Below are 114,961 nucleotides of genomic sequence, written 5' to 3'. Positions count from 1 at the left end.
TAGACAGTTGCGTCACCCTGCACCCCCCGAAGAGGCGCGTCAAAAGCCACGACACGATGGCCGGCAAGCATTTCGCGAACCCCGGGCGCGGAATAGAGCGCCTCGGAAATGCAGATCTGTCCGGCTTCGGCCAAGGACTGCACCCGTGCAGCGACATTCACGGTCTGGCCGAAATAATCGAGGTTGTCGTTGAGTGTCACGGCGATCGACGGTCCACAGTGGGCCCCGATCTTGAGGATGATCCCCGGCCCGTCGTGGTCGCCATTAAAGCGATCGATTTCTTCAAAGACGTGGAGTGCGGCCGAAATCGCATCCGACGGCCGCGAGAATACAGCCATCACCGCATCCCCAATCGTCTTGACCACCGCTCCGGAATGTTGCTGAACCGCAGCGTTGACCAGAGCGAAATGCTCGCGGACCAAAGCATAGGCGTTGAGGTCACCTAAGCGCTCATACATGGCGGTCGAACCCTTGAGGTCCGTGAACAGGAAGGTGATCTGCCGGATGCCGAGCCCCTCCTTCTCGTCGACACGCTCGGACCGGAAGAGCTGGCGGAAGGTTTGCCGCGCAAGCAGCGCTCCACCGGAAACATAAGGGTCGAAATCGAGCGCCGGCTTGGTGGTCAGCGCGACAAGCTCGGGCGGCCAGTTGATGACAAGCAACGAACCTCGCACTGGCCCTCTATTCGCTACCTCGATGACAATCGGGCCAGGTGGCACAGTGGGCAACGCCGGCACGAAACGCTTGCCGTCATAATCGATCTTCAGAAGCGTCGGCTCCAACGCCGGATCGCCTGATATTGGCACAGCGAATGCGGCCTGGGTCTGCACGTTGACGCCAGAAAGGGCGCCCGGTCCCAGGTCGGCGCGGAGCACTGTGGTGGTGCCGGGCGGCAGAAACGTCATGCCCCGAACGAAGCCGCGCAGAACGTCAAGAAAGCGAACGTCTTGCCCCGGTAGCCGCCCATCATGTCCGAAGTGGAGCTTCCAGTGAAAATCCTCAACAGGGAGTGTCTCGGGATCGTGGTAAGGCAGGCGCCGTAATTTCGGCGATACCGAGAAGGTGACCTCGATGAAGTCGTCGAGGTCGGTCTCGCCCGATACGTCGCACAGGCCACAGACGTAGTGGGTCTTCAGCGTGCGCAGGGCGCCAAAACTATCGAGCACCATCCCGGACTGGGGACACAGCACATCCCAGCTCATGTCGAACAAGCCACAGCGGGCGGCATGAAGGAAGAGGTCGATTGCTTCAGGCTCGGCGATTGCGCGGTCGCGAGCAAAGCTCAGCGGATTAACGCGATAGAGTGAGTGGTCGTCAGCGCTCTTGATCAGCGTCTCGAATTTCGAGATGACGCGTGGGCTCCAGGCTCGCGCCTGCTCCACCTTGGTCATCTTGCTTTCGAGCAGACGATTGTCGACTACCGTCACGTCGGATCCTCAACCTTTCCTCGCGACAGCCTACTAAAAAACCAGCGCGATGCGAATGGATTGCCGTCGAAAGCATCTGCCGTCACAGCAGAGATGCTTATGCTCCTGCTCGTCTAGCCGCCCATCCAAGGCATATCGATCGCCCCCAGCGATACGATGATCCCGAGGGCCACTAAAGCAACGCCCAAACCACCTTCGAAGCGGCGGCCACGGGGCAGCAGCTTCTCGACGAAGACGAGCAGCGTCAAAAGCAGCATCCAAGCGACGCTCATGACGCCGGTCGCGACCAGCACGGCAAACAGCGCCCAGCAGCAGCCAAAGCAATAGAGACCGTGGCGCAGCCCCATCTTGAGCGCGCCAAGACGCCCGTCGCGCCAGTGCTGCGCAACGAAAGCGAGCGGCGAACGGCAATGGCTGAGGCAAATGTGCTTGAGGGTCGTGAATTGGTAGAGCCCGGCGACGCCAAGTGTGGCACCGAGTGCGAGCGGTGCCCATTTCAAACGCTGGGGCGGATCGAGGCTCGTTGCAACGTCGCTACCGAGCTGGACCAGGACATATACTACAAGGCCCGCCGCTGCCCAAACCAGCAGATAGCCCGCGACGAAGGTCCACGTCGGGATCGCCACATGTTGTTCGCGCCTAGCCTGCGCCGCCGCGAACATAAATATCATGGGCGCTGCAGCTGGCAGCATCATGGCCGCCATCATCACGGTCCACACAGCGAGAAAAGCGGCGGCGCCGGCAAATGACCAGTCGTCGGCGGCAATTCCGGCCATCGCCATGCCGGCCATGCCTTCCATACCCTCCATACCGCCGCGCACGGCAATGCCCATGGGCATACCCATGCTGAAGGTCTGGTAGAGGGTGAGTGCCCACGCCGCAGCTGTCAGTCCGGCGAGCGATGCGAGAAGGCCGAGTGGCATGCCACGCAAATTCCGGAGCCGCCACGTTTTCCTGGGGAACGCGTCAGGCATCGACACGCCCTAATTCGGGCCGGTCCAGTCGAACGGAATGTGCTTGCTCGAGCGGGCCGTTCCAGTCCAGTCGAGCCCGAAGCCTTTGGTGCTCACCTCGACAGAACGCCCCCAGGTGGCAACTTGGCCCGGGCCGACCTCCGAGCCCGGCGGGTTGATTGTCTGCACCCGCTTGCCGGGCGGTGTTGTAGGACCCGAAAGCGCTTCCGCGCGGCCGACGACAAGGCCAGGAATTTCGACCCGCCAGGTGGCGAGGTCGCCCGCCACCTCGAAAATGATTGGCACGAACTCCATGCCACGCATCTCGCCGACATTGGCGGCAAAGCCCGCCGGCCAGCCGCCGGCGTGGCCGCCGAAGATCGCCTGCAGGGCTTCGCGCTGCGACTCATTCGCCTTCTCGTCGAGATACATGCCCATCACGGCCTTTGCCTCGCCGGCCCATAGATTGCCTTCGAACTCGCCGAGCGCCACCAGCGTCAGGCCGTCGAGCTTCACCTCGCCATACTGGCCCTCGCGCACATGCCAGGCGAGCACGCCCTGGCAGTGATTGCCGGTCGGCCGCTGGGCGAACTCACAAGGGCAAGGGATGTCGCAGCTGCAGATGTCGAACCAGTCGCCTGCGAGCCGCCATTGAGGCACTGCATTCATGGCTCGTCCTCCCGAAATTGGGCCTAATTATACGTCGAAGACTGGTCGCGCTCCAGCAGTTCGTGCGTCGCCCGCCGACTTGATGGATTGGCCCCCACACTGATGCTCGATCGGTGCACACCAAGCCCGCAGCTGAGCCCCTTCAGGTCCTGATATCGGCGACGACCGTTCCGGAGACAGGATCGGTCACGCCGAGGTCGCCGCCGAGATCCTCCAGCATGTCTCGCATGGTGTCCAAAAGGCCGATCATCTGCGGCCGTGCCGCCGCGAGGCTGTCCATGTCGTTCCATTCACCGACGACGCAGAAGGTCCGGTCGCCGGTCTTGATCAGAGCGGCCTTTCGGAAGCCCGTGACGTCGAGGCTCGCTTTCTTGTGTGCATCGATGAATGCCTGTTCCTTGCCCGGCTTGGTGCGGAACCGAACGACGTTGTAAGCAGTCATGCCTTCCTCCAATGCGATTGCGAAGACTCTCTTTGCCTGGCCAGCCTTATGGGCGTGCCTCGAGAACCATGTTGAACGGGGTTTCGGTGGCGCGGCGGAACCGCTTGAACCCGCCACCCGACACGACCTTGCGCAGCCTCGCCTCGCCGGCCTGGGCGCCGAGGGCCAGCCCGACCTCCTGGGAGAGCGACGCAGGCGTGCAGATGAAGGTCGAGGCGGCGTAGTAGATGCGGCCAACCGGGTTGAGGTTGGCCGAGAGCTTGTCGTGGGCGAAGGGCTCGACAATCATCCAGGTGCCGTCCGCCTTGAGCGCGTTGTGCACGTGCCTGGCAGCACCCTCCGGATCGCCCATGTCGTGCAGGCAGTCGAAGAATGCGACGAGATCGTAGGTGCCTGGGAAATCCTTGGCCGCCGCAACCTCGAAGTTGGTGTTGCCGGCGACGCCGGCCTCCTTCGCGGCGGCGCGGGCGCGCTCGATCGACGGGGCGTGATAGTCGAAGCCGGTAAAGCGCGAGTTCGGGAAGGCCTTGGCCATCAGCACGGTAGAGGCGCCATGGCCGCAGCCGACATCGGCGACGTCTATGCCGCGCTCCAGCCTTTCGACGACACCATCAAGCGCCGGCAGCCAGGAGCCGATAAGATTGGCGTTGTAGCCTGGCCGGAAGAAGCGCTCGGTGCCACGAAACAGGCAGGCGCTGTGGTCGTGCCAGCCGAGGCCCTTGCCGGAGCGAAACGCCTGTCTGACCTTCTCCTCGTCGAGCCACAGCACCGAGACGACCTCGAAGGCGCCGGCCATGAAGGCGGGGCTGTCCTCGTTGACGAAGACCTGCTCCTGCTCGGGGCTGAGGTAGAAGCTGTCGCCCAACTCGTCATATTCGACATAGCCTGCCGCCGCCTGCGCGGAGAGCCATTCGCGGACCAGCCGCTCCTGCGTGTCGGTCCTTTTGGCGAGCTGTGCGGCGGTCATCTTGCCGCCCGCGCTCATTGCCGCGAAAAGGCCGAGCCTGTCTCCCAGCAGGACCGCCGCCCCGGTGGTGATGGCGCCGAGATCGCCGACCATCCTTCCTAGCAGGGCCTCCAGCTTTTCCTGGTCGGGCAGTTTTTCCTGATTGCGCTCTAGCATCGGCTTTCTCCTCCAGCTCGATCCCAAACACTCGCCATGGGCGACAAGCCATATGCCGTCTCCGGGGAAGGCCTGGCCATAACAGTCCACTATTCGCCCCTTAGCGATTGACTGTTACAGCTTCACAGGAACGTGACCGATGCCTTGGAGTTCTCAGAGAGAGCGGGCCTATACGCCGGCAGAACATCGGAGCGAATGTGCTACCTCAGGGTCGCCTGGCTCATCGCGTCAAAGGGATGCGAATCCTCATGCTAAGGCGCTCAAGCTTCGGAAAGAACAAGGCGCATCGCACAACGTCGGCTTGCTGGCATCCCGTGTTCGACTTCTCGACGCAGCACCTGACGAAGCCACTCTCCCGCTTGCGCATCGTCCAGCATCTGGAAGCCCAGCTTTTGGTAAAATGGAGCGTTCCAGATCACGTCGCGGAACGTGGTTAAGCTGAGGGCGACAAGGCCGCGGCCCCCCGCATCCGTGATTGCATTCTCAAGCAAGACGCGTCCGATCCCAGAGCGCTGGCGATCAAGGCGCACGGCAAGTTCCCAGATGTGTAATGTATCGTCCTGGATCTCCGCGCTCAGGAACGCGACCGGCTGGTCGTCGTGCTCCACCGCGACCCAGCACGTGCCCTTGGCGATGAGTTCACGGTGGCGTTCGACGGTCTGGTTGTCGTCATCGGCGATCCAGGCAAGCGCTGCAATTTCACGGTAAGCCTCACCAGCCGACTGTTCGATATCGGGAAGTGCTTCCGCGTCAGTATCTTGCGCGATTCGAATGGTGGTCATGAAGTTGCCGTCGTGGCTTCTAGGGTTCTGCAGAGAATGACGTTGGAGTGTCCCTCGGGCCAATCTGCAAACTCTGCTACACGCACGAAACCGGCTTTTTCATACAGTCCTGGCGCCTGGAAATCATGGCTCTGCACCCAGATCCGCCTGACGCCTCGAGCGACGGCTTCGGCGGCGAAGGCGTTCAACAGCTCTCGCGCATAGCCGCGTCCCCTAAACGCCTCTTCGATCCACATCTGTTTGAGTTCGGAAGTGCCTGCCCAGGAATATCCTGTTGCGACACCGATGATGCGTCCCACCTCGTCGCGGATCACAAAGCCAAGGCCCTGGGCGTCATCGCGCCCAACAGCATGTTGGTTGTAGGCGTAGATACTGTCTTCAATGGCGTCGATTTCAATTGCAGAAAGATCGTGCTGGGGTTGGGCAAGGATGGTCATCTCGAGCGCTCGATTCCCTTGGGCCGAGACAAGACTGTCTCAAGCGACAAACGGCCGGGACCACCTACTGCAAGCGTTGCAAGGCCGCCCAGGTAAAGCAGGATTATTTCGTAGCCGACAGGCCCGAACCGGATCCCTGTGGCTGTCACTTCGGCAAACTTCACGGAGAAGAATCCGTATTGGGAATGGACTGTGAACAATGCAGTCAAAAGCACGATCGCCATCGGCACACTGACGATCGGAATAAATGCGCCCGCCAGCACAGCACCGCCGCCGACAAGTTCAACCAGCGTGGTCAGCCATGCTAGCGCTTGAGGCTCCGGCACTCCCAGTGTCTGAAGCACGGCGCCAAAGCTTTCCGGTCCTCTGCTGAGTTTGGCGTAGCCATGGGCCAAAAAGCCAAAGCCCACGATCAACCTTATCGGCAACGGCGCCCATCCGGCAGGTTTGGTGGGTGGGGCGAGCGTAATCTTTGAGACAAGTCCACCGAGACGCATTGCCGACATACCTCATCTTTGTGCGATGTGCCTGAAGTTCGGCAACATCTGGGAAAGCCCGCCATTACGGACTTGAGTGACAGTTTGCTATTCGCCAGATGGTGACTAACCGTTACGGTCTCACAGCATCGTTACCGCCACTCTGGGATAGCCCGACGAGCTGAATCAAAATCGCCCGGCCACCTCATGCGGTAGGCCGGGCTTAGTTTGAGAGTGCGGTCGGTCAGGCGGCTTCGGCGCGAACGACAGGGAAGTCGATATCGGTCTCTGCGACATTGTTGATGAGATTGGTCAGGAAGTTCTCGGCTACGACGGCGACAATCTCGACGACTTGAGCCTCGATAAAGCCTGCCAGTTTCACGGCCGCAATGTCGGAGTCCTTTACCTTGCCGCGGGTCTCCGCCACCCTGGCCGCGAAACGCACCGCCGCGTCAGCCTTCGGATCGCCCGACGCGCCCTTGCGGTTGAGCGCAATCTCCTCGGGGCTGATCTTTGCCAGGTTGAGGCCGAGATAGGTGTGAGCTGACAGGCAGTAGTCGCAGCCGTTTACCTGGGCAACGGCCAATGCGATGCGTTCGCGGGTTTTCACGTCCAATGCTTTAGTGAGCGCGCCGGACAGGCCGGTCATGCCCGCCAGAGCTGCAGGGCTAATGGAAACGAGGCGGAAAAGGCCGGGAACGACGCCAAGCTGCTTGTTCACGGCGTCGAGAATGGGTTGCGAGGCGACCGGGGCTGCTTCGCGGGTTGGGATGGCAATACGGGACATGTCTCTCTCCTGTTCGATGATGTCGGTGCGACAGGGACCTACCTATTATCTTTCAGCAAACGAGAGTATTGGGTGTCACAAAGATATAGCCTCTCAGCTGATGGAAGGGCTGGCTTCATGGACCGTCTCGAAGCAATGTCAATTTTGATTGCCGCCGTCGAAACCGGCAGTCTCTCCGCGGCAGGGCGCAAACTTGGAACGCCCCTTCCAACGATCAGTCGCAAGGTTGCAGAGTTGGAGGCCTATCTACACACCCGGTTGCTCGTCCGATCGACACGACGGCTTATCTTGACCGACAGCGGGGCCGCCTATGTCGCGGCCTGCAAGCAAATCCTGGAGCAAGTGGGCGAGGCGGAGCGAACCGCCTCCGGCGAATACAACACGCCAAAGGGCGATCTGATCATTACGGCACCCGTCGTATTCGGACGACTGCATGTTCTGCCGGCGATAAATGATTTCCTCTCGCACTTTCCAGACATCAACGTGCGGTTGGTGCTCTCAGACCGCAATGTGAATCTCATCGACGACCATGTCGATATGGCCGTTCGAATTGGTCCTTTGCCAGACAGCAGCATGGTGGCGACGCGGATAGGATCGGTGCGTCGCGTTGTCTGCGGCAGTCCGGCCTACTTTGCTGACCATGGCGTGCCAAAGGCGCCGGCCGATCTTTCTGGAGTCTCTTGCGTCACCTTCGACGTCTTGGCATCCGCCACATCCTGGAGTTTCTCAATGCCAGGTTCGAATGCAGACCAAACCGTTGCCATCCGCTCACGCCTTTCTGTAAATACCGCTGAGGCCGCGATCGACGCGGCCGTGGCAGGTGTAGGCCTCACCAGGGTGCTGTCCTATCAAGCGGCAAAGGCGATCGAGCAAGGAAAGCTGGTCGCCGTTCTTGAAGAGTTCGAACCAGAACCGATGCCGGTCAGCCTCGCCCATGCGGGCCAAGGGCTTTTGCCCCTCAAGATGCGATCCTTTCTTGATTTTGTAGCTCCGCGTTTGCGCAAAGCCCTCCTGCCAAAGCCTGACTGATGGCCAAACCGTTGATTCACGAGTTGATGTCCCGCACGAGCCCCAATTCATATCGATCTCAGGACGTAGCTGTCGTCGAAGTCGGCAAGCCTAGGATACGCAATCGTCGGAGCACTAACGAGGCCTAGAACGCGTTGGCAATAGCGGGCCAGGTGCTCCCGTCGCTCGCTGTCGCCAATGCGCGCCGGTGCATGCACGAGGAACGGCTCGATCACCGTGAAGCCGACAAAGTAGAGCATCCCGTGGTTGATCGGGAACAGGATTTCCGCGATTGGACCGTTTAGTCCGCGGTCGGAATAGATCGGCTTCGGGCCGCCAATTGTGACGGAACACATCGCGCGCTTTCCTGCGAAGACGCCGCGATCATACCATTTGCCGCCGCCGTAGATACGGCCACCCGACGCGAACACGCGGTCAACCCAGCCCTTAAGGATTGCCGGCAGCCCAAACCACCAGAGCGGAAACTGCAGGATCAAGGCGTCGCACCAGAAGAGTTTGTCCATCTCGGCCTGAATGTCCGGTGCGAAACCGTTATGGATAGCCGCGTTCGCCTCCTCGGCCTGCTGGCGGTAATAGTCAGCATCTCGGATGGTCGTGAAGTTGCCTCGATCCGATACCGGATTGAAGCCCATAGCGTAGAGATCGGAAATAGCGACCTCGTGTCCCGCGCCGGACAGTGCCACTTGCGCTGCGCGGGTTAGTGCGCCGTTAAAGCTGTTGGGTTCCGGGTGGGCATGAACGATGAAGATGCGCACCGCGCTTCCCTAGCCGGTCGAGATGTTCATTTTCTGGATGCTGAAAAGGACCGCTCCGCAACGTAGTCGAGCGAAAAGACGCCGGCACCACGGGTCAGCACGAGCAGGAGCAGCGAGGCCCACAACAGATGCTCGGCCCAGTTCTCCGGGAAAACGAAAATCTGGATTACCAATACGACACCGAGCAGCATCAGCGCGCCAAGGCGGGAGAACAGCCCCAGGAAGAGCAGCACCGATCCCGTGATTTCGGCAGTCGTTGCCAGAGGCGCTGCGATCGACGGATCGATGAACGGCAGATTGTATTCGTTGGCAAACAGCTGCAGCGTCACCGGCCAGGAGGCCAGCTTCGTTTGCGCGGACTGCCAGAAGACATGCGATATCGCGAGGCGGGCCGCGAGTTGGACCAGGGAAAATGGAATGCGTTCCGGCAGCTTGATGACGCGCCTGTAGAGGCCGACAAGACCGCCAGCATTGGACGAGGAATATTCTGGTATCGCGGTCATAACTTTCTCCATCAGTTTGAGAGGGGATGTATCGGGATACGCACGTCCGTAACGAGCTCGTCGCCAAACAGACGCACGAGCGCGGACACGAGATCGAAAGACGGATCGAGGGCGAGGGCGCGGCCCATGGCGTGTTCGAGGCCGAGGCCGTGCTTCAACGAATGCCGGAACGCAAAATTCGCACGATCGAGAGGAACCAGACGAACATTATCCCCGGCCCGCCACAACGCCACGCGTTGAGGGCGCCTTATCCAGGCACTCTGCTGGTCGATCGTCGCCTCTTGCTGGTGCGCCGTCCAAACGGACAGGATCGACCAGTGCGAAACGATCAGCCGCAGGGAGGGCTGCAACAGGATATCGGGTGAGGGTCCCAGATTGGTGCCGTCATATTCAGACAGGGTTCGCGACGGCAGGCAAACGGCGTCGAGCGCTTCTGCGATGGTCCATTCGAGCCGAGCCGTTTCGGCCACGATCGGCATGTCGGAAAGTGTGTCGATCGTCTTCAGGAAGCGCGGGAAGCCGGCGCCATAACGCGCCAGCCGCGACTCCACCGGCGGATGCCGTCGAATGAACTCGCTGGCTACGAAACGGAAGAACCGTTCATCGACAAGGCGAACCGTGACGGGAAACATCGCCATCAGCACCGAAGTGAGCGAACTGCGGGTGTTGTTTTGGTAGATACGCAGGCGCGCCAAAGGATCGGCCTTGCCGGCGGTCAAAATTTTTGCGGCGACCAACGGCTCCATGGAGAGCACCGAGCGCGCCATGGTGGTCTGCAAGTCTTCAAGCGGCAGCATGATATCCTCCCTGTATAATTGGCGGCAACGCTAACGGCATGACCTGTCCGGCCTTGGCGACGGCAAATGCCGCAAGCACGGGCATGCCTGTCCTTGCCTCGGTTTCGAAGGAAACGAGGGTGGACTGTGGTCGGGGTTTTGCGGCCGCCGTTTGTCTCGCGGCCTGCTTGCGGTTGAACATGATCGAAGCGGAAAGCATGTCGGCCCACATCGCTTCGCCGAGCAGCACATCGAGAACAGGAACATCGGTGTCCCATTCGATCAGGGTAGGGCGCGGTCCAAGCCGACTTATGGCATGCTGGTAGAGCGCCCAGACAACCGGTGGCACGCGCGAGCCATGATCGTCGATGAGCACGGTGTCGGTCCCGACGTGATTGGTCGCATGTCCGGCAAGATGGATCTCACCGATAGCCTCTACTGGCAGCGCATCGATGAAGGCTTTTGCATCATATTGGAGGTTGTGCGCCGAAACCTGGACATTGTTGACATCCAGCAGCAGGCCACAGCCGGTCCGCGCGACGAGCTCGGCCAGGAATTCGGCCTCGTTCATGGAGGAATCCACAAAGGCGACATAGGCAGACAGATTTTCGATCAGCACCTGCCGCCCCAGCGCGCCCTGGACAGTCTCGACATTGCGCGCCACGATCGCCAGCGCCTCTTCGTCATAGCGCAGCGGCAACAGGTCGTTCAGGTAGGCGCCGTCGGCCACGCTCCAGGCGAGATGTTCCGAGACGAGATCGGGCTGGAAGCGCTCGCAGACCTTGCGCAGCCTTTCCAGATGATCGCGGTCCACTCCTCGCGCGCTGCCCAGCGAGAGGCCAACGCCATGAACCGATAGCGGATAGATTTGGCGCAGCCGGTCCAGCGCTTCGACGCCGGCGCCGTGTCCCATGTAGTTCTCGGCATGCACTTCGAGCCAGCCAGCGGAGGGTCTGCGGGTCAGCATCTCGCTGATGTGAGGTGAACGAAGACCGATGCCCGCTGATGCGGGGATCGAGAGGCGCTGAAATGCACGGGACATCGGTCTGCTCCTTCCAAGGGGGTTGGCTCGAAGTCTGATCGGTTAGGCCTTAGGCTTGTCGCTGCCGCCAGCGATCTTCGCGCAGCTGCCGGCGGGCACGTAGAGCCACGAATCCGGCTGGTTGTCGGCGGTGGAGGTGCCGGCGCAGGAATGCGTCGCGGTCTGGCAGTCGTTCTGGCCAGCCTTGACGACGCCGTAGCACTTTTCGAAGGCGAAGGCGGGCTTGGCGGCCGGGCCGCTATAGGCGGCCGTTGCGGCCAGCGAAGTGGCGGCCGCTAGGGCCGATCCGATGAGGGTTTTGGCGTTGATCACAGACGTGTCTCCTGGTTGCGTTTCGAGGGAAAGACCGACCTTGCGGCCTGTCTGCAAGCAGTGTCCCTGATCCGGCGGCCGAGCTGAAATGCTGTCTCGGCATGGATTTGATACGCGGTCACTATGTTGAAGCCCCTGCCAAGCAAAAGCCCTCCGGTGGGGAACCGGAGGGCTTGCCGCCTGCGTTCGTGAGCGGGCGAAGCAGGCGCGACTAGGCGGGGAGGAAGCGCCTAGACATATCGTCCTCTTCTCTCGACGGCGGCGCGGTCGTCCGCGAAATGGTCGGCCATAAGCCAGTCCTCAACTTTCTTCCGCCCTCTGTCGCGCATGGCGGTCAGTTCACCCCAGTCGGTCCAGGGCCTTAAAAACATCGTTGCGCCAGCCCGGTGCGCAGCGTCGAAGATGGTCTGTGTCCGGGCCAAATTCGGGGTGCCGGGCATGGCGGCGACGCGATGATCCGAACAGGGCGTCATGGACCTTGAGGGCTTGCCGGCGATGATCAACTGGGCACCTGGTTCAATGGCCCGGAACGATGGCAAAACCGAAACGTCCCCGTCACCCCAGTAGGTGTCACCGTCGATCTCCACGGCCGGGAACAGGAATGGGACCGTCGCCGCTGCTAGGATGATATCGATCGACAATTGATCGCTTGGGAAGACCTTCACAGCATCGGTGCGGGCATTCGAAGCCACGATGTTGAGTTTCACAGGACAGGTCTTCTTACGGATCTCCGCAATTTCGATTGTCTGCTCCAGGATGGATCTCAGAGGGCTGGCCTTCTCCGCCATCAACATCGATGCGTGACTGACGCGTCGCCAGAAATTGGTGAGTGCCGTGCGTGCACCACGCTGGCCGCCCAGGGCCAGACCATAGGCGAGAACTGCGGCTTCCATCGCGCCGAACCCGGACGCTGTAATGTTGCCGAAGCAGAGGTCAGGCTGATCCAGCAAGCGGTCAAGAACGCCCCAGACAAACGCGCCGTGTGCATCGTTTGCCACGACAATGTCGACAGGTTGCCGGTCGTCCATCGCACGGCCTGCGCCGCCTAGGGAGGTTCGGCTGGTTTCGATTCCGGTCTGGATATGCGTCGTGTTGGTCTCCATCCCATAACGCTGCCAGGGGGCGTTCGATGAAGAGATTGCCGCATCATCTGCTGCTGGCGAAATGCCAAGCTGGCATGAACTCCATAGGTAGATTGCATTGGTCGCCATCGCGTGCCCGTCGCAAATTTGGTTGCCAGGCAAACCAGAGGGGTTGGTTGTTTTGACCAGCACGACGACTGTCGCCTAGGCAATCGATCGACAGCCAAAGGAATGCGTCATGAAAATACGAACCTTGTATGTAGGGGTGATTGCTCTCGGTCTTCTTGCGGGAGGCGCCTCCGCCGACCCCCTCAGCGATCTGGCATCTTTCCCCTCGTTCTACAAAGATGCCGGGATGAAAACGATGAAGCCGATGGCTGAGTTCAAGAAGGCGTGGCGAGCCACGCCAAAGCGAGATCGGGCCGCAATGAAGAGGGCGTGCAACGACCCGGCGATGAGCAAGGCACATGCGCCGTTCTGCGCAAACGTCCTGGCGCTTGGTAGCGCCAAATAGCTGCAAGTCAGGCCATCAGTGGCTGGCTACAGAACCGGCATAAACTCCATACGCAGATGGCATTGGCAACTCCCACACCGATTGCAGCAAAGTGCATCCCGGCAAGGAGAGACCACAGAGTTTTAAATTGCTGTCGATAATTACTGCAGTCCTCGATGGGACGATTGCTCAACTCCAGAGAAGGATCATACCATGAATATCAAAGCTATCTGCCTCGGCGCCTTTGCACTTTCCGTTCTCGGCGGCGTTGCGTTCGCCGGCGCGCTCGACGAGCCGTCCAACATGCAGCCCTTCTTCACCGACGCCGGCATGAAGACGATGAAATCGGATGCCGACTTCAAAGCAGCCTGGGGCGCTATGTCGAAGGACAAACGGGATGCCATGAAGAAAGAATGCAACGACGCAGCGATGAGCAAGCCCCATGCCGAATTCTGCGTGAAAGTTCATCAGCTCGGCGGCAACAGCTGAACGTCACCCTGGCTTTCCAGAGCGCGACGGCGAGCAAGTTGCTCGCCGCCGTCCCCCATGTCGCCAAAGCCTTTCAGTGGCGCCAAACCGCGCCAGCCCATGACGATATGCTATGAACTTTATAGCAGCGGTGCATTGGAACGTTGATGTCGTTTGCGGCAAGGTTCAATTGAGCAAAAAAGGACGACGCAACGGGGACAAATCGGCATGGACATTCATCACATCCGCTACTTCCTTGCCGTGTGCGAGACGCGCAATTTCACGCGCGCCGGCGAAAAGTGCAATGTCACCCAGCCAGCGCTGTCTCGCGCCATCCAGCAGCTCGAAGACGAGGTCGGCGGCCTGCTGTTTCGCCGCGAGCGAAACCTGACCCACCTCACCGATCTTGGCGTGCTGCTGCGCCCTCGTTTCCAGCAGATCCTGGACGAGCTGACCGGAGTGCGGCAGGAAGCGTCGAGATTCTTGTGCCTGGAAAATGCCAACCTCAAAGTTGGCGTCATGTGCACCATCGGGCCGCGCCGCTTCACTGGCCTGCTGGCCGACTTCAACAGACGCCAACAGGGCATCCAGCTGCAGCTGGTCGAAGGCGTGCCGGCATCGCTTTCCCAACTGCTCGAATCAGGGGAAATCGACGTTGCCATCATGGCGTCGAGCAACAGCTTTCCAGACCGGTTCGATGTGACCCCGCTTTATCGCGAACGCTTTGTTCTGGCCTTTCCAAACGGCCATCGGCTGGCTCGCAACGACAATGTCGCCATCTCCGAACTCGACGGTGAAAACTATCTCAGGCGGCTCAACTGCGAGTATCGTGATCACCTCGCCGGACTGTGCACCGACCGCGGCGTGAAGCTCAGGATCTCCTACGCCAGCGAGCGCGAGGACTGGATCCAGAATATGGTTTCAGGCGGACTTGGGATATGCTTCATCCCGGAGTTCAGCGCAGTGATCCCGGGCTTGCAGGTCCGGCCCGTCATTGATCCCGAAGTCTGGCGGGAAGTGTCCCTGGTCGTCGTCGCGGGACGCAGGTTCTCGCCGGCGGCATCGGCCTTCGTCAACAGCGTCAAGGCGCATGGCTGGCCGGAAAGTGCCATAGCCCAGGCAATCCACAAGACCGCAGCCTGAAGCAAACTCCAAGAAATTCTGGCACGGCGTGGCATGTGACGCCATGCGTCTGCGTGCAGCCATGATGGCTCACGATAGTTTTCAGGTATCGAATTGAAAGCCAGTCAGCATTTCTCTTCCTTCGCGGCTCCGATCATTCTCCCTGTCATGCCCCGCCTCCCGCGTTTGGGCACCGACAAAGGAGAAATACAAGATGGCTACCAAGAAACTCAACCTCGCGTTTGCGGTAGGGCTGCTTTCCGCAACTGCTGCCTTTTCCGCTGCTCCGGCCTTCGCCGGCGACTGCCCTGCCGGCCAGGCCGCTACGACCGACATCCAGGAACATCCAAGCACGCCGGTCGGCGTCGTCGACACGGTTCTCTCCGCGATCGATCTGAGCAGCAAGGGCGAGGCCTGGAAAGGCAACATGCTGCGCCTGCGTAAGCTCGTCGTGCAGCCGGGCGGCGTCGTGCCGTGGCATGAGCACAATGTCCGCCCAGCCAACATTATCGTCGTCGAAGGCTCGATCACCGAATATCGCAGCACCTGCAAGGTCGGCATCGAGCATCCGGCCGGCGACGTGACCGCCGAGTTCGGCCAACTCGCTCACTGGTGGAAGAACAACGGCAAGGTGCCCGCGGTGCTCTATTCGGCCGACGTCCTGCCGCCGGCAATGCACGAAGACCACATGATGTGAGCCGCTCGGCGCGGCGAACAGATTCCAGCATCAGCAACTGAACGCGCGTCCTCGGGTGATCTCCTGGGGACGTGTGGCCACGGAGCCTTGTCATGACGACCAGTGAACAGACTGAACCGACGCGGCTGCGCATGGTTGCCGCTGACAGCTGGCGCTTCGGGCTGATTGCCCTGATCGCGTTTCTCACGCTCGTCGATCTGTTCGCCACCCAGGCCATCCTGCCTTCGCTGGTGATAAAATTCGGCGTTAGCCGCGCGACCATGGGTTTTGCCGTTAACGCCAGCACGTTCGGCATGGCTGTGGCCGGGATCGCGGTGGCGCTTTTCGGCAGGAACCTCGATCGCCGCAACGGCATCTGGATCAGCCTTGCGGTGCTGGCGATCCCGACGACGCTCTTGTCGCAGACCGACAGTATCTTGGTCTTCGCCCTGCTGCGTGTTGGCCAAGGCTTGTGTATGTCGACCGCGTTCACGCTGACAATGGCCTACCTGGCCGAGCATTTTTCCGCGCGGCAGACGACGAGTGCGCTTGCGGCCTATGTGACCGGCAACGTCGCCAGCAACTTCTTCGGACGGCTGATGTCGGCCGCCGTCGCCGACACATTCGGCATTTCCACCAACTTCCTGACATTCGCCGCCCTCAATCTGATTGGCGCGGCTCTCGTCTGGTTCACGCTGCAGAAGACATCCGCGATGATGCGTGCCGACACGATGGGCGGGCCCGCCCGCGCGGCTTGGAAGGGTCCGGTGAAAAACACCGAGCTGCGCGGATGCTTTGCCATCGGCTTCCTGATCCTCTTCGTATTTATCGGCACTTTCACCTATGTGAATTTCCAGCTCGTCGCCGCGCCACTATCGCTGTCGCCGATGGCGCTCGGACTGGTCTATTTCGTCTTCCTGCCTTCCATGCTGACCACTCCCCTGGCCGGGCGTGTCGCCGCGGGCCTCGGTCCAAGGGTCGGCATCGGTTCGACGCTCGTGCTGGCGATCCTGGGTTTGCTTTTGCTGCTCACGACCAGCCTTCCGATCGTTCTTGCCGGGATGGCTCTGGTCGCAATTGGCACCTTCCTGGCGCAGGCAATAGCGACAGGACACGTTAGCCGCACCGCCTCGCACGACCGCGCCGCCGCAAGTGGCATTTACCTCGCCTCCTACTATGCCGGCGGGCTCGCCGGCAGCTTCGTCATCGGACAAATCTACGACCGGATCGGCTGGACCGTATGCGTGGCCGTGCTTGCTGCGGTCCTCGCCGGCGCGATCGCAGTGGCGCGCGTGCTTCAAACTCCAAAGGCATGAGAGACCTAACGACCGAGAATCTTGACTATCCAACAAAGGAGACTGAGATGACCAACTACCTGAAAACCATGATTGCCGGCGGCGCCATGATGATGGCGATCGTTCTCCCAGCCGCAGCTTCGGACGGTGTCGTGACGGTGAAGAGCGACTATTCCGTCGGCGAGACGGTCGCGCGCATCAAGAGGGATGTTCTCAAGAAGGGCATCAAGTTCTTTGGCGTCATCGACCAGGCAAGACTTGGCAAGAATGCCGGCAACGATGTCAGGCCGTCTCGGCTGGTGATGTTTGGCAACCCGGCGCTTGGGACGACCTTCATCACATCAAATCCGGAAGCCGGGCTCGATTGGCCGGTGCGTGTTCTGGTCTATCAGACTGCGGATGGTGCGGTTTATGCGGCCTACAGCGATTTCGACTGGATCGCCAAGCGGCATGGAATTACCGACCGCGAGGCGCAGTTCAAGATGGCGACCGAAGTCATCCGGTCCGTCACCTCGACGATCAGAAAAAACTGAGCGCGAAACGATGCGCCTGGGATCCGTGGCCCGGATATGCTAGGCTGGATGCTCGCCGCGACAGGGCTACTCGGCGGCGGACAATGCCTTCGCCCGCTCACCGAACCACCTTTTCTGCGTAGCCTCGCGCACCAGCGCGCCAACCGCTGGCGAATGCCTGCGGCCGCGCACGGTGACGAGATTGACCTCGCGCCAGAATTCCGGCTCGGTGATCGGCAAGGCCACCACTCCCGGGTGCTTGGCGGTATGCTCGGGCATGAAACCGAAACCAAGCCCGGCGGCGATCATCGCGAGTGTCCAATCGTCGCGATCGCTCCAGTAAACGGGGCTGACGGTGACGCCCTGCTCGGAGAGAACGGCGTCCGCATACCCGGCAAATTCACAGTTGTTGCGGTGGATGTAACTTTCATTGCTCATGTCTTTCACTTGCACTCTGCGCTGGTTGGCGAGGCGATGGGTCAGATGGACCGCCATCACCATCTGCTCGCGAAAAAGCGGCAAGGAGTGCACTTCCTCGTCGGGAACGTTCGACGGCAATGCGTAAATGGCTGCCTCGAGATCGCCCTCGAGCAGCCGCCGCCGTAAACTCGGCGCGTCGGCGTCGCAAAGATGAAGCTCCACACCCGGGTGATGGCCGCGGATGGACGAGATGAGCTCGATGATCTCGTCGGGAGCAATCGTGCTCATGATACCGACCCTGAGCGGCGTCTTCTTCAGATGCACATACTGCTCGGCTATCTGCTTGGCCTGCCGGGAGTTCTCAAAAACACCCTCAAGATAGGTTTCGACCATGCGGCCGAGTTCCGTTAGATGGGTGAAGCGTCGCTCACGATGAAAAAGGGCGCCGCCAAATTCGTCCTCCAGCAGCTTGATGGCACGTGAAAGCGCGGGCTGCGTGACGTTGCACTCCTCCGCCGCCCGGGTGAAGTTCAATTCCTTCGCGACGGCCAAGAAATATCTGACCTGACTGATCTCCACTGCACGCTCCCCCAGCGGGCATGCATACGGCACGACCCGTGTTGCGGCGCGATCTTACTAGTTGACCCTACGTCAAACAAGCCAACGCGGCGAAGTCGACGGCTTCGCCGGCACCGAGCTTACGATCTGACCGTCAGCTATCGAATCCATGTCTCAACGGCATTTCCGCTGCTTCGCGCGTCTCGCCATACTCCGTGCAGAACTCCAGGACCTGGGCGCGCAAGCCCGTTGCTCGCAGCCGTTTGCCGGCCATCCCGGCCGCGGCTCCAACCGAAGGAAACGACGATGCTCAGCGGAAAGACAGCACTCATCACCGGCTCGACCAGCGGCATCGGCAAAGGCATCGCCGAGGCCTTCGCGGCCAAGGGCTGCAACATTGTGCTCAATGGTTTCGGCGATACCGGTGAGATTGAACTGCTGCGGGCAAAGCTTGCCGCTGACCACGGGGTGACCGTTCGTTACGACAATGCGGACATGAGCAAGGGTGGCGCGATCACTGCGATGATGGATAAGGCGATCGCCGAGTTCGGCGCGGTCGACATCCTCGTCAACAATGCCGGCATTCAGCATGTCGCACCGATCGACGAATTCCCGATCGAGAAATTCGAGGCGGTCGTGGCGATCGATCTCATGTCGTCGTTCTATACCATCCGGCGCGCGCTGCGGGCGATGAAGGAGCGAAAATGGGGTCGCATCATCAACGTTGCCTCCGCCCACGCCCTTGTCGCCTCGCCATACAAATCCGCCTATGTCGCCGCCAAGCATGGGGTCGCCGGCCTGACCAAGACGGTCGCGCTGGAAGTCGCCGAACAGGGCATCACCGTCAACGCGGTATGTCCCGGTTATGTGCTGACCCCGCTGGTTGAAAAGCAGATACCAGACACCGCCAAGGCACGCGGGATCACCGAGGAGCAGGTGATCAAGGATGTGCTCCTGGCCGCCCAGCCTACCAAGCAGTTTGTGACCGTCGCCCAGGTTGCGGCGCTTTGCCTGTTCCTGGCCTCAGACGATGCGGCATCGATCACCGGCGCCATCATGCCGATCGAAGGCGGCTGGACAGCCCATTGAATCCGGCAACGAGGAGCAAAAAGACTATGAACAAGATCGCCCGAAATACGTCAGCTTCGGACACTTTTCCAGAGACCGGCCATCAGGCCGATGGTTCGGTCCAGCGCCAGACCGTATTGGTGCTTCAAGGAGGAGGAGCCCTCGGAGCCTACCAAGCAGGTGTCTACCAGGCGCTCGCCGAAGGTGGGATTGAACCGGATTGGGTCATCGGCACCTCGATCGGCGCCATCAACGCCGCGCTGATCGCAGGGAACGAGCCGAAGGATCGGTTGCCCAAGCTTCAGGAATTCTGGGACGGCGTCAGCCGGAGCAGCCCGCTCGACGAGTTTTTCCGGATGATGGTTCCAAGCAACATCTTTGCCAATATGGGCACGGTCATGCGCGGCATACCGGGCTTCTTTGAACCGAACCCAAGCGCCATGTTCGGAGTAAACCGCGAAGTGGGTGTCGAGAACGCCTCCTACTACACGACCGATCCGCTCAAGAGGACGCTGAATGACCTGATCGACTTCGACTATCTCAACCGGCGCCATACGCGGCTGACGGTCGGCGCGGTCAACGTCAACACCAGCGAACTCAAATACTTTGACACCCGTGAGATGACGCTGTCGGTGGCGCACATCATGGCGTCGGGCGCCTTGCCGCCGGCGTTTCCGGCGGTCTGTATCGACGGCGAACCCTATTGGGATGGCGGGATCTATTCGAACACGCCCATCGAGGTCGTGCTCGACGCGCGTCCACGGCGCGACTCGCTGATTTTTGCCGTGAACATGTGGCAGCCCCGAGCCACCGAGCCGAAATCGATCTGGCAGGTCATGGGTCGGCAAAAGGACCTTCAATACGCCAGCCGGGGCAAGAGCCATGTGGCTCGGCAGGAGCAACTGCACCGTCTGCGGCACGTCGTGCGTGAAATGGGCAGGCTGGTTCCCGAGGAGCGGCGTGAGGATCCGATGTTCAAGGAACTTGCTTCCTATGGCTGCCCGTCGGTCATGCACCTCGTGCGGCTGCTTTCGCCCCGCCTGGACGGCGAGGACCACACCAAGGACATCGACTTCACCCGCTCAGGCATCCGCACGCGCTGGCAGGCCGGATACGAACACGGGCAGCGAGTCCTCTCGGAGAAGCCCTGGGAATGCGACGTCGACATGCTGCAGGGCATCGTCATCCACGAATCGCAAGAGTGACTTGTTCGAGCGCCTCGGGACCGAGGAAAGAGACGGAGAATACCGATGCAGATCATCACTCCGGGAATGCGGCTGGTTCCGGAAGCCGTGCTCGCCAACAACGCCGCGCTTTTCCGCACGATACCGGAAACCCCATCGCATGCGGACACGTCACTGCATCGAGTGGTCATCGTTGGCGGCGGCGCGGGCGGACTGGAACTCGCGACGCGTCTCGGCCGCAAGTTCGGCAAGCGACGGCTTTCCGTCACGCTTGTCGACCGCAACCGCACGCACATCTGGAAACCACTTCTGCACGAGGTGGCGTCCGGTGCCTTGAGTGCGTCGAACGATGCGGTGGAATACATTGCCCATGCCAGCCGCCACCATTATCGATATCGCATCGGTGAAGTCGTCGGCATTGATCGCTCCAGGCGCCAGGTCTTTGTCGCGCCAAGCTTCGACGACGATGGCAGGCAGATCATCCCGCCGCGTGTATTGGGCTATGATACGCTGGTGCTGGCCGTAGGCAGTGTCAGCAACGACTTCGGCACGCCAGGGGCGGCACGCCACGCAATCGCGCTCGATACTGCTGAGCAGGCCGCCCGTTTCAACAAACGCATGATAGACGCGTGCCTGCGCGCCAATGCGCAATACGAGCAACTGTCGCCGAGCCAACTCCATTGCGTCATCGTTGGCGCAGGCGCCACCGGCGTCGAACTGGCAGCAGAGCTGCACAAGTCGATGCGTGAGATCGCATCGCACAATCTCGACAACATCGATTTTGAAAGGCTGATCCGCATCACCCTCATTGAGGCAGGGCCGCGCATCTTGCCGGCGTTGCCGGAACACCTGGCACGCGCTTCGGCACGTCTGCTTGTTGATCTGGGCGTCCAGATACGGTGCGGGATCAGGGTCACCGAGGTGACGGGGGAAGGCATCAAGCTTGGTGAGAAATTGTTTGTGCCTGCCGAACTCGTTGTCTGGTCCGCTGGGATCAAGGCCCCGGATTTCCTGAAAACGCTTGATGGCCTCGAAACGGACCGCATCAACCGCCTGGTCGTGGATGAGACACTGCAAGCCAGAGGGGACGAAAACGTGTTTGCGATCGGTGACTGCGCGAGTTGTGTTTTGCCCGGTGGGGGCGACCCATTGCCGCCGCGCGCCCAGACCGCTCATCAGCAGGCCGATCACCTGGTCAAGGTGATTGCCGCGCGCCTCGAGGGACGGGCCGCGCCGGCTTTCCGCTATCGAGACTTCGGATCCCTTGTTTCGCTCGCTGACTATGGCTCATTTGGCAGCCTGATCGGTGGACTGAAGATCGAAGGTCTGCTCGCCCGGCTGATGTATCGCTCGCTCTACAAGCTGCATCTCAAGGCAGTGCACGGACTTGCGAAGACCACCCTGGACTCGATTGGCGAGATAGTGGCGCGGCGCAGCAGGCCTCGGATCAAGCTCCACTGAACCTGTGCAGGCGGCGCGATGAAAAAGTATGATGTCGTGATCCTCGGCGGCGGCAACGCCGGAATGGGCGTGACGGTGGCTACTCGCGCTGCGGGGCTGTCGGTGGCCATGATCGAGGCACGCGACCTCGGGGGCACTTGCCCCAATCGTGGATGCACACCGAAGAAGGTGCTCGTAGCGGCGGCTCATGCGCTCCACGAGATCGAACGGGCTGATCGGCACGGGATCACGATCGGCAAGCCGAGGCTCGACTGGCGTGCCCTGATCGAGCGCGAAAAAGACATTATCGATGACATTCCGTCCCGCCTGTCTGGATTGATGGCCAAGCGCGGTGTCGATGTCATCGTCGGGGAGGCCGCTTTCATCGGGAGCAATGCCATCAGTGTCGACGGTCGCGAGCTTGAGGCCGGGAACATTGTCATCGCAACCGGTTCGAAGCCGCGATCCCTACCAATTCCTGGTGCCGAGCACCTGACGGTTTCCGACGATGTCCTGAATGATCCGGTGCTCCCTCGCGCGGTCGTCTTCGTCGGCGGCGGCGTCATTGCCTTCGAACTGGGCCACGTTTATGCGCGTGCCGGCGTTGACGTGACGATTCTTGAAGCATTGCCACATCTGCTGGGAGCATTCGACGCCGATGCCGTGGCCCAGATCCGTAGCGAGAGCGAACGCATAGGCATTCGAGTCCGCACGCTTGCCTGGGTCAAGAAGATCGAGAAGGCCGAAGGACGATTGCGCGTCACCTTTGTGGCGGATGGCGTCCAGCACGCAGTGGACGCGGACAGAGTTGTGAATTGCGCTGGACGAGTGGCCAATGTCGAGGGGCTCGATCTTGGCGCTGGCGTCATCGTGCATCGTGAAGGCCGCATCGAAATCGACGATCATCTGCGTTCGCGGTCGAACCCTGACGTCTATGTCTGCGGCGACGCGGTATGGAATTCTCCGCAGCTTTCACCTGTCGCGACTTACGAGGGCGGCATAGTTGGCCGCAATATCGTCGATGGACCGAGACACCGGCCGGACTATGGCCAGATACCGTCGGCTCTCTACACGGTCCCCGCTTTGGCCAGCGTCGGGCTGACCGAGGCCAGGGCGAAAGAGCAAGGCCTTGGCGTAAAGGTCCATGTGAACGATATGCTGGGCTGGCTTTCCGCCAGGACTTATGCCGAGACAGTGGCGTGGTCGAAGATCATCGTAGAGAAGACCACCGACAGGATCGTTGGCGCTCACATTGTGGGCCATGCCGGGGAAGAGCTGATCCATATTTTCGCGCTTGCCATGAAACATGACATCACGGCGTCGCAGCTGTCCGAAACGGTTTACGGCTTCCCGACCTTCGCCTCGGATATCAGGAACATGATGTAACGAATCGAGGAGAGGCTGCGAACAGAATACGAACGTCTCCTGCGGTGATGCACGCGCGGCATCAAAACCATGCGAGAAAAACATGGCCGTGGCGGCGGGGCTTCGATGATAGGCTACATCCGACCTATGAAAGCGCGGAAATGGGCGTCGACGATCAATCAATGACATTTGAACAGTCCGTCCAGGCTGCCATAGAACTCGATGCCCCTCTGAACGAGCGGCTGGCGGTGATTGCAACCGCGGTGCGCCGGCTCAACCCAGGTTTCGCCGATGCGGTGGACCGCCTGGTGGCGCGCCTCGAACAGCAAGAGGCCGGAGCGATGGCGCCGGCTCCCGGCGAAGTCATGCCGGCATTCCTGCTACCTAACGACGAGGGCAGACTGGTTGGTCTGGGAGAGATCCTTCTCCAGGGGCCGGCCGTGATCACTTTTCAACGCGGACATTGGTGTCCCTATTGCCGGTTGAATGCGATCGGAATCGTCGAAGCTCAGCAGGAGATTGCGACGCTGGGCGGGCAGGTCGTGGCAATTATGCCTGAACGGCGCAGGTTCGCGAAAGCGATGAAGGCGGCCGTGGGTGCCAACTTTCCGTTCCTGACCGACATGGACAACGGCTATGCCCTCTCGCTTAATCTTGCGATCTGGATCGGGACCGAAATGGAACGGTTGATGGGGGTTGCGTATGATCTGCCAAACTACCAAGGCAACGCCAGCTGGTTCCTGCCGATCCCCGCGACTTTCGTGGTTGGCACGAACGGAGTGATCACGGATCGCTTCGTCGATCCTGACTACCGTCGGCGCATGGACATCGATGACTTGATCGCGGCGCTCAGGCGGGCTCGCTGACGCCGAAGGTCGACCAGTCGGTCGACCGCAACAGGTTGAGCAACGTCGTAGCCACTGGTGACCGGTGTCGGCCGGCGACCGCGTATGCGGCGACGATCCGCGAAATGTCCAAGTCACGCAGCTTGAGCCTGCGGACATTGGGCGAATGCGGTGCTGTCGCCGAGACAAAGCCTACCCCGGCGTTGGCCTCCAGCAGTGCGAGCAAATCCTGATCGGTCTCCACCTCATGCGCGGTTCGGGGCGCCACCCCCTTTGCCGCAAGGTTGCGCGACAACTCCTCGCTCGTTTCCCAGTCGATTCGGCTGAGCACGGGCTCCGCTGCCAGCTGGCTCAGCGCGACCTCTGCCTCGTTGCGGCGGGCCAACGGGTGATCGGAATTCACGACAAGCTCTATTCCCTCCTGGAAGAGCGGCCAGGCGTCGAGCCGGTCCCAGGCTTGCCCCAGAACACCGGCAACCGCCAGTTCGGCCCCGCCGTTCTTGAGGGCTTCGACGACAGCGGTCGGCGAACCGCGACTGATCTTGAGATGCACTCCAGGGTAGGCCCGGAAAAGCTCGGTGAATGGCGAAACCAGCAGCGCTATGTTGACGCTGTTGGAAATGGTGACGTTGAGCGGAGCGACGTCACTGCTTTGCACTGCCTTTGCAAGAGACTTTGCGGAGGTGGCAGCATCGTAACATTGTTGCAGCAGGGGCAGCATGCGCCGGCCAAGCTCGGTCAGATGGGAATGCTGACGTTCACGCCGAAGCAGCTCCCCGCCCAATTCGTCTTCAAGGGTCTTGATTGCGCGCGTCAGGGCCGGCTGCGTGACATTGCACTCTTCCGCTGCTCTGGTGAAATTAAGCGTGTTGGACAGGGCCAAAAAATAGCGGACCTGCTGCATCTCCATGAATTTTCGCCCCCTCAGCGAAATGGCCTATCAGCGATGGTGCATATTCGAAGATTAACGCAATAAACCGTTTTCAGCAAAGTCGCCTGCACCATGGTGCGAATGGCTGCCGACGGCAAGACAATCACGACTCTGACAATCCAGAGTCATGACGAACCGAGCGATCTGCTCAGCCAATCGGAAAATCCCCTTGCCCGCTTGCTTGGCTGGCGCCCGGCCGGGAACAGGACGTGGATGGGGATGGTCGGCAGCGGAAACTCCGGCAGCAGCCGGCAAAGGCGACCATCCGCAAGTTCGGCGTCGAACATCCAGCCGGACCCAAAGGCCACGCCAAGTCCGGCCAGCACGCAGGCGGTGACGCCGGCCGAGCTCGAGACCCGGATGCGCGGGCTTTCCGGCAGGGTAAAGCTGGCTTCCGGGTCAATCAGCTCCTGAAAGGTCGCGCCGGTGCTGTCCGAAGGGCCGAAAATGACCTCGTGCTGAACCAGATCGCCAGGGCTGTGCGGCATGCCATGCCGGGCGATGTAGTCCGATGAGGCCACCAGCAGTCTCGGCGTCTGCCCAACCTTGCGCGCCATCAGGCTGGAACTGTCGAGCAGACCAAGTCTGACCGCGACATCGGCGCCTTCCTCAACAAGGCTGCGACGGCGATCGTCCATCATCAACTCGACGGAAAGGTTGGGATGCTCCGCGAGAAGGCCGGGCAGCCGCGGAATGAGCGCACGCATGGCGAAAGTGACAGACAGTTCGACGCGCAGCAGCCCGCGCAACTCCTCATTGCCGGCAGCGGTGTCGGCCGCCGCCCCAAGCTCGGCGAGCAACGGCCGGATCTGTTCGAGATACCCATGCCCCGCCTCGGTCAGCCCGACCTTCCGGCTGGTGCGGACGAGGAGGCGGGCGCCGATGCGCGCCTCCAGATCGTTCAGGATCCGCGACACCGAGGGTTGCGACAGGCCGATTTCGCGGGCGACCTGGGAGAGGTTGCCGCGCTCCGCCACCCGCACGAACACTTCCAGTTCCTGGAGTCGGTCAGCCATCCACTTTCCGAATGATTGCTATCCTTTCCGGCAGGCTACCCCTGTTTTGGGAAATAGGCGAGGACGTTTCCGCCGCTGCGAGAGCGGTGAGAAATCTTCGGAGTAATCCCATGTCGCTTCAAGACAAGCTTGATGCCTTCAAAGCCGACTTTGAGAGCAAGAAGGCGCCCAGACAGGCGGTCGAGATCATGCATCGCGCCACCGCCGAGCTTATCGCTTCCGGTCAGGCCGATCGGCACCCTGGGGGTCGGTGCTGTCGCCCCTTCCTTCACATTGATGGAGGCTGACGGCGGCCTCGTTTCGTCGGCCGACTTGCTGGCGCGCGGCCCGCTGGTGCTCAGCTTTTACCGCGGCGTCTGGTGCCCCTATTGCAACATCGAACTTGGCGCACTGCAGGAGGCCTGGCCGGCAATCAGTGCCACCGGCGCGCGGCTGGTCTCTATCTCCCCGCAAGCGCCGGCGAACGGTCGCAAGGCCAAGCGCGACAAGCAGGTCACCTTCCCGATGCTGAGCGATCCGAACGGCGAGGTCGCCAGCGCCTTTGGCCTGCGCTTCCGCCTGCCCGACGATCTGATCGCGCTTTACAAGAGCTTCGGCGTCGATCTGCCTGCTATCAACGAAGACCCGTCATGGACATTGCCGATGCCGGCACGGTTCGTGATCAGACGTGACGGCATCATCGTCTATGCGGAAGTTAGCCCGGATTACACAATCCGGCCCGACCCGGCCGGTCTGCTTCCGCTGCTGAAGCGGTTGCAGAACGCTGTCACCGTCTGAGACGGCCAGATGGAACCGATGGCAGCCGCGAACCCGGCCGGCATTGGCGCCGGCCGGCGCTGGTCGATGCTGGCGCTGATTTGCGCCGGCGCCTTCCTGCCGATGACCGCCTGGTTTTCGGCAACCGCAATCGCGTCGCAGCTGACGCAAGTCTGGGGGCTGTCGCCGGCGCAAGGCGCCTGGATCACAGGCGCCGTGCAGGTCGGCTTTGCGGTTGGCGCGCTCGCCTCCAGCATTGCCGGCCTGCTGGACGTCGTCTCGCTTCGCAAGGTGATCGGCATCAGCGCCCTGGTCACGGCCATTGCCAATCTCTGCCTGCTGTTCGCGCCATCCATCGGCTTGCTGCTGCTTGCCCGCTTTGCCACCGGCGTTGCCCTGGCAGGCGTCTATCCACCGGCGCTCAAACTGGTTTCGACCTGGTTCCGCCGCGGGCGTGGCATGGCACTGGGTGCCTTGCTCGCGGCGCTGACGCTCGGATCGGCGTTTCCGCATCTGCTGTCCGCACTTGCAGCCGATGTCGCCTGGCAGGATGTCATCGTGGCGACGTCGCTGGCTGCATTGGCCGGCGCAATCCTGATCCTGTGTCTTGGCAGTGAAGGCCCTTATCCCTTCGCCAAATCGACCTTTGACCCCCGCCACATCCGGGCGGTCCTGCAGAACCGCCCACTGGCGCTCGCCAATCTCGGCTATCTCGGCCACATGTGGGAGCTTTATGCCATGTGGGGCTGGATGCTGGCCTATATCAGGGCGGGAAGCCCCGGCCTTGGCATCGATGGCCCAAGGACGGCGTCCCTGCTTGCTTTCCTTATCGTGGCGTCGGGTGGGATCGGCTCGATCCTGGGCGGGATTGTCGCCGACCGCATCGGCCGCACGGCAACGGCAGCAATGATGATGACGCTTTCGGGATTTTGTGCGCTGACGATCGGCCTGACGTTCGACGGACCGCTTTGGCTGTTCATCGCCATCGCCGTTCTTTGGGGGATGACCGTCATCGGCGATTCCGCCCAGTTTTCCGCCATGACCACCGAATTGAGCGACCCGCGCTATGTCGGAACGGCGCTTTCCCTGCAGCTGAGCGTCGGCATCGCGCTCACCTTCCTCTCGATCCACCTGACCTCACTGGTGGCGGAGACCTTCGGCTGGCGCTGGAGCTTTCTGGTCCTCGCGCCCGGCCCGCTGTTTGGCGTCAGCGCCATGCTGGCGCTGCGCCGGTTGCCGGCTGCGCGACTAATAGCGCATGGACTGATGTAAACGTTCAGCGGGTGCTGGCCTTAATACCGCACGGGACCCGCCTTTCGTGGCCATTTTGGCGGTCGTCACAGTGTTACAAAAAGTCTTGTAAGATATTGATTTTATTAATGCAAGTCAGAGTTCAATCCTCTCTCGCAGCACCAGTCTATCCCTGGTTTCGTGAATTTTCCTGCTTCAGCGCCTTGGCTGTTATCAGCTGTGGAGATGCGCCAGTTCAAAGCCGGCTTCATCCTGCGCGTCGGACAGGTGCTGTTCGGCGGACCGGAATATGTCCGAGAACTCCATCTCGTTTTCCAACATCACGCCGCCGACCTTGATGGTGAGGACATCCTCGGTGCCTTTTGGCGCGAAATAGACTTGCGCGACACGCGTGCGGATACGCTCGCCGATTTCCTTAGCCTCTGCTTCGGTCGCGCCGGAGAGGAAAACCCCGAACATCGAGGCTCCGATGCGCCCGATCAGGTCCTCCTCGCGCACCGACGACTGGATGGTCGAGACGATGAGCCGCAAGGCCTCGTCGCCCCATTCAAGGCCAAAGCGCATGTTGATGGACCGAAGGTGCTCCGGGTGAATGACCAGGAAGGCGCCGGAGCGTGGGCCTGGCCCCGATCGCCTGGCTGCCCGTCGTTCCATCATCGATGTGAAAACCGGCCCGTTCAGGCAGCCCGTCAAGCTGTCATACGTCCCGGACCTGTTGAGTTCCTGCCGGTATCGGCTGATTTCGACCCGATTCCAGCCGATCAGCGCGAAAAGCGGCAGGCCGATGATCACCGGCAGCAGCCCCGCGGTAATCATGCTGCGGGCGAACGGCGTCAGCGCGTCGCTGAACAGGAGCAGGTAGTTGAGGCCAAGGGACAGGCCGAGGCTCCCGGCGGTTCCCAGCAATGTCAGCCACGCGACGTGCTTCCAGGGCCGGGCAGTGGTGGTCGCCATTGGTCTGGTCATGGGCCAATCTCCTGTCAGATCGGCTGGTATAAGGCCTGCCTGCCGTAATTTCGGTTTCGCCGAACCGTACAATTTGATGGAAAAAAGCCGAATGGCGTCTTCACCAGGCGCGACTTCGGCAACCGGGACAGTTCCTTCCAGCCTATCGCGGCGGCCCGAAGACACCCATCCCGGCATTCCTGGCAATTGCTTCCGCCTTGCCATAGATGCCGTTTGGCAGCGCCATTGCCCAGCCATTGGCGACGAGCCAGGCGCCGACATCCTGCTTGCCCAGCCGGCACGGTGCGGCGATGGCGAAGCGCTCGGTTTCTGGCGGCAGAAAACAGTTCAGCGCGCGCCCACGCAGCCAGGCATTGAAGGCCGCGCGAGCCCGCAGGCCGCAGGGCCAGGTCTCGTCGCGAAACGAACAGGTCTGGTCCACGTCGATGTCCTGAGCCCCGCTGATGACCACCGTCCACCCCATCGATTCGAACGTCGCCGACGACGTTGCAACCGGACGGTAGAGCAGGGTTTCGCGCCAGTCTTTCGGCATGGGTGTTTTGGGGCGCACGGCGAGGCCGAGTTCACCGAGCGGCGGCCGGGCCTCGACCCGCTCGATTTCCGACGCGTCGATCGGCGGCGGGGCGATAAGGCTCTCGGCAATCCGCCGTGCCGGTCCCCGCAATTGTTCCTCGGGAATGGCCGAGCCCGCCTGATTTTCTTGCTTGTCGGCAATTTCCGGGGACGGCGCAGGGACGGGCCGGTCGAGAGAAAGCAAGGCTCCGGCCCGCATGATCAGGAGAATTCCGACCACGAGCTCGAGGCCCCCGATCGCGGTCACCAGGCGGGCATGCCAGCCCATCAGGCCAGCGCAGCGTTCGAGCAAGGTCCCGCCGGCAGCCGGTCAGAAACCCGACGTCGATTTGGCAACCAGTTTGAGCGCACCCTTTTGAATCCGATAGAATGGCATCGACCTTTGGCTGGAGCCGTCAGCGCGAAAACGGAACAAACCTGTCGATCCGCGAAACCCACTGGGGTTTTCGAGCACCTGTTTGCTGAAGCCATCGGGTCCGACCGCGCTGGCAATCCCTGCCGTAAGGGCAACCATATCATAGGCATAGGCCACATTGACGTCGGCCGGGTAGTTGTATGCCGTCCCAAAGCGGTCGGCGATCGGTCCGGTTTCGCTTGGATCGAGCGTGGCGATGTATGCTCCCTCGAATAGCGGGTCCATGGGGTGCTCCAGCCATCGGTCCGTTCCGACGACTGAGATTGCTTTTCCCGGAATACCCTTTGATTTGAGGGCGGCAAGGACAGGCGCGGGGCTGTCATCGCCGCTGGCAACGATGACTGCGTCGGGAGTGTCCACGAGTGAACCCATCTGGTCGACCGCCTTGGCGCCACCGTCGCCGGCCGAATACGGCACAGTGACCGCGAGCGTCGCGCCATAGATGCTGAGGCCGTTCGCTACCCGTTTCTCCACGGCGCTGGCGTTCGAGCCTTCCGCGACAAGCAATACGAACTTCTTGCCGCCCTTCGCGGCGAGCCCCGCGGCACCCGCCGCGGCGCTGTCGGCTTCGCTCAGGCGCACGGCGTAAACGCCGGCGCCGCCGGCAAAATTGTCGGCAAGTGCCAGAACCGGCGGCCGCTTCGATCCCGACAGCGTGGCAATATGCTGGGCAGCCGCCAGTTCGGTCGGGCCGATGACGACTTTTGACCCCGTCGTTATGGCCTGCACCGCCAGTTTGCTGGCCTGTGCGTTGTCGCCTTTCGTGTCCTCTACGGCCAGCGTCAGCAATCCATTGCCGATATCGGTCATCGCCAGCTTGGCGCCGTCGAGCATCTTCCTGCCGTTTTCCCCCGACGTCCCGGGAGCGGACAAGGGCAGCAACATCGTGATTTTGGTCGAACCGGTGCCGAGCGACTGGCTCGCCTGGGCCGGACCGGCACCAGCGGCGCCATTCTGTCCGGCAGGCGCGGCGATCGCGGCCGGGTCGAGCACTTCGGAAACGCCGCCTTTCGACTGGCAGCCCGACAATGCCATGGCGAGCGCCAAGGCGATTGCCCAGGTCTGCGGACCGCGGCCCTGCCGGCCAGCTTCCATGATCGCTCCACCCCGTCTGCCGCCGGTATTTCCCGGTCTGGTCTTCAAGTCATGTTACGGCGGACTTGCCGTGTCGTCTTGCTGTTCTTTGATGCGTGTTTAGCCGTCGAAAGGCCGGCTCTCATGGCCATGATCCGTCTGGCTTGCCCGGCGGACGGATCATCGGCGCATTTCATCTATCGTGGCCTGGGCACGAAGATGCGGCCCACGCAAACGGCAAAGGCCTAGCCAGCTGGCGCCGGCCTGCGAGGCAAACAGATCAAGGCTGGCCAAAGCGATCGTTGCGGCGATCGCCCTCAAGATTGATCCGTCTGATATCATGATGGCCAACAGGCGCGGCCCATCCGGTCAGTGCATGTACTCAACCATGCGATCGTGGAAACACTCGCATTTGTTGAGCGTGTCTTCGTCCTTGTAGTTCGTCTTCAGATAGCCATAGGCCATGCCGCAGGCGACCTTGGCTTCCGAGGCCCAGACGAAGGCCGGCCGCGATGAATTGATCCACTCGGAGCTGTTGGCGACGGCGACCGATTCGTCCATCAGCTTCACCACCTGCTCCTTGAGGTCGACGATGTTGTCGTTCAGCACCAGGTTGGACGTGCCGACGGTACGGCAATAGTCGCCCGTTGGGCCTTCGATGATGTCGGCGGCTTCAAGCCCCGTCGCAACAATCGACAGCAGCCCGGCCCCAAAGGCCACTCGCAAAATTCTGTTCATGTTCCTGACCCCGTTCCTTTCGCCCCTTAGGCCACGTCCGTCTTGGTGCCGTGGCTGTCATCGTAAAGTATTTTCACCGCCTCGGCGGCGCTGTGGAATACGTAGTTCTCCAGCACGGCGACCGTATGGAAGTTGTCGCCGCCGCCATTCGTGTCGACCTTGACTTCGGCATTCGCCGCATTGGCCAAGGACTGCGAGATCTCCACAAAGCCGCCGGCTTCGAGGTCGGTGACGCCGGCCAGACCCTTCAGCAGCGAGGAGAGATCGATCTTGTCGCCGTTGGCGCCGTCGTGGAAGTCGGCGATCAGGTCGGCAACTTCGAGCGATCCGATGGCGAATGTCCTGGTGCCATCGGAGGCCACCGACGGCTGCGCGGGGGCAACCAGCGATGTATCGAGTTCCACCTCGATGTAGTTGCCGCTCGTGCCGTCTGCCATCTGGAACGTGCCGTTGCCGGTCACGGTCTGCCCGTCGATTTCGCCGACAGCCGGATGCGCTGCCGTGCTGATGGAGGCAATGCCATTGTCGGCGAGGTGCGACAATTCCCCGGCGTCGCTGCTGCCATTGGCATTGGCGTCCTTCCAGATCAGCAGGCTGCTGAACGCTGAGTCGTTGTGGTCGATGACCCCGTCATGGTTGCTGTCGAGTGACGCCAGTGCCGCCGCACCGCTGGCGAAATGGCCTCCATTGAAGTTCGGCGTGAACAGTTCGGTGCCGTCATCGATCTTGCCGTCATGGTTGAGGTCGATCGCCAGCATGCCGTCGTTCGAGGTGTTCCAGGCCAGTTGTTCCTTGGTGCCGTCGCCGTTCATGTCGAACTGAACGCCATGGCCGACGTCGGAGAAGGTAAAGCCATTGTGGTTCAGATCGAGGATGACGGGATCGACCGATCCCCCGATCAACGTGTTCAGGTTCGCCACCGTGACGTTCTGCAGATCGACCAACGCTCCGACGCCGGCATTCGTGGTTGTCTGGGTATAGACGTAGGTGTGGTTCACCCCTGAGATCGTTGCCGTGAAGGCGAGCGTCGCCCCGGCATTGCCGATGTCAGTGCCCATCAGATACTGGACAGCCGCGGCTACGCCCGACGTTGTGGTGATCGCCAAGGGCGAGGCGCCGGCATCGGTCCCGAAGAAACTGGCGATGCCATTCGTGACCGAATGGGACTCGACCGTGTCTCCGCCGATCGTCAGGACGGAGTCTCCTGCTCCATCGACGAGGCCGGCGGTCGCAGCCACCAGCGTACCGGGCAGGGTCAATTTGTCGGTCCCGGCGACGAAGTCGGTGATGATGTCATAGCCGGAGATCGTCCCAGTGTTGCCCGATCCGCCGATTGTCGGCGTCGAATCGCCGGTTCCGATCAGGAAGGTATCTGCGCCGGCTCCGCCTGTCAGGAAGTCGTTGCCGCCGCGTCCGATAATGGTGTCATTTCCACCGCCGCCGGACAGATGATCTATACCGGATGTTCCGTAAATCTGGTCGGCCGATGTGGTGCCATTCACGGTAATGCCGGGATCGCCTGGGTCGTGCGAGAAGAACGAGAAGCTGACGTTGCGGGCCTGGTAGTTGCCGCCATTGTTGTCGAAATAGGACAGGGTCCATGAATCGCCTGCGACCGGCGGGTGCGCGATCAAATAGTCGGCGAGCGTCGTGGAAGTCGCGTTGCCACTGGCATCAAGCAAGAAAACATGGTCGTAGTTGACAGTCGCCTTCATCAGGCCTGTGGTCGCGTCAAAGAACCAGCTCTGCTCGAATGTTCCGGCAGTCAGGTCATCTTCGACAACCGCAAAGTGGTTGGTGCCTATGATGATCTCAACCTGGACTTCTTGCTCGCGATGCGATCCTGCACTGGCGTCTCCGAACACGCCCGGATTCCGCTCCGATACTGGGATAGGCGTGGCAAAAGGCGTCTGCTGGAAGTCAGTATAGACCACTACTGTCGCGCCATGAGGATCGGCGTTTATGGCGCTCACCGTGGCTGCAGACAGGGTCAGCGTGGCGACCTGATCATTTCCCGATGTAAGCGGACTGCTGCCATTGCCAATCTGTGACGTGTCGCTGGGCAGGCTGGTAGGCGGCACTTCGTGGATGCCGACGGTCTGGGAGACATGGACAGTGCCGTCATAGACATCCAGCGACAGGTTGTTGTTGACCGTATCGGTCGCCGTCGCGGTCGGCTTGTAGACCAGATCATCCAGCAGGTTGATGCCGGCGGACGGATTGTAGAGCACGGTGCCAGTGGTCAGGGCGACATAGCTCACGCCGTTGAAATAGAACGTGCCGGTAGGGATCGTCCCCGTCGCGGTGACGATAAGGTTGTCGCCATCGGCATCCGTCGGGATGGTGACCAGCAGGGGATATCCGTTGGGATAGGTGGGCGTGCCCAAGGTTTGCTGCGCCGGGTCGCTGGACATCCAGTTATCGGTGTTGGCGACAACCGGTGCATCGTTGATGTCGGTCAGGTTGATGGTCAGCGTCGTGGTCGACAAGTCGCCGTCGCCGTCCTTGATGGTGTAGACGAACACGTCGGTCGTGTTCGAAGTGATGCTGTGGGCCGTCGACTGATAGGTGTAGGAGCCGTCTGCATTGAGATGCAGTGTGCCGTGCAGGCCTGCAATGTCGGTGCCTGCTCCCGTCGTCACCGCCGTGGTGGTGTCGCCACCCGCGGCGCGGGCGCCCACGACCCCGCCACCGGCGGCAAAGCCGTCGGCGCCGGCGACGTCATTGGCGAGCACGCCGGCCGCAGCATTGACGGTCAGCAGGGCGCCTTCGTTGACGTTGCCCGAATTGGCAACCGCGGTCGGCACGTCATCGACGATGTTGACGGTGATGGTTCCGGTGCTGGTGTTGCCGTTGGCGTCGGTAACCTTGTAGGTGAAGCTCTCGGCGCTCTCGGTGTTGGCGCCGTTGTTGGCATCCGGCGAGGTGTCGAAGGGCTTGGTCAGCGTATAGACATAGCTGCCATCGTCATTGACCTGGATGGTGCCATAGGTGCCTGCGGTCGCGGCGTTGCCGCCGCTGACCAGCTGGTAGTGCAGCGTGCCGACGCCGCCCGAGCCGTTGAGCTGGTTGGTCGCATCGGTCTCGGTGGTCAGCGCCGGCAGCGAGCCGGTTACGGTGCCGGCGGCCAGATCGGCGCCGGCCTTCACCAGGTCCAGCGCGGCTTCATTGACGGTCACATCGCTGTCGGCCGGTGCCGTGATGGTCACGTCCACCAGGTTGATGGTGAGCGTCGTCGTCGACAGGTCGCCGTCGCCGTCCTTGATGGTGTAGACGAACACGTCGGTGGTGTCGGCGGCGATGTTGTTGGCCGTCGACTGATAGGTGTAGGAGCCGTCTGCATTGAGATGCAGGGTGCCATGCAGGCCTGCAATGTCGGTGCCTGCTCCCGTCGTCACCGCCGTGGTGGTGTCGCCACCCGCGGCGCGGGCGCCCACAACCCCGCCACCGGCGGCAAAGCCGTCGGCGCCGGCGACGTCGTTGGCGAGCACGCCGGCCGCTGCCGCCACGGTCAGCAGGGCGCCTTCATTGACGCTGTTGGTGTCGAAGTTTGCCGTCGGCACGTCATCGACGACCTGGACGGTGAGGGTGCCTGGAGCCGAGACATCGCCATCGGTGTCGGTGACCGTGACGGTCATGCTGTCGAAGACGGAATCGGTGCCGGCAGCGGGATGGGTCTCGTTGTCGAGGAGCGTGTAGGTGTAGCTGACCTGTCCGGCATTGAAGCCGGTGATGGTGAGCGTGTTGCCGAGCGGTGTGGTGACGTCGATATGGACGGCCGCGCTGTTGGCGAGGGCGGCGGCCGAGATGGTCTGGCCGTTGACGGTGATCGAACCGATGCCGTCCGGCGAGGTGATGGAGAAGGTGCCGGTGTTGTGCTCCGACGGATCGCCGTCGGCGCCGGGTGCGGCGAGTTCGCCCGAGCCTTCCGAGCCGGAGCTTGCCGGCAGGCCCTTCTCGTAGACGGTGGTGTCGCCGCCGCCGTTCTGTGGCGTCAGGTCGCCGACGGTGGGCGTGGCGTCGCCGATCGAGATGGTGAGCGTGGTGTGCGACAGGTCGCCGTCACCATCCTTGATGGTGTAGGTGAAGACATCGTCATGGCCGCCTTGCGAGCCGGCATCACGTGTATAGGTGTAGGAGCCGTCGGCGCTGAGCGTCAGCTTGCCGTAGAGGCCCTGGATCTGGTTGCCGACATTGGCGTCTTCGCCGCCGGCCGTGGTGCCAACCGCAACGCCAACGACACCGCCCGCGGGTGCGGTGGTGGTGGCGCCGTCGGCGCCGAACACGTCATTGGTCAGCACCTGGCCGGTGACCGCCGCGAAGCTTCCGGAGGCAACGCTGTTGGTGTCGAAGTTTGCCGTCGGCACGTCATCGACGACCTGGACGGTGAGGGTGCCTGGAGCCGAGACATCGCCATCGGTGTCGGTGACCGTGACGGTCATGCTGTCGAAGACGGAATCGGTGCCGGCGGCGGGATGGGTCTCGTTGTCGAGGAGCGTGTAGGTGTAGCTGACCTGTCCGGCATTGAAGCCGGTGATGGTGAGCGTGTTGCCGAGCGGTGTGGTGACGTCGATATGGACGGCCGCGCTGTTGGCGAGGGCGGCGGCCGAGATGGTCTGGCCGTTGACGGTGATCGAACCGATGCCGTCCGGCGAGGTGATGGAGAAGGTGCCGGTGTTGTGCTCCGACGGATCGCCGTCGGCGCCGGGTGCGGCGAGTTCGCCCGAGCCTTCCGAGCCGGAGCTTGCCGGCAGGCCCTTCTCGTAGACGGTGGTGTCGCCGCCGCCGTTCTGTGGCGTCAGGTCGCCGACGGTGGGCGTGGCGTCGCCGATCGAGATGGTGAGCGTGGTGTGCGACAGGTCGCCGTCACCATCCTTGATGGTGTAGGTGAAGACATCGTCATGGCCGCCTTGCGAGCCGGCATCACGTGTATAGGTGTAGGAGCCGTCGGCGCTGAGCGTCAGCTTGCCGTAGAGGCCCTGGATCTGGTTGCCGACATTGGCGTCTTCGCCGCCGGCCGTGGTGCCAACCGCAACGCCAACGACACCGCCCGCGGGTGCGGTGGTGGTGGCGCCGTCGGCGCCGAACACGTCATTGGTCAGCACCTGGCCGGTGACCGCCGCGAAGCTTCCGGAGGCAACGCTGTTGGTGTCGAAGTTTGCCGTCGGCACGTCATCGACGACCTGGACGGTGAGGGTGCCTGGAGCCGAGACATCGCCATCGGTGTCGGTGACCGTGACGGTCATGCTGTCGAAGACGGAATCGGTGCCGGCGGCGGGATGGGTCTCGTTGTCGAGGAGCGTGTAGGTGTAGCTGACCTGTCCGGCATTGAAGCCGGTGATGGTGAGCGTGTTGCCGAGCGGTGTGGTGACGTCGATATGGACGGCCGCGCTGTTGGCGAGGGCGGCGGCCGAGATGGTCTGGCCGTTGACGGTGATCGAACCGATGCCGTCCGGCGAGGTGATGGAGAAGGTGCCGGTGTTGTGCTCCGACGGATCGCCGTCGGCGCCGGGTGCGGCGAGTTCGCCCGAGCCTTCCGAGCCGGAGCTTGCCGGCAGGCCCTTCTCGTAGACGGTGGTGTCGCCGCCGCCGTTCTGTGGCGTCAGGTCGCCGACGGTGGGCGTGGCGTCGCCGATCGAGATGGTGAGCGTGGTGTGCGACAGGTCGCCGTCACCATCCTTGATGGTGTAGGTGAAGACATCGTCATGGCCGCCTTGCGAGCCGGCATCACGTGTATAGGTGTAGGAGCCGTCGGCGCTGAGCGTCAGCTTGCCGTAGAGGCCCTGGATCTGGTTGCCGACATTGGCGTCTTCGCCGCCGGCCGTGGTGCCAACCGCAACGCCAACGACACCGCCCGCGGGTGCGGTGGTGGTGGCGCCGTCGGCGCCGAACACGTCATTGGTCAGCACCTGGCCGGTGACCGCCGCGAAGCTTCCGGAGGCAACGCTGTTGGTGTCGAAGTTTGCCGTCGGCACGTCATCGACGACCTGGACGGTGAGGGTGCCTGGAGCCGAGACATCGCCATCGGTGTCGGTGACCGTGACGGTCATGCTGTCGAAGACGGAATCGGTGCCGGCGGCGGGATGGGTCTCGTTGTCGAGGAGCGTGTAGGTGTAGCTGACCTGTCCGGCATTGAAGCCGGTGATGGTGAGCGTGTTGCCGAGCGGTGTGGTGACGTCGATATGGACGGCCGCGCTGTTGGCGAGGGCGGCGGCCGAGATGGTCTGGCCGTTGACGGTGATCGAACCGATGCCGTCCGGCGAGGTGATGGAGAAGGTGCCGGTGTTGTGCTCCGACGGATCGCCGTCGGCGCCGGGTGCGGCGAGTTCGCCCGAGCCTTCCGAGCCGGAGCTTGCCGGCAGGCCCTTCTCGTAGACGGTGGTGTCGCCGCCGCCGTTCTGTGGCGTCAGGTCGCCGACGGTGGGCGTGGCGTCGCCGATCGAGATGGTGAGCGTGGTGTGCGACAGGTCGCCGTCACCATCCTTGATGGTGTAGGTGAAGACATCGTCATGGCCGCCTTGCGAGCCGGCATCACGTGTATAGGTGTAGGAGCCGTCGGCGCTGAGCGTCAGCTTGCCGTAGAGGCCCTGGATCTGGTTGCCGACATTGGCGTCTTCGCCGCCGGCCGTGGTGCCAACCGCAACGCCAACGACACCGCCCGCAGCATCCTTGCCGTCGGCGCCGAACACGTCGTTCACGAACACATCGCCAGTGATCGCGGCATGGCTGCCGGACGGCACGTTGCCGATGTCGGCAGTGGCGGTCGGCACGTCGTCGACGATCTGGATCGACAGGGTGCCGGGAGCCGAGGTGTCGCCGTCGGTGTCGGTGACAATCACCGTCATATTGTCGAAGAGGGAATCGGTGCCTACACCGGGATGAGGTTCGCCATGGACGAGCGTGTAGCTGTAGCTCACCTGGCCGGTGCTGGCGTCGTAGCCGTTGATGGTCAGCGTGTTGCCGAGCGGTGTGGTGATGTTGATCGGCGTCGATGCGCTGTCGGCAAGGGCAGCGCCCGAAATCACCTGGCCGGCAATGGTCAGCGAGCCGACACCGTCGGGCGAGGTGATGGTGAAGGTGCCAGTGTTGATCTCGGACTGGTCGCTGTTGGGGGCGGGATTCTGCGCTTCGCCGGAGCCTTCCGAGCCGGAGCTTGCCGGCAGGCCTTTTTCATTGACGATGGTGTCGCCGCCATCGACGGAAGGCGTCAGGTCGATGATCGACGGAATGGAATTGGGCTTGATAAGAGACGGGAACAGTTCACGATGTTCCGGCTGGCCGAACGCCAGATCCGTCGGCGGCAAGAGTGCCGAAAGGCCGAATCCATCACCGATACCGCCGGGGGGAATCGAGAAGTCTCCGCCCGCACTCGACGTCGAACCGCCTGGGCCTGCCGATATGGAACCGTCGGCGCCGAAAGCAACGTCGACATGGCTGGCCTCGAGCGCGGCGATCAGGGCAACGCGCGGCACCTCGACGTCGCCGATGATGAAGGTCGGCACGTTCAGCGCGCCATCCTTGATGACAATTACCGAACCATCCGCCTGTTCGAGCACGAGGTTATGGCCGTCGACCTTGATGTTGTCGATCGAGACATTGGCGGGAAGTTTCACCACATTGCTGGCGTCGGCCACATATTCGTGCGGCGCGGCTGCCGCCGGCGCCTTCGCCTCGGCGGGTGTTTCCGGTTTGACGGGCGCGCCACTGCCGACATCGACGGGAACCGGTTCGGCTGCCGCCGGGGCGGCCTTTTGTGCCGGGGCTGCCTCGGCAACCTGGATCTGCGCCTGCGACGGCAGGCCGCTATGTTCGGAATGCTCGTCCCAAGAATGAGAGACGGTGTCCAAATCGTTACTGTTTGTCATGGCCAAACCCCTTCGGCATTTCCCGGAAAGAGACAGTGGCCACCTCTACTTTGCAACTATCATGCAATCCATTTCATATATTCTGATATGCTGGCTTCGGCATTTTTTACGCGTGGTAAACTCGAACCATATAACTGGATATACATAGGCTGTTATGCGATCCATCTGAGGTGGGATCGGCTCTGGTCGCTTGGTAAACAGAAGTATAAATTAGTATAAAATTTTACACAAAATAGGCGTTATCAAGTACTGGAAACTTATCCACCTTCCTTTCCAATAATTTGAGGCGGAATTGCTAGCGTCCACAGTCAAAGGTGGGCGTTATGACAAAAGAAAAATCTGCCCAAGCGGCAATCGGGCTCAAAGCGCTGCTGCTGCTGGTCGGCATCATGAGCCTGCCGCAGCCGTCGTCCGCGAGCAATTTCCCGGCGCGTGTCGATCCTGCCGATGCGCTGCTGGCGAAGGTCGAAACGCCTTCCACCCTCGGTGGCATTTCGCTCATGCGGCCGCAGCCCTGGCAGCCTGTCCCGGCCTACAGAATCGGCATGGTTTTCACCAGCTATGGTCCCGCCGCCGTCGATCAGGAAAACGACTCGTCGACCGCACAGGGCAATGCCGGGATCGATCCCATCCAGACGGCGGCGATCATTCCCGGCGTGTTCGGGTCAGTCGCGCTGTCCATGCATAATTTTCCGGTTTCGGCACGTTGGGCGCCGGTCTACAGGGCAATCGTCGACTGTTCCACGGGCAGTGCGTGCGATGGCAAGAACAGCCTCTTTGTCGCGATCGTCAATGCTGCCAAGGACAAGCGGTTTATCGACAAGCTGTCCTTCATCAACTCAAGCATAAACCACGCGATCGCCTACAAGAAGGACAGCGTGGTTTACGGCAAGCTCGACTACTGGGCCAAGCCTTCGGAAATTCTCGAGCGGCGGGCCGGTGACTGCGAGGATTTCGCCATTCTCAAGATGGCGGCGCTGCTGCGTGCCGGCATTCCGGCACAGAGCATGTCGCTCGTTGTCCTGCAGGATCGCAAGCGCGGTTTCTTTCACGCCGTGCTGTCGGTCAGCACCGGCAGCGGTGTGTTCATCCTGGACAGCCTGAGTAACGTCGTCTCGCGCGACAGCGATCTCCCAGACTATGTACCATTGTACTCGTTCAGCACCGACCGCGCGTGGATCCACGGCACCAGGCCCGGCGCGGCGCAAGTTGCCGATATCAAAGGCGGTCTTGCGACGGTCGCGCCCGGCGAGGGCTTGCAGCCCTAACGTTTCCAAGACAAGCGAAGAACGCGGTTCGGGACGCCTTCTCTCAGAAGCACGTCACGTCGAAACGGATTGATGCGGCGCGCTTCAGCCGCCGAAAACGAACGCCATCAGCAGCTCCGGCTCGAGCACCGGCGCTCGCACCGCGTTCAATTGCCCCCGGTAGCGGCGGTCGCCTGCGCCGATGACGAAACCGGTGGCGACCGGCGTTTCGCCATTGGCGTCGAGCCGCGCGAATATGTCAGCGACATTGAGGTCCAGCGCAAGCTTCAGGTCGTGGCGCGCATCTTCGCTTGATGCCACCGGCAATTGCCGCCTGACCAGTTGCTGGAACGGTGCGTTGAAGGTCAGGATCCGCTTCGACGATGAAAGCGCGAAAGCTGGTGACGGACAGGCGACCAGAATGGCGTTGATCGTCTTGATCGACGCAAGCCTTCGCAAGGTCTGGTTTTCGTCGGCCAATCCGCGCATGCAGGCCACCCGAATTGCCGACGTCAGGTTTCCTGTGTTGGCATGGCTCTCGGCGATCTCGTCGATCAGCATGCCGATCGTACATTTGCGGGTTTCGGCCATCTGCTTCAGCGAGGTCCAGAACGCCCGCTCCAGACGAATGCCGCGTCGTGTGCCGCCACGCGCCACCACACGGAATTCCAGCCCGAAATCCTCCGTCGCCATGGGCGGAAGCAGCCGGTCGCGGTCGGCAGGATGAGAGGTGGCGCTATCGCTCACTCATTGCCTCCTCACGTGCCTTGTTGATCGGCTTCATCAGATAGGTAAGGATGGTTTTGCGCCCGGTCTTGATGTCGACCGAGCAGATCATGCCGGGGATGATCGAATAGGTCTTGCCATCTCGCGTCAGCGTCGACCTCTCGGTTGCGACGCGCACCTGATAGTAGGGTTCTCCCGTCTTCTGGTCGACCAGGCTGTCGGCGGTGATGTTGGAGACCTTGCCCTCGATGCCGCCGAAGATCGAGAAATCATAGGCGGTTATCTTGATCAGCGCGTCCTGGTCCGGCCGGATGAAGGCAACATCCCGTGGTGAGACCCGCGCTTCGACCAGCAGGGTCTCGGAAGTCGGCACGATGCCGGCCACGACCGCACCGGGCTGCACGAAAGCACCGACCGTGTTGATATCAAGCGTGTTGACGATCCCGTCGACAGGCGAGCGGATGTCCGTGCGCGCCACCTTGTCGGTCGCGCCACGTATCGTCTCGTCCACCACCGAAAGATCTGCCAGCGCCTGCGTCAGATCGCCGAGCGCCTCCTGTTGCAACTGCAGGCCGAGTTCGTCGACCTGGAGCCGGGCCTCCGTGATGGCCGACTTGGCTTTCTTGATGGTTTCTCCAGCGAGCGTCAGCTGGCCGTTGAGCTCGCTCATCTCGCGCTCGACGCGGAGCTGCTCGGTACGCGCCATCAGGCCTTTCTTGACCATCGATTCGACCAGCTTTGCCTCCTGGTCGCTGACGGCCAGATTCTTCGTCAGGCGATCGGCATTGGCGGTCGCTTCGTCCAGTTCCTTCTCGCGCTGGTCGAGGCGCGACTTGAGAACCGACAGTTTGACCTGGAAGTTGTCGCGGCGCGCGACGAGCAGCTTCTGCTCGTTGTCGCAGATTTCCGGGGCGACCTTCTGGATCTCGGACGGGCACGGAAATGAGCCTTCGAGATTGCCAGCCTGTTCGAAGTTGAGCCGGGCAATGCGCGTCTGCAGAGCCCGCGCCTTGGCCTGCTGTTCGCCAAGACTGGAGGTGTTGAACGTATTGTCGAGGCGGATGATGAGGTCGTTCTTCTTGACGACCTGCCCGATCGTCACGGCAATTTCCTGAACGACGCCCGGCTCGCTGGCCTGAATGATCTGGGTCTTCGAGGCCGGTATGATCTTGCCGTCGCCGCGTGCGATTTCATCGACCTCGGCAAAGGACGCCCAGGCGACAGAAGACACAAAGAGTGCCCCGATGATCAATAAAGATGCCGACGCAAAGAGCGGTGGCCGGTCTTCCCTTGCAAGCATTTCCACTTCCCAACGTATTGAATACGTTAAATAACTCTGTCTTTCAGGCGCTTGTCTTCTGCAGCGCCTGTATCACTTGATCCTTTGGCCCATCGGCAACGATCCTGCCTTGCTCGATGACGATAAGACGGTCGGCCAGCTCGAGCATGCTGAAGCGGTGCGTCGAAACGATCAGCGTCGTGTTCCGGTCGAAGGCCACTTTGAGCTGCTTGATCAGCTGGCGCTCGGAGGCCAGATCCATCGAACCCGACGGCTCGTCCAGGAAGACGATTTTCGGTTTGGTCAGCAACAGACGGGCAATCGCCATTGTCTGCCGCTGGCCGCCCGAGAGATTGGTGCCGCGCTCGCCGACATTCATGTCGTAGCCACGCGGGTGACGAGAAACGAAATCGTCGACGCCTGCGGCTTTGGCCGCTTCGACGATCTGTTCATCGGTCGCCTCCGGACAAGCCATCAGGAGGTTTTCCTTGATGGTGCCCGAAAACAGATCGTTGGCTTGCGCGACGATCCCGACCGCGGCGCGAACCTCCGATGGGTGGTATTGGCGGATGTCTATCCCGTCCAGCAGCAACTCGCCTGATGTCGGCAGGAAGAGCCTGCCGATCAGCCGGCCCATGGTTGTCTTTCCCGAGCCTATGCGGCCGATGATGCCGATCCGCTCACCTGGCTTCACCGAGAAATTCAGACCGGTCAGGACCTCATTCTCGGAGTTCGGATAGACGAAGCCGACATTCCTGAACACCATGGCGCCGTTGCGAATGGGCCGGTTGACGAAACCCACCGTATCCGGGCGATCCTCCGGCTGCGCCATGATCGAGTTCACCATGCGCAAGGAGAGCATGGCCTGGCGAAGTCTGGACAAGGTGATGGCGATCTGGCCGAGTGGAGACACCGCCCGGCTGGCCAGCATCACGGTGCCGATGATGGCTCCGGTGGAGACGTGTCCTTCCGAGAAGGCGTAAGCGCCGGCCACGATCAGGGCGACGGTGACCATCTGCTGGATGGCCTGCGTTATATTGCTGGCGGCCGCCGAGAGCTGCTTGATTTTCTCGGACGTGTTGGACGCGTTCTTGGAATGCTCTCCCCATTTTCGCAACAGATACGCCTCGGCCCGCAGCGACTTGATCGTCTCCAGCGTGGAGATGGATTCGACCAACAGGGACTGTCGTTGCGAGGCTTCGTTCATCGAGGCCGCGACGCGCTTCCCGATGCGCCGCTGCGTGATCAGTCCGACGATCACGGAAGCCACGAAGGCCAGCGCCGGAATGATGACCAGCCAGCCGCCTATCGCATAGATGACCACCAGAAAAACGAACACGAAGGCCGTATCGATGAACACGCTGATGGTGTTCGACGTGAAGAATTCGCGCACGAATTCATACTGCGTCACCCGATTTGCGTATTCGCCCGTCGAGCCGGGCCGTGCCGACAGGGACGAGTTCAGCACTTTCTCGAACAGCAAATATGAAATGCGCAGATCGGCCTTGCGCCCGGCATAGTCGATGAGGGACGCCCTGGCGGTCTTCAAGAGCAGGTCGAACAGGATGACCGCGCCGATGCCGATCGACAGCACCCAGAGCGTCGATATTGCCTTGTTCGGCAGGATCCTGTCGTAGACGTTCATGGTGAAGATCGGCGAGGCGATAGCCAGCATGTTGATGAATACTGCCGACAGGATAACCTTCGAATAGGTGCGCCAGAACGGGGCCATCGTTCCCGTCAGCCAATGTCGCCGCTCGATCTTCGGCGCCGAACCGACGTTCATCCCTTCGGCAGCGTTGGCATAGGTTATCGAGAAGGAAACGCCGCCGCTGATGTAGCTGGTGGCCAGCTCGGATCTCGTGATGGTTACGCGGCCGTCTTCCTGGGGAGCGGTGGTGAATGCGCCGTCCTCGGTTTCGGCCAGCAGGGCAACCGGCAACTGGCTGACGCGAAACACGATAGCGGGGAGGTCGATGCGTCCCCGAAGAAACTCACGATGGCTGAACTCGGTGATTTCAAGGCCGATGCGCTCGGCAATATGTCGGATGGCGTCGATGTCAATACGCGTGTCCGACAGCGGCACGCCGGCGAACAGCACCGTTTGCGCGCTCGGCCTGCCTAGATAGCCGGCAACGGCCGAGAAACAGGCCTTGAACGCCTCCTTCGGGGAGAGGATGTTGGGTTGCTGGTTCACGATCCGCCCATAGGGACTTTCGATCGATCCTTACCTCGGCCTACTTTTTCCTGACCGGTGCCAGGATATCGAACGGCACGTCATTCTTCTGTTCCGAAGGGGTCCGCGCATAGGTTTCGGTGTCGGCCGTTTCCGGTGCCGCGAACTCGGTTCGTGCGTAGGCCGCGGCCTGCTTCGGCGGGCGGATGTCCATCGTTTTCAGCAACTGCCCGGTCGCTGCCAGAAGCCGATACTGGGCAAAGAGAGAGGCATAGGATGCGGTGTCCGCCAATGTTGCCGTGTTGAACCGCGTATTCTGCGCATCCAGCACATCGAGCAGCGAGCGCTGCCCGACCTTGAATTGCTCGCGATAGGACGCAACCAGTTTCTCGCTGGAAGCGGCTTGCAGCTTCAGGGTCTTTGCCAGGTCGGCCTGCCGGAAGCGGCGATCCCATGACGTGCGAACGGCTTCTTCGATTTCCCGCAGCACCTGGTGCTGGGCAAGCCGTTGCTCGCTGGTGCGGCGGATCTGCTCCTGCTCATTGGCCTTGTCGATGCCGCCCCGGTACAGGTTCCACCGCAGCACCAGCCGTGCTTGCAGGTCGGACGTGTCTCCATTGTCGCCGTCGATGTCGTACCCAGCCCGAGCGACGCCTTCGGCGACGATCGAGGGGCCGTATTTCGCGCGCGCCGCGTCCACCAGCGAGGCCGCCGCTGCGATATCGCTGTCGGCCATATGGACGCGCGGATTGCTCTCCCGCGCAAGGCCAATCGCATCGTCCAGAGACCTTGGCAGCGCGCCGGAAACATCGGCCGGCCTCGATGCATTGGTGAGTGGCTTCCCGACGGTCTTGAAGAACCGTATCCTTGAAGCCTCCAGCTCTTCCGAGGCTTCCTGCATGCGGGCCTTGGCCGCGAACAGACGCTCTTCAGCCTGTTGCCGGTCGGCTTCGTTCAACCCGCCGCCAGCAATGCCTTCCTGGATGTCGTGGAGAATCCCTTGATGGAAGCCCAGGTTCTTCTTTGCCTCTGATACGATAGAAGCCTGAAGCATGTATTCGAGGTAGTCCTGGACGACCGAGAGCCCGATGAATTCTGACCGCTCCAGCACACGAAACGACGCGCCGTCGACGCGCGAGGCCTGACGGTTCAATTCGGCTCGCCTTGCGCCACTGTCATAGAGCGTTTGCGAAACCGTCAAATCGGTTTCCGCCGGATAAAGCGCGTCGTGCTCTATGTCGAGAGCGCGTCGCGACGAGTTGTCGAGGCGGCGAGCCCCTGCCGACGCTTCCAGGTCGACACTGGGGAGATAAAGCCCTTTCGCCTGGCGCAATTCGAACTCGATTGCTTCGCGATTTTCTATGGCCTGGCCGATCTCGGGATTGGATTCGACGGCAACCGCCATCGCTTCCTTAAGCGTAAGAGCATTCGCATTTGCACAGGTCAGCATCGTAGCTGCCATCAAAAGACCAAGGCGCTTGCCTATAGTCGAGATGCTTGTCGTATTCATTTACCCCGCCCCAACGTTTCCCCCACGCCCTTTTCGAGCGCTGAACCAAGCCTGAGCCCGCCTCAGGCGACTATCCAACAATTTCAAGAAATATGTGAGCGAATATTAATTTAGGGCAATCTAAATTAGAGATTTAAGCCATAAGGTTGGGAAATGTAGCAAAAATGGCACAAAATTGGGGTCGACCAGCTTCGGCCAAACGCCGCCTGATGTGGAAAAGTCCAAACGCACAAATGGCTCAAGGCCGGCAGGATCGTGTCACGCCCGCCGGGGCTGAAAGCGCGCGGTCGAAAATCTGATGACGTTCCGGCCAAGATCATGGCGCGGCTGCATCAAGGACCGATGCTGAGTATCGGGTTGCCTTATGAACTCGCAAGCACGGCCGTAGTGGCGCTTTTGCGTTAAGCCTCGCGCAATCTTTGCGATCTATGCTGATGCCAGATTCTCGAGGATAAAATGAAGCGCAGGCCGATATTACTCTTCGCTTTTCCAGCTCTCATCCTGATGATTCTGGCGTGCGAACGGATATCGACCATGCTGCTCGGAGCCTATCCCGCCAGCCCTGCCATGTGGAGGATATGGCTTGAACTGCGCCCCTTGTCGGCGATGTTCTGGCAACAGATCAACCTGGATCTCGGCGGCTCAATGGGCCTGGATGCCGTCATCCTGGTTACGGCGGCAATGGTGTGCTGGCACGCTTGCCACATGAAGCGGGCGACCGCCTTCTTCCTGGCCAACCACGTTGCCCTGCTATTCGCCGGGCTCATGATCGCTTCCAGCAGTCATTCGGAGACGGCGAGCACGCTCGCGGCAATTCCGATGTCCAACGGCCTCCAATTCGCACTGAAGGTCGATTTTACTTGGCAGAACAGCCTGGTGCTCGTTCTGGGCTTTGCCGCCTGCGCTTACTGTCATGTCGCGTTCCTTCGCGAAGCCCGGCAGCATGGCGAAACCTTGGCAGTGCGCCTTATTGCTTTGCGGCGCGACTTCTAGTCCAGCTGGCGGGGCATTCGAGAGGGCGCCAATCTCGCCCGCATTCATCCCGCCTCTTTCAATTGATCTTGCGATAGTAAACCTTGCCGTCCGGCGTTTCCGTTCGCTGGTAGCCCGGATTAGGGGCAGGGGGCGCGGCGGCAACCCTCCTCTTTGGGGGCCGCGGTGTATCGATAATTGTGGGTTCGGCCGCGACTTCGGTATCAGGAGACGCCTCCGCCACTGTACTCGTCGTGACGACGGGTTCCGGTGCGCTCGAGACGCCGGCGTCGCCGGCCAATGGAAGGTTCTGTTCCAACCGGGCTATGTTGCCGTTGACTTCGTTGAAACTGCCCTGCAACTGGCTGTCCAGTTTTTCGAACCGGCTCTGAAAGCCGTTGTTGACCGTGTCGAGCCGGGCAACGATCCGTTGCTCGAACGTACCGAGTTCTTCGAGACGCCCCCTCCACGGTGCGCAGGTCGTTGATGCCCCGGTAGAGATAGACGGCGGCCGTGGCATTCAGGACGGCAAACAGCGTCAATCCGACGCCGACCACGACGGCCAGCCGCGACCGGCTCGCATCCCTGTCGAGCAGCTGCGGTTCAAGCGGCTCGGCGGCTACAGTCGGTACGTCTGGATCGCTGATCGTTGTCATTGAACCACCACCTTGGTGCCCACAGGCACGCGCTTGAAAAGATCGATCACATCCGTGTTGGTAAGGCGAAAGCAGCCCGACGTACCGTCGAAGCCGACACCTGAGGGATCATTGGTGCCATGGATGCGATAGAGCGTGTCGCGTCCGTCCCGAAGCAGATACAGCGCCCGCGCGCCGAGCGGGTTGTACGGGCCCGAAGGCACCAGCTCCGGCAGCTCCGGCTGGCGGGCGCGCATTTCTCGGGGCGGGCGCCACTGCGGCCATTCCGTCTTGGCCCCGACCTTCACCACCCCGGTCCAGCCAAATCCGTCACGCCCGACGCTGATCTGATAGCGCAGCGCCTGGCCCTGGCGGGTCACCAGGTAAAGCGCCTTCTCGTTCTTGCGGATGATGATCGTTCCCGGCTGCTCGGTGGTTGCGAAAGCAACGGCCTTGCGCAGGCTCGGCCCCATTGCCGGCAACGGCGGCCGGTCCGAAAGTCCCGACCGCGCCTGAGCGGAGCCTTGGGCGGACAGCACCAGCGCCAGGCTGAGCACGCAAGCGCCGGCCAGCCCTGGGGCGATCCGATATCTACTTGGCAGCGTCATCAAGCCGCTCTTTGAACATCTTCTTCAAATCCTTGTTGAAGCGCGCCCGGCCATCCACTTCGGAGGGTAGGATCGCGCGGTTCAAGGCATCGGTCAGAAGAGCGTTGTCCAGCGCCACCGATTTGATGTGTGGCGCCTTGAAGATCTTCTCGAGCTCGCTGCGCGAAAAATGGTTCCCGAACCATTTGCGCTTGTGCTTGTTGGCGACGAGCGTGATGCTGACCGCATTGCCGCGCAGCTCGCGGATCTTCTTGTAGAGCCGCTTGCCTTGCCGCAGCGAAGCGACGTTGAGCTCGAAGACGATGAAGATCTCGTCGCTGGTCGAAAGCACCGAATTGTGCCAGGGCGTTTCGATATTGGGCAGGTCGATGACGATGTCGTCGAACCGGTAGGCGACGAGGTCCAGAAGCCGGAAGACGAAATCGCTGCCGCGCGGCTCGAAGGGCAGTTGCGGCCTCTCGAACGCATAGAGGGTAAGACCGGACGGGCGCGTCAGCTTGATCACATCCATCAGCTCGACATCGAGCCTTTCCGGCTGAGCGATGATGCCCGTCAGGTCGAACTGGTTGAACTGGTTGATATAGGCGCCGCAATTGGCGCTCTGGAAATCGAGATCGACCAGGCAGGTCGAAGCCGCGCGCTCAGCCGATTTCGTGGCCAGGAATTCGGCCGCCGACAGCGCCAGCGTCGTGGCGCCGGCGCCGCCGCTGGCGCTGATGAAGGTGATGATCCGGCTTTTGGTGCCCTGGTTGCCGGTATCGTGGAAGGTCACCGCATTGAGCAGTTCCTTGCCGTCGAGTGGCTTGTGCAGCCAGTCCGAGGCGTTCATGCGCACCAAAACGCGCGTCTGTTCCGACGTCAGTTCGTCGGAAACCGCGATCAGCGGCACGGAAGCCCACAGCGCGCGGGCCTCGACGATGCCGGCTCTGCCGAGCAAATCGCCACCGCCGAGATCGAGGATGACGATGCCGGGGCGCGTATCGGCCGGAGGGCCTTTGAGAAAATCATCCGTCTCGGAAATCCGGACATCATAGATCGCCAGCGCATCGAGCCGCGTCGCGACATCGCGCTTGAAATTCGGATCCGAAGAGAACAGCGCCACCTGCTTTCGCTTGGTCGGCGTAACCTTGGTGTTGATGGCGTTCATGGAAAGGTGCTCTTCATGTCTTCGCCCGTGACCGTGCTCAGCATGGAGGGCATGGTGATGGTTCCGAACCCGAGCAGTCCGCCCAGGAAGAAGAACTGGAAGGGATGATTGGTGATGCTGACCGTGATTGTCGGCACCGGCCCATTGGGTCGCGTCCAGTAACCGAGGCCAGAGGCGGCATATTCTATCCGCACCTGCGACTTCTCCAGCATCGGCAGGAAGTCAAGCATTCCGGCACGGTTGGCCGTGCCGTTATAAATCGCATCGAACGAGGCCTGGCTCGCATTTGCGGGAAGACACATGCCTGCTCCGATACTGCAACAAGCGACGCCTGCTGCGCTTGCAGTGCAGACATAATCATACGTGCCGGCCGGGACTGCTGTTCCCACAAGCAGGGAATCACTGGGCGTTTTCGCTTCCAGCGGAAGCCCGACGGCGATGGGTGTGGATATCTGCGCCAGCCGCGCTCCGGCCTGCACGGCCTTGTTACCTGCGTTCCACTGGTAGTAGGCGTATCCGAAGTCGACAAACCCGAGCACAAGGGTGAGCAGCAATGGCATGGCGATGGCCATTTCGACCATCGTAGTGCCCGACTGCTCCACTCCGAATCTTCTTTTCTCCGTTACCATCCGAAGACGCGCTCCTGATGCGATACGGTGATGTCGATCGTTCCAAAACCCAGAAAATCCCAAAACACGACGCCGCTGTAGGGCAGCGTGGTGCTGACCTTAACGACGTCCACGTTGCCCGTGTTGCTCAGGTAGAGCTGGTTTCCACTGCCGTCGACCGCCTGCGTATGGGTCACGGTGACGTTGACTTCTGGCGTGGTCCATCCCGTGACCCTGGCGCTGCCGCCGACGGTGACGCCGTTCACGGCGAGATTTGTCCCCAACGTAACGCAATTGTTCCAGTTGCTGTCGCTGCAGCGCGCCATATAGCGAGCCCCGTCCTCCACGCCAGCTGCCAGCAGCAGGCGTGTGTTCAGGATGTTGGAGAATTCAAACACGCCCGCCGACAGCAGCAGCACCAAGGGAACGGTGATCGCGACCTCGACCAGGGCGGCGCCTTTGTCGTCCTGGTGGAATTTCCGGATCATTTGCCTAAGCATGATCAGCATGGCGCTATCGATACAATTGAGCTTCGTTACGCTGAAGCTTCTTCAGCGTGCCTTGGCCCACGACCGTGCTGATATCCTCGATCTCGCCATAGATGTCGGCGTTAGGTGGCCCGCCCGCTGGCTCAGTCACGAACACGCTGGCAAATGCCTGCACCGGCAAGGTCTGGTTGCCGCCTTTGACCGTATTGGCAACGCAGTCAATAACCGCGACATAAATCAGCCGCCTGTCGACAGGCTGCGTCGTGTTGTTGCATTGCGGCGCCGTTTTCTCGGATCCGCTAACCATATTGAGATTGCTAGCCTCATATTGGTAGACACAATAACGGCTCGGCGAAGCACCGCATTTTGTCAGCAAGGCTGCCTTTGCTTGTGCTGTCGCACCCGGATGGTTCACCTTCCAATAGCTCGTTGCAGTGGTATCGAAATCCCACGTTCCGTCGCCTAGAACCCCCGCCTGCGTACAAGCTCCCGCGCCCGTTTGGTAGAAACAATTGTCCCGTGGCAGTGCCTTGTAGCTGCTCGCTTGTCCGTTGCTGGGCGCGGTATAGCTGCAGTTGTTTTTGCCTGCATTCTTGGCAACCATGCCCTTTCGGACATTCGGAGCTGGTGGAGCCGTGGCCGGCACCAGTTTGCCGCTATTCCCGCCAGGATAGATGTCGAACCGCGTATTGATGCCGTCGTTTACCGGAGGGATAGTGCCGGGGCGGGTTGTGACGCCGCTCTGGCCAAAGCAGGCCGGAGGACTGGTTACGGCAAACATCTCCGTCAGTTTTTGCGTCGACTTGTCGCCTTCCGGGGTTGTCAGGAAGCCATAGTTGCCCGGGCCGTATTGCGCATTGTTTCCGCCCTGCTGCTCCTTGAGCCAGATCATGGGCTTGGTGGTTCCTGTCAGCGCCGTCTGCAATGCACCCAGACTTGTATATGGATTGCAGATGAACATCGGGGTGAATTGGCACAACGCATTGGTGAATCCAGCTACTGCCTGTGGCTGTATGTCTATCGTGTCCTTGCTGCCGATGAAGCTCGCAGGGAAGATCGTCGCGAAGGCTCCCGCGCCATCCGCTACACCGGATGGGTTCACCGTTACTTCAGCGAACTTGGCCAGCTTGGGGTCGGTGGTGCTCCAGTTTTTGCCGCCGGGCTCGACGCCTGCGGCGCTCAACATAGTGCTGTCGCTGGCAGGTATACCCGACAGGTATGTGATGGTCAGATCGGCGCGCACCAGCGTGTGATTATCCGAAGTTGAAAACTTGGTACTGTTGGTCAGGAGATTGTCGATTGCACGGTTGGCTCGTGTGATCGCGTCGACATTGCCGTCCAACTCGGCGGCAGCCGCGAGTGCGTATGCATCCACGCCCTTCTGGAGATCATTGTGAAGCCCGTTGGCCCGGCTCATATCGATGGCGAGCAGAGCAAAGCCGATAAGCACAGGCAACATGATCGCCACCAGGATCATCGCTATGCCGCGTTGATCGTTCCAGAAGGCACGAATGGTCCCCAACATGACCTTACTCTCTGCTTTCTTGCACCAAGGGCCCTCGCATGCCCGGCGCCCTCCGCATCCTTCCGTTCAGTTCACTGCGACGTCGTCACACCGGACCCACCGACATTGACCGTAATCGCCGGCGGCGGTGGTGGCGGCGGCGGAAATTTGTAGTTGTGCGCAACAAGTGCAGCGCGCGTGCCGTCGCCTTCGATATGCGTGTTCTTCGAAGCCGGATTGAGCGGATCGACGGTCTGCAGCAGCGAATTGTATTTCTGCGTGTCGCCGGCGGCCAGGGTCACCGAGTCGTAGTGGTTCAGATAGTCCGCGGCGCAGCCCGAAAGCCCACCGGCGCACAGAATGAGGATCAAGGCGCTATTTCTTGACATAGAGCATCTTGTCCTTCGATTTAAAGTCGAGCATGTGGCCATAGGGGCCGGTGACACCGTCGCCCGTCTCATATTTGCGGATCATGTCCTTGTTGACCTCGAGCTGACCGAGCACGAAGAATTCCGGATCGTTGGCGGGCCGCGTCTTGTCGAACGGCGTCGCCAGCTGTTCGCCGGGCTTCACCGGCCGCACGATGTGCGGGGTGACAATGACGACCAGCTCGGTTTCTTCCTTCTGGTTGCTCGAATTGCGGAACAGCGTGCCGATCACCGGCACTTGGCCGAGCCACGGCACCTGGTTCTGCAACTTGGTGGTCTTGGTGGACAGAAGTCCGCCGACGGCGAAACTTTGGCCGTCGCGCAACTCAACAACGGTGTCGAGTTTGCGGTTGGTGAAGATCGGGTCGCCTGCAGTGGTGAAGCCGGTCAGGTCGCTCACTTCAGGCGACAGCTTCATATGGATCTTGTCGTCGGCGAGCACGACCGGGGTGAACTGGAGATTGACGCCGAACTGCTTGAACTCGACTTGGACCTGGCCATTCGCATCGACGCTGCGGATCGGCACCTGGCCGCCGGCGTTGAAGCTGGCCGGCTCGCCGGAAAGCGTGGTGAGGTTGGGCTCGGCCAGCGTGCGCACCACGCCTTTGGCCTCAAGCGCCTCGATGATCAGATCGACCTTGATGTTGCTGTCGATGACGCGGGTGATCAGTGCTGCAAACGGGTTGCTGTTTGAGAGCAGGCCGGAGAGCAGATCGCCCGGTCCGAGCACCACATTGTCACTGTCGACAGCCGCAACGCCCGTCCCGGTTCGGGTCGTCCCCCTGCTGTTCGTGCTCCTGATCGAGACACCAAGGTCGCGGCCGGCGTTGCGCTTGGCTTCCAGCACGCGCACTTCGAGGTTGACCTGCTGGCTGTCATCCACGGTGACGGAGTTGATGATAGCGTCGGGACCATATTGCTGCGCCACTTCCATGATCGCCGCCAGCGTGGCGCCATCCTTGACGTGGCCGCCAAGCCTGACCCTGCCATTGATCGAACCGATTTCGATGCGCGCCCGTGGCGCCACCTGGCGGATCGCCTGCGCCATGTCGCTTACGTCGAGGCCGACCTCGATCTGGATGACGCCGAGCGAGCGCTTTTCAGGTGAGAACAGATTGACCGTGGTGGTGCCAGCGCCCTTGCCGATGACATAGAGCGTGCGGTCGGTCATAGGCTGGGCATCGGCGACCTTCTCGTCGCCGACGACGATATCGCCCAGATTGGCGCTCACCTGGATCGTCACCGATTGCGACACCGGCAGGAAAATACGATGGACGCTGGGGTTCGACACGTCGATGAATCGGTCGGCCGCACCGGCCGCAACGCTCGTTAGCAACAACGGCGCCAGACAGGACAACGCGGCCGCAGCCAACCTTACGCAAAACCCCTGCATCCCCGTCTCCCCACTGCTGCTACCGCTGGCAGCCCCACGTCATTAGCCGTATCTTATCATGGTTGTCGCGGTACGTCATATGTCTCGAGCTTCACCCCCCGAAACACGCCTACGGACACGTTCTTCGGCGGTTCCGGCTGCACAAACTTGACCACTTCCTTGACGACTTCGCGTACTTCCGGCGCTGATGCCACGGCCGGAGCCGGCTTGACCTTGCCCAACTCGTCAAGGCGACTTCCCACTTTCTCAACAGCCTGGGTCAGTCCGGCAATCTTGTCATCCGCGCGCTTGCGCTCCTCGGCAGCCGCGGCTTCCGCCGCTGCCTTCTTGTCGAGCTCGGCCTGCCTTTTGGCGACATCGTCAGGCGTATCGCCGGTCAGATCAGAGAGCGTCACACGTTCGGTCGTCTCGCCCTTGCTGGCCGCGGCCTGGCGAAGCGCCAGCGACAACTGGCCGGCGCCAGCAGCGAGGGTCAGCTTCTGCGCGTCCTTGGTGCTGGCTTCGAGCGTTACGGACTTGACCACTGTCGGGTTGTCCTTGCTGACATCGGCCACCTGGTCGATGGCGAGCACTTTCATGCTCTGCAGCAACACATCGACAAAACTCTTGTCGGCGCCGTCGTCGCCACGCACCGTGCGTGTCAAAAGTATGTCGACCCGGTCGCCCGGGAAGACAAAGCCGGCGACGCCGAGCACATCATTGACCCTAATGGAAACGGCTTTCATGCCGTCGCCGAGCACTGCCGAAAGCGTGGCGCGCTGGCCTGGGCCTGTAATCTTGCTGGTGAGGATAGGTTCGTTGACGCTAATCGCTTGGAGCGCCTGCCTCGTGCCTTCGCCGGCCAGGGCATCCTTTGTCGTCTTGAACGCTCCCGCTGGTATCGCGCCTGCCGGCCAGGGAATTTCGCGCAGTTTGTCGGCGCTCAGAGCGTCGCCGAATTTCAGCGGCATTGCCGCCACCACGACCGTGTCGCGTAGGGTGCCGTTCGACTGCGCCATCGCACTGCGCTGACCGGCCAGCCAGATATTGGCAAGCACCACCGCCAGGACGCCGAACACGCCGGCGAGAACAATCATGATGAGAGTATTGGCACGCATCTTCCCACCCCAAATCGCCCCCCACGGGCGATGCTAGTCTCTTTCTGATGCAGAAGCTTGGGTCGGGATCGAACGATCCCGACCCAGAAGTATTTGGTTACGGCGAGCAAGAACCGGTGCCGGTGCCGGTAGCGCTGACGCCCTTGTTATTCAGATTTGCGCAAAGGCCGGTGAACTGATCGCCAACCCAGCCGCCGATGGCGAGGATCGCGAGCAGCGACGCTGCAGCGATGATGCCGACCAGGATGGAATATTCGACCATAGCAGCGCCGTTTTCGTCGTCGCGGAACTGCCGGGTCATCGTCATGAGCTTCTTCATGTCAATTTCTCCCTTTGGAGGTTTGAACCCGACGAGACAGAGCCAAGGATGAACCCCATACCCAAGCATCCCCCGTCATCTCGATCCTAGGTCTCGAGAATTTGCGGAGTCAAACGGGATTAATGGTTCCTTAACTTTCCAATACATCAACTTGCGAGTTCGCGGCGCCGTTAAATTCCAGCAAGAGCTTGATTCGTCTAATTTTTCAAGCGCTCTTAACCATTCGTTCACAATTGTGTCGCCGAGCTAATCAAGCTATCACTACTTTAGCCATATAGCATATTCCTTTATATCTAAGGGGTTAGGGGAAGGTTGCCGGATCGCCAGATGCCCAAAGCACGCAAGGGTTGCGGAATGCTCCACAGCTTAAATCACCACGATGTCCGAGTGGCGCAGGGGCTGAAATAAAAACGATATTTTCCGGCGACGGTCCTTAACTATGTTGAAAGTATTGACCGCGCGCAGGCGTTAGGGCGCTTGTGCCGCATGTGGTTAATGTTTAGTTTCAACTAATATGCGTCGAAGGGGAGCATAGGCCATTATGCTGGGGCGATTTATCAAGGGGGCGAGCGAACAGCCGACAGCCACTAAGGTCGAATCGTTGGCGGTGCTGCCTGTTGCGCCGGCCCTTTCGCCAGCTGCCGACATCGAGTCCCAAGGGGACGGTTTTCTGACGCTCAAGGTCGAGCTTCATCGCCACCTCATCGATCGTTTCAATCTGACCGCTCTTGAAAGTGCCTCCAAGGATGAGATCCTGAATGAGATCCGTCCGATCGTTCGCGAATTCGTCCGAAATCGAAATGTGCCGTTGAATGCACGCGAACTCGATCAACTGACCAGCGATACCGCCGACGAGATGCTAGGGCTCGGGCCGATCGAGCCGTTGCTCAAGGACGACACCATTACCGACATAATGATCAACACCCACAAGCGCGTCTTTATTGAACGGCGGGGCCTGGTTGAGGAGACGGCCATCCGTTTTCGTGACGAGGCGCATCTGCTGCGCATCATCAACAAGATCGTCTCCGCCATTGGCCGCCGCGTCGATGAATCGTCGCCGATGGTCGACGCCCGGCTCGAGGACGGTTCTCGCGTCAACATCGCGGTGCGGCCTATTTCAGTGGATGGCCCGCTGGTCTCTATCCGCAAGTTCTCGAAAAATCCATACTCGCTCGAACGCCTGATGGCGCTCAATTCGATCAAGCAGCCGATGATCGATCTGCTGCGGATCGCCGTTCAGGCACGCAAGTCGATCCTGGTTTCCGGCGGCACCGGCAGCGGCAAGACGACCTTGCTCAATGCGCTGTCGAGCTACATCCCATCCAGGGAACGCCTGATCACCATCGAGGATGCGGCGGAACTGCAACTGCAGCAGCCGCATGTCGGCCGGCTGGAGACACGCCCTCCCAGTGTCGAAGGCAAAGGCGAGGTTCGCCAGCGTGAACTGGTCAAGAACGCGCTGCGCATGCGGCCCGACCGCATCATCGTCGGCGAGGTGCGCGGCGAGGAAGCGTTCGACATGCTGCAGGCAATGAACACCGGTCACGAAGGCTCGATGACCACCATCCACGCCAACACCCCGCGCGATGGGATCTCACGGCTGGAGCAGATGGTGGGCATGGCCGGCATGCCGATGACCCACGACTCCATTCGCGCGCAGATTGCTTCGGCCATCGACATCATCGTGCAGACACAACGGCTGTCCGACGGCGGCAGGCGCGTGACATCAATCTCGGAAATCACCGGGATGGAGGGCAATGTCGTGCAGCTCCAGGAAATCTACCATTTCGTCCGGCGCGACGTCGGCGCCGACGGCGCGATTATCGGCGATTTTCGTGCCACAGGCGTGAGGCCGAGATTTGCAACGGAAGCAGCAACGCTAGGGCACCATTTCGCCAAGGACGCCTTCAACCCGCAGGTTGCCCTGTGATGCTCACCGGCCAGGAACTGCTTTACTTTATCTATGCCCTTGCGGCAGCATCGGTCATCCTCGCCGGCGAGGCTCTCTATCTTTCCTTTGCCGGACGTCGAGCGGCGGTGGGCGCCATCAATCGCCGCTTGAGGCGGTTGTCTGACGAAGTTCCGGCCGAACGAACCTTGCAAAACCTGCTGCGCGAGCGCGGATTGACGGAATCCGGTGACTTTATTTTTGGGATGATCGGCCTGAACAGGCTCTACACCCAGTCCGGCATCACCGGAAACCCGCTCACCTTTGCCGGCATATTCATCTGTGCCGGGCTCGCGTTGGCGCTGCTGCTGTCGTTTGTCTTCCGGTTATCGGGCGTAGTAGCGCTCATCGAGTTTCTGTTCGTCGGGTTTGTGTTGCCTCTCCTCGTGCTTCGCCGCGCCCGCGGCAAGCGAATACAGAAATTCGCCAAGCAACTTCCGAACGCACTCGACATGATCGTGCGTTCGTTGCGCGCCGGACATCCAGCCTCGGTGGCGGTTGGCCTCGTGGCGCGCGAGATGCCTGATCCACTGGGGACGGAATTCGGCATTGTGTCCGACGAAATCACCTTTGGCCTGAGCATCGAGCAAGCCGTGCGAAAACTGTCCCAGCGAGTCGGATTCGAGGGGCTTCACCTGCTTTCGATAGCGCTCTCCATCCAGTCCAAGACAGGCGGTAATCTCACCGAAATCCTCGCTAATCTTTCTTCGGTTCTGAGGGAGCGGCAGAAGTTGCGAATGAAAATCAGGGCGCTTTCGTCCGAGGGGCGGGTGTCGGCCTGGATCATCTCGCTGTTTCCAATCGTGATGTTCCTGATTCTTCAGGTCACTGCCCCGGCCTACTATGGCAAGGTGTGGCACGACCCGATGATTATGCCCGTGTTCTTGGGCTTTGGCGTCTGGGCTCTGCTGGGCGACTACATCATGTATCGGATGGTCAATTTCGACTTTTGAGGAGCCTGCCATCAACCTGCTCTCGAACCTCAACGACCTGGGCTTTCTGGTCTCCACCGCGGTCTTCGTGGCTGCGGTGGCGCTTTTCCTGTTTGGCGGGCTCGTCTTCTTGCCAGCCCTGCAGACGCGAAAGCTGGTCGCGCGAAGCCTGATGGGCGAAGGCGCGGTCGATCCGCGCTCACTCGCGGGTCAGGACGAGTTGGCCAAGATCGCTGCGCAACGGCCGGTCGACGCATACTTTCGAAGCATTGAGAAGGAGCGGGAAGAGCCGAGCGCGCTTGAGGCAAAGCTATTTCGCGCCGGCTTTTATAAGCCCAGCGCTCCATTGATCTATACTTTATCGCGGCTCGCCGCGGTGTGTGTGGGATTTTTGCTGGCATATGCTTTCCTCTCGCGAGTGTTGCCACCGCATCTGCCAGGGTTCTTCGCGCTTGCCGGCGCAGCCCTGTTGGGCCTCGGGTGCATAGTCATCCCTAGCATTCTGCTCGATCGTTTCGAGAACGCGCAGAAGGAAACCTATCGCCGTGGATTCCCGGATTTCATGGATATGATGATCACCTGCGCCGATGCAGGCATGAGCTTGGAGGCAGCGGTCGAGCGCGTTGGTTCGGAACTAGCCGGCACGCACAAATGGCTGGGCATCCAGCTTGCGATCATGAATTTGCAACTGCGCGCGGGAAAGCCTCTGCGAGACGCGTTGCGCGAACTTGCCGACCGCATCGGGCTTGAAGAGGCAAGGGCGTTGGCCGTTCTGTTCCGGCAATCGGAAGAACTAGGCACCAGTTTGACGGATGCATTGCGCGTCTACAGCGAGGAAATGCGGGGACAGAGGATTCTGAGCGCCGAGGAGAAGGCCAACTCACTGCCCGTGAAAATGATGATCCCCTTGGGGCTGTGCATCTTCCCAGTGGTGCTGATGGTGATCATGTTGCCGGTGATCATCCGCATGAAGGGCATTTTCTTCTAAATGGATATATGCTTTGATTCTAAAAAAGAGTCGGACGACTCTTGGGGGATAAAATGACAGGGCCAATGCGCCTCGCAGTCGCAGCCGCAGCCAGTCTGCTGATGATGGCGCTTGTCGGCTGTCAGACAAATGGCGCGGACACCACAGATGGTGTCGTCCGCACCAACGAGCCGTCGAAAGGCGACGTGACGTCTTTTGGCGATGCCTTCGATGGATTGAAGACGGTCGGCAACGTCGAATATTACGCCTCGGACCAGGCCGTGGCCGAAGCCAAGAACCAGTTCCGTGCCGAAAATTACGGCAATGCCGGTGCGTTGTTCTTCAAGGCGACGCAACTCGCGCCCAATGATGGTGGCGCCTGGATGGGGTTGGCCGCTTCGTGCGACCGCATCCACCGCTTCGACCTCGCCGACCGGGCGTATGGCCGAGCCTTCAAGCTGATGGGGGCGTCACCCGAATATTACAACAATGTCGGCTATTCCTACTTGCTGCGCGGCAAGCTGCAGGATGCACGCGCGAATTTCCTCAAGGCCTATGAACTGGCGCCCAACGATCCGACCGTCGCCAACAATCTGAAGCTGTTGTCGTCCAGCGTGCAGAACATAGAACGGTAGCCTGTCCGATGCTGCTCACCGCTGCGCTCCTGTTCAAAGCCTTAGCCATACTGCTCCTTGCAAAAATCGCCTGGACGGATTTCACCGTGCAGAAGATCACCAATCGTGACGTCCTGCTGTTGCTTTGCCTCGGACTTGGCGCGCTGCAGTTGCACTCCTTGCAGACTGGCTCGTGGGTCGAGATGGGCATCAGCGCGCTTGGCGGTCTCATCCTGTTCGCCGCACTCTTTCCGTTCTGGCTCTTGCGCAAGATTGGAGCCGGCGATGTGAAGCTGTTGAGCGTCACGCCCTTTCTGATTGGCGGAAGCAACCTTGCCGTTTTTTCCGTGTTGCTGCTGGTCTTTGCGATCGCCACGGCCGCGCTGGTCAAGAACCCATTTTTGCTGCCGGCGGGACTATTTCGCCATTATGTCGAGCACATGGATCGCAAAGGCGTCGTACCCTTCGGCGTGCCGATATCGGCAGCTGCCATCTGCGCCATGGCCATGCAGATTTATTCGGCGCTGGTGGTCGCTACCAGTTCCGGAATCTTGAATCAGCTCAACTGAATTCTGGCAGTCCGCTCACGGTTGGAAACGCGGGCAGTCCATGTGCGAATAGAGGGCTTGGATATGGTTCCGGACTACCGATCGGCAGTGGCTTGGCTGACGGCTGGATTGATCGTTGGCGCCGTGGCTATCTCGTTCGCGGCTGTTGCCGACAAACCAGCTTCGACAACTATCAGCGCCGAACCGCCACCGCTACCAATCATCAAAAAGAAATCAATCCGAAAGTGGCGCCTCACATAACGGCTGGGGCATTGCTTCTTCTTCAGAGTGCCAGGTCGATGGCCAAATGATGTCAATGGTGGGGGCGGTACTTCGCGGCAGTTCGACGGCATGGCACGCCAACATGGCGTTTCTTGTTACGTTGGCTGTCTACGTTCTGATAGCGCTCGCCGTCGCTGCACGTTGGACCATCGCAGTCGATCTTGTACTCTACAGTCGACCGTTCCTGCTATTTGGCTCAGGCGTGACGGTTATCCTGTTCGCTTTGATTTCGGTACACGTCATGCTTGAGCGGCCGCCACGGCTGTTCCCCGCGCTGAGGGACCGGCTGGTCGCCTATGAATTGCCTTACCGGATGATCATAGGCCTTCCGGTCGTGTTGGCCTTGCCGGTGTTTTTCTCCCTTTTCACCAGCTTGAAGGGCGGTATCAGCAGGATTGTGCCATTCTATGCCGACACCACCATCATGGCGATCGACAGGGCAATCCATGGCGGCGTCGATGCATGGTTGGTATTGCACCCCTTGTTTGGGTACGGTCCGCTGATTTTTATCTTGAATTTCGTCTACAGTCTTTGGCTGGTGGTGATGTTCATCGTGCTTTTTTGCGTCATTTTTTCAATCAGAGATCAACGGATCCGTTCGCAATACCTGGTAACTTACGTCCTGACCTGGGCACTGCTGGGAAATCTTGCAGCAACGATATTTGCGTCCGTCGGGCCGGCCTTTGTCATGCCTTTCTACGGTGACGCTACATTTTCTCCGCTGATGAACCACCTTCGAACAATCGACGCCATCTATCCTGTCTGGTCTGTCCATGTGCAGGAGGTTCTGTTTGCCAATGTAACTTCGAAGGGTCCCCGATTGGGCGGTGGCATCTCAGCTTTTCCGTCGCTGCACGTCGCTATTGCAACTCTAAATGCCATCTATCTCTGGCGCTTCGGCGGCCTGCTGCGCTGGGCTGGCGTCGCCTTTCTGATCCTAATTCAGCTCGGCGCCGTCCAACTGGCTTGGCATTACGGGATTGACGGATATGCTTCGGTACTGGCGACCCTGATCATATGGGCTATTGCCGGACGCATAGAGAAAGCCTCGCTGCACACGGTACCGACCTAGCTTGGTCGTCAGGAATTGCGTGAAACCCCGTTCAAGTTGAGCGTCGATGGCCAGATAAACGATCACAGGGAGAAGGCACCATGGCACTTCACCTTTCGGCAGATGCCCCAGCCTCGGTCGCGGCCACGCCGCAAAAATATCTCTTTGGTCCGTTCATCGACTTTTTCATGCTTGGCGGAAGCGCGCTTGTCATCCTGCCGGTGCTGTATTTTCTGCCGCTCCGGTACGAAGCTGCCGTGACGCTGACGATGTTCCTGCTCTCGCACCTCATAAACCAGCCGCATTTCGGTCATTCGTACCAGATCTTCTACCGCAACTTCGCGCGCAAGGTGCGCGGCGACGGTTACAGCCGCAACCTCCAGATCCGCTACATCATCGCCGGCATTGTCGTCCCCTTGGCCATGACCGCCTTCTTTGCCTATGGCTCGCTGGCGGGCAACGCTCGCCTGCTGGGCAACGCAACCAACGCGATGGGCTTTTTCGTCGGCTGGCACTATGTCAAGCAAGGCTACGGCATGCTGATGGTGGATGCCGTGCTGAAGCGCAAATTCTTCAGCGATCAGGACAAGAAGGTGTTGCTGTTCAACGGCTACGCCGTGTGGCTGTTCGCATGGCTGCAGACGAATGTGGTGATCAGCGAAAGGCAATTCTGGGGTTTGCAGTACTACACCTTCGCGGTCCCGCCATGGCTCCTCACCATCGCCATGTCGGTCGCTGCCGCCTCCTCGGCGGCAACCGCCGTGATGTTCATCAATCGCTGGCGCAAGCATGGTGGGGCGCTGCCCTATAACGGCGTCGTCGCCTACGTCGTGTCCCTCTATGCCTGGATCCTGTTCGTGACGCTGAACCCGCTCTGGCTGCTCGTGGTGCCGGCGCTCCATTCCTTGCAGTATCTGGCGGTGGTCTGGCGCTATCAGACCAATGTCGAGCGCGATCGCGCCGATGCCGTCGAGAGGCCGCAATCGCAAATCCTGTCCATTCTTGGACCGCGATACAGGCTGCGGGTGCTGGCCTTCATCGTGGTTGGCGCAATTCTTGGCGCGCTCGGCTTCTGGCTGGTGCCGATGATGCTGATTGACCTGGTTCCCTACGACAAGGCAGTGCTCGGCTCGTCGCTTTTCCTCTTCATCGCGTGGATCTTCATCAACGTGCACCATTACTTCCTGGACAATGTGATGTGGCGGCGCGGCAATCCGGAAGTCTCGAAATATCTGTTCCGCTGAAGCGATCGGCTGAACGCCTTTCAGGCAATCCGCCCCTGTCGGGAAGGCCCATTCCCGGCACGGACACGATTGATTAACCAAGATGCTGTTCATCGATAGGACGGGGACGGATGCTCGTCTGCCCGGTCAAGTCTGCCAGATCAGGCCTGCTTGTCGGGTCGAGCGCTTCGAAAACAAGGCTCCGCATCCGGCGAAGACGTCAAATCGCCCGAAACGGAAACAATGTGCAAGGCATGAACGTGATTGAAAGCGAACAGAACGCGCCCGGCGCTTCCCGCCGTTGGACATGGCTGCCGGCCATCGTGGTCGCGTTCCTTTGCCTGTGCGTCACCGCCGCGTCCGCCGAGACGCGCGCTTTGCGGATTCAACATCTCCATACCGGCGAGAAGGCCGAGATCGTCTTCAAGCGTAATGGCCGCTACGACCAGTCGGGATTGAAGAAGATCAATGTCATGCTACGCGACTGGCGCCGCAACGAGCCGACCCGAATGGACCCGCGCCTGCTCGACCTCGTCTGGCAGGCCTATCGCGCCAGCGGCTCGACAGCCTATATCCATGTGGTCAGCGCCTATCGCTCGCCGGCGACCAACGCCATGCTGCGCAGCCGCTCGAAGGGCGTGGCTCGGGAAAGCCAGCACATGGTTGGCCGCGCGATGGACTTCTTCCTGCCGGATGTGCCGCTGAAGAAGCTGCGCGACATCGGCCTCAAGATACAGGGCGGCGGCGTTGGCTATTACCCGACCTCCGGCTCGCCTTTCATTCATATGGATGTCGGCAATGTGCGGCATTGGCCGGGCATCAGCCGCCAGGAACTCGCCAGGGTCTTCCCGAACGGCAACACGCTGCATGTGCCGAGCGACGGCAGGCCGCTGCCCGGCTATGGCCAGGCGCTTGCCGCCTACAAATCGCGCAAGAGCGCCGGCACGCCCAACATCGAACTGGCAAGCGCCGACGGCGGTCAGGGCAAGTCGCGTGGCCTGCTGGCGACGCTTTTGGGTGGCGCAGACGAGTCCGATGATGTCGCCGAAGCGGCGCCGGCGCCACGCAAGCCGGCCAAATCGGTGGAGCCCAAGGCGGCCGGACAGGGCATTGCCATCGTGCCGCCGGAGGCAGCCCAGCGCGTGGACATCCAGGTGGCTTCCGCCAGTGCGGCTGAAGAACCACTCGCCGAGCAAAAGGTGAGGACGCCTGAAGCAATCGTCATGGCGATGGCGCCCAACACGGTGCCGTTGCCGGCCTTCGCCCCGCGCGCCGAGACCACCGCCAGCATTCCGGTCCAGCAAACCGCACCATTCGCAATAGCCAGCGCGGATCCCACTCCAGCGGCCGTTGCGCCTGACATGGTGGCGCTCACCGTCCCCTTGCCGACATGGCGGCCGCAAAGCCAGACGAGCCCGGCGCACCAGCCGGATGCAGCCAAATCTGGCGACGCCGTCGCTGCCTTGCTGGCCATGCATCACCCCGATAACGGCCTCGATGGGCTGGCCGGCCAGCACGCCGCGGTTCCTGCACCGAAATCCGAAGATCGCGTCAGGACCAGCCCCAAGGCCGACCGCGTCCAGCCGCGTCTCGATCCCGAAACCACCGCCGTCATTGTGCCCGCCGCGTTGACCGGTCGCGGCATCGCCGGCGGGACCGGATCAGCAGCGGCGCCCGTCATCGCCGCCAATTTCATCCGCACAGCGCCGGAGCAGATCTATCTCGATGGATTCCAGCCGCGAGGACAGACATCCGATCACCGCCGCTTCACCGGCTCCGCGGTGAAATTCCTGCCCATCGCCACCTTCAAATAGAGGGCGAACGAACGCGTTCGACCCGCAACCCATGCCGAAACCTCTCGATCCGATCTTCGCGCGGTTCCTGGCAAGCGTCGACAAGAGCTAGGCGCAGCCTGCCGTCATGAGCTTGCCGGACTACCCGACGGCATGGAGCACTGCTCGGCGGCACGCCTCCACAGCGTCGCATCGCCATCTCTCAGAACCTCGAGCAGCCGGATCTTTTCGACGCGGTAGACACGCCAGAAGCCGGGATCGAGCAGCTCGATGGTGCGCGTGTTGTCGATGAGGTCGGCAAGCTTGATCGTCTTGGCCTGCGCCGGCGCGGCTGCTGTGTGCGCCAAATCTTTTGTCTTGCGTGCCGCACGATTGCCGTCGGAAGGCACGGAGACATCAGTCAGCCACCCGACGAGGTCCGCGACTGTGCGACCGAACTCGTTTTCAATCTCGGCAATCGTTACGGGCGTGTCTTCCACCACATCGTGGAGATAGGCCGCTGCGATCATTTCGTCGGTATGCGGCACGCCACGCACGATTTCGGCGACCGCGGTGGGATGCACGATATAGGGCTCGTTCGTGTATTTTCGCCGCTGGTCGATCGACTCATGCGCCCGGGTGGCAAACTCGCGGGCACGGCGCTCCAAATCACTGGGCAATGATCGTCTCCCCAAGAATTACGCCACCGACCAGCCGCCATCGACCAGTATGTTCGCCCCCGTAATCAGCGACGCTGCCGGTGAGGCGAGGAACACCACGGTTCCCGCCACATCGATCGGGTCGCCGATGCGGCCGAGCGGGATGTGGCCGAGCACATGCGCATGGAAATCCGGCTCGGCGAGCGAGGGGCGTGTGCCGTCGGTCCAGATGAAGGTCGGCGCCACGCTGTTGACGGCGATCTTGTGCTGCGCCCATTCGGCCGCCAGGCAGCGCGTCAGATGGTTGATCGCCGCCTTGGTCATGCAGTAGATCGCCTCGCCCTTCAGCGTCACCGTGCCGGCCTGCGAACTGATGTTGATGATACGTCCCGATTTCTGGGCGATCATCAGCCTTCCCACCGCCTGGGTGGTGAAGAACGTGCCCTTGAGGTTGACGTTCACCGTCAGGTCGAAATCTTCCTCGGTGACGTTTTCCGCCAGGTTTTCCGGCCCGAGCCCGACATTGTTGACCAGGACGTCGATGCGACCGAAGGCGGCATGCGCGTCGGCGACGCCCTTGCGTACCGTGGCGAGATCGGTCGCATCCATCTGCACGGCAAGCGCCCGGCGGCCGATGCGTTCGATCTCGGCGACAAGCTCCGCCCCGTCGGCCTTGCTGCGCACGCCGACGATCATGTCGGCGCCGGAGCCGGCGCAAGCCAGTGCGCAGGCGCGGCCAATGCCGCGCGAGGCGCCGGTGACCAGCACCACCTTGCCGGCCAGATCGAATTTCGGTGTGAAGTCCGTCATCGCAACCTCCCTGAAGCTTTTCGGGCCGAACCTGTTGCCAGCGTGCGCATCGGAACGGCGCTTTTGCTGAAGACTACCTGCTCACGGCGTGAAAACCAGCCGGCATCTGCGCCTCACGACAAGAACACCGTTCGTCCCGGGCCTTGCCACGCGCCGGCCATCATGATGCCATCTCCTGGCGGAAGATTGCACCTTGCGGGTTCCGGGGTGGGCAATGCGGTTTGGGCGAATGACCGTCGAAAGGGTGCGCATATGCGTGGCGGTTGCCGCGGCACTTATGCTGTGCCTGTGCACGCTGGTCCCGGCTCATGCCGAGGAGCCGAAGGCGCTGAAAGGCGTCGCGCTGATCATCGGCCAGTCCGACTACAAGCACGTCGGCAAACTGCCCAATCCCGAAAATGATGCTCGCGCCATCGAGGAAATGTTCGACAAGCTCGGCTTCGAGACGACCGTGGCCACCAACCGCGACGCGCGCAAATTGCGGCGCGATCTCGAAGGCTTCGTCGACGATGCCGAAGGTGCCGACGTAGCCGTGATCTATTATTCCGGTCATGGCATCGAGGCCGGCGGCGAGAACTTTTTGGTGCCTGTCGATGCCGATATTTCGGCGCTCGACGATGCCGGCGAGAAGCTGGTGCCGCTGTCATCGATCGTCGCCGAACTCAAGGCCAAGGTGCCGGTCACCATCGTGCTGCTTGACGCCTGCCGCAACGATCCGTTCCCGCCGGGCACGCTGCTGAAACTGGCGCCAGGCGATGACGGCAAGCCGATCAGCGCCGGCGGTCTCGGCGAAACGCGCAGCGTCGTCGCGTTGAAGAGCAGCGCGCCGGCCAAAGGCTCGGCCGACGACAGCCTTGGCCAGGTCATCGGCTTTGCCGCCGAGCCCGGCAAGGTGGCACTCGACGGGCCGGCCGACGGCAACAGCCCTTATGCGGCGGCGATCCTGCGCCACATCGACACGATGGGCGGCGAGGAATTCGGCACCGTGCTGCGCATGATCGGCGAAGAGGTCTACCTCAAGACCAATGGCCAGCAGCGGCCATGGGTCAATGAGAGCCTGCGTCGGCTGCTCTATTTCGGCACGCCGGCCGAAGCCCCCAAGGGCGATGAAGGCGACATCCTGACCGAGCGCCGCCGGCTGCTGCTCACCATCTCGACCCTGCCCGATCCCGAACGTCGCCAGATCGAGACTATCTCGCGTGATGGCGGCGTGCCGATGGACGCGCTCTATGCCATGCTGAAGACACTCGGCACCGACACGCCGAAAGACCCGGCCGAACTCGACAAATTGCTGCGCGGCCAGACCGAGCGGCTGAAGCAGGTGCTGGCCGAGCAGGCGGCGCTGAAGAGCCAGGATCCGGAGATCGTCCGGCTGTCGAAACTGGCCGACCAGGCAGTGCGCGAAGGCGCGCTCGACGCCGCCAGGAAATTCCACGAACAGGCCAAAGCGCGCGTCGGCGAATTGTCAAACACGGTCGACAAGGCCGAAGCGGATCTCAAGGCACGCCGGCTGGAATTTGCGGGAGTTTTTGGCGACAGCGCAAAGACCTACGAAATCTCCTTCAAGTTTCAGGAAGCGGCCCAGGACTACGGCAAGGCCTATGAGCAGGCTGAGAAATGGGACGATGAGGACGCCTGGTACTACAAGGCGGCAGAGGCCAACGCGCTTTCCCAGCAAGGCACTTTCTCCGGCGACAACGCGTTTCTGACACAGGCCATCGCGGCCTATGAAAAGAGCCTGACCTACGTGTTGCCGGAAAAAAATCCACGGCAATGGGCAGCCACCCAGAACAACCTCGCCACCACGCTCTCGACACTGGGCGAGCGCGAGGCCGGGCGCGAAAACCTCGACAAGGCGGCGACCGCCTTCGAGCAGGCGCTGACGGTCTATACGCGGGAAACTTATCCGGACGATTGGGCCTCCACCTCAGGCAATCTCGGCACCGTCTATTGGCGGCTCGGCCAGCGCGAGACCGGCACTGCGCTGCTCGACAAGGCGGTCGCCACCTTCCGCGCGGCGCTCGAGGTGCAGGGGTCGAAGAAGGTGCCGTTGGAATGGGCGGCGACCCAGAACAATCTCGGCATCGTGCTGTCGGAACTCGGCGAGCGCGAGACGACCAGCGACAGTTTCCGCGCCGCCATCGAGGCGCATGGCGCCGCGTTGACGCAATACAGCCGCGAGCGCGTCCCTCTCGATTGGGCGTTGAGTGAGGTCAATCTCGGTGCGGCGCTGTTTCGCCTCGGGGCTCGCGAAAAGGATGTTGCGACGCTTAAGCAGTCGGTTGCCGCCTACCGGGCAGCGACCGAGGAAATGACGCACGACCGCGCGCCGGCGCAATGGGCGACGATTGAGAACAATATGAGCTCGGCGCTGGAGACGATCGGCGAGATCAATGGCGACATCCCGACGCTGCAGCATGCCCGCGAAGCGGCGGAAGCCGCACTCACCGTGTGGACACGCGAGCATGCGCCGGCAAGCTGGGCCAACGGCCAGCTGACGCTCGGCAATGCCTTGCAGCGCCTTGGCGTGAAGCAGGACGACAACGCGACGCTGCTCAAGGCGGTGTCCGCCTATGAGGCCGCGCTCTCGGAATATCCACGTGAAAAGCTGCCGCTCGACTGGGCCTCGCTGCAGCAGAATCTGGGCTCGGCCTATGCCTCGCTCGGCGATCGCGACACCGGTATCGACTATCTGCAGAAGTCGGCAATGGCCTATCGCAGCGCATCGGAAGTTTACACGGCTACAGCCGCGCCCACCGAGTTCGCGTCCATCGAGCACGGTCTCGGTAGCACGCTGTCGACCTGGGGCGATCGTGCCGGCGACAGAGCGGTGCTCGAACAGGCAGTCGCCGCCTATGACGCCGCGCTCACCGTGCGGACCAAGGATAATGCGCCGAAGGATTGGGCCAAGACGCAGTACCGGCTGGGCGCGGCGCTTTCCATGCTGGGCAAATCCAGCGACGGCCCGACCGAGGCGCTTGAACGCTCGGTGACGGCCTACCGAGCGGCCCTTGAAGTACAGACCCGCGACAGCGATCCCGACGCCTGGGCCGCCACGCAATGGGGGCTGGGCCATGTGCTCTTGGTGCTGGGCGACCGGGTGCAGGATGGCGCCGATTTCAAGCAGTCGGTGACGGCGCTCGAATCGGCCTTGCCGTTCTATGACCTTGCCAGCGCGCCACAGGATCACGCCCAACTGCAGAACGATCTCGGCAGCGCCTATTACTACCTCGCCGGCGCGAGCAATGATCCGTCGCTCTACCAGAAGGCGGCGACGGCGCATGAAGCGGCGCTTGCCGTCTATGCCACGCTGCCGGACCGTACACTCTGGGCCTCGGTCGAGGGCGATCTCGGCAATGCGCGCATGATGCAGGCGAGTGCCGCTTCCGATCCAGACAACATGGCGAAGTCCGTGCAGGCCTATGAGGCGGCACTGACGGTCACGACCCCAGACAAGGACGCCGATGGCTGGACCCGCAACCAGTCCAATCTGGCGAGCGCCCTGTCGTCGCTGGGCTATTGGCGCAACGACGTCGCGTTGCTGAAACGCTCGGCCGGTATCTACCGCAGCATACAGGCCGTGCGCACCCGGGCTCGCGATCCAGAGCGTTGGGCGACCACACAGGGGAACCTTGCCAATGTGCTGAGCATGATCGCGGCGAGGGAACCTTCGCCTGATGTGTTCGACGAGGCGATCGCCGTCAACCGGGCGCTGGCCGACGAGGTCGGCCGCGACCGCGACCCCGACCGCTGGGCGAGCCTGCAGAACGAGGTCGGCTATGCCATGACGATGGCCGGTCGTTCTGAAAACAACGTCGCCCGTTTCGAGGAAGCAGTGCCGATCCTGCGCGAGGCGATTGCCGTGCAGAAGAAGATCAATTCGGTTCCGGCCGTCGCCTTCACCGAGGACAGCCTGTGCGACGTGCTGACCGATTTGGGCACGGCCCGCAAGGACAAGGCGCTGGCTGAGGAGGCGATCACCGCTTGTCAGGACGCGCTTGTCATCTTCAGGGACCGCAAGATGGACGATCTCACCGCCGGCTCCGAGAAGAACCTTGCCGAGGCCCAAGCCTTGCTGGCCGACTTGCACTGACACAGGAGTGCCGCGTGTCCAGTTGGACGTGCAAAGGACGCCCCGGCAAAGGTCGTTTTGACGTTTGTTGCTCTGGCACCTGCAATGGCGCGTGACACCGTTCAGTGGGAGGCGTATATTGACATAAAGATATCCTTATGTGACATGGACGAACTTGTCGCCCAAAGGATAGAAGATGTCGCAGAATTATGCATCGCTGGATGACCTGTTCGGCCCTGTCGCGGCTAAGCCCGACGGTTCGGAAGTGCTCGCGGCGCTGACCGCGGCGGCGCGCGAGCGCATTCTCATTCTCGACGGCGCCATGGGCACGCAGATCCAGGGGCTTGGCTTCGACGAAGACCATTTCCGCGGCGATGCCTTCGCCGGCTGCGCCTGCCACCAGCAGGGAAACAACGACCTTCTGATCCTGACGCAGCCCGCCGCGATCGAGGAAATCCACTACCAATACGCGATTGCCGGCGCGGATATTCTCGAGACCAACACCTTCTCGTCGACCTCGATCGCCCAGGCCGATTACGGCATGGAGGATGCCGTCTATGCACTAAACCGCGACGGCGCGCGGCTGGTGCGCCGGGCGGCGAAGCGGGCTGAGCAGGAAGACGGCAAGCGCCGTTTCGTCGCCGGCGCGCTCGGGCCAACCAACCGCACCGCCTCGATGTCGCCCGACGTCAACAATCCCGGCTATCGCGCGGTGACCTTCGACGAGTTGCGGCTTGCCTATGGCGAGCAGCTGCGCGGCCTGATCGACGGCAGCGCCGACATCATCCTGATCGAGACCATCTTCGACACGCTGAACGCCAAGGCGGCGATCTTCGCTTGCAACGAGATATTCATCGAGAAGGGCGTGCATCTGCCGGTGATGATCTCGGGCACCATCACCGACCTTTCCGGCCGCACACTGTCGGGCCAGACGCCGACGGCGTTCTGGCATTCGGTGCGCCATGCCAGCCCGTTCACCATCGGCCTCAACTGCGCGCTCGGCGCCAACGCCATGCGCGCGCACTTGGCAGAAATATCCGGTGCAGCAGACACCTTCGTCTGCGCCTATCCGAATGCCGGCCTGCCCAATGAATTCGGCAGATATGACGAGAGCCCGGCCTTCATGGCCGCGCAGATCGAGGACTTTGCGCGCGAGGGGCTGGTCAATGTCGTCGGCGGCTGCTGCGGCTCGACGCCGGACCATATCCGCGCCATCGCCGAGGCAGTCAAAAAGTACCCGCCGCGCGCCATTCCAGAGATCGAGCGCAAGATGCGCCTGTCCGGACTGGAGCCGTTCACGCTTACGGACGAGATCCCCTTCGTCAACGTCGGCGAGCGCACCAACGTCACTGGCTCTGCCAAGTTCAGGAAGCTGATCACGGCGGGCGATTATGTTCCCGCGCTCGACGTGGCGCGCGATCAGGTCGCCAATGGCGCGCAGATCATCGACATCAACATGGATGAGGGCCTGATCGATTCCAAGAAGGCGATGGTCGATTATCTCAACCTGATCGCCGCCGAGCCGGACATCGCCCGTGTCCCTGTCATGGTCGACAGTTCGAAATGGGAGATCATCGAGGCGGGCTTGAAATGCGTGCAGGGCAAACCGCTGGTCAACTCCATCTCGATGAAGGAAGGCGAGGAAGCGTTCCTGCATCATGCCAGGCTGGTGCGAGCCTACGGCGCGGCGGTGGTCGTCATGGCCTTCGACGAGGCCGGCCAGGCCGACACCAAGGCGCGCAAGGTCGAGATCTGCACCCGCGCTTACAAGCTCTTGACCGAACAGGCCGGCTTTCCGCCCGAGGATATCGTCTTCGACCCCAACGTCTTCGCGGTCGCCACCGGCATTGAGGAGCATGACAATTACGGCGTCGACTTCATCGAGGCCGCCGGCGAGATCACTTCGACGCTGCCGCATGTCCACATTTCCGGCGGCGTGTCGAACCTGTCCTTCTCGTTTCGCGGCAACGAGCCGGTGCGCGAAGCGATGCACGCGGTGTTCCTCTACCATGCCATCCAGCGCGGCATGGACATGGGCATCGTCAATGCCGGTCAGCTGGCCGTCTATGACACGATCGAGCCGGGGCTGCGCGCGGCCTGCGAGGATGTAGTGCTCAACCGTGTGCCGAGCGCTGGCGGCACCGCAACCGAGCGCATGCTGGAGATCGCCGAACGCTTCAAGGGCACGGCCGGCAAGGAAGCCAAGGAGCGCGACCTCGCCTGGCGCGAATGGACGGTCGAGCAGCGGATTTCGCATGCGCTGGTCAATGGCATCACCGAATTCATCGACGCCGACACCGAGGAAGCGCGGTTGGCGGCCGAGCGCCCGCTGCATGTCATCGAAGGCCCGCTGATGGCCGGCATGAATGTCGTCGGCGACCTGTTCGGCGCCGGAAAAATGTTCCTGCCGCAAGTGGTGAAGTCGGCGCGGGTGATGAAGCAGGCGGTTGCGGGTTTGCTGCCGCATATGGAGGCCGAGAAACTGGCCAACGCCGCCAACGGCATCGACAATGGCGAGCGCCAGACGGCCGGCAAAATCCTGATGGCGACGGTCAAGGGCGACGTCCACGACATCGGCAAGAACATCGTCGGCGTGGTTCTCGCCTGCAACAATTACGAGATCATCGATCTCGGTGTCATGGTGCCGGCGGCGAAAATCCTGCAGACGGCGCGCGAGCAAAATGTCGACATCATCGGCTTGTCCGGTCTGATCACGCCGTCGCTGGACGAGATGGTGCACATGGCCGCCGAGATGGAGCGCGAAGGCTTCGACATTCCGCTGCTGATCGGCGGCGCCACGACCAGCCGTGTACACACGGCGGTGAAGATCCATCCGCGCTACAGCAAGGGGCAGACGGTTTATGTCACCGACGCCAGTCGGGCGGTGGGCGTGGTGTCATCCCTTTTGTCGAACGAGACCAAGGGTGCCTTTGTCGACACGGTGCGGGCCGAGTACAAGAAGGTTGCCGACGCCCATGCCCGCTCCGAGGCCGACAAGCAGCGGCTGCCGCTGGCCAAGGCGAGGGCCAACGCGCACAAGGTCGATTGGTCGGCCTACCAGCCGCCGAAGCCGTCTTTCACCGGCGTAAAAGTGTTCGAGAACTGGGACCTGACCGAGCTTGCGCGCTACATCGACTGGACGCCGTTCTTCCAGACTTGGGAGCTGAAGGGCCGCTACCCCAAAATCCTCGAGGATGAAGCGCAGGGATCCGCCGCGCGCCAGCTGTTCGAGGATGCGCAGGCGATGCTGAAGAAGATCATCACCGAAAAATGGTTCGCGCCGCGTGGCGTCATCGGCTTCTGGCCGGCCAATGCTGTTGGTGACGACATCAGGCTGTTCACGGACGAGGGCCGCTCGAAGGAATTGGCGACTTTCTTCACACTGCGCCAGCAACTGAGCAAGCGCGACGGCAAGGCCAATGTCGCGCTATCGGATTTCGTGGCACCGACCGAGAGCGGCAAGTCCGACTACATCGGCGGCTTCATCGTCACCGCCGGCATCGAGGAAGTGGCGATATCAGAGCGTTTCGAACGGGCCAACGATGATTACTCCTCGATCATGGTCAAGGCGCTGGCCGACCGCTTTGCCGAAGCCTTCGCCGAGCGCATGCACGAGAAGGTGCGCAAGGAATTCTGGGGCTATGCGGCCGACGAGAAGCTGGCGCCGGATGAGCTGATCGGCGAACCCTATCGCGGCATCCGCCCGGCGCCCGGTTATCCGGCGCAGCCAGACCATACCGAAAAGGCAACGCTGTTCCGGCTGCTCGATGGCGAGCGCAATGCCGGCGTCAGCCTGACCGAAAGCTACGCGATGTGGCCGGGCTCCTCGGTGTCGGGCATTTATCTGGCGCATCCCGAAAGCTACTATTTCGGCGTCGCCAAGGTCGAGCGCGATCAGGTTGAGGACTATGCTGTCCGCAAGGACATGCCCTTGGCTGAGGTCGAGCGCTGGCTCGGGCCGATCCTCAACTATGTGCCCGCGCAATATGCCGAGGCGGCGGAGTAGGGGCGGGAGGCTCTCTCGTCTCATCCTGCCGCTATGGCGAGACGCGATGTGCCAATATCGGCATTTGCACGGATTGCTGGCTCATGGTTCAAGGCGGCGATAGATACTGGGCAGCCGTCTTTGCAGTTGGAGCTTGAATGACCGTCCTTACACGCCGCAGGCTCTTGAAAACGGCCGCCATCGCTGGCGCCAGCGGGGTTGGGCTCTCGGCCATCGGCAGGCTTGGCAGTTGGGCCGCCGGCAGTCCGGAACCGGTGGTGCTGCAGACGGCGAAAATCCAGGCGAAGCTGATGGATGTCGGCCCGACCAACAATGTGCTGACCTATGGCAACGCCGGCATGCCGCCGGTGCTGAGGATGAAAAAGGGCGAGCCGTTCGCGGCGCGCCTGGTCAATGCCATTGATGATCCCACGACCATCCACTGGCACGGCATTCGCGTTCCAAACAAGATGGATGGCGTGCCCTTCCTGGTCCAGCCTTACGTCTACACCGGCGATCATTTCGACTACGCCTTTACCCCGCCCGACGCCGGCACCTTCTGGTATCACCCGCATTGCAACACGCTGGAGCAGATGGGCCACGGTCTCACCGGCGTGATCGTGGTCGAGAACCCCAGCGATCCGAAATTCGACGCCGAATTTGTCATCAATCTGCGCGATTGGCGCCTCGGCGACGACGGCCAGTTTATCGACCAGTTCCGGCCGCGCGATGCCGCGAGAACCGGCACCTACGGCACGGTGCGCACCACCAATTGGCTCGACCAGCCGCAATATGACGCGCCGGCCGGAGGCCTGGTGCGGCTGCGCGTCGCCATCACCGATGTCACCCGCATCTATGCCTTTCGTGTCGACGGTGCCGAGGCGACCGTGATGGCGCTGGATGGCAATCCGGTGCCTGAGCGCTTTTCACCCGATGCCTTGCTGCTTGGGCCGGGACAGCGCATGGAACTCGCCATCCGCATGCCCGATGACGAAGGCGCGATTGTCAGTCTGCGGGACGTCAGGGGCACCAAGCCCAAAATCCTGGCGACCGTGCGGGCGACAGGCAGTTCGCTCAAGCGCGACATCCGCGATGTTGCGCCGCTGGAGGTCAATCCGGTGGCGGATGTGGACCTCACAACCGCTCAGCATATTTCGCTGGCGCTCAGCGCCACGGCGGAAAACGTCCCGAGCGATGGTATCTGCGGTTCGCTTGGCTACAGTTTCTGGGCCATCAACAAGGTGCCGTGGCCTGGCGATACATCCGATCCGACCGCGCCGCTGGCTGAATTGAAGCTCGGCCAGAGCTATGTCATCGACATGGAGAACCTGACGCCGCAATCGCATCCGATGCATCTGCACGGCATGAGCTTCAAGGTGCTTTCGTCGTCGACGCGGCCGGTGCAGCCGTTGATTTCCGACACCTATCTCATCCAGCCCAACGAGAAGGTTCAGCTCGGCTTCGTCGCCGACAATCCCGGCGACTGGCTGCTGCATTGCCACATCATCGAGCACCAGAAATCGGGCATGACGAGCTACGTCAGGGTGGTTTGAGGCCACATCAGGCGGTTTCGTTGACAAGAGAGCGCGGTTTCCTGCTATTGCCGCCTCCAAATCAGGAACCATGGACATCTCCCGCATGACCAATGTCGCCTTGACCGGCCTTGCCCGCGATCTCGCCAGCCGTGCCGCCGAGGGCCGCCCGGTGCGCATCGGTGTCATCGGTTCGGGTGAAATGGGCACCGACCTCGTCACGCAAGGAATGCTGATGCCTGGCATTTCGGTTTGCGCCGTTTCCACCCGGCGGCCGCACACCGCGCGCGACGCCATTCGCATTGCCTATGGCGATGAGACGATGGCGGTCGAAGCCGACACCGCGTCGAAAGTCACCGCGGCAATCGAGGCCGGAAAAATCGCCATCACCTCAAATAAGATGCTGGTCACCAATCCATTGATCGACGTTGTCATCGACGCCACGGGAAAACCTGGTGTCGCCGCCGATTTCTGCCTGTCGGCGATGGAGCATGGCAAGCATCTGGTGATGATGAATGTCGAGGCCGACGTCACCATCGGCTGTTATCTCAAGCAACAGGCCGACCGGCTTGGCGTCGTCTATTCGGTTGGTGCCGGCGATGAGCCGTCGAGCTGCATGGAGCTGATCGAGTTCGCGTCGGCGCTCGGCCTGACCATCGTCTCGGCCGGCAAGGGCAAGAACAACCCGCTCAACCACGACGCCATGCCCGATGACTATCGCGAGGAGGCGATCCGCCGCAACATGAACCCGCGCATGCTGGTCGAGTTCGTCGACGGCTCCAAGACGATGGTCGAGATGTGCGCCATCGCCAACGCCACCGGCCTGGTGCCCGACGTGCCCGGCATGCACGGCCCCAAGGCCGACCGCGACGACCTCGTCAGGGTGCTCATCCCGCGCGAGGATGGCGGGCTCCTCACCAAGAAGGGCGTCGTCGACTACACCATAGGCAAGGGTGTGGCGCCCGGTGTCTTCGTCATCGTCGAGGCGACGCATCCGCGCATCATCGAGCGCATGGACGATTTGCATATCGGCCACGGTCCCTATTACAGCCTGTTCCGGCCCTATCATCTGACCTCGTTGGAAGTGCCGCTCACCGCGGCCCGCATCGTGCTGTTCGGCAAGCCCGACATGGTGCCGCTGCCCAGGCCGGTCGCCGAGGTCTGCGCGGTCGCCAAGCGGGATCTCGCCGCCGGCGAGACCTTCGATGCAATCGGCGAGACCTGCTACCGCTCCTGGACGATGACTGTCGGCGAAGCCCGCGCTCAGCGCGCCGTACCGGTCGGCCTGCTCGAGGGCGGCAAGGTGCTGAGGCCGGTCAGGAAAGGCGAATTGCTGACCGCCGACAATGCCGGGCCCGACCAGACGACGAGGCTGTTCGCCTTGCGCCGGCTGCAGGACGAGATGCTGTACGGAAAATAGGTCGCTATGGCGACGTCATGACAAATGCACTATGTTGTAGTGACAAATGTCGCTGAGGATCGACCAATGAATCTCCAGATCAGGGATCCGCGCGCGCGTGAACTGGCACGACGGCTCGCTGCCAAGCGCAAGATTTCCATGACCGAGGCGGTTATCGAAGCGCTTGAATCCGAATTGAAGCGGGAAAGCGGACGCATTCCCCTGGCGGAGCGGCTTGCTGCCATCGCAGAGGATTTGAAGGCCAAAGCTGGCCACGGCGGCCGGCCCGTAAGCAAGGACGAGATCGACGACATGTGGGGACATCCCTGATGTTCGTCGACACCTCCGTGGTCGTCGCAGTTCTTTCGGGAGAAGAGGATGCCGGCGAGTGGAGCAACCGCATCGCGGCAGCACCTCGCAAGATCACTTCCGCTCTGGTGGTGCTCGAAGCAGCGATGCGGCTTTCCACCATGCTAGCTGTCGAGCCGGTTGTCGCGGAAGCGGCGATAGAGGCGTTCCTTCGCGAGGCCGAAATCGAAATCGTGCCGATCGACGCCGGCGACGCCAAGCTCGCGATCCTGGCGTTTTCAGCCTACGGAAAAGGACGTGGGCATCCCGCGCAGCTCAACCTTGCCGATTGTTTGTCCTACGCTTGCGCAAAGAGCCATGGCTCAGTCTTGCTCTACAAGGGCAACGACTTTTCGCACACCGATCTTGCTTAGCGGGATTCCGCCTTATTTCCCCAGTTCTATCGACCTCAGCCGCGCTGCCTCCACGGCCTGAGTCAGCAGATTGGTCAGCCGGTCCTCGCCCATCAGCACGCCAAGGGCTGCCGCCGTCGTGCCGTTGGGGCTGGTGACCTGCTGGCGCAGCACGCCCGGGTCTTCGTGGCTTTCGGCGGCGAGCGAGGCAGCGCCGTAGACGGTCTGCATGGCCAGGAGCTTGGCGGTTGCCGCCGGCAGGCCCGCCTTCTCCGCGGCCACGGTCAGCGCTTCGATGAAATGGAAGATATAGGCCGGCCCAGATCCCGACACGGCGGTCACCGCATCCATCAGGCCTTCGTCGCCAATGGTGGCCACTTCGCCGCTTGCCGACAGCAGGTCGGCGACGAAACGCTTTGTATCATCGGACACGAGCGGGTTGGAAAACACCACCATCATGCCCTTGCCGATGGAAGCAGGCGTGTTGGGCATGCAGCGCACGATAGGCGCGCTGTTGCCAAGGATCTTCTCGAAGGTCGCCACCGGCGTTCCGGCGGCGATGCTGACAAAGGTGGTGCGGCCGTCGCCGAAGCGCTTGTAGGCGGCCGTCACCTCGCGGATCACCTGCGGCTTCACCGCGATGACGACGAGATCAGGCACGGCGTCAGCTGGAATGTCGCTGGCGTCAGCAGCCGTGGTACAGCCGAGTGCGGCGGCGCGCTGGCGTAGGTCGGTATTGGGCTCGACCACGAAAACCGCCGACGATGCCAGCTTGCCGGATTTCAGCCAGCCCGAGAGCATGGCGTAACCCATATTGCCGCAGCCGGCGAGAACAAGCCTGATCGTCATTGAAAGCCCTCCGAAGGAAGGCTTTGACATAGACGCTCGCGCTTCGCTGGGGAAGCCCCGTCAGTCCGGGTGGGAAGGGCTGCGCACCGCGATCGGCCGCAGCGACACTTGCCTCAGGCCAAGCACGCCGAGCACGAAGAACAGCCAGACCGGGTCGCCGCGATGGAAGAAGAAGCTTTCGAGGAAAGCGTTGAGCGCGGTGAACAGCACCACCATCATGAAGAAGTCGCCGAGAAAGATGTTTTCTCGGCGCAGCGGAATGCGCATGTAGTCGCGCAGCGGCGCGATGAGGAAAGTGTAGACCGCCACGCAAAGGGCAGGGATGCCCATCAGCACGGCAATGTCGAGATAGCCGTCATGGCCGTGCACGATGGTCCTGATGTCCCAGGGCCGGTCGAAGGGCTGGTCCTGGTTGAGCAGCAGCGGCGTGCCCCAGAAGCTTTCATAGCCGTAACCGGTCCATGGCTTCTTCGCCAGCATCGAGCCGGCGAACTCCCAAAGCGTCGTGCGGCCGGTATAGGTCATGTCGGGGAAATAGATCGCCGCCAGATGTTTGACCGGCGGCAGGAAGACGATGCCCAGCGTGCCCACCGCCGTCGCGATGATCGCCAGCGCAAACAGGATCGGCGTGCCGAGCCGCATACCCATCAGGCTCGGCAGCACCACGATCAGGATCGAGAACGGCACCAGGCCGGCAGTGGTCTTGGAGCCGGTGTGCAGCATGAAGATCATCGCCGCGCAGAAGATGCCCGCGCCCCACCAGCGTTGTCCGCGCCGGTAGAGATAGAGGCCGGCGAAACTGAGGCAGGCCATGATTGGGCCGGCGATGTTCTTGTGGGTGAACACGCCGCGCCACAGGCCCGCATGCTCGGGCTCTTGCGAATCGGCGGTGTGCATCGCCTCGTGCGGAAAGACGATGAGGCCGAGATAGGAAAGCCCCATGACCACGACGGCGGTGAAGATGATGACTTTCGAAAAGGATTCGGCATCGCGCGGCAGCGCCAGGATCGTCGCCATCGTCAGGATGCCGATCATGGTGAAGGACGCGGCGCGCATCGCCGAAGGCGGGTCGGTCGCCAGCACCACCGACAGAAAGAAGAAACCCAGCATCAGCACCCAGGACGGGCTGAGCAGCGAGCGCACGATGCGCGGATCGGCAAAGGCCATCAGCGAGAAGATCGAAACGGCGCCAAGCGAGCCGAAGCCGAGTTGGTTGACGATGTCGCCGCCGTCGCCGGTGAGTTCGGCGCCGGCCGGCTGGAACGGACGGAACGACACCATGATGACGGTGAACAGCAGTGCGGCGATCGCGGTCGCCACGCCGTCGCGCGTGAACGCGTCGCTGAGCGGGGCGCGCTCAGTTTTTCTCGGGCTGGCGATACTGCTCATTGGCATATCCAAATTCGGCCATCACGCGGCCGAGCGCCACATGGACGGGGTAGATGGCGATCGCCGGCGATCCGGTCCGCGCCAGCCGGATCAGGCCGCGAAAGGGCGCGGCGGCAAGCAGCGCCAGGCTCTTGGCGAACACTCTCGCGCCGGCCAGCGGTGTGCCGGCGCGTTTCTTCTTTTCGACCAGTGTCGAGATGACGCCGTTACGCAGGCTGCGGGCCCGGATCCAGTCGGCCTCGACACGCCGCGCCGGAACGGTTTCCTGCACCTTGGCTTCAGCACACCAGCCGAGCACAAAGCCCCGTTGCGCCGACTGGCTGAGAAAGTCGGAATCGCCGCCGCCCATGAAATTGAATCTGAGATCGAGGAAGGGCGGCCCCATGGCTGTGAGCACGTTTCGCCCGACCAGAAGATTGCCGGATGAATAGAGCGCCGGCACGCGTCCCGTCTCCTGGTAGGGCGGCGCGAAGACAGGGTGTCCGGCCCATTTGGCATGGGCGGGATCGGCGAAGACCGGCACCTGCGGACCGCCGACAATATCGGCGCCGAGCCTTTCGGCAGCCGCGCACATGCGTTCCAGCCAGTGCGGATCGGCGATCTCGTCATCGTCGATGACCAGCAGATGCCTGAAGTTCGGGAAATGCAGGATCGCCGTCTGCCAGCCGGCATTGTAGGCGCTGCAATTGCCGCGGTCATGCGCGATGATGACCATGCCCGGTATCTCGCCGCGTTCGAACAGCGGCAGCACCGCCTTGGCGCCTTCGCGCGCCTCGGCTTCGTTCTCCATGACGATCACGGCAAAGCGCCTGCCGGTCTGCTGCGCGCTGAGCGACGCCAGCGTGTCCAGCACCTGTTCGGGCCGCTTGAAGGTCGGCAAGGTGACGACCGCCTCGACAGCCTCCACGTCAAGCCGGGGAGACCGTCCCGCGATCGATACCGAACTATCCGATGGCAAAGGGATCATCCGTGTCCAGCCACATCTGAGTCGCGTTCTGGTAGCACCACGGTGATAAGGTTTCGTTAATCACCTTGCACGGAGAAGCCTGTCAGGCAGGGGCTTTCGGCCGCTGATTGTGCTCGCTTAATCAAGGGTTCACCGCGCTTTGCTACCGGGTGCAACACAGGATAGGTGAGATGCATCTGCTGTTCGCCACATCGATCGTGCCCGACGGTGCTCTCACCTCGGGCTACGAGATTGCCAACGCTGCGATCATCGCCGCCTTGCGGCGCGCTGGCGCGCGCGTCACGGTGATCGGCTTCACTTGGCCCGGGAAGGACACGGCCGACCCCGAAAACACCGTGGTGCTGGGTGCCATCGACGTCCGCACCGAAAGTGCCTCTGCGCTGCAAAAGCTCGCCTGGGTCGGCAAGGCGATGTTTTCGGGCCTCACCTTTGCATCGGTCAAGCTGCGTACGGTGTCCGACCGCGATGTGCAGGTCGCTCTCGAACAGGCCGGTCCGTTCGATGGCTATGTGCTGAATTCCGTACAATTCGCCGGCGCCTTCGAAAAGCTGTTCGAAGACCGGCCTTCAATCTTCGTCGCCCACAATGTCGAGCATCTCTCCGCGCGGGAAAACGCCGCTGCCGCCGGCGGTCTCTTCCAGCGCCTGCTGTTCCGCCGCGAGGCAAGGTTGCTCAAGGTCGTGGAAGAGCGCCTCTGCCGCCGCGCGCGCTTTGTCTTCACGCTGGCCGAGGAAGACCGCGCGGCCCTCGGCGTCGCCTCCGACGGCCGCTCCGCGGTGCTGCCGCTGGTGACCGGCGCCAAGGCGCCGACCCGGAAAGGCCCACGCCAGATCGACTACGACGCCGCTTTGATCGGCACCTGGACCTGGCGGCCGAACCGCATCGGCCTCGACTGGTTCCTGGGCAAGGTGGTGCCGCATCTGCGGCCCGGTTTCCGCATCCGCATCGCGGGCCATATGCCCTCCGGCGTCAGTTCGACGCATCCGGGTGTCGAGTTTGTCGGCCGTGTCCCTGATGCCAGGGCTTTCGTCTGCGGCGCGGCTGTCATCCCGCTGATCAGCACCGCCGGCAGCGGTGTGCAATTGAAGACCATCGAGACCTTCGAGCTTGGCCTGCCTTCGGTCGCCACCAGCCGCTCGCTGCGCGGTATCGACCATCGCCCCGACAATTGCGTCGTCACCGACGATCCAGCTGATTTCGCCGGGGCACTGGAGGCTGCGGCGGCCGATATGCGGGACGTCGATGGCAGCGCATTCCATCGCCAGCAGGTGAAGGCGCTCGATACCGCCATCCGGCATGGCTTGGAAAAACTAGGGGCGGTCAGGCAGGAGGTGTTTGCATGAACATGCACACCGCCCGCGCCGCCTTCGGGCTCGACAGCTTGAAGACGATCCTCGGCATCTCGGTGCTCGCCATCCGCTGGGGCGATGCCATCGCCTTGCTGAACCGCCTGATTGCCGAGCGTCGCTTCACCAAGGTCAGTTTCCTCAACGCCCACAATGCCAACATCGCCTGTACAGATCCTGTCTTCGCCGAGGCGCTCGACGATTTCCTCATCCTGCCGGACGGCATCGGCGTCGATCTCGCTGCCCAGCTTCTCTATGGCGCGCCATTTCCGGACAATCTCAACGGCACCGATTTCGTGCCGGCGTTCCTGCAGGCCTCGACGCGGCCGCTGACTGTCGGGCTGCTCGGCGCGACGCGTGTCAACGCCGAGGCGGCGTCGGTCAAGCTGGCCGCCCTTGCCGTGCAGCACAATTTCGTGGTGATTCATGACGGTTATTTCTCCGCCGAACAAGAGCCGGAGATCATCGGCCGGATCGCAGCGCTGCGGCCGGATATGCTGCTGGTCGCCATGGGCGTGCCGCGCCAGGAACTGTGGATCGCGCGCCACATCGACGAACGCCACTGCACCATGCCGGTCGCGGTCGGCGCGCTGCTCGATTTCCTGAGCGGCTCGGTGCCGCGCGCGCCGCTATGGATGCGCCGCCTGCGCCTGGAATGGCTGTTTCGGCTGGCGGTCGAGCCGGGCCGGCTCTGGCGCCGTTACGTGGTCGGCAATCCTGTGTTCCTGTGGCGGGTCGTCAAGCAGAGATGGTCGCATGGAGCCGACACGGCCGGAGAACTCCGTTGAACAAGCGGTTCGTTCCAGACGACCTTGCCGGCCCGGGCCCGGGCCTGTTGCCGAAGACGCCGACGGCGGCGGTGGTGACGGCAAGCTACGCGCCGGATTTCGAGCGCTGCCTCCTGTTGTGCGAGACCCTTGACCGGCATGTCTCGGGTGCCGCGCACCACTACATCCTGGTCGAACATCGCGACGTCGCGCTTTTCCGTCAGTTGGAGACCAGCCGGCGCTCTGTCGTCGATGAGCGTGGCCTGCTGCCGCGCTGGCTGCGCGCTTTCGACGATCCGCTCAGCCTGTTTCGCCGCCGCGTCTGGCTCAGCCTGAAGACGCAGCCGCTGCGCGGCTGGCACGTGCAGCAGCTGCGCCGTATCGCTATCGCATCGCATGCCAAGGAAGACGTTCTGATCTTCTGCGATTCCGACGTCGCTTTCCTGAAGGCGTTCGACTGCGCCGCTTTCTGGCGCGACGGCAGGGCGCGGCTGTTCCGCCGCGACGGCGTGCTTGCGGATGACGGTCACGACGAGCATCGCATCTGGTCGCGCAATGCCGGTTCGGCACTCGGCATCGACCCGTCCCGCACATCGACCCACGACTATATTTCGACGCTGATCGCTTGGCGCCGCGACACCGTGCTTGCCATGTGCGGACAGATCGAGAAGGTGCATGGCCGCGACTGGGTCGAGGTCGTCGGCTCGGCGCGCAAATTCTCCGAATGCATGATCTATGGCCGCTATGTCGACGATCTGCTCGACGGCACCGGCCACTTCCACGGTTCGGAAGAATTCTGCCGCGTCCACTGGACGGGCGAGGCGTTGTCGGACGACGAGTTCCGCCGCTTCGTTGCCGGCATGGCGCCGGAGCAGGTGGCGATCGGCATGCAATCCTTCATCGGCACAGATATCGGCCGTATCCGCCGCCTGATCGGATTGGATTAACCTACGCAGGAATTCAGGTCAGGCGGCCTCATCTGAATTCAGATTGCTTTCGCTGGCTTGCGCATTGCCGAATAGGTCAGCAGCATCGAGGCGAGATAGAGCAGCAGGAAGACGATGTTGAGCGACAATACCAGTCTCGAAGTATCGGAGATGGTGGTCAGCACATAGGTCAGCAGCAGCGCCTTTAATGCGGCGAGCAGGCCGAGATTGAGCGCCCGCACCGCCGTCTGCCCGCGCGCGAAAAGAAGCTCGGCCTGGTATTCGACCAGATTGCGCAATCCCGGAACGCAGATCGCCAGCGCCACCAGCGGTGCGGCTTCGGAGACATTCCTGCCAAGCGCGTTGGGGAAGAAATGCAGCACGATGCCGAGCGCCAGCAGCGCCAGCGTCGAAACGAGGAAGACGCCGCCCTCGATGCCGCTCTTGACCGTCAGCCGCGACAACAGGTCCGGTGCGCGCATCATGCGTTGCACCAGCATCATCGAGAAGGTGCGGATCGGGATCGCGGTCAGGTCGACCAGCCGCATGATGATGGCATAGATACCGGCCAGATGCGGACCGCCGATCGCCAGCACCAGCAGCTTGTCGAATTCCGATTGCAGGTAGAACAGAATTTCGGCGCCAGCCACGTAGAGGGAATCCGCCAGTCGCCTGAGATAAAGCTCGATGCGCAGCCTCAGTCTTTGGCGCGGATAGAACCAGCCGAAAGCCAGAACCAGCGAGGCGGCATTGGCGCCGATATAGAACCAGGACCAGATCCAGATGCTGTGCTGGGCCCAGAGCATGAACAGCACCGCGCCCAGCGCCCGCAGCGCCGTGGCCAGGATCGCCAGCACGGCGGCACGGCCGAACTTGCCCAGCCCGTTGTTGACGATCAGCGCCACCTCCACCGGCCGCCACAACAGCGCTTCGGCAAAGACGATCGCGGAAAACACCGACAGCGGCACCGTGCCGGCGAAGAAGATCAGGTAGACGCCGAACGAGGCCGCGGCCAGCAACGGCAGCGAGACGATGCCGAGCAGCAGGAAGCCGGCTGTGAAGGTACCGATCAGATTGGGACGGATGGTGGCGGTGCGATAGAGCGCCGAGATGAAACCGAAGGCCAGGATCCGCGACAGCATCACACCGGCCGCCGACGCGGTGGCGAACATGCCGAACTCGGAGATGGACAGCGTGTTGGCAAGCGCGATGAAATAGGCCAGCGAAAACACCAGTCGCCCGCCGGCGCCGCTGATCGCCGAAAAATAGTCGCGCACCAGCCCCCGTCGTTCGGCCACGAAAGTGCCGATCCGGGCGAAAGTCCGCCTTTGCGGTATGCCGCGAGCCTCGGTCATGTCTGGGCAAGCCATAGGCGGCAAAGCTTAACGTGCCGTTTTGAGGCCCGGATGCGCTGAAATTCCCGCCCGTGAGGTTATGAAAAGCTTACCCGCCGGCCTGCCGAAATTAACCTTTTGTTTCCTATGCTTGTTTAGCGTGACTTAACGATTGGCCGACCGCCGCTGCCAAGCGGCCAAAGAGTAAAGCTCCAAGACAAATGGTCGACAGGGAAAACCGTGAAGACTGGAGGCGCGAGCGTTCATTGCTGGCGCTCGGCCAGGCCATGCGCGGTGAGGATGACGCGTCCCTGGTCGCGATAGGGGATCGGGCAGATCCGGCATGGCGCGAGGATGCCGCCACGCGCCATCGCCTTGCCCGTTCACGGCGTGAGGCGCGGGCGAACCCGACGCCATCCGCTGCCGCCGGAACAGAGCGGTTCCAGTCGGATGAGCAACCGGAAGTGGTTACACAGGACGACGCTTGGCGCTCGCAGGACGACACGGGCACCAGCGATCTGCCGCCGGCCACGCCGTACGCACGGTCGGCCGTTGAAGAAGCGTCTGGCGGCACCCGCTCTCATGACACATCCGGATCCCGCTACGAGGGCGAAGCGAGTGCGTCCTTTGGCGATCGCAGGGATGATCAGCAGTGGAAGCCGCTGATCGATCCGATGCAGGTGGTGCGCGGTATTGCCAGGTCGAAGCTGCTGATCATCACGACCACCTTGATCGGTGCCGGGCTCGGCATCGCGATCGCGCTGTCGACGCCGAAAAAATATGAAGCCACCGCCGAACTGATCGTCGATCCGCGCGACCTCAAGCTCACCGACCGCGACCTCACCCAGAATGTGGTCGCTTCCGACGCCACACTCGCCATCGTCGAAAACCAGGTCCGGGTGCTGACCTCGGGCACGGTTTTGAACAAGGTCGTCGACAAGCTCAACCTGAGCAACGATCCGGAGTTCAATGGCCAGGGTGCCGGCGGCCTTGGCATCAGGTCTCTCATTCGCTCAATTCTTCCGCGCCAGGATGGCCCAAGCGGTGCCGACGAGGTTCGCCGCCGCGCGCTTGCCGTCGGCAACCTGGCCGAAAGCCTCTCGGTCGAGCGCGGCGGCAAGACCTTCGTCATCACCGTCAGCGCGATCACGCAGAATGGCGAGAAATCAGCCCTCATCGCCAACACGATGACGGATGTGTTCCTGCAGACCTTTGGTCAGATCCAGTCCGATACCGCCGGCCGCGCGACCGACGAACTGACGGCAAGGCTCGATGAACTGCGCAAAGGCGTCGAGGTGGCCGAGCGCAAGGTCGAGGAGTTCAGGGCCTCGCATGATCTTGTCGATGCACAGGGCCATTTGATCAGCGACGACGAGATGCTGAAGCTTAACGAGCAGCTCTCGGTCGCCCGCGCCCGCACGCTGGAACTCAATGCAAGGGCGGCTTCGGCGCGTTCGATCGACGTCAATTCGGTTCTCTCCGGCACCTTGCCGGAAGAGATCAACTCCAACACGATGGGCGATCTGCGCTCGCAATATGCGACGCTCAAGCAGGAGGCCGACCGTGCCGCCATCCGGCTTGGCCCGCGCCATCCTGAACTCCAGGCGCTCAACGCACAGATCGCCGGCTCGCGCGACCGTATCGCTGGCGAATTGCGCCGCATCGCCTCCTCGCTACAGGTCGATCTGAAACGCGCCGTCCAGCTCGAGCAGGATCTCTCCTCCCGCCTTGCCCAGCTCAAGGTCCGCAGCGGCGACGTCAACAACGATCTGGTGTCGATGCGCGAACTGGAGCGTGAGGCCTCTGCCAAGCGCTCCGTCTACGAACAATATCTGCTGCGCGCCAAGGAGACCGGCGAGCAGAAAGACATCAACACCGCCAATATGAACGTGATCTCCAAGGCTTTTGCGCCGCTCGAGGCGAAGGGGCCGTCGCGCGCCTTGATGGCACTTGCCGGCCTGCTGCTCGGCTTTGCCTCTGGCATCGGCCTTGGCGCCATGCGTGGAGCCTATGAGAGCCTGCGCGAGACCGCGAACTCGCGCTCGCGGCGCGAGCGCGAGGCGCCTCTCGAGGAGCAGGCATTCCGGGCAGCACCGCCGCCCGCGCCGCCAATGCGGGCAGCGCCGGTGCCGCCACCTCCGCCACCTGCATCGCCGCCGCCCGCATCACCACCGCCCTTGGCACAGGCCGAAGCCGCTCCCGTTGAACGGCCCGGGCGTATCGCCGCGCTCATGTCGAAGCTGCGCAACGCCATATCCAGCAGACCGTCCACAGAGGCGGATGACGACAGCGAGTTCCCCGCCTTTGGTGGAAACACGCGGCCGGCGGGTGCTGCCATGCCCTCCGGCGTCCCGAACCCGGATTCCGCCTTCATGCCTCGGCCGTCGGACTATGCGCGGCCGCCTTTCCCACCAGGCTTCGATGCCACCTATTCCCAGCCGATGGGGCCGCCGTCGCGGTCGCCCCTGATGCCGGCGCCCATCTATCCGGCGCCGCCGCCCTATCCCCCTGCACAGCCGGCGGGCTATCCGCAGATGCAGCCTTGGCAGGCGCAGCCGCCGGCGGGTTCCCCCTATGCACAGGCCATGGCGCCCTATGCCGGGCATGTGCCATATCAGCAGCCCGCTCCGCCGCAACCATCGGCTTATCCAGCCCAGCCACCAGCTGAGCCTTCGCCGGCCGAGGAAAGCGCCGAACAGGCGCCGATAGAGGAAATTCGCGCCAGCCTGCGCGAATTCCGCGAGGCTGTTCGCGAACTCACCGAGAGCCGCACCCGCCGCCGCTACTTCTGAGCCACAAGATACGTCGCCGAGGCCGAACAAAACCATCCTGGTTTTCGCGTAAACGGCATGGGACGGCGCTTTGACGGGATTGCGTGCCGGAATTTTCGTGACAATGCCGCGCTGCATGTTGCCGGCGCCGTTGCATTGTGTTCCCGAAATTGGCGTGAGGCGAAACAGGGTTGAGGATGGTTCATGGCCGAAGTGATTGACGGAAAGAGCGTTGCCGAGGATGTGGTGCGGACGGTCAAGACCCTGACCGCCGAGCTGGTCGCCAAGGGCAAGGCCAAGCCCGGTCTCGCCGTCGTCATCGTCGGTGAGGATCCGGCGAGCCAGGTCTATGTCGCGTCCAAGTCGCGCACCGCCAAGGAATGCGGCTTCCACTCGCTCCAGCACACGCTGCCGGCCGAAACTTCCGAGGAGGCGCTGCTCAAGATCATCGGCGACCTCAACGCCGATCCGGCGATCAACGGCATCCTGGTGCAACTGCCGCTGCCTGCCCATGTCGATGCCGGCAAGATCATCCAGGCAATCGCGCCGGAGAAGGATGTCGACGGCTTCCATTTCATCAATGTCGGCAAGCTCGGCACCGGCGAACTCGACACGGCCTTCGTTCCCTGCACGCCCGCCGGCTCGATGCTTCTGATCGAGCGCGTGCGCGGCAAGGACCTGTCCGGCCTCAACGCCGTCGTCGTCGGCCGCTCCAACATCGTCGGCAAGCCGATGGCCAATCTGCTGCTTGCCGCCAACTGCACCGTCACCGTCGCCCATAGCCGCACCAAGGACCTGCCGGCGCTTGCCCGCACCGCCGACATTCTTGTCGCCGCCGTCGGCCGGCCGGAGATGATCAAGGGGAACTGGGTCAAGCCCGGCGCCACCGTCATCGATGTCGGCATCAACCGCATTCCCGCGCCCGAGAAGGGCGAGGGCAAGTCGCGCCTCGTCGGCGACGTCGCCTATGCCGAGGCGGCCAAGGAAGCCGGCGCCATCACGCCGGTGCCCGGCGGTGTCGGGCCGATGACCATTGCCATGCTGATGGCCAATACGTTAGCTTCTGCCTACCTTGCGGCCGGATTGAAGCGGCCCTCCTTCTGAGCCCGGGTTGACCCTGAAAGCGCCAGTTTTGCCGAACCCCACCATTTCCCCGGAACGGCCGGTCACGAGTGATCCCGTTCAAGGTGGCCGGCAGTTCGCCTTTCTGCTGGTCGACAAGTTTTCCATGTTCTCGCTCGCCGCCGCGATCGACACCTTCCGTTCGGCGAACCGCCTGCTCGGCCGCGATTTCTATGGCTGGACCACGGTGTCGGCCGACGGCGACCCGGTGATGGCATCCAACGGTCTGCCGCTCAAGATCGACTACGCCGTCGCCGACCTGCCGCCGGTCGACATCCTCTTCGTCTCGGTCGGCCTGACGACGGAATTCCCCGGCAAGAGCAAGGTTCTGGCGGCGCTGCGCAGCTGGGGCCGGCGCGGCAACGCGCTTGGCGCGCTGTCGGTCGGGTCCTACCTGCTGGCCGAGGCCGGACAGCTCGACGGTTACCGCTGCACCATCCATTGGGAAAACCGCGCCGGCTTCATGGAACGCTTTCCCGACATCAACTGCACCGGCAATGTCTTCGAGATCGACCGCAAGCGCTACACTTGCGCCGGCGGTACCACCTCGATCGACCTGATGCTGGAGATCGTGCGCGGCGATTTCGGCTCGAACCTCGCCAATGGCGTCGCCAACCAGTTCCAGCACGAGCGCATCCGCTCGGCCGGCGACCGCCAGCGCGTCGGGCCGGAACGCGACCTGACCGGCAAGTCGGAGAAGCTGAGGCGCATCGTCGAACTGATGGCCGACCATCTCGACGAACCGCTTTCGGCGGTGCAACTCGCCAAATCGGCCGGCCTTTCGGTGCGCCAGGTGGAGCGCCTGTTCCTGCGCCACCTCAACGTCACGCCTGGCCGCTATTACATGCGGCTGCGGCTGGAGCGGGCGCGTGAATTGTTGCGCCAGACCAACATGCCGATCCTCGACGTGGCGATCGCGACCGGCTTCACCTCGCATTCCTATTTTGCCCAGAGCTACCGCCTGCAGTTTGGCCGGCCGCCCTCGGAAGAGCGCCGCACCACCTACTGAGCCGGACTCCGGTCTGGGCTCGCGACGCCCGCTGCCCGCCACGAACGCTCGCTCCCGCTCAGGGCACCTGAATGAGATGGCGGCGCCCCGGGCTTGTGTCCTGACGCGGCGTCAAATAGCTTCCCTGTGCGGACTAGGGGGCTAACTCAGGAGATTTCGATGGCGGTATTTGCGCGGGGCGTCGCTGCGGCGATCCTCCTGTTGTTCATGACGACGTTCGGCTTTGCCGCAAACAAGGTCATCATCATTCTCGACGCTTCCGGCTCGATGTGGGCGCAGATCGACGGCAAGCCCAAGCTCGAAATCGCCCGGGAGTCGCTGCGGACCGTGCTTCAATCGGTTCCCGCCGACGACGAGATCGGCTTCATGGCCTATGGCCATCGCGAAAAGGGCAGCTGCGACGACATCCAGCTGATCGTGCCGCCTCAGGCGGGTTCGGCAAGCGCCATCACGGATGCCGCCGACAGTCTGAAATTCCTCGGCAAGACGCCGCTGACGGCGGCCGTCAAGCAGGCGGCCGAAGCGCTGAAATACACCGAGGACAAGGCGACCGTCGTCCTCATCACCGACGGGCTCGAAACCTGCGGCGGCGACCCCTGTGCGCTAGGCAAGGAACTCGAGGCGTCCGGCGTCGACTTCACCGCCGACGTCGTCGGCTTCGGCCTGACCGCCGACGAAGGCAAGCAGATCGCCTGCCTTGCCGAAAACACCGGCGGCAAGTACATCCAGGCCTCCGACGAGAAGGCGCTGCAGGAAGCGCTGGTCGAAACCGTCGCCGCGCCGGCACCAGCCCCTGCGCCGGCTCCTGAACCAGCACCGGCTCCCGCGCCGGAACCGAAGGCAGCCGAGGTCGACTACAACCTCATCCCGCAAGCATTCTTGAAAGAGGGCGGCGAGGTGCCGAAGATCGACGTCTACTATGAAATCTTCAAGGACGATGCCAAGGGGGCCAGCGGCGAGCACGTCGATTCCGGCTATAACGTCGTCAAGTTCCATCTTGCTGCCGGCAACTACATCGTCGTCGCCTCAAGTGGTGCCGCTAAGACCGAGCAGAAGGTTTCGCTGACAGCCGACAAGGCAACCGAGCTTGCGCTCAACCTGAACGCCGCGCAGATCTCCATCCATGCCCGGCCGGCGCCTGGGGCCGATGTCGACCGCAATGCGCAGATCAGCATCGCCTATCCCGGCGGCACGTCGGACAGCAACTACGGCGAGGTCAAATACGTCGTTCCGGTCGGCGAGACCAAGGTCACCGTGAAGCTGGGAGCCGGCGAGGTGAGCGAGACCATGCAGCTTGTCGCCGGCCAGGTCGTCGACAAGGACATGATTGTCGGCGTCGGCAAGGCCAAGGCCAACGCTTTCTATACGCAGGGCGGGGAGAAGGCCGAGACCGATGTGGGTTGGAAGGTGTTCAAGGCGGCCAAGAAGCTCGACGGGACGCGCGATCAGGTGACCTACGCCTACGGCCCGGACAGCCAGTTCGATCTGCCTCCAGGCGACTATGTGATGAGCGTCGATGTGCAGGCCGTGTCCGCGGAGCAGCCTTTCAGCGTGACGGTCGGGCAGATGACCGATGTCAACGTGACGCTGAACGCGGGTGTCCTGGCGGTCGACGCGCCAGGCGCTGACGGCTTCAAGATCTTTGAGGCCAAGAAGAATATCCAGGGCGAGCGCAAGCAGGTCACCTACGCCTATGGCGAAAAGATGCAGACCACGCTGGCGGCGGGCGACTACGTGCTCGTGACCAATTTCACCACCGACAAGGCCGACAAGGAAACACCTTTTACGGTCAAGGCCGGCGAGCGGAGTGAGCTCAAAGTCGAGTAGCATCCAGAGCGGTTCGCCGTTTCACGGAAACGGCGAACCGCTCTAACTCTTTGTTTTGAAGCAATTCCGGACGGAAAACCGCTCACACTTTTCCTGGAATTGCTGCAACTGGGCAAGCAAAACAGGGCGGCTCAAGGCCGCCCTTTTTTGTTGAAAATCCGGAAGACGATCAGGCGGTTCCGAATGCGCTGGCGCCGTGGTCGGCGCGGCCGACCAGCTGCCGGAACCCGGCGAAAAGCTCGCGGCCGAAGCCGAACTCGTTGCCGATGAGATCGGCTTCGGCGGTGCGGCGCAGCGCGAACTCCGTCCCCGGCACCAACACTTCGAGCGTGCCGGCGTCGGCGTCGAGGCGGATGATGTCACCGTCATGGATCCTGGCGATCGGCCCGTCCTCGACCGCTTCCGGCGTCACATGGATCGCCGCCGGCACCTTGCCGGAAGCGCCAGACATGCGCCCGTCGGTGACCAGGGCCACGCGCTGGCCGCGATCCTGCAGGATGCCGAGCACGGTGGTCAGCTTGTGCAGTTCCGGCATGCCGTTGGCCTTCGGACCCTGGAAGCGGATGACGGCGATGAAATCGCCGGTCAGCGTGCCCGCCTTGAACGCGTCGTTCAGGCCCTGCTGGCTGTCGAACACCTTGGCCGGTGCCTCGATGAGGCGCCGTTCCGGCTTGACGGCCGAGGTCTTGATGACGGCATGGCCGAGATTGCCTGCCAGTACCTTCAGGCCGCCCGTCGGCTGGAAGGCCTTGTGGAACGGCGCCAGCACCTTTTCGTCGCCGCTTGCCTGCGGCGAGGCCTCACGCACCACGGAGCCGTCGGCGCCGAGCTTTGCCTCGACCGCGTAGGGCCGCAGGCCTTCGCCCCACACCGTCTGCACATCCTCGTGCAGGACACCCTCGTCAAGCAGTTCGCGGATCAGGAAGCCAAGCCCGCCGGCGGCGTGGAAATGGTTCACGTCCGCAAGGCCGTTCGGGTAGACGCGCGCCAGGAGCGGCACGGCTTCCGACAGGTCGGAAATGTCCTGCCAGGTCAGGGCGATGCCCGCAGCCGCCGCCATGGCGATGAGGTGAATGGTGTGGTTGGTCGAGCCGCCAGTGGCATGCAGGCCAACGACGCCGTTGACGAATGAGCGCTCGTCGATCATGCGCCCGACCGGCGTATAGGCATTGCCGAGCGCGGTGATCGCCAGCGCCCGCTTGGTCGCCTCGCGCGTCAAGGCCTCGCGCAGCGGCGTGCCGGGATTGACGAAGGAGGCGCCCGGCGTGTGCAGGCCCATGATCTCCATCAGCATCTGGTTCGAGTTGGCCGTGCCGTAGAAGGTGCAGGTGCCCGGCCCATGGTAGGATTTGGACTCGGCTTCCAGAAGTTCGGCACGACCCGCCTTGCCTTCGGCATAGAGCTGCCGGACCTTGGCCTTTTCATCGTTGGGCAGGCCGGTCGTCATCGGCCCGGCCGGGATGAACACCGCCGGCAGATGGCCGAAGGTCAATGCCGCGATCACCAGCCCGGGCACGATCTTGTCGCAGACGCCGAGAAAGACGGCGGCGTCGAACATATTGTGCGACAGGCCGACCGCGGCCGACATGGCGATCACGTCGCGCGAAAACAGCGACAATTCCATGCCGGGCTGGCCCTGCGTGACGCCGTCGCACATTGCCGGCACGCCACCAGCGACCTGGGCGATGCCGCCGGCCTCGCGCGCGGCCTCCTTGATCAGGGCGGGGAAGGTCTCGAAGGGCTGATGCGCCGACAGCATATCGTTGTAGGAGGTGATGATGCCAAGATTGGGCACCTTGTCGGCGCCGAGCGCCAGCTTTTCCGAGGGGCTGCACACCGCAAAGCCATGGGCGAGGTTGCCGCAGGACAGCACCGACCGGTTGGCGGTCTGGTTCGATGCCTCAGTGATGCGGCCGAGATAGCGCTCACGCCCTGCCTTCGAGCGTTGGCGGATGCGCTCCGTGATGGCTTCGATGTCGCGTCTTGCGGTCATGGCGGTCGGTCCTTTCAGGCGAGGTCCCGGAAACATCCTCCCGCCGTTGCCGGGACCACAGTAAATCTACAAATCAGGGTGCCCAGAAAACCTCTACTGGCCTGGGTGCGGCGTCGAGTACGGAACGGATCGGCTTTCGCGGCCCGGGCGCGACCGCACCGTCAAAGGCGGTGCGCTTGTCCTCGCCCTCTATGTGCAGCGCGATGAACCCGGCATCGATGATCCGCGCCAGCGTCAGGGTCAGCCGCGGTTCGCCAGCACTTGCCGCATGAACGGGCAGGATGATCCTGTCCGAGGCCGGGTCGAGCAGCTTTGCCAGATCGTCGGCATCGGGAAAGAACGAGGCGGTGTGGCCGTCCGGCCCCATGCCGAGCACCACGACATCGAGCGGCCAGGGCAGGGATCGCAATGCGGCGTCATCGGATGCCGCTGCATCCTCGATGCCTGATGCCTCATGGTAGAGCGGCACGAAACGCGCCGCCTTGGCTGCGTTCTGCAACAGATTGGCGGCCACCAGCCCGGCATTGGAGCGGGGCGAGGAGGCGGGCACGAAACGCTCGTCGACCAGCGTCACGATCACTCTGTCCCAGGCAATCGGCAGCGCCGAAAGGGCGGCGAAGAACTTTGCCGGCGTCGTGCCGCCGGAGACGGCCAGAACGGCCGTGCCGCGCTCGGCGATTGCCTTGGTGAGGCGATCGGCAACGCGGCCGGCCAGCGCCGCCGCCAGTTGCGGCCGGTCGGGGAAAGCGTTCCAGTTGTAGCTGGCGCTGGTCAATTGCTCTCGTGCCATGTCCGCCCGTCACGTTCGATCAGCGCTATCGAGGCCGATGGCCCCCATGTGCCCGCCGTGTAGCCCTGCGCTTCCTGCTTGGCGCCTTCCCAGGCATTCTGGATCGGATCGATCCATTTCCATGCGGCTTCCACCTCGTCACGGCGCATGAACAGGGTCTGGTTGCCGCGGATGACATCCATGATCAGCCGTTCATAGGCGTCGGGCGCGCGGCCGTCGAAGGATTGTGCGAAGCTCATGTCGAGCGAGATCTGCCGCAGTCGCATGCCGCCTGGGCCCGGATCCTTGATCATGATATATTGCTTGACGCCTTCGTCGGGCTGCAGCCGGATGACCAGCTGGTTGGCGAAGATCGGTCCGGCGCTGTCGCCGAAGATCGAATGCGGGATCGGCTTGAACTCGATGACGATTTCCGAAACCCGGGTCGCCAGCCGCTTGCCTGTCCTGAGGTAGAACGGCACGCCCGCCCAGCGCCAGGTGCCGATCTCGGCCTTGATGGCGACGAAGGTCTCGGTGTTGCTGTCCTTGCCGAGTTCCTCGACATAGCCCTTCACCGGCCCGCCGGCGGACGCCCCGGCGCGGTACTGACCGCGCACCGTGTGCTTCGGCGCCTCGTTGCCGTTGATGCGCTTCAGCGCCCGCAGCACCTTCAGCTTCTCGTCGCGCACGGCGTCGGCGTCCATCGACGACGGCGCCTCCATGGCAACGAGGCAGAGCAGCTGCAGCATGTGGTTCTGCACCATGTCGCGCAGCGCGCCGGCCTTGTCGTAATAGGTGACACGGTCTTCCAGGCCGACGGTCTCGGCAACCGTGATCTGCACGTGGTCGATATGGGCGGAGTTCCACAGCGGCTCGTAGAGCGCGTTGGCAAAGCGCAGCGCCATCAGGTTCTGCACCGTCTCCTTGCCGAGATAGTGGTCGATGCGGAAGATCTGGCTTTCGTGGAAATCGTCGCCGACCAGATCGTTGAGCGCTCGCGCCGAGGCAAGGTCGCGGCCGATTGGCTTCTCCAGCACGATGCGCGAGTTCGGCGTGATCAGCTTGTGCTCTTTGAGCTTGTGCGAGATATCGCCGAACAGCGCCGGCGCCACGGCGAGGTAGAAGGCGCGGATGCTCTCGCTCTCGCCGATCGCCTTCTTGAGCTTGTCGAAGCCGGCGCCGGTCGTCGCATCGGCCGAGACGTAGGAAAGCCGCGCCAGGAAGGTCTTCAGCTCCTTGGCGTCGATATCGGCCGGCTTGACGTGGTCGGAGATCGCCTGGCTGGCGAAGGCCTGGAATTCCTGGTCGCTCATCTTCGAGCGCGACGTGCCGATGATGCGTGTCGGCTCGGAGAATTGATGGTCACGCTGGCGATAGTAGAGCGACGGCAGAAGCTTGCGTTCCGACAGGTCGCCGGTGCCGCCGAAAATGATGAAGTCGAAAGGGTCGACGGGGATGATCTGGCTGGTCATGGTCTGTCCGCTTTGACGCCGCTCGCGAGTACGCGGCTGATATATTCTAATCGATTTAAATTTTCCAGTGCCATGGTGTCACATCGAGGACCAATCGATGGATATTGATTGGGTCCACCTGTGCGCTTGACACTGGCGCTTGCCGGAGGCTTGTCGGTGAACGAAGACTCCTGAAGCTTTCGCAGTTGCAGCATAGAACGTGAATGTGACGAAAGCTAAGGGAGAAATGGCGCGTTGTCTGTCGCGGCATGGGCCGAGGCGGTCAGTCGCCTTGTTGGCTCCGGGAAGACATCAATGAGCGGGAAAAGCATGCGTCTGGAAAACAAGGTCGCCATCATCACCGGCGCGGCATCCGGCTTCGGCGAAGGCATGGCCAAGCGTTTTGCCGAAGAGGGCGCCAGGGTCGTTGTTGCTGATCTCAATGCCAAGGGCGCCGAACGTGTCGCCGGCGAGATCGGCGAGGCGGCGATCTGGACCCAGACAGATGTTTCGCTGCGCTCCGAATTCGACGAGATGGTATATGCCGCAAAAAGCGCCTTCGGCCGCATCGACATCATGGTCAACAATGCCGGTTTTACGCACCGCAATGGCGACATGCTCAAGGTCGACGAGGAGACCTTCGACCTGATCACCGCTGTCAACATGAAGGCGATCTATCACGCGGCCCTTGCCGTGGTGCCGATCATGGAGCGGCAAGGCGGCGGCGTCATCCTGACCACGGCCTCCACCGCGGGGCTCAGGCCGCGGCCGGGGCTCACCTGGTACAACGCCTCGAAAGGCTGGGCGATCACCGCCACCAAGTCGATGGCGGTGGAACTCGCGCCGAAGAACATCCGCGTCAATTGCCTCTGCCCGGTCGCCGGCGAAACCGGCATGCTGGAGAAATTCATGGGCGCCGACACGCCCGAGATCCGTGAGACATTCCGCGCCTCGATCCCGCTCGGCCGATTGTCGACGCCGCTCGATATCGCCAATGCAGCACTCTGGCTGGCATCGGATGAAGCCGCCTTCATCACCGGGGTGGCGCTGGAGGTCGATGGTGGCCGCTGCATCTGAAGCGCATTTGACTTGAGGTTCCCATGGCCTAGTGTTTCAGAGGCTAGGGGGCGCAATGAACGCGAGATTGCGGAAGATTCGCGAAGACTTGCAGCGTCGCGTCAAGGTCTACAGGGCCGGGCGCGCCCGGGCGAAAAGCAAGGCGACCTTCATCGGCGTCACCGGCAGTTCGGGAAAATCGACCGTCACGGCGCTGCTTGGGCACATATTGGCGGCCCATCGACCGACCTATGCACGCGTGCTCGCCAACACCATCAACTCGCTGGTCAGCACGCTCTACAAGCGCATGAAGCAAGCGGGTGAGGTCGACTATGTCGTTTTCGAAGCCGGCGCCTATGGCGTCGATACGATCCGGCCGATGGCCGAAATGCTGCAGCCGCATGTGGCTGTGGTCACCATGGTTCGCCTTGAGCATTTTGCCAGTTTCAGGACCGTGGAGAATGTTGCCGGGGAAAAGCGCGCCTTGGTCGAAGCGCTGCGGCCGGACGGCTTTGCCGTCCTCAACGCCGACGATCCCCTTGTGGCCGGCATGGCTGCCGGCGCCGGATGCCGTGTAGTCACCTTCGGCACGGCTGACCTGGCCGACTATCGTGTCACCGACATCCACGCCGCCTATCCGGATCGGCTGACGCTTTCGATCCACTGGCGCGGCGGCGTGCTTGAACTCAAGACGCTGTTTCCGGGCGAACATTTCTGGCTGCCGACCGCCGCTGCCGTCGCAGCAGCGCTCGAACTCGGCGTCCCTCCGGACAAGGTTGCCGCAGAACTGGCGACTTTCCAGCCATTGGCCAATCGTTGTGCCGTGCTCGTCGCCGAAGGTGGCCCGCACTTCATTGTCGACGCCGCCAAGGCGCCTTGGCACTCGATCGACCTTGCCTTGGACATGCTGGCCAAGGCCACTGTCGGTCGAAAGCGCATCGTGCTTGGCCAAATCTCGGACTATTCCGGCTCGAACAGGAAGTACGCCACCGCATACCAAACCGCGCGGGAGATTGCGGACCAGGTGATCTACACCGGCGACCACGCACATCGCTCGGGAGCGGGGCAGGCTGACCGCGACAGCGGCCGGTTTGTCGAGCTTCGCACGCCGAAGGAAGTTTCCGATCATATCAGGCACACGGCGGTGCCGGGCGAACTGATACTCGTCAAAAGCTCTTCAAACCTTCACCTGGAGCGCGTCGCGCTCGCCTGGACGCATGAGGTCAAATGCTGGGTTCCCGTCTGCGGCAAACGGGAGGGCTGCGCCACCTGCGGCCTGTATGAGGTGCCGTTCGAGCAGCATGGCGACCATGTCAGGCAAGGCAGGCGCGCCAGACGGTGGCAGCGGTTGCGGCGCCTGTTCGGCGGCGGATATTTCTAAAGCGCATCGCGTTGAAACGGATTCATGCGACTTTAGGTCTTGGTTTTTATGGACCGGGCTTGATGTAGCTTTTGTAGATCCAGCCGTGCTTGCCGTTGTAGACGATCTCGCACCATTGCTTGCAGCCCATCAGTTGCACTGAAGTCCGGGCAGGCACTGTACCGATGGGGGTAGCTCCCTTCTTCGGGGCACTGCGCATGGTCACAGGCCTGAGGATACGGCCGCTGCCCGCCGCCGCTACCTTTCGCGGCTTCGCTTTGGCATTGTCATCTTGTGCATTTGCGGGTTTTTGTTCAGGTGCTTGCGGCTGCACCTCCGGAATGGCCGCGGTCTGCGCGCCATCCGGCTTGCTGGCTGCGGCCGGTGCTGGTGCGGCAACCTTGGCAAGTTCGGTGGTGGCATCGGTATCGGCCGCCGATTGTACGAATGCCGCCGTGGTGGCCGGTTTGTCCGGCGCGGGCTCAGCCTGGTTTGCCATTTGGCTGGGGGCTGCTGCTTGATCGGCATCAGGAGCCGCGGAAGCGGTCTTCGGCTGTGCCCCGGTCCAGCGAGGATCATTGGCCGCGAGCGCTTGTATGTTTGCTTTCGCCGCCGCCACGGTCGGTGAAACCTGGTCGGACTTGCGGGCCGCCTGCGGCACCGCCGCCGCGGCCACCGTGGTTCCGGCAGGGGCGATCTTCATCGTTTTCACCGGAATGGTCGGAATGCTTTGTTCCTGGCTGGCGGCTGCCTGCCGCTCGCTCGTCGGCAGTGCCAGCCAGAGCGCCACTGCGGCCACGCCGAGCAGCGCGGCGGTGCCGACCGCTGCAATCACCAGATGCGAGTTCGAACGGACTTCCTGCCAGAAGGACGGCCGCATGTCGTATCCAAACTGCATGGCAAAGCGCCGACGTTCCGGCGTACCGAAACTGAAGGGCTCTCTCACTCTCGCCACCTCCATACGCGGGCCAATGTTCTTTCGATCGGTGCCGGAAGTCCGGCGTCTGATCGGCATCGGTCCCAAAAACAACACGGGCAAGCCCGCGGCAATCCCCGAATAATCGCCCAGAAGCGGGAACCTTTCGCCCGCGATTGTGGCATCAGTACGCCGTAACAAGGGATTCTGCACCTTTGACGGGATTTCCGCAATGTGCCGCTAGGGCAACAAATGTTACAATGAATATTACAATATTACATGAGATCGTGATGGCGATCTGATCCCGGCTGAAGCGCGTCGCGTTGAAACGGAGTCAGGCGGGGCGCTTCAGGCCTTGTTTTCATGCATGTCGGTCTCCCAAAACCGGGTGCCACTTTTGGGCGACATGCACTAGATTCTGTCCCGCAGCGCGAACCAGTTGAGCGCCAGGAAAAGCAGCGGTGTGCGGAAGCGTCGACCGCCGGGAAATGCCGGAATTTTCAGATCCTCGATCAGCTTCAGCCGGTCGCGGTTGCCGGCAACGGTCTCGGCATAGAGCTTGCCGAAGAAGTTCGACAGCATGACGCCATGGCCGGAATAACCGCCGGCCGAGATCACATTCGGCATCACTTCGCGCACGAACGGCTTCCTCGGCACGGTGATGCCGACATAGCCGCCCCAGCCATGGGTAATCTCGACATCCCTGAGCGCGGGATAGAGCTCGGCGATCTGACGGCGAATATGGATGTGGATGTCCTTCGGGTCATTGACGCCATAGACCTCGCGTCCGCCGAACAGCAACCGGCCGTCCAGCGACTTGCGGAAATAGCGCACGACGAAGCGGGAATCATCGACCGACTCTCCGCCGGGCAGCACTTTCGAATCTGTCCCCAAAGGCACCGTCGCACCGATGAAGGAGCCGATCGGCATGATGTGCGCCGCACTCACCGGCTCGAGTGTACCACCATAGGCATTGACCGCGATCAGGCATTTTTGGGCCGTCACCGTACCTGTTGGCGTCGAAACCTTGACTTTGCCGCCTGCTGAAATGATGCCCGTCGATGGCGTCCCTTCGAACAGCTGCGCGCCGGCCTGTGCCCCCGCCCGCGCCGTGCCGATCACCAGCTTCATCGGATGGATGTGGCCGGTGCCGGTGTCGCGCGTGCCGCCGAAATAGGCGGTCGAGCCCAGCCGCTCCGCCGTCTCCTTCGCGTCCATGAAGGAGATATGCGGATAGGAGAAACGGCTGGCCATGATCTCGGCATGCGCCTTGTAGTCGTCGACATAGCGCGGCTTGTGCGCCACCGAGAGCTGGCCCGGCATATAGTCGACATCGATCTGGTTGATGGCTGCGAATTCAAGGAGATGCGCCTTGGCCTCCTCGGCGAGATCGAACAGCGCCTTGGCGCGGGACAGACCGTATTCGGCCTCCAGATCCTCGGCCCAGGCGCGCTGCCCGGTGCCGAGCTGCCCGCCATTGCGCCCCGAAGCGCCGTCGCCGAAACGATAGGCCTCGATGAGCACCACATTGGTCCCTGCTTTGGCCAGATGTGTCGCCGCCGACAGCCCGGTAAAGCCGCCGCCGATGATGACGACGTCACAGGTCCGGTCGCCGTCGAGCGCCGGGTATTCGGGTCTAGGCCCCGCCGTGTCTTCATACCACGAGCGGCCAGGAGAAATGGGAGATTGGTAATTCATGATCGATCAGACGTTGAGCAGCAGATACTCCCGCTCCCACGGACTGATCACTTCCATGAATGTCTCGAATTCCGCCCGCTTGATCGCCGCATAGGTGGCGGCAAAGGACTTGCCCAGCAGCGCGCAGAGTTCCTCGTCGCCCTCGAACAGGTCGACCGCTTCGAGCAGGCTGCGCGGCAGGTCGATCTCGTGCGCGTTGGCGGTGGTGAGCACCGGAGGTTCGGCCTTGAGCTTGTTGGTGATGCCGATCAGCCCGCAGGCAAGTGAGGCCGCCAGCGCCAGGTAGGGATTGGCGTCGGAGGACGGGATGCGGTTTTCGACGCGCCGCGCCGCAGGATCCGAACGCGGCACGCGGAACGCCGTGGTGCGGTTGTCATAGCCCCATTTGTTGTTGACCGGAGCCGAGGCCGCCTGTGTCAGCCGGCGGTAGGAATTGACGTAGGGCGCGAACATCACCAGCGCGTTCGGCACATGCTTCTGCATGCCGCCGATGAAATGGAAGAACTCTTCGGTCTCCGAGCCGTCCTCGGCCGAGAATATGTTCCTGCCTGTTTTTTTGTCGACGATCGACTGATGGATATGCATGGCCGAGCCCGGCTGGCCCTGGATCGGCTTGGCCATGAAGGTCGCATAGATTTCGTGCTTGAGTGCTGCCTCGCGAATGGTGCGCTTGAACATGAACACCTGGTCGGCGAGCTCGATCGGGTCGCCATGGCGCAGGTTGATCTCAAGCTGGCCTGCGCCCTCTTCGTGGATGAGCGTGTCGATCTCCAGGCCCTGGCTTTCGGAGAAATGGTAGATGTCATCGATCAGCTCGTCGAACTCGTTGACGCCGGCGATCGAATAGCCGGCGCCGCCGCCGATTGCGCGCCCCGAGCGGCCGACTGGCGGGGTGAGCGGATAGTCGGGGTCCGGGTTCTTGCGCACCAGGTAGAACTCGATCTCGGGCGCCACAACCGGCTTCAGGCCGAGCTTGTCGTAGGCGGCAAGCACGCGCTTCAACACATTGCGCGGCGTGAATTCGACCGAGCGGCCGTCCTGGTGCACGAGGTCGCAGATGACGGCAGCCGTCGGGTCTTCTTCCCAGGGCACCACCGTCAGCGTCGACAGGTCCGGCATCAGCTTGAGGTCGCCGTCGTCTTCCGGATAGTGGAAGCCATTGCCGTCCTCGGGATAGCCGCCGGAAATCGTCGTCATGAAGACGGCCGAAGGCAGCGCCAGCGAGGTGTTGGAGGTGAATTTCTTCGACGGCATCATCTTGCCGCGTGCCACGCCAGCCTGATCAGGCGTGATGCATTCGATGTCCTCGATGCCGCGCCATTGCAGCCATTCGCTGACTTCCTTCCAGTTCTTCACACCACGCAGGTTTTTCACGAAGGCAGGCGTGCGCGCCCGTCCTCCGCGGCTCGACGGACGGACTTCCTTTTTTGCAGGCGGCATCATTCACCAGATTGGGTTGCGGATTTCGGAGTATAGCCGTGCCCCCCTATGGAAGGGAAGGGGAGCCGCCGCCGGCATTTGCCGCCGAGGTTGAAAATCGCGCCGGTCGGCTTAGGTTCGGGCGGCTCCCAACCGGAAGACATCGATGCGAAACAACAACGAACTGACGACCATCGGCTTCGATGCCGACGACACGCTTTGGCAGAACGAGCAGTTCTTCCGCATGACGGAAAAACGCTTCGCCACCATGCTTGCCGACCATGGCGAGGAGAAACAGATTTCGGCGCGATTGCTCGAGGCCGAACGGCGCAACCTTGCCGTCTATGGCTTCGGCATCAAGGGCTTTACGCTGTCGATGATCGAAACGGCCATCGAGGTGACCGACGGGCGGTTGCCGGCTTCGGTCATAGCGGAGATTCTCGACGCCGGCCGCGAGATGCTGAGCCACCCGATCGAAGTCCTGCCGCATGTGCGTGAGACGGTGGAAAAGCTCGCCGGCGCATACCGCCTAGTGCTGATCACCAAGGGCGACCTCTTCGACCAGGAGCGCAAGCTGGCCGGCTCCGGCCTCGGCGACCTGTTCGACGCGGTCGAGATCGTCAGCGACAAGAATGCCGCGACCTATGCGCGCCTCTTCAGCCGCCACGGTGACGGTCCGGCAAAGAGCATGATGGTAGGCAATTCGCTGAAGTCGGACGTGGTGCCGGCCATCGAAGCCGGTGGCTGGGGTGTCCATGTGCCGCACGAACTGACCTGGGTGCTCGAGCATGTCGAGGCGCCGGTCGCCGAGCCGCGATTCCGCCAGATATCCGATCTCGGGCAATTGCCCGAGCTGGTGCAAAACATCACAAGTTGATCGCGCTTTGCATGTCGCCCAAAGTGACCTCGGCTTTGGGAAAACGACATGCATGAAACAATGACCTGAAGCGCGTCAGTGGGACGCGCCTTAGCGGCTGATCAGGCGATCGATCACCGGTTGCAGCCGCTCGGGCGTGATCGGCTTGGCGACCACCACGTCAATCACGCTCGACAGGCCGAGGCTCTCCGGCGTGCCAGTCTGGGTCGAAAGCAGGATGACGGGAGGCAGCGATCTGCCCGAAGCCCGCCGCAACGTTTCGATGCCGGACATCAGAGTGTCGCAGTCCTTGTTGTCTGCGCCGCCGTCCAGCACAATCACGCCTGGCACCAGCGTCCGCAAGGTTTTCGCCGCCATATCGGGCGATTCCGAGATCGGCCTGAGCCCGGATCGCTCGACGATCTTCGACACCACCACGCGATTGATCGGCGATTTCCCGACAACAAGCACTTGCGAGGGACTGCGGATCGTCTCGGCGCTTGAATCCTGGGTCACCAGATTCGGATGTTTCGCGGTCTCGCCCTCGCTACTCACTGGGCACCCAAGTCGGCCAAGAAGCTCGCCCCTATTTCAATGCAGAGTTGAATCTGGCCGACAATTGGCGTGAGATCGCCCCCCATGTCAAGTTGAAATAAAAGGCCTTTGGAAACACCTGTTCCGACAGTGGAATCAAGCAACAGTACTGTACTGCCCTGTCCATGGATTGGTTGCGTAAAAATAAAATTCACCTGCGCATACGCTGCGCAGGTGAAGGGCCGGTTGTAGCGCTTTCCGGTCAGCCATGGCTTTGCTGTGTGACGATCACCGGGATCAGCAGATCGCCCCAATTGCCGTCGCCGCCGTGGTGCCTGGCCGAGCGCACGAGTTCCACCGAGACGCCCGCCTCGACCGCCTTCATCACTGACTGGTTCAACCTGTGCAGGTCGTTGGCCAGCATCCGGATCGTCGCCTGCTGGTCGACGCTCATCGTGGTCGATTGTTCTTCTGCCCGTTCCTTGACGCGGCTTATCGATGCCATTGGTCTTCTCCTGTGTCTGAAGCCCTGCTGGGCGTTTCCTCGGTGTTTTCTGATCCGCTATTCGGCGGCCGGCTTGAACTGTGCGTGCTCGGTCGATTCATGCATGGCGGTGGTCGACGACTTGCCGCCGGTGATCGCCATCGACACGGCGTCGAAATAGCCGGTGCCGACCTCGCGCTGGTGCTTGGTCGCGGTGTAGCCGTTGGCCTCCGCCGCGAACTCGGCTTCCTGCAGCTCGGAATAGGCTGCCATCTGCCGTGCCTTGTAGCCACGCGCCAGTTCGAACATGCCGTAGTTGAGCTGGTGGAAGCCGGCGAGCGTGATGAACTGGAACTTGTAGCCCATGGCGCCGAGTTCCCTCTGGAACTTGGCGATCGTCGCGTCGTCGAGATTCTTCTTCCAGTTGAACGAGGGCGAGCAATTATAGGCGAGCAGCTTGCCCGGATGGTGCTTGCGCACACCCTCGGCGAACTTCTTGGCCTGTGCCAGGTCGGGCTTCGAGGTCTCGCACCAGATCAGGTCCGCGTAAGGGGCATAGGCGACGGCGCGCGCGATGCAAGGCTCGATGCCGTTCCTGACCTGGTAGAAGCCTTCCACGGTGCGGCCGGCAGCGTAGTCGACGAAGGGCTGGTCGCGCTCGTCAATATCGGATGTCAGAAGCTTCGCGGCTTCGGCATCGGTGCGCGCCACGACCAGCGTCGGCGTGCCCATCACATCCGCTGCCAGCCGCGCCGCGTTGAGGTTGCGGATATGCGCGGCGGTTGGGATCAGCACCTTGCCGCCAAGATGGCCGCACTTCTTTTCCGATGCCAGCTGGTCCTCGTAGTGGACGCCGGCGGCACCCGCCTCGATGAACGCCTTCATGATCTCGAAGGCGTTGAGTGGTCCGCCGAAGCCGGCCTCGGCGTCGGCGACGATCGGCGCGAACCAGGTCTCGACCGAAAGCCCGTTACCTTCGGAAGTCTCGATCTGGTCGGCACGCTGCAGCGTGCGGTTGATGCGCTTGACCAGTTCGGGCGCCGCGTTGGCCGGATAAAGCGACTGGTCGGGATACATCGCCGAGGCGGTGTTCGCATCGGCCGCGACCTGCCAGCCCGACAAATAGATCGCCTTCAGCCCGGCACGCACCTGCTGCATCGCCTGGTTGCCGGACATGGCGCCGAGCGCGTTGACGAAATCGTCTTCGTGGATGAGTTTCCACAGCCGGTTGGCGCCCATTTCGGCCAGGCTCTGGCGGATCTGCACCGAACCGCGCAGCCGCTTCACATCCTCCGGCGAATACGGACGTTCAATGCCGTCGAAGCGGCCTTCCGGCGCCGAGGGAACGAGGTTGTAAAAATCAGTCATGGGTCACTCCGAAGGATTGCTGCACTCTGTCCGGTGGCCAATCATTTGGCCCGTTGGAATGTGACTGAATTTACATTGCGGCGCGGAATGGGCCAGATAAATCAACCAATACGGCAGGATATAAGGGAAAACCTGTATTGTGTTTGACAGAAGCCTCCTGTAAATTTGTCATAATTGTAAAACGTGCGGGCAATGGGATTGCCGTGAATGTCGTGTAAATTCCTGTCAAGGACAGTCGATGGCTGACCAGAAGATTTTCGCCGGGCCGCGCATCCGCCGCATCCGCAATGCCAAGGGCCTGACCCAGACGGCGATGGCCGAGGGGCTCGGCATCTCACCGTCCTATCTCAACCTGATCGAGCGCAACCAGCGGCCGCTGACGGTGCAGCTGATCCTCAAGCTGGCGTCCGTCTACAAGGTCGACCCGCACGAGCTGCAAGGCGAGGCAAGGGGGTCGGTCGCCGCCTTGAAGGAGGTGTTCACCGATCCGCTGCTGGTCGGCGAATTGCCGGGAGACCAGGAACTGATCGAGCTTGCCGAGGCGGCGCCCAATGCGTCCGCCGCGGTGATAAAACTATTCCGCGCCTATCGCGAGCAGGCCGAGCGGCTGTCCGACCTCAACGAGCTCCTGGCGCGCGAGGGGCGAGCGACGGCGCTGTCCGGTGCCCGCCTGCCGATCGACGAGGTGCATGAGACCTTCGAGCGGCGGTCGAACCATTTTACAGCACTCGAGGAAGAGGCCGAGGCGTTCACTTCTGTGCTCGATCCCGGCGACGATTTGTTCGGTGCGCTGAAGGCCTGGCTGAGGCGCGAATACGGCATCGTCGTCAAGGTGCTGCCGGTCGCCACCATGCCGAACTGGCGCCGCCGCTACGATCGCCATTCGCAGCGCCTGTTCCTGTCTGAGCGGCTGTCGCCGTTCGATCAGCTGCGCGAGGTGGCGATGGAGGCCTGCCTGATCCGCATGACGGTTGCGGTCGCCGGTCAGATCCAGGCACTCAAGCTGACCACCGACGAGGCCCGCCGCCTCGCCCGCTTCGAGCTCGGCCGCTATGCCGCGCATGCGCTGATGATGCCTTACCAGGCCTTTCATGCGGCTGCCGTTCGCGCCCGCTACGACATCGACGTCCTGCGTTCGCGCTTCGGCGTCTCCTTCGAGCAGGCGACGAACCGGCTGACCATGCTGCAGCGGCAGGGCGCGCCGGGTGTGCCCTTCTTCATGCTGGAGGTCGACAATGCCGGGAACCGCTTTCGCAGGGCCGGCAGCCAGGGCTTTCCGCACAGCCGCTTCGGTGGCGGATGTCCCAAGCTGCCCGTGCATGCCGCCTTCACCCAGCCCGGCCAGATTTTCGTCGAAGCGGTGGAAATGCCTGACGGCGCCGAGTTCCTGTGCATCGCCCGCACGCTGGAAGGGCCGCAAGGCGCGTTCTCGGAGCGTCCGCGCCGCACCGCGCTGCTGCTTGGTTGCGACATCGGCTTTCGCGACGACATTGTCTACGGCGCGGCTCTGCCCGGCGCGGCGGCCGCGGGAAAGTCGGGGCAAGGCACCGTCGCGGCGACACAGGTCGGACCCGCCTGCCGGCTCTGCGAGCGCGTCGGCTGCCTGGCGCGCGCCGAGCCGCCGGTGACGCGTCCGCTCGGCCTCGACGAGATGGTGACGGGCCTGAGCGCCTTCGACTTCCAGTAACGCGGCAGCAAAGGTGCCACAATCGTCGCCGGTGTCTGGATCACCCGCGGTTCAAGTCTTTGCGTTACGCGAACAGAGCAGTTTTTTGTCGTCCCTTGCGCATCGTCCCGTCCACAAAAGCTCGACAGTCGCGCCCATGACAGACGCAGCATCATCGCCCGGCCTTGTTACTTCGACAGCCTCGCCGCGCGAGGAACGCGTCGGCATGCTTCTGGTCTTCCTGTCGGCGCTGATGTGGAGTTTCGGCGGCACCATCGCCCGCTTCATCACCGTCGGTGACAGTTGGACGGTTATCTTCTGGCGCTCCGTCTGGGCTGCCGCCTTCCTGCTTTCCTTCATGGCCTGGCGTGACGGCTGGCGCGGCATGCTGAGATCCTTTCGCGACATGGGCCTGCCTGGCCTTGCCGTCGGGTTCTGCTTCGCCATCGCCTCGACCGCCTTCGTCGTGGCGCTCGCCTACACCACCGTCGCCAACATCCTCTTGATGCAGGCCGGCGTACCGCTTCTGGCGGCCCTGTTAGCATGGGCGCTGTTTCGTGAGAAAGTGACTGTCATGACCTGGGTGGCGATCGCCGCCGTTATCGCCGGCGTTGCCATCATGGTGTCGGAATCGCTCGATGGCGCCGTCTCGCCCATAGGCGATGGGCTGGCGCTGCTGATCGCGTTCATGTTCTCGATCGCCACCGTCATCACAAGGCGGTTCGCTAGCGTGCGCATGACGCCGGCGACCTGCCTCGGCACGATCCTGGCCGCGGGCTTTGCCGCCTCGCAAGCGTCGACTTTCAAAGTCTCGGCCGGCGACATGGGCTTTCTGTTCGCTTTCGGCGTGGTCAATCTCGGCATTGGCCTCGCCTTCTTCGCCACCGGTGCGCGGCTGATCCCGGCCGCCATCGCGGCACTGCTCGGCACATTCGAACCGATCCTTGGGCCGATCTGGGTCTGGCTCATCCATTCCGAGGTGCCTTCCGGGCGCACCATCATCGGCGGCGCGGTGGTGGTCACCGCGCTGCTCGTCCATATCGGGCTCGAGTTCAAGCGCCAGGCACGGCCGCAGCGGGCAGGGGTCACCGGGGTGCCGTCGCCGAATTGATGCAGGCCGCTGAAGCTTTGCCATTGACAACGTTGCTGCCGCCCGGGCAGGCTGTGAGCACGGCAACAACAAGACAGGCGCATCTTGCCAAGTCTCCCCGCCGGTCCGATCGAGACCGGTCCATATTTCTGTATTTCTGTCCGCGCGGCGGCGAAAGCTTCTGACGGCACCGTGATTCCTTCCAGTCCGGGACAATTGCCCAGTCCGGGACAATTGTGCGGCCGCGGCCGGCACGCCAATTGGCGCTTGTTGTCCCCTGGAAAGCTCAATAGTCTGAAACAAATGCCCGGCCGCGCGCGTGTCGCGACGAGCCGGCGATGGAACACTCACCAAAGGAGAATAGCATGATCCGCAAAGCGCTCTGGCTTTCGGCAACCTCGGTATTTCTGACATTGTTCACCCCTGCCGGGCACGCCGAGGACCGCGTCGTCAATGTCTTCAACTGGTCCGATTACATCGACCCGACGATCATCGACGACTTCACCAAGAAGACCGGCATCAAGGTCGTCTACGATACGTTCGATTCCAACGAGATCCTCGAAACCAAACTGCTCGCCGGCGGCAGCGGCTATGATGTCGTCGTGCCGAGCGGCAACTTCCTTGCCCGCCAGATCCAGGCCGGCGTGTTCCAGAAGCTCGACAAGTCGAAACTGCCGAACCTCTCCAACATGTGGGACACGGTTTCGGAAAGAACCGCCAAATACGACCCCGGCAACGAGTATTCGATTAACTACATGTGGGGCACGGTCGGCATCGGCTACAACATCAAGAAGGTGCAGGCAGCGCTTGGCACCGACAAGATCGACAGCTGGGACGTGTTCTTCAATCCCGAAAGTCTCGCCAAGCTGAAGGACTGCGGCGTCTACGTGCTGGATTCTCCGGCTGACATCATTCCCGCGGCGCTGAAATACATCGGCCTCGACCCGAACAGCACCTCGCCCGACGACATCGCAAAGGCCGAGGAAGCCCTGATGAAGGTCCGCCCCTTCATCAGGAAGTTCCACTCGTCCGAGTACATCAACGCCCTGGCCAATGGCGACATCTGCCTGGCGGTCGGCTGGTCCGGTGACGTCTTCCAGGCCCGCAATCGTGCGGTCGAGGCCAAGCAAGGGGTCGAAATCGGCTATTCCGTGCCGAAGGAAGGCGCTCAGATGTGGTTCGACCAGATGGCCATCCCGGCCGATGCGCCGCATGTCGCCGAGGCGCATGAATTCCTCAACTACATGATGACGCCGGAAGTGATCGCCAAATCGTCGAACGCGGTGCTCTACGCCAACGGCAACAAGGCGTCGCAGCAGTTCGTCGACAAGGCCCTGCTGAGCGACCCGGCCGTCTATCCGGACGACGCGACCTTGCAGAAGCTCTACACGGTCTCCCCATACGATCCTAAGACCCAGCGCGTCATCACGCGCACCTGGACTAAGATCGTCACCGGCCAATAAGCATTTGAAACGACCCCGACAGACTACTGCCGGGGTCGCGTTTTTTGGGGAAGTACAAAAGCACGGAGTGGGGATATGAAATCGCTTGGCAGCATCCGCAGGGATTTCGCGCCATGGAACGACCCGAACGCCAAGCCATACATCCAGTTCGACAACGTCACCAAGAAGTTCGGTGACTTCACCGCCGTCAACAATTTGTCGCTGACCATCTTCGAGCGCGAGTTCTTCGCCCTGCTCGGCGCCTCCGGTTGCGGAAAGTCGACGCTGCTCAGGATGCTTGCCGGCTTCGAGGAGCCGACATCAGGCCGCATCCTGCTCGACGGCCAGGATCTGCGCGGCATTCCGCCCTATCGCCGGCCCGTCAACATGATGTTCCAGTCCTATGCGCTGTTCCCGCATATGACGGTGGAGAAGAACATCGCCTTCGGCCTCAAGCAGGAAGGCATGCCGGCGCCCGATATTGAAAAGCGCGTCGCCGAGATGCTGAAGCTGGTCAAGCTCGAGCAGTTCGCCAAGCGCAAGCCGCACCAGCTATCGGGCGGCCAGCGCCAGCGCGTCGCGCTCGCCCGCTCGGTCGCCAAACGGCCGAAAGTGCTGCTGCTCGACGAGCCGCTCGGCGCGCTCGACAAGAAGCTGCGCGAGGAGACCCAGTTCGAGCTGATGGATTTGCAGCAGAACCTCGGCCTCACCTTCGTCGTCGTCACCCACGACCAGGAAGAGGCGATGACCATGGCCGATCGCATCGCCATCATCGACAAGGGCGAGGTGATGCAAGTGGCGACGCCGGCCGAAGTCTATGAAGCCCCGGCCTCGCGCTTCGTCGCCCATTTCGTCGGCAATGTGAACATGTTCGAGGGCAAGGTCGCCGAGCGCACGGCAAACACGACCCGCATCACCGGCGCGACAGGTGCCCAGATCGTTGTCGAAAACAGCGCCGCTGCCGCAGCCGGTTCCGATATCGTCTTCGCCATCAGACCGGAGAAGATCAGGGTCTCGTCGAAGAAGCCGGCGGACGCCGTCAATGCGCTGGAAGGCGAGGTCTACGACGTCGCCTATCTCGGCGACATGACCGTTTACCACGTCAGGCTGGATGACGGGCAGATCATCAGGGCAAGCGCCTTGAACGCGGCGCGCGTGACCGAGGATCCGCTGACCTGGAACGACCGCGCCTGGGTGTCCTTCCGGCCGGACGCCGGCGTCGTGCTGGCGCGGTAGGGGGCTGACATGTCCAACATCGCTGTCACAGATGCCGCGGCCCCATCGACTGCCGCCAAGCCGTTCCTGACGCGCCTGGGTGCCGGCTTCGTCAACCGGCTCGTCATCATCGTCCCCTACCTCTGGCTGTTGTTCTTCTTCCTCATTCCCTTCGTCATCGTCTTCAAGATCTCACTGTCGCAGACGGCTATTGCCATGCCGCCCTACACGCCGGTGCTCGATTTCAGGGACGGTGTCTCCGGCTTCTTCGCCGGCTTCCGCAACCTCAACCTCGACAATTATGTCTGGCTGACGCAGGACTCGCTCTATTTCAAGGCCTATGTGACGAGCGTCATCATTGCCGCCATCTCAACCGTCCTGACGCTGATCGTCGGCTACCCGATCGCTTATGGCATGTCACGCGCGCCGGCGACGATCCGCCCGACATTGCTGATGCTGGTCATCCTGCCGTTCTGGACCTCGTTCCTGATCCGCGTCTATGCCTGGATCGGCATTCTCAAGCCCGAGGGGCTGCTCAACCAACTGCTCTTGTCGCTGCACATTATCAACCAGCCTCTGGTCATCCTCAACACCTACACGGCGATCTTCATCGGCATCGTCTATTCCTATTTGCCGTTCATGGTGCTGCCGCTCTATTCGTCGCTGGAAAAGATGGACTACTCACTGATCGAGGCGGCCAAGGATCTCGGCTGCCCGCCGACCGCAGCCTTCTGGAAGATCACCTTCCCGCTCTCGCTGCCAGGCGTCATTGCCGGCTGCCTGCTGGTGTTCATTCCGGCCGTCGGTGAGTTCGTCATCCCCGATCTGCTCGGCGGGTCGTCTACGCTGATGATCGGCAAGACGTTGTGGAACGAGTTCTTCGCTAACCGTGACTGGCCGGTGTCGTCGGCCGTCGCCGTCATCCTGCTGCTGTTGCTCACCGTTCCGATCATGCTCTTTCAGCAGGCACAGGCTAAGGCGCAGGAGCAGGGCAAATGAACGCCACCTGGAGCCGTTTCAACGTCACCTCGATCGTGCTTGGCTTTGCCTTCCTGTATTTGCCGATCGTGCTGCTCATCGTCTTCTCCTTCAACGAATCCAAGCTCGTCACCGTCTGGGGCGGCTTCTCGACCAAATGGTATGTGTCGCTGTTCCACAATCAGGGCCTCATGGACGCCACCTGGGTCACGGCGCGTGTCGGCGTCATTTCGGCGACGGTGGCGACCGTGCTCGGCACGCTGGCGGCACTCACCCTGACGCGCTACACGCGGTTCCGGGGCAGGGTTCTGTTTTCCGGCATGGTGTTTGCGCCGCTGGTCATGCCGGAAGTCATCACCGGCCTGTCGCTGCTGCTGCTCTTCGTTGCCGTTGGTCTCGACCGGGGCTTCTTCACGGTGACGCTCGCCCACATCACGCTGACAATGTGTTTCGTGGCGGTCGTCGTGCAATCGCGCCTGGTGTCTTTCGACCGGTCGCTGGAGGAGGCGGCGATGGATCTCGGCGCAACGCCGGCAAAAACCTTCTTCCAGATCACCCTGCCGGTCATCCTGCCGGCAATCGTGTCCGGATGGATGCTGGCCTTCACGCTGTCGCTCGACGATCTGGTCATCGCCAGCTTCACCTCCGGCCCGGGCGCCACGACGCTGCCGATGAAAATCTACAGCCAGGTCCGCCTCGGCGTGACGCCGGAGATCAACGCCGCCTGCACCATCCTGATCGCCGTCGTCGCGGTCGGCGTCATCATCGCTTCGATCGCCAACAAGCGGCGTGAGGTGCAGCGTCAGCTCGACGAACAGGCCGCACAGCGCGGCTGAGCATGATCCCGAAAAGTGGAAGCCGGTTTTCGGGCAAGATCATGCTCAACTGAACGAAAGCGGGCGTTGGAGTTATTCGCCCGAAACGCCGCGGCTTATCGGGGAAATGAACGGCGTGCTCCATGTTCCGCCAACGAAGAAGGACGACTGGTTGGGTCCCTGCTGGCCGGTCTTTTGTGTCGCCGCCTGGTCCGGCTGGATGACGCCGCCAGACAGCGCCAGCCCGCGCCCCGCATAGGAGGCGATGCCGGAAAGCCAGATCTTGTATTTCGCCGAATTGGCCTCGGCCTTGTCCAGCCTCGCCACACCTCGCGAAATGGTCGCCTTCACTTCGGCGCCGTCGATCGGCAGCGTGCCGTCCGAGACATCGTCGAGCGCGAAGAAGCCGCCCTGTTCGGAATGCTTGAGAAAGGCCGGCAGGTTGAACTTGCTCAGTACGCCGGGGCCGAAGGTCGCCGAGACCGAACCATCGGCATTTTCAAAGATCGAATCCCAGGTCCTGCCCGGCCCCTTGAGGATGACCGAAACGGTGCCCGTGCCGACCGGCACCAGCCGGGTCATGCCGGCTGCCGTGCCGAACGCGCCGCCATCGACATCGGACGCAAGCAGCCGGATCTCGACCTGGGTGCCCTCGGGCTTGCGGTCGAAACGAAGACTGGTCTGGATGTTGCCGCCAAAGGCGGAGGCGTCGGAGATATCGAAGACGGAAAGACCGTCCTTGACCTGGGCGGTGGCGGCGACATCGGCAAGCTGGATGGCGCCGGCCGTGGCATGCGCCGCCGACAGCCTGAGATCGAGATTGACCCGGTCGGCGAAACCTGCCTCGACGTCCCCTGGCCCAGCCCCGCTTGCCGGCCCCAGCGGCGTGAAGGCGGACAGGAATGACCTGAGGTCGAGCGTGTCGAAAGCGAGCGTACCCGAGATCACCGGCTGGGCGTCGCCAACCGACACGTCCAGCGCCCCCATGCCCGGATTGTTGTCCAGCGCCAGCGCGGTGTTCTCGAACTTGATGCGTCCGGCCGAGGCCGTGACCTTGCTCGAAATGCTGACGGAGCCGATCGCCGCGCTCGGCGCGATGCCGGCCTGCGACCACTCCAGCACGCGGCGCAGCGAAGGTGCCGCGAACTTCACCTGGCCGTCGAAATAGGCGTTCTCGGACATGCTGGCCGTGCCATCGAAGGAAAAGGTGGCGGGTGCTGCCTTGAAAGACAGAGTGAGCGGCGCCATGCCACCGGCAAACAGCACCAGCGGCTTCGGCGAGGCCG

Annotated in this window: 100 protein-coding genes (2 of these 100 only partly in view); 47 read left to right on the top strand and 53 right to left on the bottom strand. The window is 62.2% G+C overall.

Annotation, left to right across the window (positions count from 1 at the left end):
• The 9 genes from AC56QX_RS00705 to AC56QX_RS00665 all read right to left on the bottom strand — a co-directional run.
• Positions 1-1,427: the 5' portion of an adenylate/guanylate cyclase domain-containing protein gene (locus AC56QX_RS00705; protein WP_497113255.1), read on the bottom strand. It extends 19 nt beyond the left edge of the window; 1,427 of the gene's 1,446 nt are visible here — the first part of the coding sequence; the start codon lies at positions 1,425-1,427; its stop codon lies beyond the left edge, outside the window.
• Between the two features lie 113 nt (positions 1,428-1,540).
• A complete protein-coding gene (locus AC56QX_RS00700) occupies positions 1,541-2,350 on the bottom strand; it encodes a DUF2182 domain-containing protein (protein WP_497113254.1) in 810 nt (269 codons plus the stop codon).
• Positions 2,351-2,410: 60 nt separating this feature from the next.
• Positions 2,411-3,049, bottom strand: coding sequence for a DUF1326 domain-containing protein (locus AC56QX_RS00695; RefSeq protein WP_497113253.1), 639 nt, complete (start codon positions 3,047-3,049; stop codon positions 2,411-2,413).
• A gap of 142 nt (positions 3,050-3,191) precedes the next feature.
• Entirely contained in the window at positions 3,192-3,491 is a 300-nt protein-coding gene (locus AC56QX_RS00690) for a putative quinol monooxygenase (RefSeq protein ID WP_497113252.1), read from the bottom strand.
• Between the two features lie 46 nt (positions 3,492-3,537).
• Entirely contained in the window at positions 3,538-4,614 is a 1,077-nt protein-coding gene (locus AC56QX_RS00685; RefSeq protein ID WP_497113251.1) for a class I SAM-dependent methyltransferase, read from the bottom strand.
• Positions 4,615-4,874: 260 nt separating this feature from the next.
• Positions 4,875-5,396 (bottom strand): GNAT family N-acetyltransferase, encoded by a 522-nt coding sequence (locus AC56QX_RS00680; RefSeq protein ID WP_497113249.1) that lies wholly within the window; start codon positions 5,394-5,396, stop codon positions 4,875-4,877.
• The gene (locus tag AC56QX_RS00675; RefSeq protein ID WP_497113247.1) at positions 5,393-5,833 is read right to left on the bottom strand and encodes a GNAT family N-acetyltransferase; all 441 of its coding nucleotides are present in this window, start codon (positions 5,831-5,833) and stop codon (positions 5,393-5,395) included. Before AC56QX_RS00675 ends, AC56QX_RS00680 begins: the two co-directional genes overlap by 4 nt.
• Positions 5,830-6,339 (bottom strand): DoxX family protein, encoded by a 510-nt coding sequence (locus AC56QX_RS00670; protein ID WP_497113246.1) that lies wholly within the window; start codon positions 6,337-6,339, stop codon positions 5,830-5,832. Before AC56QX_RS00670 ends, AC56QX_RS00675 begins: the two co-directional genes overlap by 4 nt.
• Before the next feature lie 214 nt (positions 6,340-6,553).
• Entirely contained in the window at positions 6,554-7,096 is a 543-nt protein-coding gene (locus AC56QX_RS00665; protein ID WP_497113245.1) for a carboxymuconolactone decarboxylase family protein, read from the bottom strand.
• 117 nt (positions 7,097-7,213) lie between these two features.
• Here AC56QX_RS00665 and AC56QX_RS00660 point away from each other — a divergent pair, with 117 nt between their 5' ends.
• Positions 7,214-8,125: a LysR family transcriptional regulator gene (locus AC56QX_RS00660; RefSeq protein ID WP_497113244.1), complete on the top strand. Its 912-nt coding sequence runs from the start codon at positions 7,214-7,216 to the stop codon at positions 8,123-8,125.
• Between the two features lie 47 nt (positions 8,126-8,172).
• On the opposite strand, the gene AC56QX_RS00655 is transcribed toward AC56QX_RS00660, so the two are convergent.
• The 6 genes from AC56QX_RS00655 to AC56QX_RS00630 all read right to left on the bottom strand — a co-directional run bounded on the left by AC56QX_RS00655 (position 8,173) and on the right by AC56QX_RS00630 (position 12,787).
• A complete protein-coding gene (locus AC56QX_RS00655; RefSeq protein WP_497113243.1) occupies positions 8,173-8,880 on the bottom strand; it encodes an NAD(P)H-dependent oxidoreductase in 708 nt (235 codons plus the stop codon).
• A gap of 26 nt (positions 8,881-8,906) precedes the next feature.
• Complete coding sequence (locus AC56QX_RS00650) at positions 8,907-9,383, bottom strand: DoxX family protein (RefSeq protein WP_497113242.1); 477 nt, start codon at positions 9,381-9,383, stop codon at positions 8,907-8,909.
• A gap of 11 nt (positions 9,384-9,394) precedes the next feature.
• Entirely contained in the window at positions 9,395-10,180 is a 786-nt protein-coding gene (locus AC56QX_RS00645) for an HvfC/BufC family peptide modification chaperone (RefSeq protein ID WP_497113241.1), read from the bottom strand.
• A complete protein-coding gene (gene bufB / locus AC56QX_RS00640) occupies positions 10,167-11,201 on the bottom strand; it encodes an MNIO family bufferin maturase (protein ID WP_202359982.1) in 1,035 nt (344 codons plus the stop codon). The genes AC56QX_RS00645 and bufB overlap by 14 nt, the downstream gene beginning before the upstream one ends.
• 42 nt (positions 11,202-11,243) lie before the next feature.
• Positions 11,244-11,513 carry a BufA1 family periplasmic bufferin-type metallophore gene (locus AC56QX_RS00635; protein WP_023766714.1) on the bottom strand — a complete coding sequence of 90 codons (270 nt, stop codon included), beginning with the start codon at positions 11,511-11,513 and terminating at the stop codon, positions 11,244-11,246.
• 230 nt (positions 11,514-11,743) lie between these two features.
• The gene (locus tag AC56QX_RS00630) at positions 11,744-12,787 is read right to left on the bottom strand and encodes a patatin-like phospholipase family protein (RefSeq protein WP_497113239.1); all 1,044 of its coding nucleotides are present in this window, start codon (positions 12,785-12,787) and stop codon (positions 11,744-11,746) included.
• 46 nt (positions 12,788-12,833) lie between these two features.
• Between AC56QX_RS00630 and AC56QX_RS00625 the strand changes: the two genes are divergently transcribed.
• The 6 genes from AC56QX_RS00625 (at position 12,834) to AC56QX_RS00600 (ending at position 17,182) form a co-directional block, all read left to right on the top strand.
• A complete protein-coding gene (locus AC56QX_RS00625; protein ID WP_497113237.1) occupies positions 12,834-13,109 on the top strand; it encodes a hypothetical protein in 276 nt (91 codons plus the stop codon).
• A 192-nt stretch (positions 13,110-13,301) separates the two neighbouring features.
• Positions 13,302-13,577, top strand: coding sequence for a hypothetical protein (locus AC56QX_RS00620; protein WP_497113235.1), 276 nt, complete (start codon positions 13,302-13,304; stop codon positions 13,575-13,577).
• 207 nt (positions 13,578-13,784) lie between these two features.
• Positions 13,785-14,699 (top strand): LysR family transcriptional regulator, encoded by a 915-nt coding sequence (locus AC56QX_RS00615; RefSeq protein ID WP_497113233.1) that lies wholly within the window; start codon positions 13,785-13,787, stop codon positions 14,697-14,699.
• 193 nt (positions 14,700-14,892) lie between these two features.
• Complete coding sequence (locus tag AC56QX_RS00610) at positions 14,893-15,375, top strand: cupin domain-containing protein (protein WP_497113231.1); 483 nt, start codon at positions 14,893-14,895, stop codon at positions 15,373-15,375.
• Between the two features lie 92 nt (positions 15,376-15,467).
• Entirely contained in the window at positions 15,468-16,670 is a 1,203-nt protein-coding gene (locus AC56QX_RS00605; RefSeq protein ID WP_497113230.1) for an MFS transporter, read from the top strand.
• Positions 16,671-16,717: 47 nt separating this feature from the next.
• Complete coding sequence (locus AC56QX_RS00600; RefSeq protein ID WP_497113229.1) at positions 16,718-17,182, top strand: DUF302 domain-containing protein; 465 nt, start codon at positions 16,718-16,720, stop codon at positions 17,180-17,182.
• A 66-nt stretch (positions 17,183-17,248) separates the two neighbouring features.
• On the opposite strand, the gene AC56QX_RS00595 is transcribed toward AC56QX_RS00600, so the two are convergent.
• On the bottom strand, positions 17,249-18,160 hold the full coding sequence (locus AC56QX_RS00595; RefSeq protein WP_497113226.1) for a LysR family transcriptional regulator: 912 nt from the start codon (positions 18,158-18,160) through the stop codon (positions 17,249-17,251).
• A gap of 285 nt (positions 18,161-18,445) precedes the next feature.
• On the opposite strand from AC56QX_RS00595, the gene AC56QX_RS00590 reads away from it, so the two are divergent.
• The 5 genes from AC56QX_RS00590 to AC56QX_RS00570 all read left to right on the top strand — a co-directional run bounded on the left by AC56QX_RS00590 (position 18,446) and on the right by AC56QX_RS00570 (position 24,062).
• Entirely contained in the window at positions 18,446-19,228 is a 783-nt protein-coding gene (locus AC56QX_RS00590; RefSeq protein ID WP_497113225.1) for a 3-hydroxybutyrate dehydrogenase, read from the top strand.
• Positions 19,229-19,254: 26 nt separating this feature from the next.
• Complete coding sequence (locus tag AC56QX_RS00585; RefSeq protein WP_497113223.1) at positions 19,255-20,412, top strand: patatin-like phospholipase family protein; 1,158 nt, start codon at positions 19,255-19,257, stop codon at positions 20,410-20,412.
• 45 nt (positions 20,413-20,457) lie between these two features.
• Positions 20,458-21,852, top strand: a complete 1,395-nt coding sequence (locus AC56QX_RS00580; RefSeq protein ID WP_096454064.1) for an NAD(P)/FAD-dependent oxidoreductase — start codon at positions 20,458-20,460, stop codon at positions 21,850-21,852.
• An 18-nt stretch (positions 21,853-21,870) separates the two neighbouring features.
• On the top strand, positions 21,871-23,217 hold the full coding sequence (locus AC56QX_RS00575; RefSeq protein ID WP_497113222.1) for a dihydrolipoyl dehydrogenase family protein: 1,347 nt from the start codon (positions 21,871-21,873) through the stop codon (positions 23,215-23,217).
• 140 nt (positions 23,218-23,357) lie between these two features.
• Positions 23,358-24,062, top strand: a complete 705-nt coding sequence (locus AC56QX_RS00570) for a peroxiredoxin-like family protein (RefSeq protein ID WP_096454068.1) — start codon at positions 23,358-23,360, stop codon at positions 24,060-24,062.
• Here AC56QX_RS00570 and AC56QX_RS00565 read toward each other — a convergent pair.
• Positions 24,046-24,951 (bottom strand): LysR family transcriptional regulator, encoded by a 906-nt coding sequence (locus AC56QX_RS00565; RefSeq protein ID WP_497113220.1) that lies wholly within the window; start codon positions 24,949-24,951, stop codon positions 24,046-24,048. The genes AC56QX_RS00570 and AC56QX_RS00565 overlap by 17 nt on opposite strands.
• Positions 24,952-25,097: 146 nt before the next feature.
• Positions 25,098-25,988, bottom strand: a complete 891-nt coding sequence (locus AC56QX_RS00560) for a LysR family transcriptional regulator (RefSeq protein WP_497113218.1) — start codon at positions 25,986-25,988, stop codon at positions 25,098-25,100.
• Positions 25,989-26,098: 110 nt separating this feature from the next.
• On the opposite strand from AC56QX_RS00560, the gene AC56QX_RS00555 reads away from it, so the two are divergent.
• From AC56QX_RS00555 to AC56QX_RS00545, 3 genes are read left to right on the top strand one after another with little or no spacing between them, the layout of a single operon-like run.
• The gene (locus AC56QX_RS00555) at positions 26,099-26,275 is read left to right on the top strand and encodes a hypothetical protein (protein ID WP_497113217.1); all 177 of its coding nucleotides are present in this window, start codon (positions 26,099-26,101) and stop codon (positions 26,273-26,275) included.
• Positions 26,265-26,765 carry a peroxiredoxin-like family protein gene (locus AC56QX_RS00550; RefSeq protein ID WP_497113215.1) on the top strand — a complete coding sequence of 167 codons (501 nt, stop codon included), beginning with the start codon at positions 26,265-26,267 and terminating at the stop codon, positions 26,763-26,765. Before AC56QX_RS00555 ends, AC56QX_RS00550 begins: the two co-directional genes overlap by 11 nt.
• Positions 26,766-26,774: 9 nt before the next feature.
• Positions 26,775-28,016: an MFS transporter gene (locus AC56QX_RS00545; RefSeq protein ID WP_497113214.1), complete on the top strand. Its 1,242-nt coding sequence runs from the start codon at positions 26,775-26,777 to the stop codon at positions 28,014-28,016.
• 192 nt (positions 28,017-28,208) lie between these two features.
• Here the strand turns inward: AC56QX_RS00545 and AC56QX_RS00540 are convergent, their stop codons facing one another.
• From AC56QX_RS00540 to AC56QX_RS00520, 5 genes are all read right to left on the bottom strand, one after another.
• Entirely contained in the window at positions 28,209-28,961 is a 753-nt protein-coding gene (locus AC56QX_RS00540) for a GGDEF domain-containing protein (RefSeq protein ID WP_497113212.1), read from the bottom strand.
• Positions 28,962-29,103: 142 nt separating this feature from the next.
• Positions 29,104-29,826: a thermonuclease family protein gene (locus AC56QX_RS00535; protein WP_497113211.1), complete on the bottom strand. Its 723-nt coding sequence runs from the start codon at positions 29,824-29,826 to the stop codon at positions 29,104-29,106.
• Between the two features lie 18 nt (positions 29,827-29,844).
• Entirely contained in the window at positions 29,845-31,044 is a 1,200-nt protein-coding gene (locus tag AC56QX_RS00530) for a type 1 periplasmic-binding domain-containing protein (protein WP_497113209.1), read from the bottom strand.
• A gap of 348 nt (positions 31,045-31,392) precedes the next feature.
• Positions 31,393-31,761, bottom strand: coding sequence for a hypothetical protein (locus AC56QX_RS00525; RefSeq protein ID WP_497113207.1), 369 nt, complete (start codon positions 31,759-31,761; stop codon positions 31,393-31,395).
• Between the two features lie 26 nt (positions 31,762-31,787).
• Positions 31,788-39,626 carry a beta strand repeat-containing protein gene (locus AC56QX_RS00520; RefSeq protein WP_497113205.1) on the bottom strand — a complete coding sequence of 2,613 codons (7,839 nt, stop codon included), beginning with the start codon at positions 39,624-39,626 and terminating at the stop codon, positions 31,788-31,790.
• 323 nt (positions 39,627-39,949) lie between these two features.
• On the opposite strand from AC56QX_RS00520, the gene AC56QX_RS00515 reads away from it, so the two are divergent.
• Complete coding sequence (locus AC56QX_RS00515) at positions 39,950-40,894, top strand: transglutaminase-like cysteine peptidase (RefSeq protein WP_497113203.1); 945 nt, start codon at positions 39,950-39,952, stop codon at positions 40,892-40,894.
• A gap of 84 nt (positions 40,895-40,978) precedes the next feature.
• Here the strand turns inward: AC56QX_RS00515 and AC56QX_RS00510 are convergent, their stop codons facing one another.
• From AC56QX_RS00510 to AC56QX_RS00495, 4 genes are read right to left on the bottom strand one after another with little or no spacing between them, the layout of a single operon-like run.
• Positions 40,979-41,620: a ribbon-helix-helix domain-containing protein gene (locus tag AC56QX_RS00510; protein ID WP_497113202.1), complete on the bottom strand. Its 642-nt coding sequence runs from the start codon at positions 41,618-41,620 to the stop codon at positions 40,979-40,981.
• Positions 41,610-42,899: an HlyD family type I secretion periplasmic adaptor subunit gene (locus AC56QX_RS00505; protein ID WP_497113201.1), complete on the bottom strand. Its 1,290-nt coding sequence runs from the start codon at positions 42,897-42,899 to the stop codon at positions 41,610-41,612. The genes AC56QX_RS00510 and AC56QX_RS00505 overlap by 11 nt, the downstream gene beginning before the upstream one ends.
• Before the next feature lie 43 nt (positions 42,900-42,942).
• Positions 42,943-45,075 carry a type I secretion system permease/ATPase gene (locus tag AC56QX_RS00500; RefSeq protein WP_497113199.1) on the bottom strand — a complete coding sequence of 711 codons (2,133 nt, stop codon included), beginning with the start codon at positions 45,073-45,075 and terminating at the stop codon, positions 42,943-42,945.
• A 40-nt stretch (positions 45,076-45,115) separates the two neighbouring features.
• Positions 45,116-46,564 carry a TolC family protein gene (locus tag AC56QX_RS00495; RefSeq protein WP_497113198.1) on the bottom strand — a complete coding sequence of 483 codons (1,449 nt, stop codon included), beginning with the start codon at positions 46,562-46,564 and terminating at the stop codon, positions 45,116-45,118.
• A gap of 456 nt (positions 46,565-47,020) precedes the next feature.
• Between AC56QX_RS00495 and AC56QX_RS00490 the strand changes: the two genes are divergently transcribed.
• On the top strand, positions 47,021-47,557 hold the full coding sequence (locus tag AC56QX_RS00490; protein WP_497113197.1) for a hypothetical protein: 537 nt from the start codon (positions 47,021-47,023) through the stop codon (positions 47,555-47,557).
• A 58-nt stretch (positions 47,558-47,615) separates the two neighbouring features.
• Here AC56QX_RS00490 and AC56QX_RS00485 read toward each other — a convergent pair whose 3' ends face one another.
• The 10 genes from AC56QX_RS00485 to AC56QX_RS00440 all read right to left on the bottom strand — a co-directional run bounded on the left by AC56QX_RS00485 (position 47,616) and on the right by AC56QX_RS00440 (position 55,763).
• Positions 47,616-48,056 carry a hypothetical protein gene (locus AC56QX_RS00485; RefSeq protein ID WP_497113196.1) on the bottom strand — a complete coding sequence of 147 codons (441 nt, stop codon included), beginning with the start codon at positions 48,054-48,056 and terminating at the stop codon, positions 47,616-47,618.
• A gap of 132 nt (positions 48,057-48,188) precedes the next feature.
• Positions 48,189-48,779: a L,D-transpeptidase gene (locus tag AC56QX_RS00480; RefSeq protein ID WP_497113195.1), complete on the bottom strand. Its 591-nt coding sequence runs from the start codon at positions 48,777-48,779 to the stop codon at positions 48,189-48,191.
• On the bottom strand, positions 48,763-49,926 hold the full coding sequence (locus AC56QX_RS00475) for a CpaE/TadZ family protein (RefSeq protein ID WP_497113194.1): 1,164 nt from the start codon (positions 49,924-49,926) through the stop codon (positions 48,763-48,765). The genes AC56QX_RS00480 and AC56QX_RS00475 overlap by 17 nt, the downstream gene beginning before the upstream one ends.
• Positions 49,923-50,507 carry a TadE family protein gene (locus tag AC56QX_RS00470; RefSeq protein WP_497113191.1) on the bottom strand — a complete coding sequence of 195 codons (585 nt, stop codon included), beginning with the start codon at positions 50,505-50,507 and terminating at the stop codon, positions 49,923-49,925. The genes AC56QX_RS00475 and AC56QX_RS00470 overlap by 4 nt, the downstream gene beginning before the upstream one ends.
• Before the next feature lie 41 nt (positions 50,508-50,548).
• Positions 50,549-51,043, bottom strand: a complete 495-nt coding sequence (locus AC56QX_RS00465; RefSeq protein ID WP_497113190.1) for a TadE/TadG family type IV pilus assembly protein — start codon at positions 51,041-51,043, stop codon at positions 50,549-50,551.
• 4 nt (positions 51,044-51,047) lie between these two features.
• Entirely contained in the window at positions 51,048-52,547 is a 1,500-nt protein-coding gene (locus AC56QX_RS00460; RefSeq protein ID WP_497113187.1) for a TadE/TadG family type IV pilus assembly protein, read from the bottom strand.
• Positions 52,548-52,618: 71 nt separating this feature from the next.
• Positions 52,619-52,897 (bottom strand): hypothetical protein, encoded by a 279-nt coding sequence (locus tag AC56QX_RS00455; RefSeq protein ID WP_497113186.1) that lies wholly within the window; start codon positions 52,895-52,897, stop codon positions 52,619-52,621.
• 4 nt (positions 52,898-52,901) lie between these two features.
• Positions 52,902-54,347 carry a type II and III secretion system protein family protein gene (locus AC56QX_RS00450; RefSeq protein WP_497113185.1) on the bottom strand — a complete coding sequence of 482 codons (1,446 nt, stop codon included), beginning with the start codon at positions 54,345-54,347 and terminating at the stop codon, positions 52,902-52,904.
• A gap of 56 nt (positions 54,348-54,403) precedes the next feature.
• Positions 54,404-55,444, bottom strand: coding sequence for a Flp pilus assembly protein CpaB (gene cpaB, locus AC56QX_RS00445; protein ID WP_497113184.1), 1,041 nt, complete (start codon positions 55,442-55,444; stop codon positions 54,404-54,406).
• Between the two features lie 97 nt (positions 55,445-55,541).
• Positions 55,542-55,763: a Flp family type IVb pilin gene (locus AC56QX_RS00440; RefSeq protein ID WP_497113183.1), complete on the bottom strand. Its 222-nt coding sequence runs from the start codon at positions 55,761-55,763 to the stop codon at positions 55,542-55,544.
• Positions 55,764-56,304: 541 nt separating this feature from the next.
• Between AC56QX_RS00440 and AC56QX_RS00435 the strand changes: the two genes are divergently transcribed.
• The 8 genes from AC56QX_RS00435 (at position 56,305) to AC56QX_RS00400 (ending at position 65,142) form a co-directional block, all read left to right on the top strand.
• Positions 56,305-57,693 carry a TadA family conjugal transfer-associated ATPase gene (locus AC56QX_RS00435; RefSeq protein ID WP_497113182.1) on the top strand — a complete coding sequence of 463 codons (1,389 nt, stop codon included), beginning with the start codon at positions 56,305-56,307 and terminating at the stop codon, positions 57,691-57,693.
• The gene (locus tag AC56QX_RS00430) at positions 57,693-58,664 is read left to right on the top strand and encodes a type II secretion system F family protein (protein WP_497113180.1); all 972 of its coding nucleotides are present in this window, start codon (positions 57,693-57,695) and stop codon (positions 58,662-58,664) included. The genes AC56QX_RS00435 and AC56QX_RS00430 overlap by 1 nt, the downstream gene beginning before the upstream one ends.
• A gap of 16 nt (positions 58,665-58,680) precedes the next feature.
• A complete protein-coding gene (locus AC56QX_RS00425) occupies positions 58,681-59,631 on the top strand; it encodes a type II secretion system F family protein (protein ID WP_497118055.1) in 951 nt (316 codons plus the stop codon).
• Positions 59,632-59,696: 65 nt separating this feature from the next.
• Positions 59,697-60,245, top strand: coding sequence for a tetratricopeptide repeat protein (locus AC56QX_RS00420; RefSeq protein ID WP_497113179.1), 549 nt, complete (start codon positions 59,697-59,699; stop codon positions 60,243-60,245).
• A gap of 8 nt (positions 60,246-60,253) precedes the next feature.
• Positions 60,254-60,793 (top strand): prepilin peptidase, encoded by a 540-nt coding sequence (locus tag AC56QX_RS00415; protein ID WP_497113178.1) that lies wholly within the window; start codon positions 60,254-60,256, stop codon positions 60,791-60,793.
• A gap of 115 nt (positions 60,794-60,908) precedes the next feature.
• Positions 60,909-62,126, top strand: a complete 1,218-nt coding sequence (locus AC56QX_RS00410; RefSeq protein ID WP_497113177.1) for a phosphatase PAP2 family protein — start codon at positions 60,909-60,911, stop codon at positions 62,124-62,126.
• A gap of 80 nt (positions 62,127-62,206) precedes the next feature.
• Positions 62,207-63,349, top strand: a complete 1,143-nt coding sequence (locus tag AC56QX_RS00405) for a hypothetical protein (protein WP_497113176.1) — start codon at positions 62,207-62,209, stop codon at positions 63,347-63,349.
• Between the two features lie 233 nt (positions 63,350-63,582).
• A complete protein-coding gene (locus AC56QX_RS00400) occupies positions 63,583-65,142 on the top strand; it encodes a peptidoglycan L,D-endopeptidase MepK (protein ID WP_497113175.1) in 1,560 nt (519 codons plus the stop codon).
• Between the two features lie 104 nt (positions 65,143-65,246).
• On the opposite strand, the gene AC56QX_RS00395 is transcribed toward AC56QX_RS00400, so the two are convergent.
• A complete protein-coding gene (locus AC56QX_RS00395) occupies positions 65,247-65,780 on the bottom strand; it encodes an HD domain-containing protein (RefSeq protein ID WP_497113174.1) in 534 nt (177 codons plus the stop codon).
• A gap of 18 nt (positions 65,781-65,798) precedes the next feature.
• Positions 65,799-66,569 carry an SDR family NAD(P)-dependent oxidoreductase gene (locus tag AC56QX_RS00390; RefSeq protein WP_497113172.1) on the bottom strand — a complete coding sequence of 257 codons (771 nt, stop codon included), beginning with the start codon at positions 66,567-66,569 and terminating at the stop codon, positions 65,799-65,801.
• 229 nt (positions 66,570-66,798) lie between these two features.
• On the opposite strand from AC56QX_RS00390, the gene AC56QX_RS00385 reads away from it, so the two are divergent.
• From AC56QX_RS00385 to AC56QX_RS00360, 6 genes are all read left to right on the top strand, one after another.
• Positions 66,799-70,662, top strand: coding sequence for a caspase family protein (locus tag AC56QX_RS00385; protein ID WP_497113170.1), 3,864 nt, complete (start codon positions 66,799-66,801; stop codon positions 70,660-70,662).
• Positions 70,663-70,837: 175 nt separating this feature from the next.
• Entirely contained in the window at positions 70,838-74,647 is a 3,810-nt protein-coding gene (gene metH / locus AC56QX_RS00380) for a methionine synthase (RefSeq protein ID WP_497113169.1), read from the top strand.
• 137 nt (positions 74,648-74,784) lie between these two features.
• Positions 74,785-76,179, top strand: coding sequence for a multicopper oxidase family protein (locus AC56QX_RS00375; protein WP_497113167.1), 1,395 nt, complete (start codon positions 74,785-74,787; stop codon positions 76,177-76,179).
• Between the two features lie 85 nt (positions 76,180-76,264).
• The gene (locus AC56QX_RS00370; RefSeq protein WP_497118053.1) at positions 76,265-77,578 is read left to right on the top strand and encodes an NAD(P)H-dependent oxidoreductase; all 1,314 of its coding nucleotides are present in this window, start codon (positions 76,265-76,267) and stop codon (positions 77,576-77,578) included.
• A 66-nt stretch (positions 77,579-77,644) separates the two neighbouring features.
• The gene (locus AC56QX_RS00365) at positions 77,645-77,887 is read left to right on the top strand and encodes a type II toxin-antitoxin system VapB family antitoxin (protein ID WP_095198218.1); all 243 of its coding nucleotides are present in this window, start codon (positions 77,645-77,647) and stop codon (positions 77,885-77,887) included.
• On the top strand, positions 77,887-78,279 hold the full coding sequence (locus AC56QX_RS00360; protein ID WP_497113164.1) for a type II toxin-antitoxin system VapC family toxin: 393 nt from the start codon (positions 77,887-77,889) through the stop codon (positions 78,277-78,279). Before AC56QX_RS00365 ends, AC56QX_RS00360 begins: the two co-directional genes overlap by 1 nt.
• A gap of 12 nt (positions 78,280-78,291) precedes the next feature.
• On the opposite strand, the gene proC is transcribed toward AC56QX_RS00360, so the two are convergent.
• Genes proC through AC56QX_RS00345 form a run of 3 tightly spaced genes read right to left on the bottom strand, consistent with a single transcriptional unit; the run spans position 78,292 to position 81,463 of the window.
• Positions 78,292-79,107, bottom strand: a complete 816-nt coding sequence (gene proC / locus AC56QX_RS00355) for a pyrroline-5-carboxylate reductase (RefSeq protein WP_497113162.1) — start codon at positions 79,105-79,107, stop codon at positions 78,292-78,294.
• Between the two features lie 60 nt (positions 79,108-79,167).
• Positions 79,168-80,496, bottom strand: a complete 1,329-nt coding sequence (locus AC56QX_RS00350) for an O-antigen ligase family protein (protein WP_497113161.1) — start codon at positions 80,494-80,496, stop codon at positions 79,168-79,170.
• Positions 80,465-81,463 carry a glycosyltransferase family 2 protein gene (locus tag AC56QX_RS00345; protein WP_497113158.1) on the bottom strand — a complete coding sequence of 333 codons (999 nt, stop codon included), beginning with the start codon at positions 81,461-81,463 and terminating at the stop codon, positions 80,465-80,467. The genes AC56QX_RS00350 and AC56QX_RS00345 overlap by 32 nt, the downstream gene beginning before the upstream one ends.
• A gap of 170 nt (positions 81,464-81,633) precedes the next feature.
• Between AC56QX_RS00345 and AC56QX_RS00340 the strand changes: the two genes are divergently transcribed.
• Genes AC56QX_RS00340 through AC56QX_RS00330 form a run of 3 tightly spaced genes read left to right on the top strand, consistent with a single transcriptional unit; the run spans position 81,634 to position 84,523 of the window.
• Positions 81,634-82,806, top strand: coding sequence for a glycosyltransferase family 4 protein (locus tag AC56QX_RS00340; RefSeq protein ID WP_497113157.1), 1,173 nt, complete (start codon positions 81,634-81,636; stop codon positions 82,804-82,806).
• Positions 82,803-83,597 carry a WecB/TagA/CpsF family glycosyltransferase gene (locus AC56QX_RS00335; protein ID WP_497113156.1) on the top strand — a complete coding sequence of 265 codons (795 nt, stop codon included), beginning with the start codon at positions 82,803-82,805 and terminating at the stop codon, positions 83,595-83,597. Before AC56QX_RS00340 ends, AC56QX_RS00335 begins: the two co-directional genes overlap by 4 nt.
• On the top strand, positions 83,594-84,523 hold the full coding sequence (locus AC56QX_RS00330; RefSeq protein ID WP_497113155.1) for a DUF6492 family protein: 930 nt from the start codon (positions 83,594-83,596) through the stop codon (positions 84,521-84,523). The genes AC56QX_RS00335 and AC56QX_RS00330 overlap by 4 nt, the downstream gene beginning before the upstream one ends.
• A gap of 38 nt (positions 84,524-84,561) precedes the next feature.
• Here the strand turns inward: AC56QX_RS00330 and AC56QX_RS00325 are convergent, their stop codons facing one another.
• A complete protein-coding gene (locus tag AC56QX_RS00325) occupies positions 84,562-85,857 on the bottom strand; it encodes a lipopolysaccharide biosynthesis protein (RefSeq protein ID WP_497113153.1) in 1,296 nt (431 codons plus the stop codon).
• Positions 85,858-86,057: 200 nt separating this feature from the next.
• Here AC56QX_RS00325 and AC56QX_RS00320 point away from each other — a divergent pair, with 200 nt between their 5' ends.
• From AC56QX_RS00320 to AC56QX_RS00305, 4 genes are all read left to right on the top strand, one after another.
• Positions 86,058-88,628: a GumC family protein gene (locus AC56QX_RS00320; protein ID WP_497113152.1), complete on the top strand. Its 2,571-nt coding sequence runs from the start codon at positions 86,058-86,060 to the stop codon at positions 88,626-88,628.
• Positions 88,629-88,811: 183 nt separating this feature from the next.
• Positions 88,812-89,711, top strand: coding sequence for a bifunctional methylenetetrahydrofolate dehydrogenase/methenyltetrahydrofolate cyclohydrolase FolD (gene folD / locus AC56QX_RS00315; protein WP_497113151.1), 900 nt, complete (start codon positions 88,812-88,814; stop codon positions 89,709-89,711).
• A gap of 28 nt (positions 89,712-89,739) precedes the next feature.
• A complete protein-coding gene (locus AC56QX_RS00310) occupies positions 89,740-90,738 on the top strand; it encodes a GlxA family transcriptional regulator (RefSeq protein WP_032938715.1) in 999 nt (332 codons plus the stop codon).
• A gap of 159 nt (positions 90,739-90,897) precedes the next feature.
• Complete coding sequence (locus tag AC56QX_RS00305) at positions 90,898-92,565, top strand: vWA domain-containing protein (protein WP_497113149.1); 1,668 nt, start codon at positions 90,898-90,900, stop codon at positions 92,563-92,565.
• Between the two features lie 169 nt (positions 92,566-92,734).
• Here the strand turns inward: AC56QX_RS00305 and edd are convergent, their stop codons facing one another.
• From edd to zwf, 3 genes are all read right to left on the bottom strand, one after another.
• Positions 92,735-94,558: a phosphogluconate dehydratase gene (gene edd, locus AC56QX_RS00300; RefSeq protein ID WP_497113146.1), complete on the bottom strand. Its 1,824-nt coding sequence runs from the start codon at positions 94,556-94,558 to the stop codon at positions 92,735-92,737.
• Positions 94,559-94,631: 73 nt separating this feature from the next.
• Positions 94,632-95,348 (bottom strand): 6-phosphogluconolactonase, encoded by a 717-nt coding sequence (gene pgl, locus AC56QX_RS00295; protein ID WP_497113144.1) that lies wholly within the window; start codon positions 95,346-95,348, stop codon positions 94,632-94,634.
• A complete protein-coding gene (gene zwf, locus AC56QX_RS00290) occupies positions 95,330-96,799 on the bottom strand; it encodes a glucose-6-phosphate dehydrogenase (RefSeq protein ID WP_497113143.1) in 1,470 nt (489 codons plus the stop codon). The genes pgl and zwf overlap by 19 nt, the downstream gene beginning before the upstream one ends.
• 309 nt (positions 96,800-97,108) lie before the next feature.
• Here zwf and AC56QX_RS00285 point away from each other — a divergent pair, with 309 nt between their 5' ends.
• Both AC56QX_RS00285 and AC56QX_RS00280 read left to right on the top strand, forming a co-directional pair.
• Positions 97,109-97,855 (top strand): SDR family oxidoreductase, encoded by a 747-nt coding sequence (locus AC56QX_RS00285; RefSeq protein ID WP_497118051.1) that lies wholly within the window; start codon positions 97,109-97,111, stop codon positions 97,853-97,855.
• A gap of 55 nt (positions 97,856-97,910) precedes the next feature.
• Entirely contained in the window at positions 97,911-99,215 is a 1,305-nt protein-coding gene (locus AC56QX_RS00280) for a Mur ligase family protein (protein WP_497113142.1), read from the top strand.
• Between the two features lie 46 nt (positions 99,216-99,261).
• Here AC56QX_RS00280 and AC56QX_RS00275 read toward each other — a convergent pair whose 3' ends face one another.
• From AC56QX_RS00275 to AC56QX_RS00265, 3 genes are all read right to left on the bottom strand, one after another.
• Positions 99,262-100,140, bottom strand: coding sequence for an SH3 domain-containing protein (locus tag AC56QX_RS00275; RefSeq protein WP_497113140.1), 879 nt, complete (start codon positions 100,138-100,140; stop codon positions 99,262-99,264).
• A 381-nt stretch (positions 100,141-100,521) separates the two neighbouring features.
• Positions 100,522-101,808, bottom strand: a complete 1,287-nt coding sequence (locus AC56QX_RS00270; protein WP_497113138.1) for an NAD(P)/FAD-dependent oxidoreductase — start codon at positions 101,806-101,808, stop codon at positions 100,522-100,524.
• 6 nt (positions 101,809-101,814) lie between these two features.
• On the bottom strand, positions 101,815-103,251 hold the full coding sequence (locus AC56QX_RS00265; RefSeq protein WP_477223995.1) for a glutamine synthetase family protein: 1,437 nt from the start codon (positions 103,249-103,251) through the stop codon (positions 101,815-101,817).
• Between the two features lie 142 nt (positions 103,252-103,393).
• Between AC56QX_RS00265 and AC56QX_RS00260 the strand changes: the two genes are divergently transcribed.
• Positions 103,394-104,104 carry an HAD family hydrolase gene (locus AC56QX_RS00260; RefSeq protein WP_497113136.1) on the top strand — a complete coding sequence of 237 codons (711 nt, stop codon included), beginning with the start codon at positions 103,394-103,396 and terminating at the stop codon, positions 104,102-104,104.
• Between the two features lie 90 nt (positions 104,105-104,194).
• Here the strand turns inward: AC56QX_RS00260 and AC56QX_RS00255 are convergent, their stop codons facing one another.
• The 3 genes from AC56QX_RS00255 to aceA form a co-directional block, all read right to left on the bottom strand.
• The gene (locus AC56QX_RS00255) at positions 104,195-104,599 is read right to left on the bottom strand and encodes a response regulator (RefSeq protein WP_497113134.1); all 405 of its coding nucleotides are present in this window, start codon (positions 104,597-104,599) and stop codon (positions 104,195-104,197) included.
• A 280-nt stretch (positions 104,600-104,879) separates the two neighbouring features.
• Complete coding sequence (locus AC56QX_RS00250) at positions 104,880-105,122, bottom strand: SMc00767 family acetate metabolism repressor (RefSeq protein WP_006202762.1); 243 nt, start codon at positions 105,120-105,122, stop codon at positions 104,880-104,882.
• 57 nt (positions 105,123-105,179) lie between these two features.
• Positions 105,180-106,469 (bottom strand): isocitrate lyase, encoded by a 1,290-nt coding sequence (gene aceA / locus AC56QX_RS00245; RefSeq protein WP_497113133.1) that lies wholly within the window; start codon positions 106,467-106,469, stop codon positions 105,180-105,182.
• 238 nt (positions 106,470-106,707) lie between these two features.
• Here aceA and AC56QX_RS00240 point away from each other — a divergent pair, with 238 nt between their 5' ends.
• The 6 genes from AC56QX_RS00240 (at position 106,708) to AC56QX_RS00215 (ending at position 113,696) form a co-directional block, all read left to right on the top strand.
• On the top strand, positions 106,708-108,156 hold the full coding sequence (locus tag AC56QX_RS00240; protein ID WP_497113132.1) for a helix-turn-helix domain-containing protein: 1,449 nt from the start codon (positions 106,708-106,710) through the stop codon (positions 108,154-108,156).
• 136 nt (positions 108,157-108,292) lie between these two features.
• Positions 108,293-109,246 carry a DMT family transporter gene (locus tag AC56QX_RS00235; protein WP_497113130.1) on the top strand — a complete coding sequence of 318 codons (954 nt, stop codon included), beginning with the start codon at positions 108,293-108,295 and terminating at the stop codon, positions 109,244-109,246.
• Positions 109,247-109,590: 344 nt separating this feature from the next.
• Positions 109,591-110,688 (top strand): polyamine ABC transporter substrate-binding protein, encoded by a 1,098-nt coding sequence (locus AC56QX_RS00230; protein ID WP_497113129.1) that lies wholly within the window; start codon positions 109,591-109,593, stop codon positions 110,686-110,688.
• A gap of 75 nt (positions 110,689-110,763) precedes the next feature.
• The gene (locus tag AC56QX_RS00225; RefSeq protein WP_497113128.1) at positions 110,764-111,903 is read left to right on the top strand and encodes an ABC transporter ATP-binding protein; all 1,140 of its coding nucleotides are present in this window, start codon (positions 110,764-110,766) and stop codon (positions 111,901-111,903) included.
• Between the two features lie 9 nt (positions 111,904-111,912).
• Positions 111,913-112,881 carry an ABC transporter permease subunit gene (locus tag AC56QX_RS00220; RefSeq protein WP_497113127.1) on the top strand — a complete coding sequence of 323 codons (969 nt, stop codon included), beginning with the start codon at positions 111,913-111,915 and terminating at the stop codon, positions 112,879-112,881.
• Entirely contained in the window at positions 112,878-113,696 is an 819-nt protein-coding gene (locus AC56QX_RS00215; RefSeq protein ID WP_019860323.1) for an ABC transporter permease, read from the top strand. Before AC56QX_RS00220 ends, AC56QX_RS00215 begins: the two co-directional genes overlap by 4 nt.
• 72 nt (positions 113,697-113,768) lie before the next feature.
• Here AC56QX_RS00215 and AC56QX_RS00210 read toward each other — a convergent pair whose 3' ends face one another.
• On the bottom strand, positions 113,769-114,961 hold the 3' portion of the coding sequence (locus tag AC56QX_RS00210; RefSeq protein WP_497113124.1) for an AsmA family protein. The gene runs 661 nt beyond the window's last position; only the last 1,193 of its 1,854 coding nucleotides appear in the window; its start codon lies off the right edge, out of view — the gene reads right to left on this strand; its stop codon occupies positions 113,769-113,771.

It is taken from the genome of Mesorhizobium sp. RCAM 06353, assembly GCF_059683585.1.
Note: the sequence above shows the minus strand (reverse complement) of the source record. Positions and strands in the feature narration are given on the sequence as shown.

Excerpts from the sequence above, each read along its gene's own strand:
- AC56QX_RS00700 (WP_497113254.1), bottom strand. The coding sequence starts at position 2,350 with ATGCCACTCGGCCTTCTCGCATCGCTCGCCGGACTGACAGCTGCGGCG.
- AC56QX_RS00695 (WP_497113253.1), bottom strand. The coding sequence starts at position 3,049 with ATGAATGCAGTGCCTCAATGGCGGCTCGCAGGCGACTGGTTCGACATC.
- AC56QX_RS00690 (WP_497113252.1), bottom strand. The coding sequence starts at position 3,491 with ATGACTGCTTACAACGTCGTTCGGTTCCGCACCAAGCCGGGCAAGGAA.
- AC56QX_RS00685 (WP_497113251.1), bottom strand. The coding sequence starts at position 4,614 with ATGCTAGAGCGCAATCAGGAAAAACTGCCCGACCAGGAAAAGCTGGAG.
- AC56QX_RS00680 (WP_497113249.1), bottom strand. The coding sequence starts at position 5,396 with ATGACCACCATTCGAATCGCGCAAGATACTGACGCGGAAGCACTTCCC.
- AC56QX_RS00675 (WP_497113247.1), bottom strand. The coding sequence starts at position 5,833 with ATGACCATCCTTGCCCAACCCCAGCACGATCTTTCTGCAATTGAAATC.
- AC56QX_RS00670 (WP_497113246.1), bottom strand. The coding sequence starts at position 6,339 with ATGTCGGCAATGCGTCTCGGTGGACTTGTCTCAAAGATTACGCTCGCC.
- AC56QX_RS00665 (WP_497113245.1), bottom strand. The coding sequence starts at position 7,096 with ATGTCCCGTATTGCCATCCCAACCCGCGAAGCAGCCCCGGTCGCCTCG.
- AC56QX_RS00660 (WP_497113244.1), top strand. The coding sequence starts at position 7,214 with ATGGACCGTCTCGAAGCAATGTCAATTTTGATTGCCGCCGTCGAAACC.
- AC56QX_RS00650 (WP_497113242.1), bottom strand. The coding sequence starts at position 9,383 with ATGACCGCGATACCAGAATATTCCTCGTCCAATGCTGGCGGTCTTGTC.
- AC56QX_RS00645 (WP_497113241.1), bottom strand. The coding sequence starts at position 10,180 with ATGCTGCCGCTTGAAGACTTGCAGACCACCATGGCGCGCTCGGTGCTC.
- bufB (WP_202359982.1), bottom strand. The coding sequence starts at position 11,201 with ATGTCCCGTGCATTTCAGCGCCTCTCGATCCCCGCATCAGCGGGCATC.
- AC56QX_RS00625 (WP_497113237.1), top strand. The coding sequence starts at position 12,834 with ATGAAAATACGAACCTTGTATGTAGGGGTGATTGCTCTCGGTCTTCTT.
- AC56QX_RS00620 (WP_497113235.1), top strand. The coding sequence starts at position 13,302 with ATGAATATCAAAGCTATCTGCCTCGGCGCCTTTGCACTTTCCGTTCTC.
- AC56QX_RS00615 (WP_497113233.1), top strand. The coding sequence starts at position 13,785 with ATGGACATTCATCACATCCGCTACTTCCTTGCCGTGTGCGAGACGCGC.
- AC56QX_RS00610 (WP_497113231.1), top strand. The coding sequence starts at position 14,893 with ATGGCTACCAAGAAACTCAACCTCGCGTTTGCGGTAGGGCTGCTTTCC.
- AC56QX_RS00605 (WP_497113230.1), top strand. The coding sequence starts at position 15,468 with ATGACGACCAGTGAACAGACTGAACCGACGCGGCTGCGCATGGTTGCC.
- AC56QX_RS00600 (WP_497113229.1), top strand. The coding sequence starts at position 16,718 with ATGACCAACTACCTGAAAACCATGATTGCCGGCGGCGCCATGATGATG.
- AC56QX_RS00590 (WP_497113225.1), top strand. The coding sequence starts at position 18,446 with ATGCTCAGCGGAAAGACAGCACTCATCACCGGCTCGACCAGCGGCATC.
- AC56QX_RS00585 (WP_497113223.1), top strand. The coding sequence starts at position 19,255 with ATGAACAAGATCGCCCGAAATACGTCAGCTTCGGACACTTTTCCAGAG.
- AC56QX_RS00580 (WP_096454064.1), top strand. The coding sequence starts at position 20,458 with ATGCAGATCATCACTCCGGGAATGCGGCTGGTTCCGGAAGCCGTGCTC.
- AC56QX_RS00575 (WP_497113222.1), top strand. The coding sequence starts at position 21,871 with ATGAAAAAGTATGATGTCGTGATCCTCGGCGGCGGCAACGCCGGAATG.
- AC56QX_RS00570 (WP_096454068.1), top strand. The coding sequence starts at position 23,358 with ATGGGCGTCGACGATCAATCAATGACATTTGAACAGTCCGTCCAGGCT.
- AC56QX_RS00565 (WP_497113220.1), bottom strand. The coding sequence starts at position 24,951 with ATGGAGATGCAGCAGGTCCGCTATTTTTTGGCCCTGTCCAACACGCTT.
- AC56QX_RS00560 (WP_497113218.1), bottom strand. The coding sequence starts at position 25,988 with ATGGCTGACCGACTCCAGGAACTGGAAGTGTTCGTGCGGGTGGCGGAG.
- AC56QX_RS00555 (WP_497113217.1), top strand. The coding sequence starts at position 26,099 with ATGTCGCTTCAAGACAAGCTTGATGCCTTCAAAGCCGACTTTGAGAGC.
- AC56QX_RS00550 (WP_497113215.1), top strand. The coding sequence starts at position 26,265 with ATGGAGGCTGACGGCGGCCTCGTTTCGTCGGCCGACTTGCTGGCGCGC.
- AC56QX_RS00545 (WP_497113214.1), top strand. The coding sequence starts at position 26,775 with ATGGAACCGATGGCAGCCGCGAACCCGGCCGGCATTGGCGCCGGCCGG.
- AC56QX_RS00540 (WP_497113212.1), bottom strand. The coding sequence starts at position 28,961 with ATGACCAGACCAATGGCGACCACCACTGCCCGGCCCTGGAAGCACGTC.
- AC56QX_RS00530 (WP_497113209.1), bottom strand. The coding sequence starts at position 31,044 with ATGGAAGCTGGCCGGCAGGGCCGCGGTCCGCAGACCTGGGCAATCGCC.
- AC56QX_RS00525 (WP_497113207.1), bottom strand. The coding sequence starts at position 31,761 with ATGAACAGAATTTTGCGAGTGGCCTTTGGGGCCGGGCTGCTGTCGATT.
- AC56QX_RS00520 (WP_497113205.1), bottom strand. The coding sequence starts at position 39,626 with ATGACAAACAGTAACGATTTGGACACCGTCTCTCATTCTTGGGACGAG.
- AC56QX_RS00515 (WP_497113203.1), top strand. The coding sequence starts at position 39,950 with ATGACAAAAGAAAAATCTGCCCAAGCGGCAATCGGGCTCAAAGCGCTG.
- AC56QX_RS00505 (WP_497113201.1), bottom strand. The coding sequence starts at position 42,899 with ATGCTTGCAAGGGAAGACCGGCCACCGCTCTTTGCGTCGGCATCTTTA.
- AC56QX_RS00495 (WP_497113198.1), bottom strand. The coding sequence starts at position 46,564 with ATGAATACGACAAGCATCTCGACTATAGGCAAGCGCCTTGGTCTTTTG.
- AC56QX_RS00490 (WP_497113197.1), top strand. The coding sequence starts at position 47,021 with ATGAAGCGCAGGCCGATATTACTCTTCGCTTTTCCAGCTCTCATCCTG.
- AC56QX_RS00485 (WP_497113196.1), bottom strand. The coding sequence starts at position 48,056 with ATGCCACGGCCGCCGTCTATCTCTACCGGGGCATCAACGACCTGCGCA.
- AC56QX_RS00480 (WP_497113195.1), bottom strand. The coding sequence starts at position 48,779 with ATGACGCTGCCAAGTAGATATCGGATCGCCCCAGGGCTGGCCGGCGCT.
- AC56QX_RS00475 (WP_497113194.1), bottom strand. The coding sequence starts at position 49,926 with ATGAACGCCATCAACACCAAGGTTACGCCGACCAAGCGAAAGCAGGTG.
- AC56QX_RS00470 (WP_497113191.1), bottom strand. The coding sequence starts at position 50,507 with ATGGTCGAAATGGCCATCGCCATGCCATTGCTGCTCACCCTTGTGCTC.
- AC56QX_RS00465 (WP_497113190.1), bottom strand. The coding sequence starts at position 51,043 with ATGCTGATCATGCTTAGGCAAATGATCCGGAAATTCCACCAGGACGAC.
- AC56QX_RS00460 (WP_497113187.1), bottom strand. The coding sequence starts at position 52,547 with ATGTTGGGGACCATTCGTGCCTTCTGGAACGATCAACGCGGCATAGCG.
- AC56QX_RS00450 (WP_497113185.1), bottom strand. The coding sequence starts at position 54,347 with ATGCAGGGGTTTTGCGTAAGGTTGGCTGCGGCCGCGTTGTCCTGTCTG.
- cpaB (WP_497113184.1), bottom strand. The coding sequence starts at position 55,444 with ATGCGTGCCAATACTCTCATCATGATTGTTCTCGCCGGCGTGTTCGGC.
- AC56QX_RS00440 (WP_497113183.1), bottom strand. The coding sequence starts at position 55,763 with ATGAAGAAGCTCATGACGATGACCCGGCAGTTCCGCGACGACGAAAAC.
- AC56QX_RS00435 (WP_497113182.1), top strand. The coding sequence starts at position 56,305 with ATGCTGGGGCGATTTATCAAGGGGGCGAGCGAACAGCCGACAGCCACT.
- AC56QX_RS00430 (WP_497113180.1), top strand. The coding sequence starts at position 57,693 with ATGCTCACCGGCCAGGAACTGCTTTACTTTATCTATGCCCTTGCGGCA.
- AC56QX_RS00420 (WP_497113179.1), top strand. The coding sequence starts at position 59,697 with ATGCGCCTCGCAGTCGCAGCCGCAGCCAGTCTGCTGATGATGGCGCTT.
- AC56QX_RS00415 (WP_497113178.1), top strand. The coding sequence starts at position 60,254 with ATGCTGCTCACCGCTGCGCTCCTGTTCAAAGCCTTAGCCATACTGCTC.
- AC56QX_RS00405 (WP_497113176.1), top strand. The coding sequence starts at position 62,207 with ATGGCACTTCACCTTTCGGCAGATGCCCCAGCCTCGGTCGCGGCCACG.
- AC56QX_RS00400 (WP_497113175.1), top strand. The coding sequence starts at position 63,583 with ATGAACGTGATTGAAAGCGAACAGAACGCGCCCGGCGCTTCCCGCCGT.
- AC56QX_RS00390 (WP_497113172.1), bottom strand. The coding sequence starts at position 66,569 with ATGACGGACTTCACACCGAAATTCGATCTGGCCGGCAAGGTGGTGCTG.
- AC56QX_RS00385 (WP_497113170.1), top strand. The coding sequence starts at position 66,799 with ATGACCGTCGAAAGGGTGCGCATATGCGTGGCGGTTGCCGCGGCACTT.
- metH (WP_497113169.1), top strand. The coding sequence starts at position 70,838 with ATGTCGCAGAATTATGCATCGCTGGATGACCTGTTCGGCCCTGTCGCG.
- AC56QX_RS00375 (WP_497113167.1), top strand. The coding sequence starts at position 74,785 with ATGACCGTCCTTACACGCCGCAGGCTCTTGAAAACGGCCGCCATCGCT.
- AC56QX_RS00370 (WP_497118053.1), top strand. The coding sequence starts at position 76,265 with ATGACCAATGTCGCCTTGACCGGCCTTGCCCGCGATCTCGCCAGCCGT.
- AC56QX_RS00365 (WP_095198218.1), top strand. The coding sequence starts at position 77,645 with ATGAATCTCCAGATCAGGGATCCGCGCGCGCGTGAACTGGCACGACGG.
- AC56QX_RS00360 (WP_497113164.1), top strand. The coding sequence starts at position 77,887 with ATGTTCGTCGACACCTCCGTGGTCGTCGCAGTTCTTTCGGGAGAAGAG.
- proC (WP_497113162.1), bottom strand. The coding sequence starts at position 79,107 with ATGACGATCAGGCTTGTTCTCGCCGGCTGCGGCAATATGGGTTACGCC.
- AC56QX_RS00350 (WP_497113161.1), bottom strand. The coding sequence starts at position 80,496 with ATGAGCAGTATCGCCAGCCCGAGAAAAACTGAGCGCGCCCCGCTCAGC.
- AC56QX_RS00345 (WP_497113158.1), bottom strand. The coding sequence starts at position 81,463 with ATGATCCCTTTGCCATCGGATAGTTCGGTATCGATCGCGGGACGGTCT.
- AC56QX_RS00340 (WP_497113157.1), top strand. The coding sequence starts at position 81,634 with ATGCATCTGCTGTTCGCCACATCGATCGTGCCCGACGGTGCTCTCACC.
- AC56QX_RS00335 (WP_497113156.1), top strand. The coding sequence starts at position 82,803 with ATGAACATGCACACCGCCCGCGCCGCCTTCGGGCTCGACAGCTTGAAG.
- AC56QX_RS00325 (WP_497113153.1), bottom strand. The coding sequence starts at position 85,857 with ATGACCGAGGCTCGCGGCATACCGCAAAGGCGGACTTTCGCCCGGATC.
- AC56QX_RS00320 (WP_497113152.1), top strand. The coding sequence starts at position 86,058 with ATGGTCGACAGGGAAAACCGTGAAGACTGGAGGCGCGAGCGTTCATTG.
- folD (WP_497113151.1), top strand. The coding sequence starts at position 88,812 with ATGGCCGAAGTGATTGACGGAAAGAGCGTTGCCGAGGATGTGGTGCGG.
- AC56QX_RS00305 (WP_497113149.1), top strand. The coding sequence starts at position 90,898 with ATGGCGGTATTTGCGCGGGGCGTCGCTGCGGCGATCCTCCTGTTGTTC.
- edd (WP_497113146.1), bottom strand. The coding sequence starts at position 94,558 with ATGACCGCAAGACGCGACATCGAAGCCATCACGGAGCGCATCCGCCAA.
- pgl (WP_497113144.1), bottom strand. The coding sequence starts at position 95,348 with ATGGCACGAGAGCAATTGACCAGCGCCAGCTACAACTGGAACGCTTTC.
- zwf (WP_497113143.1), bottom strand. The coding sequence starts at position 96,799 with ATGACCAGCCAGATCATCCCCGTCGACCCTTTCGACTTCATCATTTTC.
- AC56QX_RS00285 (WP_497118051.1), top strand. The coding sequence starts at position 97,109 with ATGCGTCTGGAAAACAAGGTCGCCATCATCACCGGCGCGGCATCCGGC.
- AC56QX_RS00280 (WP_497113142.1), top strand. The coding sequence starts at position 97,911 with ATGAACGCGAGATTGCGGAAGATTCGCGAAGACTTGCAGCGTCGCGTC.
- AC56QX_RS00270 (WP_497113138.1), bottom strand. The coding sequence starts at position 101,808 with ATGAATTACCAATCTCCCATTTCTCCTGGCCGCTCGTGGTATGAAGAC.
- AC56QX_RS00265 (WP_477223995.1), bottom strand. The coding sequence starts at position 103,251 with ATGATGCCGCCTGCAAAAAAGGAAGTCCGTCCGTCGAGCCGCGGAGGA.
- AC56QX_RS00260 (WP_497113136.1), top strand. The coding sequence starts at position 103,394 with ATGCGAAACAACAACGAACTGACGACCATCGGCTTCGATGCCGACGAC.
- AC56QX_RS00250 (WP_006202762.1), bottom strand. The coding sequence starts at position 105,122 with ATGGCATCGATAAGCCGCGTCAAGGAACGGGCAGAAGAACAATCGACC.
- aceA (WP_497113133.1), bottom strand. The coding sequence starts at position 106,469 with ATGACTGATTTTTACAACCTCGTTCCCTCGGCGCCGGAAGGCCGCTTC.
- AC56QX_RS00240 (WP_497113132.1), top strand. The coding sequence starts at position 106,708 with ATGGCTGACCAGAAGATTTTCGCCGGGCCGCGCATCCGCCGCATCCGC.
- AC56QX_RS00235 (WP_497113130.1), top strand. The coding sequence starts at position 108,293 with ATGACAGACGCAGCATCATCGCCCGGCCTTGTTACTTCGACAGCCTCG.
- AC56QX_RS00230 (WP_497113129.1), top strand. The coding sequence starts at position 109,591 with ATGATCCGCAAAGCGCTCTGGCTTTCGGCAACCTCGGTATTTCTGACA.
- AC56QX_RS00225 (WP_497113128.1), top strand. The coding sequence starts at position 110,764 with ATGAAATCGCTTGGCAGCATCCGCAGGGATTTCGCGCCATGGAACGAC.
- AC56QX_RS00220 (WP_497113127.1), top strand. The coding sequence starts at position 111,913 with ATGTCCAACATCGCTGTCACAGATGCCGCGGCCCCATCGACTGCCGCC.
- AC56QX_RS00215 (WP_019860323.1), top strand. The coding sequence starts at position 112,878 with ATGAACGCCACCTGGAGCCGTTTCAACGTCACCTCGATCGTGCTTGGC.